The sequence below is a fragment of the Methylohalomonas lacus genome (assembly GCF_024808875.1).
In the GTDB taxonomy this organism is placed as follows: Bacteria; Pseudomonadota; Gammaproteobacteria; order Methylohalomonadales; family Methylohalomonadaceae; genus Methylohalomonas; species Methylohalomonas lacus.
Genome location: NZ_JANUCT010000008.1, coordinates 1 through 111,628 on the forward strand (window position 1 = coordinate 1; position 111,628 = coordinate 111,628).

The following is a 111,628-nucleotide window of genomic DNA, read 5'->3' on the forward strand; positions in this document are numbered from 1 at the left end:
GGAAGCCCGCACTCAATCGCTTTATCATCGAATACGGTGAACGCGTGACACAATATCTTTGAACGGGCACTTACACAGAATTATTTACAGGCTCGGTGTTAAGGGGCTATTGAATTTTGATTTTTCCTTGACATCGACACAGAGTCGATCACGCTATTTCCACTCACCACTCACCACTCACCACTCACCACTCACCAACCAGTCACTGACTAAGCAGCCTGCCGCCGTCGACGCTCAGTACCTGACCGGTAACGTAGTTGGCGTCGCGAACGAAAAACAGTACTGCCCTGGCGATATCCTCGGGACTGCCACGTTCATCGAGGGCGATGCGCGACAGTATTTCCTGCTGGTTCGCCTCGGTCATGGCTTCCGGCCACAGCACGGCACCCGGTGAGACCGCGTTGACGCGAACTTCGGGCGCCATTTCCTTCGCCAGTGCTTTTGTCAGCATGATGAGTCCGGCCTTGCTGGTACTATAAAGCGGGTGTTTGCTGAGCGGCCGTTCGCCGTGAATGTCGGTCAGGTTGATGATGCAGCCCCGGTTGCTGCGCAGTTGTGCGGCGGCATGACGGGCGAGCAGCAACGGCGCACGCAGATTGACGTTCATCATGTTCGACCAGTTGTCGTCGTCGATCGCCTCCAGCGGCGTCGGGTAGAAAACCGAGGCATTGTTGACCAGTACGTCGAGCCGGCCGTTGCAGTCAATGGCCGCATCGACGAGCTCGGGCAGCGCCTGACTGTCAGCGAGATCGGCCTGCAACAGCCAGGCCGACGCCGGGCGCTTGTCATTCAGCTCGGCGACCAGCGCGTTGGCTTCTGCGGTCGAGTGATGGTAGTGAATCACGACCTGCAGGCCGGCGCTGTGTAGTTCGCGTGCAATGGCAGCGCCGACGCGTTTTGCAGCGCCGGTAATCAAGGCTGTTCTGTGGCTCATGGCTCGGCTATGCTTGGCGGGTTTCGATACACATTACTATGAATTCGCCGGAGCCGGAAACCGGCCAACGAGTCTGTTGCCATTGTCCGTTCAATCACGAACCAGCGTTGAATCATTACCCGAGCCTGATGCCACGGCCGCCGCGCACAGCGATGCCGTGCGCGTGCATATTGCCGCGGCCATTGATGAGGCCGGTGGCATCATCAGCTTTGCCGATTACATGACGCAGGCACTGTATGCACCGGGGCTCGGTTATTACAGCGCCGGTGCGGCCAAACTCGGCGCCGCCGGCGATTTCGTGACGGCGCCGGAGATCTCGACGCTGTTTGGTCGCTGCATTGCGCGTCAGTGCGAGGAAGTACTGGCGACATTGGCGGGTGGCGCTATTCTCGAACTCGGTGCCGGCAGTGGCCGGCTGGCTGTCGATGTACTGGGTGAGCTCGCAAGCCGCGAGTGTCTGCCGGAATGCTATTACATCCTCGAAGTCAGCGCCGACTTGCGCGAACGCCAGCAACGCCTGATTGCCGAGCAGTTGCCGCAGCTTGTCGATCGCGTGCAGTGGCTGGAGCAGTTACCGGCTGAGCCGCTACAGGGAATCGTGCTCGCCAACGAAGTGCTGGATGCGTTACCGGTCGAATGCGTGCAACTGGATGACACGGCACACGTCGAGCTCGGTGTCACACACGACGACGGCGTATTCCGCTGGCAAAGCCGGTCACCGGGGGCGCAATTGCATGCGGCGCTGGCGCGTCTGCTTGTCGAATTGCCCGAGACACCGGCGCCGCCCTATCGCACCGAGATCAACACCGGCCTGGAGGACTGGCTGCGTGCGGTCGCCGGTGTACTGGATCGCGGCGTCATGCTGTTTATCGATTACGGTTATCCGCGGGCCGAGTATTATCATCCGCAACGCAATGCCGGCAGCCTGATCTGTCACTACCGGCACCGGGCGCACGAGGATCCGTTCCTGTACCCGGGCCTGCAGGACATCAGTGCCTCGGTCGACTTCACCCGTCTCGCCGAGGCCGCGCAGGCCTGTGATCTGGAAGTGGCGGGATTTACCAGCCAGGCGCATTTCCTGCTCGGTTGCGGACTGGACAACATGCTGGCGGCCGCGGCGGATCAGTCCCAACAGGATTACTGGCGACTGACCGGTGAGGTCAAACGGCTGACGTTGCCCGGCGAGATGGGCGAGCGTTTCAAAGCAATGGCGCTGGTGCGCGATTACGACGGCCCGCTGGCCGGTTTCAGGTTGCAGGATTTCCGTCACCGGCTTTGATGAAAAACACCACGACCGGCCATCCACCCAACGCACGATGCTGAGCTAGCATGGATTTCATTCACGCCTTTGTCCTCGCGCTGGTGCAGGGCATCACCGAGTTCCTGCCGATATCGAGTTCGGCGCATCTCATCCTGCTGCCTTACCTAAGCGGCTGGTCCGATCAGGGACTGATTTACGATCTGGCCGCGCATCTCGGTACGCTCGGCGCAGTCATTTTGTACTTTCGGCGTGATCTCGGCCGTGTTCTGGTTGGTGGCTGGCAGTCGATCAGCGGTCATGGTGTCAGCGAGGATGGCCGTCTGTTCTGGTATCTCGTCATCGCCAGCGTGCCGGTCGGCATCGTCGGCCTGACGATCTATGGATTGGTGGCCGGGCAGTTTCGGGCGGCAGCACTCATAGCGGTCACGAACATCCTGTTCGCCCTGCTGTTGTGGTGGTCGGACAAAAGTGCGCGCCTGTCACGCGATTTCAATGCGATCAATCTGCGCGATGCGCTGTTGATCGGAATGGCACAGGCGGTGGCACTGATCCCGGGCGTGTCGCGTTCCGGTGTCACCATAACCGCGGCACTGTTTCTCGGGCTGACCCGCCAGGCGGCGGCACGCTTTTCGTTCCTGCTGTCGGTACCGGCGACGCTGATGGCGACGACCTATGGTCTCTACCGGCTGCTGTTTCTGCCCGCCGAGGGTGATGTACTGATGTTCAGCCTGGTTGCCGTACTGTCGTTCCTCGGCGCACTGATGGCGATTCACCTGTTCCTGCGTTTCCTGGATCGCTTTGGCATGCTACCGTACGTGGTCTACCGGTTAGTGCTGGGCGGGCTGTTGCTGGTGTTGTTCATTTAACAGCCGTAGCAATGGCCGTACTGCGCGCCTGCCTGATACGCTCGCCGATTTCCTTGCCGGATAAATTTTCCGTCGCCAGGGTACCGGCATCGACGCTGTTCGCCGCCTGTAGCGCCTGGCGCAGGCGATCCGCCTGCGGGTAGTCGCGGTCTTCTAGGCCGGTACGGCCGCGACTGTCGGCTTCGCAGACGATCAGCAACTGCTCGAAGCGTTGCGGCCGGCGAAAGGCATCGCAGGCCTCGAACAGATTGAGGATCGTGTCGGCGCGCATTTCCCCGGCGCGATGCACACGGCCGTGTTCACGCGCCGCCATCACCGCCAGGTCACGGAAGTCGTTCGGTGCCTTCAGGCGGGCGCAGAGTTTTTCGATAATCTTCACGCCGCGTTGCTCATGGGCAATGTGACGCGGCCATTGATCCGCCGGCGTCGTGCCCTTGCCGAGATCATGCACCAGCGCGGCAAAACGCACGATCGGTTCATCACTCAGACGCACGGCCTGATCCAGCACCATCAGCGTGTGTACACCGGTGTCGATTTCCGGGTGGTGCTGCTGCGGCTGCGGTACACCGAACAGGCGATCGATTTCCGGCAGCAGTATCGCCAGCGCCTCGCAGTCACGCAGCACCTCGAAAAAACGCCGCGGCCATGGTTCCGATAGTGCGCGTTGCAGTTCCTGCCAGACGCGTTCGGCCGGCAGCGTTTCCAGTTCGCCGCTGGCAGCCAGCGTGTGCATCAGTGTCTGCGTCTCTGCCGCGACGGCGAAGTCCAGCCGCGCGGCGAAACGCGCGACGCGTAGGATTCTTAACGGGTCCTCGACAAATGCCGGTGAGACATGGCGCAACAGGCGTTGTTGCAGATCGCCGCGACCATCAAATGGATCAATGACGTGGCCGTTGTCATCCTCGGCCATGGCATTGATGGTGATATCGCGACGGGCAAGATCCTGCTCCAGCGTGATCTCCGGTGCGGCATGAAACTCGAAGCCGGTATAGCCCTGACCGCTTTTGCGTTCGGTCCGCGCGAGCGCGTATTCCTCGTGCGTGTCCGGGTGCAGGAAGACCGGAAAGTCGCGACCCACTGTGCGGTAACCGAGATCCTCCAGCTGCCCGGCCGTCGCGCCGACCACGACGTAATCGCGATCCTTGACCTCGCGGCCCAGCAGCCTGTCGCGTACGGCCCCACCGACGGTGTAGATCTTCATGGTTGATTGGTTAATTGGTTAATTGGTGATTGGTGATTGGTGATTGGAAAGGTGTGACCGTTGCTGTTCCAGTGCCAAGATAAAGTTCAGCATTAATAATGCCATTGATCGGCGCTGTTCGCGGTGGGGTCACCGCTCCTACCAACCAACTGCGATTCCCTCCCCCTTGACGGGGGAGGGTCAGGGTGGGGGTGATTGAATTGTCGAGGATGTTTAACTCACCCCCATCCTAACCTTCCCCCGTCAAGGGGGAAGGAACTAAGGTGGCGCTGCGCGCTGTTGGTTGATGCGCTCCCACAGCCGTCGGGCCTTGCCAATCACTAATCACCAATTACCAGTCAATGCCGTCCCGCCTCGCGGCGAAATTCATTGTACAACGAGCGCATGGAATGGTTGCCCAGATAACGCGGGACGATCGCCTCGATGGCCGTTGCATCGATATCGAAGCGCTGCAGGTCGCCGCCATTGGTGCAGACGCTGGCGACCTGGCTGGACAGGTAATTGTCGGTCGAGAACGGTTTGCCCGGGACGAAATCGAATACCATCGCCTGCAGTCGCGACAGGAAATTGTTCAGCGGCAGGATACGGCGCTGCAGGCCGACGCATTGCGCGGTGTATTCAACCAGCTGCTGCAGGGTGTATTCATGCGGGCCGCACAGGTCATAGCCCTGGCCGTAGGTGGCCGGGTCATTCAGTGATCGCACGAACGCCTCGGCAACGTCCTCGACATAAACGGGTGCAAAACGCGCTTCCGGGCAGGCCAGGGGAAACACCAGCGGCGTCAGTTTCAGCAGCTTGGCGAAGCGGTTAAAGAAGCTGTCGTCGGGACCGAAGATGACCGATGGCCGAAAGCTGGTGACGTGCAGATCATAGCCTTCCGCCGCCAGCGCCTTGTGTTCGGCTTCACCCTTGCTCTTCAGGTAGTGGCTCGGGCCGCGTTCGGCATCGGCATTGAGTGCGCTCATATGCAGGTAGCGCTGGATGCCGGCGGCACGGCAGGTCGCCAGGATCGTTTCGGTCAGTTCGACATGGGCCTTGTGAAAACCGCGGCCGTCGCGGCCCCGCTCGTTGAGGATGCCGACCAGGTTGATGACCGCGTCGCAGCCGTCGACCAGTTCGCGCAGCTGCTGCGGATCGTGGACGTCGCCTTCAACCAACTCCGTGGTCGGCAGCAGGATCAGTTCCTGGCGATGGCTCTCGCGATCGCGCGTCGGAATGCGCAGTTGGTAACCCTTGCGGGTCAGGTGATTGGCCAGGGTGCGGCCGACAAAGCCGGTGCCGCCGATAATGCAGATTTTTTTGATAAGCATGAACTCGTTATTGAATCAGGGTTGCATGGTCAGCGCCGAGAAATTGCACTGCAGGCTGGCCAGCAGGGAATCGGGTTTGTGGACCGGCTTGACCGCGTCCATGCGTGCCGTCACACGGCGCTGTTCGCGTTCCAGCCGCCAGTCGTAAACACTGGCGTATTCGAGCACCCGTTTGACATAACCCCGGGTTTCACGGAACGGGATGTTCTCGATCCAGATGTCCGGTTCGATACAGCCAGAATCGGGCAACCACGATTTTACCCGGTGTGGACCGGCATTATAAGCGGCAGTCGCCAGGATCATGTTGCCGTTGAAATTGTCGTAGACTTCTTTCAGGTAACGATTGCCGATCGGAATGTTGTAGTCGGCTTTCAGCAACTGATTGCTGCTGAAGTTTTTCATGCCGAGCTTGCCGGCAGTCTGTATGCCGGTACGCGGCATGACCTGCATCAGGCCCAGCGCGCCGGCCGGCGATCGGGCGCTCTCGTAAAACGCGCTTTCCGAGCGGATCAGGCCGTAGACCCAGGCGAGATCCAGATCGTGCTTGCTGGCGTGCCTGGCCAGTGTTTCGCGATAAAGCACGGGAAAGCGGACCTCGAGATCGTCATAGGCCTGCGCCCGGCCCATGGCCAGGATCGCCTGATTGTGCCAGCCGCGCTGCGCGGCGAGTTGCGCCGCACCCTGCATCTCCCGGGGCGACAGGGCACCCAGTATGTGATGCCATTCGCGCCGGGCAGCGTATTCCTCGTCCAGGGCCAGGAACTCGAAGGCTCGCTGGATGCCGGGCCGTTCGGCGATCTGCGCCAGTTCCTCGTCGCTGATCGGCAGCGGGTAATGGTTCATCCGGTAGTCGATACCGAGCCGGTCGGCGGCAAGAAAGCTGTAAAAATCGCGCTGGCTGGCGAGTTCGTGATAGCGATCGCGCGCCGCCTGTTTGTCACCGGTTTTTTCCAGCGCGCGAGCGCGCCAGTATTGCCACTGGTTTTCATGGACGTCGTCCGGTGGTGTGCCATCAGTCCAGGCGCGCAGTTGTTGCCAGTCGTCGTTGTTGATGGCCTGACGCAGGCGATAGAGAAACACGGTGGCGTCGACTTCGCTGTCGGCGACCTGCTCGAGCAGCTGCCTGGCGTCAGCATGTTCCTGGTCGGCGGCGCGCACGGCCAGGTCACGCTGCAGGGCGTTCTTCTCGGCCGGGGTGAAGGCATAACGCTGCTGCAATGCGGACCAGCGATCCAGCGCCTTGTCGATGTCCCGGCGCAACAGCCGGCGCAGGCCGTAAAGCACCGCCTCGCGGCCGATGACGGTGTCGGCGAGCTGCGGATCGCGCGTGCCGGCATCGGGATTGTTGTGAATCTCGATCCAGCGTTCGGCAACCTGGCGTTCGTCGCTGCTGAGCTTTTTCGCCAGATAGCGCACCAGGCCGGTCTTGTTATTGGCCATCGCCAGGCGGATGCGCTCCCAGACCAGCTGGCCGGTCATCTGCGGGCTGGCTTCGAGTTTCTCGAACGCCGGATCGCAGGCCTCGTCCTGGGAATAGCCGACCCGCCACATGCGGATGATGTCGTCCATGAGGCCGTCGGTCTGGCCGGTTTTCATGCGCGCGGTGAGGTACAGGCAGCGCAGCCGGTTATCGTTCGGTTGCTTGTAGTGATCGAGATAGGTTTGCCACTGGCCACGGCTGGTGAGTATGTCGAGCCAGCGGTTGCGCAGCCGGTCCGCAACAGGCAGGTCGCCATGCTTGCGCAGGAATTCGGCGACCTCGGCGTTATCCAGCGAACGCAGTCTCTTGTCGATATAGGCATAGCGCAGGTAGGGATACAGCGGGTAATCCTCCAGCCCCGCGGCCAGTTGCCGGTAGCGCTCCAGCTGGCCGTTGGCGAGCGCCTTGCGCGCGGCTTCGAAGTCTGCGCGTTGCTGTTCGCGATCAGCGGCGGCTGGCAGGGGCAGGCAGAGCAGGCCGCCGAGCAGAACCAGCAGCGTCAGCAGACGCCGGCTGGGCTGGCCGGTGGACGGCCGGAAATGGCTTAACACGATACCGATGGCAGGCATTCTGACTCCCGGATGATGCTTGAACGACATCCTGAAAAAAGCGCTTTATTTGCAAGTGTGGCGGTAACTTTCTAAGCTGCCGCGACTGAATATCCTCGCACCTAACTATGAGTAACAAATAGCCGCTTGTCCATGCCCATCGATCCGCTCATCCTGTTTTTTTATCTGCTCACCGGCATCGTCGGAGGGCTGCTTGCCGGGTTGCTGGGTATCGGCGGCGGCATCGTCATCGTCCCGGCGCTCTATTATCTGTTCAGCTGGCAGGGGTTCAGCGGCGATCACCTCATGCAGCTGGCGGTTGCCACCTCGCTGGCGACCATCGTGTTCACTGCCATCGCTTCGACCCGGGCGCATCACCGCCGCGGTGCCGTGGCCTGGCCGACGCTGACTGCCTTGCTGCCCGGCATTGTCATCGGGGCGGTCGCCGGCGGGTTGCTGGTGCGCGGCATGGCCAGCGACGGGCTGCGTGTCCTGTTCGGCCTGTTCGAAATCGCGGTGGCGCTGCAGATCGGCTTTGGCGCCAAACCGGCCGCGCATCGCCGCTTGCCGGGTCCCGTCGGCACGACGGCCGCCGGCACGATCATCGGCGGTCTGTCGGCGCTGTTCGGCATCGGCGGCGGTACGCTCACGGTGCCGTTTCTGCTCTGGTGCAATGTCGCCATCCACCGCGCGGTGGCTACCGCCGCGGCCTGCGGCCTGCCGATCGCATTGGTCGGCAGCCTGACCCTGATCGCGGCCGGCTGGTCGCTGCCGGATCTGCCGGCCCACAGTCTCGGCTACGTCTACTGGCCGGCGGCGCTGGTGATCATTGCCGCCACCTATTTCACGGCGCCGCTGGGTGCGCGGCTGGCGCATGCCCTGCCGGTGGCGGCTTTAAAACGGGTCTTTGCTGTACTGTTGGCCATTATTGGTCTAAGAATGGTGTTATAGACAGCGGCCGCAGCCCGTAGTTGCCACCGCTGTTTCACTCGACGGCGCGGGAGTCGCGCATGTTGCAGGTGGTTGGGTTGGCAGACGCGAGCCGGCTGGAGGCGTTGTTTGACGCTTCCGGCAATGCCGCGGTCGTGCTCGCCGAGGAGGAACGCGACGGTCTGCGCCAGCGCCATGCGCCGCGTGGCCTGCTGTGTCATCGCTGCCGCACGGCGATCAGCAACGACGCCGAGCGCATCGAAATCGCCGGCGCCCACGCCCATACCTGTGTCAATCCCCACGGTATCGTCTATCGCATCGGCTGTTTCGGCAGCGCGCCGGGCTGTAGCGCGGTCGGCGGCCTGTCGATCGCTTACAGCTGGTTCCCGGACTACGGCTGGCAGGTGGCGGTCTGCCGGCACTGCGAGGAACATCTCGGCTGGCGTTTTCGCGGCGACGGGCTGTTTTTCGGCCTGATTCTCGAGCGGTTGCTGAGCGCCGGAGACTGATCGATTGCCGGAACTACATTCGTGGGAGCCGATTATAAATCGGCGAAACATGCGCCGGATGGTTTGCGGATTTCAATTCGTTCCCATGAAAATCGGATATTGCCGATCACCCATCACGAATCACCAGTCACCGATGACCAATCCACCTTGTATGAGGCCCGACCACGGGCCGAACAGGAGGTTGATTACGGCGTGACATTCAAAACTTTTCGCGGCGGGGTCGCCGCTCCTACCAATCACCTATCAACCACCAAACTGGCGGCCTACTCAATGATCCGGTCGGCCTCGCTGCGCGTGTACTGCTTGAATTTGACCGCGTCGTTAACGAACTGGATGGTGATCCGCGTGTTGTCATCCTTCCAGACCGCCGAGGTGCCGGACAGGTCGCCGAACTGCAGGCTCGAGGTTTCGTCGGGCTCGCCGAGGATGGCAAACACCTCGGCCTCGCTCATGTCGGTTTCGATGCGCCGGAAGTTGTCCTGCTCAAGCTTCGATTCGCAGCCGGCGACAAGCAGCAGAACCACCAGGGGGAGTAGCGATAAAAGTTTCATCGGCGCGGTCGATCCCTAATTTAGCGGTTTGTTGTCGCAGATATCACGCACTTGCCCTGGCCAACAACTCGCGCAGGCGATCTTCCAGTTCCACCAGAGACGTGATTTCCACGTCGGCGCCTTCGTCATGCGTCCAGTCGTCGGCACGTCGATTGACCCAGACGGTTTTCATGCCCACGGCGCGGGCGGCAAAGACGTCGGTGTGCGGATCGTCGCCGACATGCACCGCCTCGTGCGGTTCGGCGTCCGCCAGGCGACAGGCCTCGAGAAACATGCGTGGCGCCGGTTTGGCAGCACCGACCTGTTCCGCCGACAGGCGGTGATGGAACACGTCGGCGATACCAATGGCATGCAGGTCGGCATTGCCGTTGGTCAGTGAACACAGCGTGTATTCTTGCCGCAGACGTTTGAGCACCGGCATGACGTCGTCGAACAGTTGCACATCGTTACGGTGCACCATGAATTTCTTGAAGGCCGCCTGGCTCAGGCGTTTCGCGGCAGTGGTGTCGTAGCCCATGTCCTCGGCGGCATGCTGCATGGCGAGCAGGCGCACGCGACCGATGTCGTGGCGCAGGTCGGCGTTTTCCTGCAGCAGCTGGCCGCGGCGCAGGCGCAGGTCATCGATCGAGTGGCGGCTGGAAAAATCGGGGTAATGTTCGTCCAGCCAGCGATGCAGGGTGGCCTCGGCGCGGGAGAGGGTGTCCTCGAAGTCCCAAAGTGTGTCGTCGAGATCAAAACAGATCAGTTTCATGAGCGGGCAATCGTTGATGGTCCATGGTGCATTGTAGCTTGCATGAGTGGTGAATGGTGGACTGTCACCAGGCGGCTGGTGTTGATTCGGCGCGTGTCATTAAGATGACTTGGATTTTCCGGATGAATTCAAATTATCATGTTCCGTATGCGTTTATTCGGTCTCATTCTGATTGTTCTGCCGCTGGCACTGGTGGTGGGCGCCCTGCTGCTCAACCGCGCCACGCTGTTTGCGCCGCCCGGCCCGCTGGCGCGGCTGGCGACCTATCTCGGCAGCAACGTTGCCGAATTACAACCACAGGCCGCTCTGCCGGAGTTGCGGCCCGGCGTCTATCCGGTCAAACCGGGCCTGTTGTGCCGCGAAGTCGCCGCGGCACTGGACGCCCTCGATTGGGATTGGCAGCAGACGCACGATTGCCGGTACCAGGCCACGGTCACCACACCGTTGCTGAAATTCACCGATGATGTAACCGTGACCGTCGAGCCGGTGGGCGAGGCCAGCGCGCGCTTGCACATTCGTTCGGCCGCGCGGCTAGGCCGCGGTGATTTCGGCGCCAACCGCCGGCACGTCCTCGACCTGGTCGCTGCCGTCGAGCGCCAGCTGTCGCAGGGCGAGCCGGTCAGGCTGGAAGACTGAAACCATGTTGGTACAGGAAACCCTTGAGTTCGATACCCCGGGCCGCGGCAGCACGGACATCACCCGCCGGGTGACCGAAGTCGTGCGCGCTGCGGGCATGACAACCGGCCTGTGCAACGTTTTTCTGCAGCATACCAGTGCCTCGCTGATGCTCTGTGAAAATGCCGACCCCGACGTGCGCCGCGATCTCGAGGCCTTCATGCAGCGGCTGGTGCCGGACGGCGACCCGCTGTTCGTGCATACCACCGAAGGCCCGGACGACATGCCTGCCCACGTGCGCTCGATCCTGACCGGCAACAGCCTGAATGTGCCGATTAGTGATGGCCGCCTGGCGCTCGGCACCTGGCAGGGCATTTATCTCTGGGAGCATCGTACGTCGCGGCAGGCGCGTCGTGTTACGCTAACCATTCACGGGGAATAGAGGTGTGTCGGCCATAGTGCGGGGGCAGCCTCAAGGATGCGGATTGCAGAGGGGGTATGCAGTCACTTTCCAGCGTTTTACAGGCTAATCGCCGACGGTATTTCGTCGGCCGTGAGCAGGAACTGGCGCTACTGGATGCCATGCTCAGCGGCAGCGACACGCAATCCCGCTTGCTCTATCTGTATGGACCGGGTGGCATCGGCAAGTCCACGCTACTGGCGGAATGCAAGGCCAGGGTAGCCGAAGCCGAGCAGCCCGTGATCGACCTGAACGGTTACTACCTGCAGCCGGTTAGTACGCAGATCGAGGCCGAGATTAGACAGTCCCTGGCGGCGCTGGCTGTTGATGAACAACCTGTCTGGTTATTCATTGATAATTTTGATCAGCTGGCTGCGATGGAAGGCTGGTTCCATGAAGTTTTTCTGCCGCAATTGCCGGTGAATGTCTATATGGTTCTGGCCGGTCGGCAGCCACCGGTAATGAACTGGCGTCTGGATCCGGCCTGGTCCGGGCTGATGCACTGTCTGGAATTGCCCCCCCTGTCACGCGAGGCAACCGAGACCTATCTGCAGCGCCGTGGACTGGATGGCGAATTGCGGGAACGGATCATGGATTTCGCCAGGGGGTATCCGTTGGCACTGGCCATGAGTACGGATATTTGTCAGGCCAAGGGACATCATGAATTCAATAAAACGGATCATGAAGATCTGTTTCAGGCCCTGGCACTTCACTTTATCGAGGAAGCGCGTACAACGCGCCATGCGACTGCACTGCAGGCCGCTGCATTGAGTCGCACACTGACGGAGCCTCTGCTGGCTGCCATGCTACCGGGCGAGAATGTGCAGGAACTTTATAACTGGCTCGCCGGCTTGTCCTGCGTCAGTGGTTCGGAACGCGGGCTGGTCGTTCATGATGTTATTGCTGAGGTGATTGCTGCGGATTTGCGCTGCCGTGATCCTGATAAAGCCGAACGCCTGATCTATCTGGGCGAAGAATATTTCCTGACTCAACTGAACAGTGATACGAGTACGGCCACTCACGACATCATTTTTGATATCACCTACCTTGCCCGTCAGGGCGAACTTTCCAACGAGTTGCATCAGGCTGCGCGGGAACTGCCCGTCCATATCGATAAACCAGCATCACAGGACGTGAAGTTGGTACGTGATCTGATTGAGCATTATCAGGGTGAGCAGCAGCGCGCACATTTTGATAACTGGCACGCCCGGCAGCCAGACGGTCTGGTTATCTTTCGCAATTCGGAAAACCGACTGCAGGGGTTCGGCTTCTTCATCGAAATATCACCACAGGAAGACCTGTCGTCGTTATCCGATCCAGTAGTTACGGCCATTAATAAATATGCCCGATCATTGGATATCGGCAGGGTGGGTACGGTGGAGGTTTGCCGGTTCTGGATGGACTGCGAACGGCATATGCAGATGTCGTCGGTCATGACCAATGTTCTTACGCTGTTGATGTCGCGGGCAGCACAGCATACCGATATAGAGGCCAGCGGGGTTGTCTTGCTCGATAATGAGCTGGCACGGAATATGGCGGAAGTGGCCGAGCATCACTACCTGACCGAAGCTACTTATGATATGGGCGATGAACGTGTCATTGTCACCATGCACGACTGGCGTGATGAGTTAATCGGCAACTGGCTGGTTCGCACCAACCGTCGGGTGCGGGGCATGATGAAGGATGCCAGACGGCTGGAATCACCGACCCTGACCCAGGAGCAGATACGCCGGTCGCTCAAGTCCATCCTGCGGAACTTCCAGCATGCCGACGCGCTGAAACAGTCGCCACTGCTGAAAAGCAGCCTGTTCCCCGCCGATCTGATCGCGGATGAACGCGTTGAACGACTGCGTCAACTTATCCAGACAGCCGCCGAGCGGCTGCAGCAGGCGCCCAAGACCGAGCGTTACTACAATATTCTGTTTCATACCTATTTCCGTCCCGCCACCAGCCGGTTGGGTGCCGCCGATAAGCTCAATATGGCACCCAGCACCTACTATCGCCACCTGGCCACAGCAGTTGACCTGCTCGCAGGCGAGCTCGCGACCATGCAACAGGACCGTGAGTTCGATAACTGAGAGTAATCTGATATAGAAACTGAGAGTTAACCCTCCGTAGTCTGGCCTCAACGATATCAAAAGTTGTCCAGTTACGGGGTTGTGCAGTATCTGCATGGAATGCAGGCCGTCGGGGGAGACGGCGAGTACTGCGCAACCCCTATCAAAAGGGGATTCCCATGCTGCTCAATCGTCAACAATTCAACAATGCCTTATCTGCGTTTGTTCTCCTGCTGCTGGCAAACCCGGCCATTGCGGGTGGCGGCGGCAATCTCAGTGTCTCGCCCGATCAGGGAAATGAAACGCCGCAACTACAGCTAGAGAATGGCGGGGATAATGGTATGAAAGCGAAAACCATGGAGGCTGAAACACAGCAGGTGATGTCCCAGCCCAACGCCGGCCTTAACCAGGTATCATCCAACAGCGATTTCATTCTGGAAGTGCCGGTTGAATTCAACGGCACCGGCACATTCAGCTCTGAATATGGGGCCCTAGAGGGACAGCCTTATAATCAAATCGCGGTTTACTGTCAGATGCATTTCCATGACGAAGACTGGGAGACTCCCGACACAGTCAAAATCACTGAAACCAAGGTGATCACTCTCGGGCCGGATAGTTCCTTTAATGGCTCGGTGCGTTTTGGTATCGCGTATTCGGGTCCCGTACAGGAACAGCTCGACGGACCTGGAAGATTGATTACCGTCCATGTGACAGGCCCCAGTCATTGTGACCTGAAGCTGGTCGCCCCCGATGGCAGCCAGGTAGCTGTTGAGGAAGCCGGCGCCATCTATGACTCGTCGGTCAACCTGGTCCATACCCTGAACAACGATCTTCTCTGAGTTGATGCCACATCGAACCGGCGCAGATTTTGCGCGCCTGCAATCGCTGTTGCTCATCTTTTCGTTTTGTATAGCGGGTTCAGTCTTATCCCAAACTCAACAGGCTGAAGATGCCGTTTCCGATATAGCAGGGCTGCCTGTAATCCAGACGGCACCGCTGCGTTTTGGTGTGGCAGCGGACGGTGGCGAAGGTGTGCCCACGATCCAGACGGCACCGCTGCGTTTTGGTGTGGCAGCGGACGGTGGCGAAGGTGTGCCCACGATCCAGACGGCACCGCTGCGTTTTGGTGTGGCAACGGATGGTGGCGAAGGTGTGCCCACGATCCAGACGGCACCGCTGCGTTTTGGTGTGGCAGCGGACGGTGGCGAAGGTGTGCCCACGATCCAGACGGCGCCGCTGCGTTTTGGTGTGGCAGCGGACGGTGGCGAAGGTGTGCCCACGATCCAGACGGCGCCGCTGCGTTTTGGTGTGGCAGCGGATGGTGGCGAAGGTGTGCCCACGATCCAGACTGCCCCGTTGCGCTTTGGCACAGTCAAAGGGGACGATATTTCTCCTGACAACCGTGAAGTCGAATTTAGGCTGGTCCGGGTGACGTCACTCGATCCGAATAACGCCATCGATCCATTTGACTATCGTGATGTGATTGGAGTGATTAATAATGCCACGAGGCCAGATACCCCTGCTGGTCGCAACGCGATAGATGATCAGGGTGGCGTAGGTGATATAACCATCAATGGCGTTCCCGTGCCGCTTGTGTTTGGCACTATCGGGTTACAACCGATGGGTAGCGACACGAGTTGGCTTGCCAATTCACGCAATACTTCCGGTAATCCGCCGCCTTTGCCTTCCGGGTCGGCTGCCGGCTTCTATAGCGAATTCAGTGGCGGACTGGGCGTGCGTTTTGTGACGGGCCAGGGATGGTCCAGCTCGCAATTGCCATTATTCCAGAATCTGCCCGGTTCGTTTCCGGATTTCGGAACAGTCACCGTCACCTTCGAAGTTACTCGTGACTCGGACGGCAGTCGTTTCAGTCTGACGTTAACCGCTTCGGCTGGTTCTGATGGGGATGTTGAGCTTATCAACGCAAGCGGCTTCGCCTGCAGCACGGGCGGAGGTAGCTGTCCATGAAACGGCATGCACTTCTTTTCGCCGCTCTGATCCTGTTGTTGACCGGCATCATGCCCACCACGTCAACCGACAGTCAGGCCCGTACTTTCCGCGAATTCCGCCAGATACCCAAACCGGAAGGCTTGCCGGATAACGCTGAACGCGTGGAAACGATCGAGCCGGTCGATCGTGAACTGGTCGAACGTGGCGTACGTGAGATCCTCGGTGCCTGGAATAGCGGCCAGCTTGAAAGTCTGCTTGCGGAGGCCTTTGTGAACCGGCAAAAGCTCGCCGATACGCTCATCACCGTCGTGCCGCGCGATGCCGAGCTGGATCTTCTGTCGCTTCGTTCATTTTCAACATTGGAGCAGTACAACACGGCTGTTTCACAAAAAGGCCGCTACCGCGTCAGCAAGGTCTCCGCTGTGATCCGAATGCAAGTGATCTTCAACGATCCGCAGACCGGCTACCAGCGCCTGCCCAATACCAGTGAATTCATCATCGAGATCCGCGAGCCGATTTGATGCACAAGCTGTTGTACCAAACGGTTCTGGGGGCAGTATGTGCCTTGCCTGTGACATTCGTTGCTGCCCAGTCACAGACAGGAAAATGGCTGGATCCCTGGCAGATCAATGCCTTCAACCGACTGCAGGTCGAGAATTACGACAACAGCGGCAATGCTGCTGCCTCGCCCTACCCATTTGAGGGTGGCCAGGTTTTCAATCAGTTCAGTGTCAATATGAACAGGCGGGTATCGTCCTATGAGCGCCTGAATATACGCTTCAGTGGCCTGCTGAACGATTCCGAGTATCGCAGCGACAAAAAGGGTTTCATTCCCGAGCGTGCGCGCTTTTTCTGGGAAAAAGGCGATGGGCTGGTGCCGTTCCGTTTCGAGGGTGGCGATTTCTTCGCCTTCCAGAGTTTGCGGACCATCCAGACGGGGCTCAAGGGCATGCAGGCCGAGTTTCAACCGGATTTTGGTAGTGATCGCCAGCACTCCATCCAGTTCTTTGCCGGACAGCAGGCCCAGACCTATCGGGATTTTGACGGTGATGAGCCGCAGTATCTGGGTGCCTCGTGGCTAATGCAGGATCCCGTGCTTGGCACATTCTCGTTCAACCTGTCGCATGGTCATATCAAGCAGCAATCACTCAGTGGCAGCGATGGGCTAAGCCAGAGTGTGGCATCACTGGCACATACGATACCTATACAATGGTGGGGGCAGTCACTGAAACTGGAAAGCGAGGTTGCCTATCTGAGTGGTGACCGGCGCGGCTTCGGTACGTCGGCTAATGAAGATCGCCATAATCTCGGGTTGTTTTTTGAACTGGCCGGCCACAGTCAAACTCTGCCGCTGCGATATCGGACGACCTATCAGGAGTACGGCCAGGATTATGCACCCTTCGGGGCAGCCATCGCTTCCGATCAGCGATCGTTCGAAAACTATGCGACCTGGACCTTCCCCGATGGCCAGTTCATACGCGGCCGTTATCTTTATTTCCGTGATGCACTGGAAAGCAGCAATCCGGTTGATACCAATTCGGCGGGTCTGACCTATGGTGGCACATTAGCAACACTCGGTGACTATCGCTTTTTCGGTAATCTGGATGCGTTCGTCTCAGTCCGGCAGGATCAGAACGGTCAACAGGATAGCCGTAACGCAACATTGAATGCCAATATAAGAACGCCCTTGACTGATGTGCTGACCGCACGTGTTGATCTGCTCGGGCAGGTATTGAAGAACGAGGCGCCCCCGACCAGTAAACGTATTATTCGTCAGGGTACTTTGACGTTCGATTATGATTTTCAGATTGCCGGGCTTGATGCAACGCTGTCGCCCGGCATGATGGTGCGCGACATCAACGGTGGCAGCAGTTCGACGACGGACTGGAATCCGGTGATCAGCGGTACACTTTATGGCCGCCGCCATTCGTTAAGATTTTCCTATAACAGTCTGCTGCAGCAGCCGAGTGCGCCGACCGGTTTCGATACACTGACCCAGCGTTTATCGGTGGAATACAATTACCGATACAATCAGCATCGTTTCGGCGTTCAGGCGAATTATTATGAGCGTCGTCCTGATCAGGGCTTGTCGACCGAGGCTAATCGTCTGATGGTATTTTGGGAGTACCAGTATGACAAGCCCGCCGTGCCGGTTGAGCGGCGCCGGGCTGTTGCGGCGGTGACCGACATGCCGGTGTCACTGACCCGTTTCGAGCCAGGTGCTTCGCCGACCATGCTGGAATCGGTCTTGCAGGACCAAGGGCTGGGCGAACCCATTCAGCAGAATAACTTGCTTATCTATGAAAAGCAGTTGCTACAATCGATTCAGCGTCGTCAGCGACTGGTGTATGAAGTCGATGTCGGTAGTGTGGCCTCGAGCAATCTGATCATTGATTTCGATGCCATAGGTGACGGCCGATCGGCACAGAGAGTCTTCAATGAAGTCCGGGCATTACTCATTCAGAAATATGGCGCACCGGAAGTCCAGATTGAGGAAGGTGAGTTCGGTCCCGGGTTGGCCGGACGCCTGAGTACCGACCAGTTTGTTCGTGTTTACGAGTGGACGATTGATGGTCACCCATTGCGTTTCGGTATTCCGTCACGCACTGATGGACTGGTACGCATGGAGATTCGTTATGCCGACCGTCTGACGCCGGCTGAACAGAACGACTGGAGTCTAACGCGGTTGCGCTAGCCTACCGTTCTGGCACCGGTGTCAGAGTTCGCTGTTTCGCCTTGATACAGCCAGTCTAATTGAACAGGGTCGTCGCAAGCGATTGGCCGCTGATATGCTGAGGTATCGTTTCGCCAAGCAGATCGAGGACCGTGGGTACGACGTTGAATGAACTCGTGATGCCCCGGTCGGTCGGCCTGATGCCTTCGCCGGCCGTGCAAAGAAAGCCATAGGGACCGGTGTGACCACCGGTACGGCGATAGGGGATTGGACCGATATCACCAAGCACAGGATGGCTCAGCCCCAGTGGTGCCCCTTGCCAGGTTATATAAAGATCCGCTTCCGTGGCAGTTAACTGCATGGGGTCGTCTGCTCCGCGCACTATAGTGTCAATAATGGGTCGATCTGTTTGCAGGTCGCGACAAACTTGTAGTAATTCAACAAGTTCTTCGCATTTCGCCGCATAGTTGCTGCGCGATACCTTGCCGTGCGATTCACGATCTCTGAGATTGATGCGGATACGCCCATCGTAGAAAGATGGCAAGGCAAATGCCGGCATGTGTGACCAGAATGAGCGATAGCGGGCGGCTGGCATCCAGTCCAGTGGCGGAGATGCCGATTGTCTGGCTTGTCCGAATTTCGGAAATAGACGCAATAGTCGCTGTTTACGTGTTTTCGGCCCCGGTATTGCCTCGCGCATTGCCTGGTTCCAGCTGAAAGTTTCATCCAGTAATGGCGTGGTATCGGGCAGCTGAACGGGCCATTGACGTGATCGCAGGTAGGATTTTCCGAATGCGTTTCTATAAAGCAACTCCGGCAGTAACACCATTGAAGCAATATCGGCATTGTTTGCCCCCATGCCATGCATGCCGAAAGCAACTATGGTTGCATCAGGGAAATTATTGACCAGATCGCCTATAAGCTTGTCGATGGCCCGGTAAATGCGCCGCATTCCACGTGCAGCTACAGGAGCGGATGCAATGCCGTGCAGTGGATGTTCAGGATCAATACCGTGCCATAGTGCCTCAATGCCGGAATGACACTCTGATACCACGACCATGGCCAGCTGCCAGTCAGGCAGATGCTCGCCAAGAAGCCATACGGCTGCTTGACTGCGTGTATCGACAGCGCGAACCAGCGCATCACTCATGTGTTTTGTTTTATCAACCGAAGGCCAGGCCATTCCATAGATCCATTCGGGGGCAGGATAAGGTCCGAAACGCTCGCGTAATATTGCCTGCAGGTTCCCGGGACGGCTGTATGTCGGCACACCGGGGTCATGGGCGCCCCAATTGGTCATGCCCATTACATTTGGTGCCTGTGAAAGGTCGCAGTAGGGTGTGTCGAAGATGACGGTAGGGCTGGTGATATCTGCAAAGAATGGCCGCATGGATGTCGGATCCTGGCGGACGGAATAGTCAGAAGTATTGAATGTGACAGCCGACCAGCGGCCACTGTCGGCTGGCGACAGTCCGCTACTAACGTGTTCCCAGGCAAGACCCGAATACTTGGCGCGGCCATGATCCAGGGCAAAATTGGCACTGTTCTGATACAGACGGGCGAGGTTCGGCATCTCACCCTGTTGCATCCATGATTCAGCCAGCGAAGGTTCAAAACCATCGAGCCCTATCATTAATATCCGGCGATTGCTCATGTTTGTCTATTGGGCATCTGTCCCCGGAATGGCGCGAAGGTTTACAGTTGGCTAGTAAAGCAAACTGGCTAGCAGTTTTCACCCTGTTTTGATGTGTTGTCCCGCCAGCGAGCATCCAGGCGGCCCCGCCAGCGACTTGCGTGGAGCATGCCGGGTAACCAGTGTGCTGCCGGCTGTCGGGCCAGACGCTGGAGCCGGTAGCGAATTTCCGGACCCAGCCATCGGCGTAGCAGATACAGCAGCTTCCTGCTTCGGCCGTCGATGTCTGCAAGACTGCGACCATAGCGGCCTTCGCAATACTGAAGTCGCCGTAAATAGGATAGGCACATTCTTGATGCCGGGATATGGTGAATTACGGGCGCGTCTGGTACCCAGATAATTTCTTCGCCCGCATCCCACAGGGCGGCCATGATCCGCGTTTCCTCGCCGCCGATCAGCATATCGCCGTTACGCCCCAAGCCGGCTTCAAACGGCCGCTCGCGCAATATGCAGGTTCGCAACGCCATGTTGGCACCGTACGGATAATGCTTTTCAGGCAGCACATGTCGCGTGGGCCCGAAGTCCCGCAGGGCATAATAAGAGCCCAATCTGTCGATGTTTCGTGCGAGCCACTCGGGCGGTTCAATCTCGAAGCAAGGCTGGATCGGACCGCCGAAAGCCGCGGCGCCGGGGTATTCCTCGAAGGCGGCGATATAGGCCTCTAGCCAGCCGGCACCGACCCGTACATCGTCGTCTGTCCAGATGATGTAATTTCCCCGCGCATGGCGTACGGCGGTATTGCGCGCGTGGGAAATACCCTGACGCGCTTCATGCAGGTGGATGATCGGCAGAGCCGGCATGTGTCGCCGGATAACCGTATCCGTGGCATCACTGCAGTTGTTGTTGACGATCAGCAGTTCCCAGTCCTGTCTGGCGGGCAACCTCAGATCACGCATGGAGGTCAACAGACCGTCGAGTTGCTCGGCCCGGTTCCAGGTACAGACGGCGACGCTAAGCACAGGGCGATCGTGCAATAGCTGGCCTGGGCGGCTCACATTAGCGCTCGGATCCCATGGCCAGGGCGCGCTGCCGGGCATTGGCCTGTTCCCTGCTGACCGTTTCCCGGTCATAGTCCGGACGTACTTCCGGCCAGCCCTGGGCATGTTTCGCGACCAGATCGGCAAGAAAGTCGATATGCGCCGGCTGGTCATTCAATGCCGGGATGTAGGTGAAGCGATCGCCGCCGGCCTGCATGAACAGTTCGCGGTTCTGGATATTCATTTCCTCCAGCGTTTCCAGGCAGTCGGCAGAAAACCCGGGGCAGACCACCTGCACCGATTTCACGCCCTGGCCGGGCATCGCCGCCAGTACTTCATCCGTGTAGGGCCGCAGCCATTCGCGCGGACCGAAGCGCGACTGGAAGCTGACCTGCCATTGGCTCTCGGGCAGGCCGAGTTTTTCCGCCAGCAGCCGGGCAGTGGCGTGGCATTCACAATGATAGGGGTCACCGGCGGTGAAGTAGTGTTTGGGAATACCGTGGAAGGTGAACAGCAGCTTGTCGGCACGACCTTCGTTGTCCCAGTGGGCACGGATACGCTGGGCCAGCGCGTCGATGTAGCCGGGTTCGTCATGGTAGTGACTGATGAAGCGAAAGTCCGGCAGCCAGCGCCAGCGTTGCAGAACCTTGCTGACGGCGTCGAAGGTCGAGGCATTGGTGGCCGCCGAATACTGCGGATACAGCGGCAATACCAGCAGGCGCCGGATACCGGCACTGCGTAATTCCTCCAGTCCGCTCCGGATCGACGGATCGCCGTAGCGCATTGCCAGCGCCACCTTGACCGGTCCGCCGAACTTCTCTTCCAGTGCGCGCTGCAGCGCCTGCTGCTGCTTGAGCGAGATTCGCATCAGCGGCGAGCCTTCCTCGGTCCAGATCTTGCGATAGGAGCGGGCGGATTTCTGCGGCCGCGTATTCAGGATAATGCCGTTGAGGATGAACCACCACGGCAATCGCGGTGTTTCGATTACCCGCGGGTCGGACAGGAACTCCTTCAGGTAGCGGCGCAGCGCCCCGGTCGTGGGCGCGTTCGGCGTACCGAGATTGGTGAGCAGCACACCCATGCGTGGCTCGCTGCCGTGGACGTAGTCGGGCTGTCCGATATAACGATTCATGTCAGTATGTCGTTTTCTTGTATGGATTAGAGGAGCAAAGCGCCCATGTTGATCAAGCGCACCGCCGATTGCAATGAATTCACCGCCAATGACGGTTGCGGCATCCGCGAGGTACTGCACCCGCGCAACGACGGTGCAGGACTGCCGTTGTCGCTGGCCGTGGCCCGGGTTGCGCCGGGCAAGCAGAGCTACGCCCATTATCTGGAGCAGATCGAAGTCTACTATATCCTCGAAGGCCGTGGCCTGATGCATGTTGACGACGAGACTGCCGAGGTGGGCCCAGGCGATGCCGTTTATATTCCCGCCCGGGCGCACCAGTGGATCGAGAACCTGGGCGCGGAAGAACTGCTGTTTGTCGCCGCCTGTGTGCCGCCATGGTCGGAGGAGGGCGATGTGCGGCTGTGAACGCTTGGCCGCAAACGCATGCGAATGAACGCAAATCAGGCGGGGTGAGCGTCGCTGTCGTCCGGTTTTCACCGGGCTTGAGCGCTTGGCTTGTCAGTATGGCGCAGCACAACCTCTTGGTGACTGGTTGATTGGTAACTGGTGATTGGCAGGGCCGGCTCCTGTGGGAGCGGATTATAATCCGCGAACACTTCAGCGCATGTTTCGCCGACTGAAGTCGGCTGCGGGCGGTTGGTGATTGCCGCCTTTGAAAGCCCGTTTGCCGGGCGAACAGCCGCGGGACAAGCTGAACAGACTTTCACGCCCCGTGCGCCGCCAGCAATGGCCCGGCCCGGCTTGTTTTTTTATCTTATTGATTTTTATGTTTATTGGCGGGTATGCGCGAACGTCACCCGGCGGCCAGTAGAGAAACCCAGAAATCCCTTATGTTGCACCGCACTTAAACGTTATAATGTCCGACTTTTTCGCACCGGACCGGTAGCATCTACATGATTGAGAATCTTCGCAACATCGCCATTATCGCTCACGTCGACCACGGCAAGACCACGCTGGTCGACAAGCTGCTCAACCAGTCCGGCACCTTCGACGCGCGCAGCGACATGGGTGAGCGCATCATGGACTCCAACGATCTGGAGCGCGAACGCGGCATCACTATCCTGTCGAAGAACACCGCGATCGACTGGACTGCCGCCGATGGCACGGCCTACCGCATCAATATCGTCGACACCCCCGGTCATGCCGACTTCGGTGGCGAGGTCGAGCGCGTGCTGTCGATGGTCGACTCGGTGCTGCTGCTGGTCGACGCTGTCGACGGGCCCATGCCGCAGACGCGCTTCGTTACCCAGAAGGCGTTCGCGCTGGGTCTGAAACCGATCGTCGTCATCAACAAGATCGACCGTCCCGGTGCGCGTCCGGACTGGGTCATGGACCAGGTATTCGAACTGTTCGATAACCTCGGCGCCACCGATGAGCAGCTCGATTTCCCGGTGGTCTATGCTTCGGCGTTGAACGGCTATGCCAGTCTCGATGATTCCGTGCGCGAAGGCGACATGACGCCATTGTTCGAAACCATTCGCGATCGTGTCGCCGTGCCGGACGTCGACCCGGACGGCCCGTTCCAGATGCAGATCACCTCGCTGGACTATTCCAACTACGTTGGTGTCATCGGTACCGGCCGCATCAAGCGCGGCACGGTGAGAACCAACATGCCGGTCACGGTCATCGACCGCGCGGGCAACAAGCGCAATGCCAAAGTACTGCAGGTGCTTGGCTTTCTCGGCCTGAACCGCACGCAGGTGGAGGATGCCCAGGCCGGCGAAATCATCGCCATCAGCGGCGTCGAGGATCTCGGTATCTCGGAAACACTGTGCGACCCGAAACAGCCGGAAATGCTGCCCACCCTGCAGGTCGACGAACCGACCATGAGCATGACCTTCGAGGTCAACAAGTCGCCGTTCGCCGGCAAGGAAGGCAAGTTTCTGACTTCGCGCCAGATCGGTGATCGGCTGGACAAGGAACTGAAAACCAATGTCGCCCTGCGCGTCGAGCCGACCAGCGATCCGGACAAGTTCAAGGTCTCGGGCCGCGGTCTGCTGCACCTGTCGATCCTGGTCGAGAACATGCGTCGCGAAGGCTACGAGCTGGCGGTATCGCGACCACAGGTGATCATCAAGGAAATCGACGGCAAGCAGTGCGAACCGTTCGAGACCCTGACCGCCGACGTTGAGGAACAACACCAGGGTGCGGTGATCCAGGCGCTGAACGAGCGCGGCGGCAAGTTCACCAGTATGCTGCCGGATGGCAAGGGCCGAGTACGGCTCGACTTCACCATCCCGTCACGCGGTCTGATCGGTTTCCAGACCGAGTTTCTGTCAGAGACGTCCGGTACCGGTCTGCTGGCGCACAATTTCGATCACTTCGGGCCGAAGGTCGACATGCAGATCGGCAATCGCCACAACGGCGTGCTGATCTCCAACGACCAGGGTAAGGTGCTGGCGTTTGCGATCTTTAACCTGCAGGATCGCGGCCGCATGATGGTTGAGCCGGCGCAGGAAGTGTACGAAGGCCAGATCGTCGGCATCCACTCGCGCGAAAACGATCTCGTCGTCAACGCGCTCAAGGGCAAGAAGCTCACCAACATGCGCGCTTCCGGTTCCGACGAGAACGTACTGCTGACACCGCCGGTGAAACTGTCACTGGAAGAGTCGCTGGAATTCATCAACGACGACGAGCTGGTCGAGATCACGCCGAAAGCCATTCGTGTGCGCAAGAAGTATCTCAGGGAAAACGAGCGCAAGTCCGAGGCACGCAAGGCCGGCTGACACGCTCAGTCGTCATTGACGGCTGTCTGACGAGCGGCGCTTGTCTTTGTCGAGTTGTCTGGCCTTGGCATATTTCAGGAACACCGCCATACCGGACAGCCAGCAGAGACTAAAACCGTGGAAGCCGTCGAGAAAGCCACGGTTCAATAGATACATGCGGAAGAACCGGAATAACCCGCCGAGTACCGCCCGGCCGCCGAGTGCCGTTTTGCCGGCGACTTTCCGGGCCCCCAAATCCGAATACTGATTGATGCGGTCGATATGGTCGGCAATGCTGTCGAAGGAATAGTGCAGCAGATCGCCATCCAGAACTGAACGCGTTACCCGTTCATTGCAAACAATGTGTTCGTGTACCAGTACGTCCTGCCAGTGGCAGTGGCGCCGATCGAACAGCCGCAGCTGTTTGTCCGGGTACCAGCCGCAATGCCGTATCCAGCGGCCACAGTAGTTGTTCAGTCGCTTGAGATAGTAGGCCTGCCCCGGTTCGAAGCCCGTCTCCCTGAGGGAGAGAATACTGGCGGCCAGTTCTTCGGACAGACACTCGTCGGCATCCAGCGACAGGATGCGGTCATGTTGGCAGGCATCAACCGCCGCCTGTTTCTGTGCGCCGAAACCGCGCCAGGCAACGGCCAGAAAACGGACCTGCGGATAGTTGCGGCAGATGGCCTCGGTGTCATCGCTGCTGCCACTGTCGATGACCACGATCTCGTCAACTACACCGACCAGCGAATCCAGGCAGCGGGCTATATTGGCGGCCTCGTCCTGGGCAATGATCGCGGCGGAAATCGAGTGGTTGTCCATGTATCCTGTATCTATAAATAATGACCGGAATAATCCGGCAAGCAAACCACAGGAGCAGGTTTTGAGCAAGCCACTCAGGGTGCTGCATATCGGCGACGAGATGAACTGGCGCGGTGGCGAGAACCAGATTCGCCTGCTGATCGAGGGCAGTGCCGGCGAGAATATCGAACATCATGTCGCCTATCCGCATGGTAGCCGCGGACTGGAGCGTTTTGTCGAATGGTGTCCGGTGCTGGGTTTCGAACGCAGAAAGTGGTGGCCGATACCCGTGCAACATCTTGTTGCGTATTGCCGTGATCAGCAGATTCAGATTATCGATGCCCAGTCTTCCGGCGGCCACAGCCTGGCATTGCGGTTGAAACGCCATCTGCCGCAGCTGCGCCTGGTGGTGCATCGGCGCGTGGACAACCGCATCAAGCCGTACTGGCCGACACGCCGGAAATATCTCAATAAGCATGTTGATCGGTATGTCGCCATATCGGGCTGTATTCGCAACATACTGATCCGTTACGGCGTGTCCGGGGAAAAAATCAGTCTGGTACGCAGTGCCATCGATGCTGCTGTGTATGCGGACATCGACAGGCCGGCGGCAAAGCGCGAACTGCAGCGCGAACTGGGCCTGTACGAAAATACCGTATTGCTGGGCAATGCTTCCGCCTTTACCCATCAGAAAGGCTATGAAACCCTCATCCAGGCGCTGGCGATGCTGCCGCGCGACCTGAATTTTCATGCGGTCCTGGCGGGCGACGGGCCGCTGCTGGATACCATGAAGGAACGCGTGGCGGCCAGCAATCTGGACAGTGCGGTCACCTTCCTGGGACATCGACGCGATGTACCGAGGATTCTGGGTGGCCTGGACATACTGGCGCTGCCCTCGAACAATGAAGGACTCGGTTCGTTGCTGCTCGACGCCGGGACGGCCGGTTGTGCCCTGGTGGGCAGCCGGGTCGGTGGCATACCCGAGATCATCCGTGATCAGAAAACGGGGTTGCTGTGTCCGGTAGGTGATGCGAGCGCGCTCGCCGCCTGCCTGGAAAGGCTGATCCGCGAGCCGGCACTGCGCACGCGCCTGGTGACGGCGGTGCAGGAACATATCCGCCAGCATTTCTCCCTGGACAACATGGTCGCCGGCAACCTGCAGGTTTACCGCAGCCTGCTGGAGACTGCCTGAGGATCGGGGCCAGTCCGCTTTTATCGCCGGAGGCCTTGCAATGGCTGAAACCATGACCGAGTTGAACTACTACACGCTGGATGTATTCACCGAGCGCGTCTTCGGTGGTAATCCGCTGGCCGTGATCCCCGATGCCCCCGATCTGGATACCGGTCTCATGCAGTCGATCGCGCGCGAGTTCAACTACCCGGAGACCGTGTTCGTACGCCCGGCCGAGCATCCCGATGCACTACGTCGTTTGCGGATATTCACACCGCAAAGCGAACTGCCGTTCGCCGGTCATCCGACCATTGGCACGGCGCAACTGCTGGCCGAGATCGGGATGGCGCCGGCGCCGGCCAGTGACGTGACGGAATTCCTGCTGGAAGAAGGCATTGGCCAGGTGCCGATCACGCTACAGCATGATCACAATGGCGGCTGCTTCACGTGGCTGACACTGCCGCAATTACCCGAGGCTGGTCTGCAGGCACCGCCGGCGGCGCGTCTCGCGAATATGCTCGGACTCGCCCCGGAGCAGATCGGCGCGCACGGTATGCCGGTGCAGACTGGCAGCGCCGGCGTGCCGATGACTCTGATCCCGCTGCGCGATCGCCAGGCCCTGCGCGACTGCGTTCTCGACCTCCATTGCTGGCGCGACCTCCTGGCCAATAGCGACGCAGCACAGGTTTACCTGTTCTGTCGTGGCGATGATGCCAGCGGCGTCGATTTCCACGCACGCATGTTTGCCCCGGCGTTGGGCGTACCGGAGGATCCGGCCACTGGCGCGGCCGCGGCGGCTTTTGCCGGCTATTTATGGCATGCCACTCGCAGCGCTGGCCATTATGTGATTGCCCAGGGCGAGGATATGCTGCGGCCGAGCCGCCTGCATATTGAATTGTCAGCTGCCGGCGATCACCTGCAGCGCGTGCGCGTCGGCGGCCGCGCGGTTCGCGTCTGTCATGGTCAAATGCGCGTGTAGACGACGGGTTTTATTGCAATCCAGCAGCCGGTCGAGGTAAAAAAGCCGTTATGGTCGATGTCGTACTGAAATGTCGTTGCGGCGCCGTTCAGGGTATGGCCCGTGATGTCTCCGCGCGCAGCGTTACCCGTGCTGTCTGTTATTGCGACGACTGCCAGGCGTTTGCCTGCTATCTCGGCCGCGAGACAACAATACTGGATGAATACGGCGGCACAGAGGTCTTCCAGATGACGCCGGCGCAGATCGATATTCGCCGCGGCACGCAACAGCTGCGCTGTGTCCGTCTGACCGCCGGCGGCATGTATCGCTGGTATACCGCCTGCTGCCATACGCCGGTCGCCAATACGGTCTCGGCGCGCCTGCCATTCGTCGCCGTGATTCATGCTTTCATGGACGCTACCGGTGTACCCGACAACCATCTCGGCCCGGTCCGGTTTCGGGTACAGGGCAGACATGCCCGCGGCACTCCGCCGTATCGAACCGTCTATAAGGGCTTCCCTGCACGCATGCTGCTGCGGGTTCTGCCGCGTCTTTTGCTGGCCATTCTGCGGCGGCAGCACAGACCGACACCGTTCTTCGATGCTACGGGCAGACCGGTAGTCACGCCGCACGTTCTCGCCGCATGAAGATGTCAGGCAGGCAACGTCACTCGTCTAGCTCCGGGTAATGGCGAAATATGCCGTGCTCGCTGAACGGCAGGCGCCGTTCGGAATCGAGATAGGCGGCGATATTCGGGCGTGCCGCAACCCGGTTGTGTATGCCGATCAGACCGCGGTAGTCCGGCGCCAGCTTTTTCATATTTGCCGGAAACGCATAGTTCAGGCCGGCGATGATCTGGAATAGCGACAGATCCACGTATGAGAGTTTACGGCCGAACAGGTAGTCGCCGTTCGGCCCGTTCGTCCAGACGCGTTCAAAGTAGTCGAGGAACTTCGGTAGCCGTTCGGCCGTGAAATGTTGCGTCCGTCGGCGTGCCTCGCGTTTCTGCTCTTCATAGTAAAGGCCCACCGCTACGGGATGATGGACGTCGTGGATCTCGGCGACGAAGTCGGCGATCGTCAACTGCAGCTGATGTGCCCAGAGCCGGCCGGGCTCGCTGTCCGGCACCAGTTCCAGCCGCGGTCCCAGGTAGAGCAGGATATTGGCGACCTGGGCGATAATTTGCCGGCCGGCTTTCAGGAACGGCGGGGCGAACGGCGGACGTGTATTTTCGGGATCTTCCAGCAGCTGCATCATGGTTGCCATGCCCGCGTCGGACTCACGCGCAACATCGCGATAGTCGGCGGCGGCCGCCTCGAGTGCGAGCCGGATGAATTCACCGCGGCCCTGTATGCCGGGCCAGTAGTAGAGTTCGTAGCGCATGACGCGGTCCTCATAAAACCACGGCTCATAATCTACGCCGCATGACGGCACCATGCCACGGTCGGCGGTGGCAAGAGGGTCATCCAGCGATGGCAGCGCGGTATAGTTTTGCCGTGGTACGCTGATGCCGTCACCGAGATGCAGCGATCGTGCAGTCAGTCTCATAACTCATCAAGGAGCAGCGGCCATGCCCGGAGAGACCTCGATACAGACATCCCTGACGCAATTGCTTGATATCAAGCATCCGATCCTGCTTGCACCCATGGCCGGAATCGCGGACGGGGAACTGGCGGCAGCGGTTTCCGCTGCCGGCGGGCTGGGCATCCTCGGTGGCGGCTACGGTGATCGTGACTGGCTGGAGGCGGAACTGGCCCACCTCAGCGGCAAACCGTTCGCCATTGGCTTCATCACCTGGAGTCTGGCCAACCAGCCAGCGTTACTTGATGTTGCGCTGGCGGCTGGACCGCACGCGATCATGCTGTCGTTCGGCGACCTGGCGCCGTTTGTCGAGAAGATCAAGGCGGCCGATTGCCTGCTGATCGCGCAGGTACAGACACTGGCCCAGGCCCGCCAGGTCGCCGATCAGGGCGCGGACGTGATCGTTGCCCAGGGCACCGAGGCTGGCGGCCACGGTGCCAGCCGCGCCACGTTGCCGCTGGTGCCGGCGTTGGTCGATGCCGTGGACCCGCTGCCGGTTGTCGCCGCCGGTGGCATAAGCGACGGCCGCGGTCTGGCGGCGGCACTCATGCTGGGCGCCGCAGGGGTGCTGATGGGCAGCCGTTTCTACGTCACCGAGGAATCGGGCGCCCATCCGGTGGCCAAGGCGGCGGCGCTGGCAGCCGACGGCGACAGGACGCTGCGCAGTTCCGTCTTCGATGAGCTGCGCGGACTGGACTGGCCGCAGCCGTACACGCTGCGCAGCCTGCGTAATGACATGACCGAAAACTGGCACGGCAATCGCGAGGCGCTGGAAGCGGTGTTGCCGGCGGAACGGGCGCGCCTGCAGGCGGCCATCGAGGCGGGCGATTTCCGTTTAGCACCCCTGATCCTCGGCGAGGGCGTCGATCTCATCACCGATAGTCCGCCGGCCGGAGTACTGGTCGAACGCCTGGTGGCCGGCGCCCGGGCGCAGCTGGAACGACATGCCGGTCGCGTGGCCAGCCCGTGACCCGGCCAACACTCTGGCGAGTAGCGCAGTCAGGAAAAAACGCACCGCGGGCAGCGCGATCGCGCTGCTGGTCATGGCGCTCTGCGCCGTGTATATACGTATACAGGCCCGGAACGGATCCGGGCGGGGACGGCCATGCATAATGAAACGATCAAGGTACGGGTAACGGAAAGCGGTCAATTGCTTGATGTGCTGGTTTACAGCAAGCATGCGCATCATATTGAAGTGGTACTGGGTGAAGGTGTGCACAGTGTCCGCTGTGATCTGCTGCCCGGCCGCAACGGGCTTTTCTTTGTCGGCAACGTGATGGGTCGCGAAATTGTCTACGAACGCAGCTGTGAACAGGTACAGGCCGACATCGATCGGGCCAATCCGGCACTACGCGAATTCCGGCGGCGCTAGTTCTATTGCTTGCGCGATCAGATCGCGATCGTCGATATTGCGGTCGTCGCCATGTCCGTGTCGCTGTCCGCCTCGCCATTGATGAACAGTTCCATCCAGGTCATCTCCACCGGTCCGAAGATCGTGGCAAACGACACATCGGCGGCATCATGACCGGTGCCGACGCGTATGAACTGGTCCAGTGATACCAGCCGCGTAGCGTCGAACAGGTACCAGCGATCCTCCAGGTAAACCTCGAAGGCGGCGTGAAAGTCGGGCGGGTTGAGACCGACCACGTAGCCCGTCACAAATCGCGCAGGCACACCCAGTGCCCGGCAGAAGGCAATGCCCAGATGGGCAAAGTCGCGACATACCCCGGCCCGCTCGGTCACCGTGTTGAATGCCGAGGTGCCACTGCTGGTACTGCCGGACAGATAGACGACATTGTCATAGATCCAGTTGCAGATGCCCTGGACTCGCGAGTAACCCGGCAGCAGGTAACCGAACTGCAGTTCGGCCAGCCGCATGAGCCGATCGGATTCGCAGTAGCGGCTCGGGTACAAATAGGTCAGCACATCCAGCGGCATTACGGCATGCGGGACTTCTGCAATGACCGGGGCGGTGGAATAGTAGGGTGTTGACTCGACTGTGGCGCGATAATCGATTTCGAAACTGCCGGCGGTGGGCACATTGACGCGTAGGTAACGGCTGTCTCCCGGCTCGTAGACGTGCTGCTCGAAATCCAGTTCCGGCAGCAGGCGGATATCCTCGGACACGACCTTCTGGTGATCGTTTTCCGCCACGGCAATGTTGAACACGAAAGTCGCGGGCTCGAAGGTACGGTATTGCAGTCTGGCGCCGAGGTTAAAACGCTGCATGCGGATCGATTCTCCCCGCTGGTTGGGTGTGTTTCATCAATCAGAATACGTTAAATGTATGCCGCTGTCCGCAGCTACCGCGTCAGTGAAACAGCCACCAGCCTGCCATACCGGCGATGATGATGGCCATGCCCGCGGCACCGGCGCGCCGGCCGAGCTGCGACCCGCCTATGCCGATCGCCAGCAGAGTCTTGACGAATGTGTTCATGAACGCGGCGATCAGCAGTGCAAGAGCGGCGGTCTCGATGCGTAAATCGTTGCCCGCCATGTCCGCCAGCGACAGGGTGATCGCGTCGACGTCGGCGATGCCGGAGGCGGCCGCCAGCAGGTAGGTGCCGGTATCGCCGAACTGCTCACGCAGTACGTGCGACAGCAGCATGATCGCGGCGAGCAGGGCGGCGAAGATCAGCGCCGGCTTCAACTCGAACGGATTGCTGAGCCGGGCCTGGTCGCTATGTGCCTGGTGTTTGCTCTGTCGCCAGAACAGCCACGCACCGGTATAGGCAACGACGGTCATGACGCCGGCCGGAACCAGTAGCGCCAGCGCCAGGGGCTGGCTGAACAGGCTGCTGACGATCAGCATGCGCGGAAACATGGTTGCCCAGGCCAGCAGGATGCCGGCGGCGTAGATGTTGCAGGGCCCGGGCTGATGGCGGGCAAGCCGTGCCAGGTGCAAGGTCACGGCGGTGGATGATGCCAGACCGGCAAACAGGCCGGTGACCATGATGCCTTTTCTTGCACCGATAATTCGGGTGGCGAAATAGCCGACAAACGAGATGGCGGCGATCAATACCACCATCCACCAGATCTTGTAGGGATTCAGGGCCTGCCAGGGACCGAAACCTTCGTTGGGCAGCAGTGGCAGGATGACGACCGAGATCAGCAGCAACTTTAGCGTGGCGTGGAGTTCCTGCTTCTCCAGCCGTCTGACCCAGGCGTGCAGAGTCGGCTTCATGCCCAGTAGCAGGACGGTAATCACCGCGCCGGTGGCGGCGAGGGCCGCCTCACCCAGCATGGCCAGCGCCCCGAAGGTAAAGGTCAGCAGGCCGGCGATGACCCCGGTAATGCCAACGTCAGTGTTGTGCTGCTGACTGACGGCATGCGCCCAGCCCAGCACAACGGCGAGCGCGACAAAGGCAACGGCCAGCACGACTGCGTTGAGGTTCTGTGCCAGCAGACCGCAGACGCCGCCGAGCAGACCGATCAGCGCGAACGTACGGATGCCGGCAACGCGCTGCCCTTCGGCCTGTTCGCGATCTTTCCAGCCGCGTTCCAGGCCGATCAGTAGGCCCAGCAGCAGTGCAACGCCAAGCCCGTAAAATGGCATGTTCGCTTCCATGAATGATAGGGTACAGCAGATGTAGCATCGGCTGGTATGGACTCATTGCCTGCCCGGTGCCGGCGATGCAGGTGTCGCCGGTGCAAGCAGGCGGCGGTGACCGGTTTCGTTAATAGGGATGCAGACGGAACAGTTTATCCGTCTGCTCGCGACGCAGCGTGATGCTCAGCAGCAGCGTGCGGTTGTCCTGAAACAGGGCATCCCTCTGTTCGCGTTGCAGCGACAGAAAGCCGATATCCTTGTCGCTGTAGGTGCCGAAGCCGACATCGTGGTTGTTGATGTCGGGACTGGCCGTGATGCTGATGTTCAGACGGTCATCATCCCGATCGAGTAACGCGCGCAATTGCCGACAGTTGATCAGCATGCTGCGGCGTGCAGCATCGTCGCTATAGGCATGCACGTTGACGATGATTCCCTCCTGCAGCTGTCGGGTAAGTCGCCGGTTGCGGCGGCCCTTGTCGTCGTTGGCAAACAGTTCGATGAGGTAGTCCGGCACCGGGTTGCCGTATTGATCCTGCACATGGACCACAGTGTTCTGGTAACCGTGATAGTACGGCTGACTGCCGCGCCTGTTGCGTTTGTCCATCAGCTGGCGGGTCTGCCCGGCCAGCTTGTCGCACCAGCCCTTGAAATCGTCATCATCAACCCGTAGCGCCTCGAAGATAGTTTGCAGCGTTGCATTGCTGCGCGGGCCGCCGCCCTTGCAGGCAACCGAACTGTGATCCTCACCGTCCATGATACCGAAAGCCGTCAGGCCGTTGCAGTCGGTCAGTCTGTAGTCCGGCTGTTTCGGATCGCTGGCAAAATCGACATCGAGCCGGGCGCAGTTGAGGTTTGCGGTCGATACCCGCACGGTACCGTCGCTGCCAGGTCGGTTGGCGATTGCGGCAATGCCGCTATAACCGGTATTGCCGACCAGAACAGTGCAGAGCATGCGGCCGGGACCATACCAGGATTCGGTGCAGAACCGATCGCGTCCGGCCAGCGCGGCTGAATAGGGGCTGGCCAGTTCCAGGCCCTTGAGGATATGCGTGCCGGTCTCGAAAAGCCGCGAGCCGTGCCAGCCCTTGGTCGCCCGGCCGATCAGGCTGCGGCCGGTGTGCGCGAGCGGTGAGCCGAAGTTAGCCGGTGCCAGCATTAGCAGCCGGTGGACCGGTGCCGTGCCCGGCTCGAAATAGCGCGTCAGCCAGTCGCGGATTACCAGTGCGCCGGTGCTGTGGACGACGACGTCGACACTGCGCGGTCCGCGCGGCAGGTTGTGTTGTGTCCAGGCGCGTTCCAGTGCCGTGGCGACATCGTCGAAGGTGACCTGATCGTCCAGCGACAGGTAGTCGCCGAGGTGAATCTGTTCGATACCTTCCTGCGCAATGCCGGCGGCAACCAGTCGCCGCACCAGCGGTTTGAAGGAATCGGACCCGTCGCTCCATCCATGTATAATGACCAGCATGGCCGCCCCCTTCGCCTGTGTGCTCGACTCCAGTGCCGTATTATGGAGTGTAGCCTAATCGTCCATCACTTTATCAGTGTTGATGAAGGTTGAGTGCTTCGCGGAATACGGTTATACACGTTCATCGCTCGGGCAGGATTATCGGGTCAGCGATCCGGCATGAGCCAGCGCGGGATCCATTGAACAAAGGCCACCATGCCGAACAGTTCAACCAGCGATTGAAAGACGATGACCACCACGGCAGCGCGAAAGGTATCAGGCGCGGCCAGGGCAAGCGGCAGCACGACGAAGGAGTTGCGGGTGCCGAAACTGAAAGCCAGCGTCCGAGCGGCGCGAACGGATAACCGAAACCAACGCGCGAGCAGCTTGCCGAGGCCGGCCGCGGCGATGAGATACAGGGCAAACACCAGCAGCAACTGAGCGAGCAGATTGCTCAGTTCAAGGACGATGCCGATTTGTGAACCGGCGATCAGGAATACCACCACGGCCAGTAGCGGCACCGGCAGGATCCCCAGATCCTCGACCAGGCGTTTGCCATGATGACTGCGCTCGACAATATATTCCGTGAGCCAGGCGAGCATCAGCGGCAGCAGAATCAGGCCGGAAAACGCGGTCAGCAGGTGCCCGCCGAGGGCCAGTTCGATCGCCGGCGTGCCGATAAACAGCCACAGGTATACTGGCAGCAGCAATAATTGCGCGACCAGCAGCAATGGGGCAGCGGCGATGGCGCGCGGCGCATCGCCCCGGCCGAGATAGGTGAAGCTGATGAACCAGTCGGTACAGGGCACCAGCAGTACCAGCAGAACGCCGAGCTGAATGGCGGGTTCGGCAGGCAACAACAACCGTAACAGGCCGACAATCAACGGTATGCACAGGAAATTGCCGACCAGCAGTGCGGCGATGAAACGGCCATCGCGAAAGGTCATTGTCAGGCGCGTGAGCGGTACCTGGGTGAAGGTGACATAGAGCAGCAAGCCCAGTGCCGGCCACAGCAGGAATGCCCCACTCTGTAGCGTTGCCGGCGCGACTGTACCGGCGACCATACCGGCCAGTATCGCCGCCAGGTAGATCCATGCCTGCTGACGTTCGAGGGCTGCGCGCAAGTGTTGTATTCCGGATTTAAGCCGTTGCTCGATCAGCAAAATAGCATGATGATGCTGGATGGAGTGAATGGGCCAGCCCAGTCGCACAGCCAGCGGCTGGTGCACTTGTATCAGGCACCTATAGACTGATCGAGTGTGTTAATGATCCGTAATTCTGGTTTGTGGGGTGATCGGCTTCATCAACGCAGCACGGCCAGAGGCGAGTGCTGCAGGACTTTCCAGGTACCGGCCAGGCCGGCCAGCAGTACCACCAGCACGCCGCCGCCGAGGCCGATGACCCAGATGAGCGGGTTGAACTCGAACGGAATGTTCAGCACCTGCGTGGCCAGCAGCCAGCTGGCCAGCGTTGCGGCCAGGCCCGACAGGGTACCGGCGACCAGGCCGATCACGGCGAACTCCGCTGCCAGGCCGCGCAGGATCTGCGCGCGGCTGGCGCCCAGGGCGGTCAGCAGTGCGGTCTCGTAGCGCCGCTCGTCATGGGTCGACTGCATGGCCGCGAACAGCACCAGCAGCCCGGCCAGCAGGGTGAAGCCGAAGACGTATTCCACCGTCTGGATCACCTGTTCCATGATCTTCCTGACCTGGGTCAGCAGGGTGTCGACGTCGATGACGGTGGCGCTGGGGTATTGTCGTACCAGCTCGTTGAGCGCGCTTCGATGCTCGGCCGGCAGGTAGAAGCTGGTGATGTAGGTTGCCGGCTGATCGTCGAGCACACCGGGATTGGCGACGACGAAGAAGTTGACGTTGAACGAGTCCCACTCGACCCAGCGCAGGTTGCGCACCTGGCCCTGCACCGTTTCCCCGGCGATTTGATAGGTGAGCGTGTCGCCGATTTCAATGCCCAGCGTATCGGCGATGCCTTCTTCCACCGAGAACCAGTTCTGATCGGTGCCTTCTTCCGGCCACCAGCGGCCGGCCTCGAGTTTGTTGTCGGCCTGCAGCTGTTCCGCCCACGACAGGTTGAACTCGCGTTCGGCGAGTCGCCGGGCGCGGCCGTCCGGATAGTCCTGCTCGGCGTCGATCTCGGTGCCATTGATGGCCACCAGACGGCCGCGCACCATCGGATAGAGGCTGGCATCGACGCCGGCGCGCTGCTTCAGAAAGGCGCTGACGCCCTGCACTTCATCCGGCTGCACGTTAATCAAAAAGTAGTTCGGCGCGTCGTCCGGCACGCGCTCGCGCCAGCCGTCGAGCAGGTCGGCGCGCACCAGGGTGAGCAGCAGCATCAATGTCAGACCGAGGCCGATGCCGAGTACCTGGGCGGCGCTGCCGCTGGCGCGGCGCGCCACGTTGGCCAGGCCGAAGCGCCAGGAGATACCGACCCGGGCGCGCAGCCGGCTCAGGCCCCGGATCAGCAGCCAGGCACTGCCGGCCAGCAATGCGGCGCCGGCCAGCAGACCAAACAGGGTATAGAGGCTGAGTTTCGGATCGCCGCTTTGCCACGGCAGCAGCGCGGCGAGCGCGGCTATGGCGAGACCGTAGACGCTGACGGTGCCGAGCGAAACGGGGCCGAGATCGCGGCGCAGCACGCGTCCCGGCGGCACGCTTTTCAGGCTATAGATTTGCGGCAGGGCGAAGCCGAGCAGGGTAATGAGGCCGATGGCCAGGCCGATGAATACCGGCAACGGTCCGGCAGCCGGTAACGGCCCGGCGACCAGCGCGCCCATGAGCGCGGCCAGCCCGTGCTGTGCCAGCCAGCCGATGCCACAGCCGATGAGACCGGCGATCAGGCCCAGCCAGACAAGCTGCAGGGTATAGCTGGCGAGGATGAAGTTCTGCGTCGCGCCGAAGCAGCGCAGAATGGCGCAGTAATCGAGGTGCCGGGTTACATAGCGCCGGGTTGCCAGGGCGACGGCGAGTCCGGCCAGGGCGACGGCGACGATCGCGGCCAGACCGAGGTACTGCTCGGCGCGATCCAGCGCGGTGCGCAGTTCCGGCCGGCCCTCGCGCACGTCCTGGATTTCCAGGTCGTCCGGCGCGCTGGCCGCCAGCCAGTCGCGCATGCGCTCGACCGCTTCCAGTGGTCCGGCCAGCAACAGGTGATAGTCGAGCCGGCTGCCGGGCTGGATCAGTTCGGTGGCCGGTATGTCGGCGAGGTTGATCATGGCGCGCGGCGCGATGTTCAGCAGGTCGCCGCCACGATCCGGTTCATAGGTGAGCACGCGGCTGACGGTGAACGACTTGGCGCCGATATCGACGCGATCGCCGACAGCCAGCTCCAGTGCCTGCATCAGGCGCGTGTCCAGCCAGACGTTATCGCGCGCCGGGATCTGATCCGTCTCGTACTCGTCGCCGAAGAGTTGATCGGCGACCCGCAGCCTGCCGATCAGCGGATAGGGTGCGGCGACGGCCTTGAGTTCGGCCAGCAACAGGTCGTCATCACTGCTGACGGCGCTGCGAAAGGTCAGTGTTTCGGCGTGGCTGAGACCGGCGTCGGCGGCGCGCTGTTTGATCGTATCGGCAATGGGATCAGCGGATTCCAGGACCAGGTCACCACCGATCAGTTCGCCGGCCTGGCTGGCCAGGGCGCGGCTGATGCGGTCGGTGAAAAAGCCGACGGCGGTGCTTGCCGCCACGGCGATGACCAGCGCCGCAGCGATCAATCGCAGTTCGCCCGCACGCCAGTCGCGCCGCAGCGCATTCCAGGACCAGCGCGGAATCATCCCTGGATGCATCATGCCAGCCGGCCGCCGCTGAGCGTGAGTTGCCGATCGCAGTCGCCGGCGATGCCCGGATCGTGGGTGACCAGCACCAGCGTCGTGCCGCGTTCACTGTTGAGATTGAACAGCAGGTCCATGACCTGGTGGGCGGTCTTCTGATCGAGGTTGCCGGTGGGTTCGTCGCCGAACAGGATGTTCGGGCTGCCGGCGAAGGCGCGTGCGATGGCGACGCGCTGCTGTTCGCCGCCGGACAGCTGGTTCGGGTAATGCCCGGTGCGCGCGGCCAGACCGACCTGTTCGAGTTCGTGTTCGGCTTCGGCGCGGGCATTGCCGTGACCGGCCAGTTCCAGTGGCAGCATGACGTTTTCCAGTGCCGTCAGGCTCGGCAGCAGCTGGAAGGACTGAAACACGAAGCCGACCTGCTGGCCGCGCAGTCGCGCGCGGCCGTCTTCATCGAGACTGTTGAGGTCGGTATTATTCAGCAGTACGCGGCCACTGGTCGGTGTATCGAGGCCGGCGAGCAGGCCGAGCAGCGTTGATTTGCCGGAACCGGAGACGCCGACGACGGCGACCGTTTCGGCGCGCTGGATGCCGAGATCGATGTCGGCGAGAATATCGAGATGGCCGCCGGGCCCCTGAACACGTTTACCGAGATTTTCCGCTCGGATAATGGTCTCATCAGTCATGCTGAAAAATCTGCTCCTGTTATTCGTGCTGTTGTCTGCGATCGTGCTGACCGAGGCGACTGCTGCAGCGTCAGCCGACGCGTCTGAACAGCGCACCATTCTAGTGCTTGGCGACAGTCTCAGTGCCGGTTACGGTATTCCCATGGATGAAGGCTGGGTAGCCTTGCTTGAACAGCGGCTGGCCCAGCAGGCGGAAAACGCAGGTTACCGATACCGTGTGATCAACGCCAGCATCAGCGGCGACACTTCGCGCGGCGCGCGCAGCCGTCTCGACCGGATACTCGAACGCCACAAACCTGATGTGGCGATCATTGAGCTTGGCGGCAATGATGGCCTGCGCGGCATCCAGCCGGATGAAATGCGCCGCAATCTGGCCGTGATCATCGAGAACCTGCAGGACGCGGGCGCCCGTGTCGTGCTGGTACCGATGAAAATGCCGCCCAACTATGGCCCGGCCTTCACGAAAAAGTTCGAGGCGGTCTACGAGCAACTGGCGAACGAGTATGATCTCGTGCTCAGCCAGTTTATCCTCCATGACATCGCTGAACATCCCGAGCTGATGCAGGAGGATGGTATACACCCGACCGCCGCGGCGCAGTCGCGCATGCTGGCCAATATATGGCCGGTGCTGAAGCAGATACTGCCGTTGCCTGACGCTGCCAATAATCAATCGACCGAGCCATTATGAAATACTGCAGTCAGTGTGGTGCCGTCGTTGCCCTGAAAACGCCGCCGGCGGATAACCGGCCACGCTACATCTGCGACAGCTGCGAAACCATTCATTACCAGAATCCCAAGGTTGTTGCCGGTTGCCTGGTCGAAGCCAATGACGGTCGCATCCTGCTGTGCCGGCGTGCAATCGAACCGCGTTACGGTTACTGGACACTGCCGGCCGGTTTCATGGAACTGGGTGAGACCACCATCGAGGCGGCGCTGCGCGAAACGCTGGAAGAGGCCGAGGCCAGGGTGCAACTCGACGGCCTGTTTGCGGTGTTCAATCTGCCGCACGTCGATCAGGTCTACATGATGTTCCGCTCGCGGCTGCTCGACGGCCGATTCGGCGCCGGCGACGAGTCGCTGGAAGCCAGCTTGTTCAGCCAGGACGCCATTCCCTGGCAGGAACTGGCGTTTTCAACGATCTACCATACCCTGCGGCTGTACTACGAAGATCAGGCGCACGGCCGTTACCGCGTGCATACCGGTGATATTATCAAGCTTGATGAAGGACGCTACGAATTACGCAGTGGTCCAGCGGTATGATAGCCACTAATCAGTAGCTATAGTGTCGCTGTGTTCAAGCGCCTGCAACGGTTCCATGACGTCATCGGCGGTGAGTACCATGAATGTGCCCAGTGGCACGCCGGCCTCCTTAAGCATGACCGCCGTCCAGCGATTACAGTTGTTGAACGCATGAAACAGTCCGGTAGCGGCGAAGAAGCGGCTGTTACCGTAGAGCCCCTGGCCGATCTCGATAATATGATCGTCATTATCGCGACTGAAACTGTCGGCAATCCGCGCGATCATCGCCCGGTAGCCCGCTTCGCTGACTGTCAGTTCGACCACCTGCCCATGGCGGAAGTAATCGCCCGGCATGCTCGGCAGGGCGACCACATGCAGGGCTGAAGCCGTTGGCAACAGCCCGGCACGCAGCGTCAGCCACAGATTGCCTTCACCCGCTTGGTAGAAACGCCGATCGCCCCAGCCGATTTCGTACCAGCCGGTGGCGTCCGCCGCCGGGAAATGATCCTCCAGAAAAGCCAGCGCCCCGGGCTGCCGGGCCGGAATGACGATGCCGGTATGCCAGCCGTGGCTGACGACGTAGATCGTCACGTCCGGTGCTGCAGTTCGGTCCGTACGCGGTTCGGCCGCGCCGGCACAGCCGGCCAGCAGCGACAGCAACAATGGCCCGATCAGGTGCCGGCCGTGTTTGAGTATCGAATGCATGCGCTTTACGGGAACCTCGTTCGCCTGTCAGGGTTCCTAGTAAAATAATCATAACAGGTGCAAGTCGATGTCGGATGCCCAACCCTCGCGTTTCAGCCAGCGGGTCAGCCGCTGGCTGCGGCCACTGGTGCCGCTGGAAGCCCAGGAAGTGGCCGCAGTCTTCTGGTCGTTCGTGTACTTTTTCTGCCTGTTGGGCGGCTATTACATTCTGCGTCCCGTGCGCGACGAGATGGGGATTATCGGCGGCGTCGAGAATCTGCAGTGGCTGTTTACCGGCACCTTCGTCGCCATGCTGGCGGCGGTACCCCTGTTCGCCTGGGTCGCGGCGCGTTATCCGCGGCGTACCTTCGTGCCGCTGGTGTATTACTTCTTCATCGCCAATATTCTGATCTTCTATGCGCTGTTCAAGCTCGATATCACCGATGCGGTGATCGCACGTGCCTTCTTTATATGGACCAGTGTGTTCAACCTGTTCGTCGTGTCAGTGTTCTGGAGCTTCATGGCGGACATCTATTCAACGGCGCAGGCGCGCCGGTTGTTCGGTTTCATCGCCGCCGGCGGCTCCGTCGGCGCCATCGCCGGCCCGGGAATGACCGCCCTGATCGCACCGGCGCTGGGTCCGATCAACCTGCTACCGGTAGCCGCCGGCGTTCTCGCATTGGCGCTGATCGCAATCCACCAGCTGCGCGACTGGGACATCCACGTCGCGCATGATCCCGGCACCGCCGAGCAGCATGAAAATCCGATTGGTGGCGGCATCCTGACCGGTGTCAAGAAAGTCATCGCCAGTCCCTACCTGATCGGCATCGTCGGCTTCATCCTGTTTTACACGACGCTGGCGACGTTCCTGTATTTCCAGCAGGCGCATCTGATCGAGGACGCGTTTAGCGATTCGGGTCAGCGTACCGCGGTGTTTGCCTGGATCGATTTCAGCGTCAACGCCCTGACCATAGTCGGCCAGGTGTTGATCACCCACCGGCTTGTGACCCGTTTCGGCGTCGGCGTGACGCTGGCCTTCGTGCCACTCGTGTTGTTGATCGGCTTTGCCTCGCTGGCAGTGGCGCCGATACTGGTTGTGCTGCTTGCCGTACAGGTACTGCGTCGCGCCGGCAACTACGCACTGACCAAGCCGGCGCGCGAGATGCTGTTTACCGTGCTCGACCGCGAGTCGAAATACAAATCCAAGAACTTTATCGATACGGTGGTCTACCGCGGCGGCGATGCGGTTGCCGGCTGGATATTCGCCGGTCTTATGGCGCTGGGCATCGGCCTCGGCGGTGTCGCCGCGGTGGCGGTGCCACTGGCGGTTGGATGGATCGCGCTGGCCCTGTGGCTGGGACGGCGCTACGAGGGTAATCAGGACGGCCAGGACAGCGACACGGCCAGGCATAAACCGGCGGCGACCGCCGCCGAAGCGAATCAGGAGGTTTGATCATGCAACATGACAATGGCAATAAGCGGCGTCGCCAGTTTCTGAAATTGCTTGGTCTCGGCGGTGCCAGCCTGGGACTGGCCGGCCGTGGCCTGTGGCCGGATGCGGCGACGGCGGCCGACAATGCGCTGGCCGGGCGTTCCACCGGGGACATCATCAAGCGCACGATACCTTCATCGGGCGAACAGGTTCCGGCCGTCGGCCTCGGCACCGCGCGCACCATGGATGCCGGCCGCGTCAGCAATCTGGCCGCAGCCAAGCTGCAGGAACTGACCGAAGTCATTCGTCTGTTTCATGCCCACGGCGCAAGCCTTATAGATACTTCGCCGATGTACGGTACCGCCGAGGAAGTCGTCGGCCATATCGTCAATGAACTCGACCTCGGCGACGATATCTTCATGGCAACCAAGGTCTGGACCGACGGGCGCGAGCCCGGCATCGAACAGATGAACCAGTCCATGGACTTGTTGCATAGCAGACCCATGGACCTCATGCAGATCCACAACCTCGTCGACTGGCGCACGCATTACAAGACGCTGCGCGACTGGAAAGACGCGGGACGCGTTCGCTATATCGGCGTCACGCATTATCGCAGCGATGTCCACGCCGAACTCGAAGACGTTTTGAAAAGCGAAACGTTCGACTTCGTCCAGTTCAACTACAATATTCTTGATCGTAACGCCGAGCAGCGCTTGTTGCCGCTGTGCCAGGACAAGGGGATCGCGGTGTTGATTAATGAGCCGTTCGAGAAGGGCAGTCTGTTCGGTAAAACCAATGGCCGCGAACTGCCGGAATGGATGCGGGAATTCGCCGATTCCTGGGCGCAGGTCTTTCTCAAGTTCATCATCGCCCATCCGGCAGTGACGTGCCCGATACCGGCGACCAGCGATCCGAAGCACGTCGTTGATAATGTCATGGCCGCTTACGGCAACCTGCCGGACGAGAACCAGCGCCGGCGTATCGTGAAATACATTCAGGGATTATGATGTTTGCCCGCTATGGGCTGTACCGCCTTGTCCGATAACCGGGCTAACATTGTTGAGCAACCGGCTTGTAATTCCCGTCTGTTGCAGCATATTCTGTCACCAAAATAATAAGCGGGAACCACATGCGCTGCATGTGGTTCCCGCTTTGATAAACAATAATATCGAATCTCGGGGAAGTGTATGCGTGCTGCCGTATTCGTGTTGCTGATTCTGGCAACCACCACCCTGTCTACCTTGCCGTTCGTGTTCCAGTGGTCCAATCGAATCGAACCCACACTGCTGGGCCTGCCTTTTGCTTTCCTCTGGCAGTTCGGTCTGGCATTACTGGCCGCGATATTTTTTGTCGGCTGGTACCTGGCTGATAAACGGCGCGGCCGGCTGGATGTCGATGTGACCATGGGGGATCGCCGATGATCCCCATGCTGATGATCGCCGCTTTCCTCGGCCTGCTCCTGCTGATCAATCGACACCAGCTTGGTGTTAATACACTCAACGATTACGCTACCGCCAGCCACAGCATCGGCGTGCTCGGCATTACTTTCGGTTTCCTGGCAACCTGGTATGTTGGTGCCGGTTACACTGTGTTTTCCGGCTTTGCCGTCAGCTACGGCATGATCGGCATGTATGTTATCCCCTATGGCATCATCACGCTGCTGGTCATGTACCTGGTGGCCGAGAAGTCATTCATCTGGGGCAAGAAATACAATCTGCGCACGCAGTCGGAATTGCTTGGGCTGCGTTATCGCAGTGATTTTATTCGTATACTGACCGGCTTTGCCGGTGTCGCACTGTCAATTCCGTGGCTGCTCATGGAGTGGTACACGATCGGTTACGTGTTCAACTATGCCACCGAGGGATTGATCAGCCCACTGGTCGGCATGGTTATCGGGATAGCAGTGGTGGTTTCATACGTGGCGTTGGGCGGCATGCGTTCGGTGGTGACCGCCAACATCATTCAGGGTCTGTACATGATGTTCGCTGGATCGGCGGTCCTGATATGGGTGCTGTACAGTGAACTTGGCGGCTTGCAGGGTGCCATGCAGCGTCTGCAGACGCATGCTCCCGAAGCGCTGACCTATCCCGGCCCGGGCTGGGAACTGTCGCCGAACTACTGGACCGCGATCGTGCTGACCAGCGGTCTCGGCGGTTTTATGTGGCCGTGGGTCTATAACAAACTTTTTGCTGCCGACAGTATCCGCACCATCAAACAGTCGGTGCTGTTCGCGCCCATACTGGGCATACTGTCATTCGGGCTGCTGATCATCGTTGCTATGGCGCTGCATCCGCTGCCGTTCGCGCAGGAGAATCCGCAGCAGGCATTGCTGTGGATTCATGCCGAAGCGGGTGTCTGGCCGCTGGCATTTTTCGCCGTGTTGGTTATGGCGGCCAGCCTCGGTACCGTCAGCGGCATTCTCAACGCCATGTCGACGGCGATCTCCGGTGACATGGCACAGGTCCTGAAGCGTGACATCAGCGAGCGTAGTGCGTTGACCATCGCTCGCTGGTCGGTGGTCCTCATCGGTCTCGGCGCCCTGGCCGGCGCCTATGTGCGCGAGGGGCTCCTGGTGTTCCTGGCATTGATGACCTACCAGGGCATGATCGTATTGTCGCCGGTCGTGCTGCTGGGACTGTACTGGAAACGTGCCAACCGCGGCGGCGCCGTCATCGGTTTTCTGCTCGGCATGGCGGTATCGTTCGGCCTGACGCTGGCGGAGCCAGCCTTCATCCAGACTTACGGCTGGACGCCGGGTGTTTACGGTTTCCTGATCACGCTCGGCATCATGCTGGTGGCCGGTTTTTGCCGGCCGGTCGAGGCGCATGTGCATACGCTTTGGCAGGATATTGCCGAAGCCCGCGGCTGCACCAGGCAGCCGGTCGGGGGCATGTTAGCGGCGCAGTGACAGTAATAGTTCGATGATGCCGATGACGATGCCGACAAGTCCCAGCAGCATACCAGCAACGGCCAGCAGGCCCAGGCCGATGGGATTGCCGTCCGCCGGTCCGAACAGGATATAAAGCAGTAATGGCAGCAGCGACAGTAGCGCCAGGCCTGTCGCTACCACGATGATTTTTAGTCCGAGCGGATTATTGTCGGTCAGAAAGCGCGTGGTCTTGTTCACATGTCAGATTGGTTAGTGTTCACCCAGCAGCCAAAGGTGCATTCATAGGTTTTGCCGTCGATACTGACCTGGTCGCCCCTGGCGAAGACCTGGTCGTTCCAGTGGCATTGCGCATGTTCCTGGTCGAGCTGCATGGTTGCCCCCAGACCGTCGACGATGCGCGAAGTCTTTTTGTCCGCTTCCGGCTGTTCCACGTTCGTGATTTTTCCCATGATTCCCCCTGGTGACAGGTCATTCTGGGTCGATTTAAGCATAGCCGCGCCGCGCCGGCCAGCAGCCGGGGCTTGGCAAGTGCGTCGCGGATCGCTATGTTTGTCGGCCTTTGACCGGACATGCGGCAGCTGCCGCGGCCCGGTGGGAGGCGCCCCATTCACCATTTTCAGGAGAGTAAACAATGATTAAGCCGCACGGCTCGGACCAGCTGAGGCCGCTGTTTGTTGACGATGAAAGCCGCCGCCAGGCGCTGCTCGAAGAGGCCGAGACGCTGCCGTCGCTGCGACTGAATTCTGCTGCCGCCGCCAATGCAGTGATGCTTGGTGCCGGCTATTTTAATCCACTGCCGGGCTACATGAATCTTGCTGACGCGCTCAGCGTCGCCGACGACATGGCGACCCGCGACGGCCTGTTCTGGCCGGTGCCAATCCTGAACCTCACTGACGACATCGAAGCGATCGGCAAGGCCGAGCGTATTGCGCTGCGCGATCCGAACGTGCCCGGCGAACCGGTGCTGGCCATCCAGACCATCGACACCGTCGAGAAGGTCAGCGACAGCCAGCTTGAGCACATGGCCGAGCGGATATTTGGCACCACCGATAGCGAGCACCCGGGCGTGGCCACGTTCATGACGCTGGGCCATCACGCCGTGTCCGGACCCGTCGAGGTGCTTAATTTCAGCTACTTCGAGCAGGACTTCCCCGAGACCTTCCGTACCGCCGGTCAGATCCGCGACGAATTCGCCGAGCGTGGCTGGGAGACGGTGGTTGCGTTCCAGACACGCAATCCGATGCACCGTGCCCACGAGGAGCTGTGCAAGATGGCGAAGGACGCTGTTGGCGCCGACGGTATTCTGGTGCACATGCTGCTCGGCAAGCTCAAGCCCGGCGATATTCCCGCCGATGTGCGCGACGCGGCGATCCGCAAGATGGTCGATCTCTACTTCCCGCCGAACAGCGTCATGATCACCGGCTACGGCTTCGACATGCTTTATGCCGGCCCGCGCGAGGCACTGCTGCACGCGGTATTTCGCCAGAATGCCGGTTGTACGCATTTCATCGTCGGTCGCGATCACGCCGGTGTTGGTGACTACTATGGCCCGTTCGATGCGCAGAAGATCTTCGATGAGGTGCCGGCGGGCGCGCTTGGCATCGACATTTTCAAGGCCGATCACACCGCGTTCTCGAAGAAGCTCGGCCGCGTGGTCATGATGTCCGACGTGCCGGATCACACCATGGACGACTTCGTCATCCTCTCGGGGACCAAGGTGCGCGAGAAGCTCGGCCGGGGCGAGCATCTGCCGGAGGAATTCTCACGGCCGGAGGTCGCCGAGGTACTGATGGGTTACTACCAGTCTCTGGACAACAAGTCCTAGCCTGTACTCTGGTCGGGTGCGTTCAATGCCCACCCGGCTCCAGGACAGAAAAGCCGGCCCCGCGGGGCCGGCTTTTTTTATGCTTGTGTGCGCTGGCCATCTTGACTTCCGGTGGGGTTGGCCTATATTTAGCACTCACTAATAGAGAGTGCTAATAAATTATTATTAGCAATTTAATCAATGACTTAAGGAGGACAACAAGTCATGAATATTCGTCCATTGCATGATCGCGTGATCGTGAAGCGCCTGGAGGAAGAAAAAACCACCGCCGGCGGCATCGTGATCCCGGACAGCGCCGCAGAAAAGCCCATCAAGGGTGAAGTGATCGCCGTGGGTAACGGCAAGATCCTGGAAAACGGCGAAGTCCGTGCCCTGGATGTGAAAAAAGGTGACAAGGTCCTGTTTGCCAAGTACTCCGGCACCGAAGTGAAAGTCGGCGCTGACGAGTTACTGGTACTGCGCGAAGAGGACATCATGGGCGTCCTCGACGCCTGATTGTCATATCGATCCTGAACAATTCAACAAGAGGTTATTAAACAATGACTGCCAAGCAGATTGTTTTTTCCGATGATGCCCGCGCCCGCATGGCAGCCGGCGTCGATATTCTGGCGAATGCCGTCAAGCAAACGCTCGGCCCGCGCGGCCGCAATGTTGTAATCGAAAAGAGCTTTGGCTCGCCGACGGTGACCAAGGACGGCGTATCCGTGGCCAAGGAAATCGAGCTGAAAGACAAGTTCGAGAACATGGGCGCGCAGATGGTGAAAGAGGTCGCTTCCAAGACCTCCGACGTCGCCGGAGACGGCACCACCACCGCCACCGTGCTGGCCCAGGCCATCGTCCGCGAAGGCCTGAAATCCGTTGCCGCCGGCATGAGCCCGATGGAGCTGAAGCGCGGCATCGACAAGGCCGTGAAAGCGGTGGTCGAGCAGATCCAGAAACTGTCGAAGCCTTGTACCGACGCCAAGGGCATTGCCCAGGTCGGCACGATCTCGGCGAATTCAGAGCCGGAGATCGGCAAGCTGATCGCCGATGCGATGGATAAGGTGGGCAAGGAAGGCGTAATCACGGTCGAGGAAGGTTCGGGTCTGGATAACGAACTGGAAGTCGTAGAGGGCATGCAGTTCGACCGCGGCTACCTGTCGCCGTATTTCATCAACAACCAGCAGTCCATGAGCGCGGAACTCGAGGATCCCTATATCCTGTTATGCGACAAGAAGGTTTCCAATATTCGCGAATTACTGCCGGTGCTCGAAGCTGTCGCCAAGTCGGGCAAGAGTCTGCTGATCGTCGCTGAAGATGTAGAAGGCGAGGCGCTGGCCACACTGGTGGTCAACAACCTGCGCGGTATCGTCAAGGTCGCCGCCGTCAAGGCGCCGGGCTTTGGTGACCGCCGCAAGGCCATGCTGCAGGACATCGCCGTGCTCACCGGCGGTAACGTCGTCTCCGAGGAAGTCGGTCTGACGCTGGAGAAGGTTCAGCTCGAGGATCTAGGCCAGGCCAAGAAAGTCCAGATTACCAAGGACGAGACCACGATCATCGACGGTGCCGCCAAGAAGACGGACATTGAGGCCCGCGTCGGCCAGATCCGCAAGCAGATCGAGGAATCGACCTCGGACTACGACAAGGAGAAGCTGCAGGAGCGCGTTGCCAAGCTGTCCGGCGGCGTTGCGGTGATCAAGGTTGGTGCCGCGACTGAGTTCGAGATGAAGGAGAAGAAGGCGCGCGTCGAGGACGCCCTGCACGCCACGCGGGCGGCGGTGGAAGAAGGCATCGTGCCGGGTGGCGGTGTCGCCTTCATCCGCGCGCAGGCCGCGATCAAGGATATGAAAGGCGATAACGACGAGCAGAACACGGGCATCCGGATTCTCAGTCGTGCCATTGAGGAGCCGCTGCGCCAGATCGTCAAGAATGCCGGCGGTGAGCCGTCGGTGGTCGTCAACCAGGTGCGGGCCGCCAAGGACTCGCAGGGTTACGACGCCTCGACTGGCGAGATGGGCGACATGCTGCAGCTCGGCATCGTCGATCCGGCCAAGGTCACGCGTACCGCGCTGCAGAACGCCGCGTCGGTGGCCGGTCTGCTGCTGACGACCGAAGCAATGATCGCCGAACTGCCGAAGGAAGACAAAGCCGGTGCCGGTATGCCGGGTGGCATGGGCATGGACGACTACTGAAAGAACGCTACAAAGTCCGTGTAGTCAGACCCCGCCCTCCGTGGCGGGGTTTTTTTTGATTTATTGGTGACAGGTTATTGGTGATTGGCAAGGCCTGAACATCTGTAAAGTGGATTGGAATCCGCGAACCTATCGGATCATGTTTCGCCGAATAAATTCGGCTACGACAGGAGAAGGAATTCAGGATGGTAGGAGCGGTGACCCCACTGCGAACATGCCGGCTAAGGTACATTGAATTTTAATTTCCCTTGACATCAAAACAGGGTTGCTCACGCTATTTTAGTCACCAGTTAACCGATCAACCACCAAACAGCCGAGTCTCGGCGATCAGCGTCCACAAGCCGATGAGGATGAATAACAGGCTGGCGCTGACATGTATTGCCCGCAGCGGCAGTTCGCGACAGAAGCGGTTGCCCAGCCACAATACCGGTGCGTTGGCCAGCAGCATACCCACCGTCGTGCCCAGGGTTACGGCCACGACGCTTTCAAAACGCGCCGCCAGCAGAACGGTGGCGACCTGCGTCTTGTCACCGATCTCGGCAATAAAGAACAGTACCAGCGTGGTCAGAAAGACACCATGGTGGCGGTTGTCCGTCGCCAGGTTATCGTCGCTGTCCGGGATCAGCATCCACAGGCCGACTGCAATAAAGGCGAACGCCAGAAAGATATTAAGCCAGTCACCTTCAATGAACCGTGACAGCGATACGCCAAGTGCTGCCGAGAGGCCATGATTGAGTAATGTCGCCAACAGGATGGCCCAGAGAATAGGCCAGGGTTTGCGATAGCGTGCCACCAGCAACAGGCTGAGCAGTTGCGTCTTGTCGCCGATCTCGGCGATGGCGACGGCGACAGTGGAAGTAATGAATGCGTCCAAAGCTTGTTTCCTCCGGGCCGGTCAGCGTGCACGCCAGAACACCGTGTCCCCCGGCCCGGAGGTGCACGATGTTCTGGGTCTCGCCAGGTCCCGTAAGGACTGTTTGCACCACGGCCGCGAAACGGCCAAATCTGTTGATGCAAACCTCTCGATGTGAGGACGCCTGCGTGCCGGCATGCAGCCATAACAGGCTGATTCGGACAACAGGTGGAGAGCGACTACTCCCCCAAAACAGATTTTTATCTTACTGCCTGTAGTGAAAGCTGGCAAGTAGTTGCTGCTCTGCCGACACGAAAATCAATACTCCAAATAGCGGTATGCGGTATCTGTCTCCGTTTTGTCAGCCACTGCTTTAGAGTGCTGACTTCACATACTGTGCAAATAGGGGTAGTTTAAAACAACAAAATCATAAAAATGCGGAGTTGGGATCTTGCGTCTGTCTTTACTGATAGTGGAGGACATAAATGATGATGTCAGAGAAAACCCATGATTCGCTTATTACTGGTCTGGATGTGCGGCATTACTTTCAGGACAGTGTTCAGACGGCAGTACGTAACCAGCAGCTCGAAGTGCGTGATGACACGCTGGTGTACGTGATCAACCTGCTGACCGATTTCACCCGTTCCGACATGCTCTACGAAGACACGCCCGATGGCCGCATGATCAAGCCACTGGTCCGGTTTTACAGCGAGGCGGTCAGTGCTTCCTCATGGCAGGAAGCCAACGAGTCCCTGAAACGGCTTGGCGATGTCGCTTTGTTCATTGCCGGCCTGTTCGCCAACAGTCTGCAGCGCAGCCTTGTCGATGTGGATTACTATATCGCCATGGGCGGCTCGGCTTACGATAGCCTGGCCGAGAGCATGCGCCGGAGTTTTCATGGTCGCAATTTCAGCGACGTCTACCGGGAGCTGGGGGAAAAGTTTACCGGCCTGGTCGACGTGCTCGGTGAAGTGGCCGATGAATTCCAGCCCGGCAATGATCAGGATCTGCTGCGCCTTTACGAGATATGGGTGCTGACCAACAGCCCCCAGGCGGAGCGCAAGTTGCGGCAGCATGGTATCCAGCCGGTGGCTACCTCCGCCGGCAAGACGTCGCACTAGATCCCATGCCGATCGCTGAACTGCAGTCGCGGCTGCAAAGCTGTTACGAACTCGATCTGCCTTATCGGGTCGAGGATTTTCTCACCACGGATCGCGATTTGGCGCGGGCGCTGGACGGTGAACATGCGCATCAGCCGCGCGAGCGTCTGCTGCTGCAGGAGTCGGGCGACGAGCTGTCGATGTCGCTGTATCTCGATGCCGAGTTGCTCGACGGCTTTCGCGACAGCGGTTCTTTGGCAGGTACTGGCCGCCATCAGTTCGCCGATCTGAGCCTGGTGCTTGAAGGTGTCAGCCATTTTGTCTACATGGCCTGGTGTGCCGGCCACGAGCGCGAGGTCAGTCTGCTGGAGCTGGAATTACAGGCGGAGGTCGACAAGTTTGTGACGCTGCTGTTGCTGCAGGCGGAAAACGATCAATACGGGATTGCCGAGTTGCATCGCTGGCTATTCGAGGACGTGCATTTTGCCGAGACCCTAGATGACGAGCAGCGCCAGCGCTATGTCACCGCCAACCGTTTTGCCGCACGCTATTGCTGGATGCTGGGACAGGATTTTCGCCGGCGGCAGGACCGACAGCACTGGTACAAGGAACTGCGGCGTTTCTACCGCCTGCAGCACGACGCCAAACTGCGGCGGATTACCGCACTACAGTAATCATATATCAACCGGGTGAAGACAGACCGCGAATGAACGCAAATACACGCGAATGGTCTGGATATTCCTGCGGCCAAGAGTCGGAATAGTGATACAGGGATTGTTGTCTGCGAACGCGTGTGGGAGCGGATTCCTATCCGCGATTAACTGAATCGCCGATTCTAATCGGCTCCCTCGGTAACTGATGTGGGAAGCTTTTCGAACAACGAGAGACGAGCGACGAGGAACGTTATTTTATTGCCTCTTCATCGCATCGAAGAATTCGGCGTTGTTCTTGGTCGCTTTCAGGCGCTCAAGCAGGAATTCCATCGCCCCGAGCTCTTCCATCGGGTGCAGCAGTTTTCTCAGGATCCACATCTTTTGCAGTTCGTCGGGTGAGGTCAGCTTCTCCTCGCGGCGCGTGCCCGATCGATTGATGTTGATTGCCGGGTAAATGCGTTTTTCGGAAATCTCGCGGCTCAAGTGGATTTCCATATTGCCGGTGCCCTTGAACTCTTCGAAGATAACGTCGTCCATGCGCGACCCGGTTTCCACCAGCGCCGTGGCGAGGATCGTCAGCGAGCCGCCTTCCTCGATATTCCGGGCGGCACCGAAAAAGCGCTTCGGCCGTTGCAGGGCGTTGGCGTCGACACCGCCGGTGAGTACCTTGCCGGACGCCGGCACCACCGTGTTGTAGGCGCGTGCCAGACGGGTGATGGAGTCGAGCAGGATGACGACATCCTTCTTGTGCTCGACCAGGCGCTTGGCACGCTCGATGACCATGTCGGCGACCTGGACGTGGCGGCTGGCCGGTTCGTCAAAGGTCGACGAGATGACTTCGCCGCGCACCGACCGCTCCATCTCGGTCACTTCCTCGGGCCGCTCGTCGATGAGCAGAACGATCAGGAAGCACTCCGGGTAGTTGCTGGTGATGGACTGCGCGACCTGCTGCAGTAGCATGGTCTTGCCGGCCTTCGGCGGTGACACGATCAGGCCGCGCTGGCCCTTGCCGATGGGAGCGACCAGGTCGATGATGCGCGGTGTCAGGTCCTCGGTGCTGCCATTGCCACGTTCGAGTTTGAGCCGGTCATGTGCAAACAGCGGCGTCAGATTCTCGAACAGGATCTTGTTCTTGGCGTTTTCCGGCGGCTCGAAGTTGATCTCGCTGACTTTCAGCAGGGCAAAATAGCGTTCCCCGTCTTTCGGCGGCCGGATCTTGCCGGCGATGTTGTCGCCGGTGCGCAGGTTGAAGCGCCGGATCTGGCTCGGTGAGACATAGATGTCATCCGGTCCGGCCAGGAAAGAGCTGTCCGCTGACCGCAGGAAGCCGAAGCCGTCCTGGAGGATTTCGAGGACGCCATCGCCGTAGATGTCTTCACCCTTCTTGGCATGTGCCTTGAGGATTTCAAAAATGACATCCTGTTTGCGAGAGCGGGCGAGGCCTTCGAGTCCGAGTGACTTCGACAGTTCAATCAGGGCCGAGGCGGGTTGTTGCTTGAGTTCTGTTAAGTTCATGGCCTCATGAACGCTGGAGCGAGAAAAAGGATAGATCGAACGCGTGGGCGCCCCTGGAAGGACGGGTGCGCAAGCTAAAAATTAATTAAAGTTAGTAATGAGGGAATAACTGTTAAGACAGGTATTACTGTTCTTAATTAGGCTAAAATTAGCACGTCGCACGGGGCACGTCCAGTGTCCCGTGCCAAAAAAGCGACCTCATATGTTGCTGTCGATAAAGGCGGACAGCTGCGACTTGGACATGGCGCCCACCTTGGTGGCGGCCACGTTACCATTCTTGAAGATCATCAGCGTCGGGATACCGCGCACCGCATATTTCTGCGGGGTCTCCTGGTTCTCGTCGATGTTCAGCTTGGCCACGTTGACCTTGCCCTCATACTCGCTGGCGATTTCGTCCAGGATTGGGGTGATCATCTTGCACGGGCCGCACCATTCGGCCCAGTAATCGACGATGACCGGGGTTTCAGATTTAAGTACCTGATCTTCAAATGTAGAATCGGTAACCGTTATGATGTTTTCGCTCATTTTGGGAGGGTCATTCCGCTGTATATCAAGTATGATGCGTATTTCATCGGAATTACCCCGTGAATGCAAGCGACCGTACGGGCTCCCCCGCGGGGCGGCGGCCGCGCCAACCGACTAGATGGAATGACTAATACGCTACTGACTGAAAAAGCATTTTCCGATCTTCCGCTGCACGACGACCTGCTCCGGGCACTGACCGACGCCGGTCTGACCCACTGCACGCCCATCCAGGCCGAGACCCTGCCGCTGATGCTGACAGGCCGAGATATCGCCGGCCAGGCGCAGACCGGGACCGGCAAGACCGCCGCCTTTCTGCTCGCGACCTTCAACCGTCTGATCAACAATCCGCCGGCGGCCGAGCGCCGCGTCAACCAGCCGCGCGCGCTGATGATCGCGCCGACGCGTGAACTGGCCATCCAGATTCACAAGGATGCACTGCTGCTGAACAAGTATGCCAACTTCCGCATCAGCCTGGTCTATGGCGGCGTCGACTACGACAAGCAGCGCGACGAACTGCGCGAGGGCGTCGACATACTTATCGGCACGCCGGGGCGCCTGATCGACTACTTCAAGCAGAAGGTCTACGATCTCAAGGCCGCCGAGATGATGGTGCTCGACGAGGCCGATCGCATGTTCGACCTCGGTTTCATCAAGGACGTGCGCTACCTGCTGCGGCGGCTGCCGCCGGTGGACCAGCGCCAGGGCCTGCTGTTCTCGGCGACCCTGCCGTACAAGGTCACCGAGCTGGCCTACGAGCACATGAACAATCCCGAGCTCATCAAGGTGAACCCGGACCAGGTCACCGCCGACAAGGTGACCCAGGTGCTGTATCACGTCTCGAAAGAGGAAAAGATTCCGCTGCTGCTGGGACTGCTCAAGCAGATGGACCCGAAGCGCACGATCCTGTTCGTCAATACCAAGCACGTCGCCGAGAAGGTCTGGGGCTACCTCGAGGGCAACGGCTTCCAGGCCGCAATCCTGTCCGGCGACGTGCCGCAGAACAAGCGCCAGAAGATGTTCCAGCGTTTTTCCGACGGCGAGCTGGCGATCCTGGTCGCCACCGACGTGGCCTCGCGCGGCCTGCACATTCCAAATGTCAGCCATGTATTCAACTACGATCTGCCGCAGAACGCCGAGGATTATGTCCACCGCATCGGCCGCACGGCGCGTGCCGGTGAAGCCGGTGACGCGGTCAGCCTTGCCTGTGAGGAGTACGTCTACTCGCTGATGGAAATCGAGGAATACATCGGTTACAAGCTGCCGACCCAGCCGGTCAGCGACGAAATGCTGGAAACGAATCCGGCCGCACCGGTACGGCGCGAGCGTAGCAAACCGCCGGCGGGTCGCAGTGGCGGTGGCCAGCGTCGCGGTGGTGGCGGCAACCGGCGCAGCGGTTCCGGCCGGCGCGACGGCAGCCAGTCAAAGCCGTCCGGCCGCTAGACGATTCAGGCGAGCAGGCGTCCCAGCCACTCGCCGATCTCGGCGATTTCTTCCATGCACACCGAATGCGGCATCGGGTAGTCATGCCAGATCACGTCATAACCCGCTTCCTGTAGCTGGTCGCGGCTGGCCTGGCCGTGGCCCATCGGAATGATCGGATCCTCGCGGCCATGCTGCAGCAGGATCGGCGTCTCCTGGTTGGCCGGACTCGCCTCGGCGGCCAATGTGTCTGCCAGCGGCAGGTAGCACGACAGGCCGAGAATGCCGGCCAGCGGCTGGCTGTAACGCAGGCCGCCGTACAGTGCCACCGCGCCGCCCTGGGAAAAGCCGGCGACGACGATCTTGTTGCTGGGAATGCCCTGGGCGATCTCGGTGTCGATCAGTGCATGCAGGAAGCGACCCGATTCAGCGATGGCGGCGGCGTCTTCCATTTGCGTCAGATCCGGGCTGCGCACGTCGTACCAGGCGCGCATTTCCATACCGCCGTTGATCGTTACCGGCCGCTTCGGCGCATGCGGAAAAATGAAGCGCGCGCCCAGCGCCGGCTCCAGGTTCATCTCCGGGACAATCGGCTCGAAGTCATGACCGTCGGCGCCGAGGCCGTGCAGCCAGATGACGCTGGCGCGATGTACGCCGACGGCCTCGATGATAACCGGGGTTTCCTGCTGCGGGGCTGTATCGTTCACGTGGACTCCGGGGAGGCGGGCTTGAATGGCGCGCTATCGTCGCAGCTGTTTCACGGCTTGGCAAGGCAGCCTTTGCGGGGCGAATCTGCTATGCTCGCCGACCTGCCAATAGCCACGAATTGTCACAACCCGAACAAGAGGAATTGCCGCATGCCGCGTCGATACATCGCCTGCCTGAGCATACTCGGTCTGCTGGTCGCTCTGGCCGGCTGTGGCCAGAAGGGGCCGCTGTACATGCCGGAAGAGACACCGGACTCGCAGTCCGGCGATCAAGCCGAAGACTGAAATCCCATGTCCTGCCTGAGTTACCGCGACGCGCAGCTGTGCGTCGAGGATGTCGCCGTCGCCGATCTTGCCGCGCGTTTCGGTACGCCCTGTTACGTCTATTCACGCGCCCGGATCGAGGCGAGCTGGCGCGCCATCGACGCCGCCTTTGGTGCACAGCCGCATCGCGTTTGCTATGCGGTCAAGGCCAACTCCAATCTTGCCGTGCTGAACGTCCTGGCACGACTGGGTTCCGGTTTCGACATCGTCTCCGTCGGTGAGCTTGAACGCGTACTGGCGGCCGGTGGCGACGCCGCCAACGTGGTCTTCTCCGGCGTCGGCAAGCGCAGTGACGAGATGCGCCGCGCCCTTGAGGCCGGTATCCGCTGCTTCAACGTCGAATCGGTTGCCGAACTCGAACGCCTGAACCAGGTTGCCGGCGAGCTGGGCCGGAAAGCGCCGATCGCGCTGCGCGTGAATCCGGACGTCGATGCCGGTACGCATCCCTATATCGCCACGGGCATGAAGGAAAACAAGTTCGGCATCGCCCACGAGCAGGCGCTGGATGTCTACGCCCAGGCGGCGACAATGGCGCACATCGAGATCGTCGGCATTGCTTGTCACATCGGCTCGCAGATCACCCGGACCGAACCGTTCCACGACGCGGCGGCGCGCGTTCTGGCGCTGGTCGCGGCGCTGCGCGAGCGCGGCATCGAACTGCACCATATCGACTGCGGCGGTGGTCTGGGCGTTTGCTACGAGGACGAGACGCCACCACCGGCGGCCGACTGGATCGCTGCCCTGCGTGCAGGCCTGGGCGACAGCGGTCACGAACTGATCGTCGAACCCGGCCGTTCGATCGCCGCCACTGCCGGCATCCTGGTCACCCGGGTCGAGTACCTGAAGCCGACCGCGGCGAAGCACTTTGCCGTGGTCGATGCGGCCATGAACGACCTCATGCGCCCGGCGCTGTACGGCGCCTGGCAGCGCATCCTGCCGGTGCAGGAAAACAGCACTGCGCCGGCGGCGCTGTACGACGTGGTCGGGCCGGTGTGCGAGAGCGGCGACTGGCTCGGCAAGGACCGCGAACTGGCGATCCGGGCCGGCGATCTGCTGGCGATCGGCGAGGCCGGCGCCTACGGTTTCGGTATGAGTTCGAACTACAACACGCGGCCGCGCCCGTGCGAGGTCATGGTCGACGGCGCACACTGCCAGCTGGTGCGCGAACGCGAAACGGTTACCGAACTGTTCGCTGGCGAGCGGGTGCTGGGTGGTTGATTGGTGACTGGCCATTAGTAATTGGTGATTGGCAAGGCCGACTTTTGCGGAAGTGCATCAACCAGCAGCGCGGAGCGCACTTCGGTACGAACCGGAGACATACGGTCTGGTGGCTGAAGCTGGGCGTGTGGCCGGAACGGATTGAACCGGGCCATCCCGAACAGAATGGCCGGCATGAACGTCTGCACCGGACCCTGAAGGCGGAGGCGACCCAGCCGGCGTCAAAGCACCGGCGCGGCCAGCAGCAACGGTTTGGCCGGTTCCGGAAGGTCTACAATGAGCAGCGGCCGCATGAAGCCCTGGCGGGCCGGACGCCGGGGCAGGTGTACCAGGCGTCATTGCGGCCCTATCCGGCGCGCCTGCCGGCGGTGGCTTATGACGACGACGTCGCGGTCCGGCAGGTGCGCAACAATGGCCTCATCAAGTGGCGCGGCGAACTGTACTTCGTCTCCCAGGCCCTGATTGGGGAGCCGGTGGGACTGACCCTCGTGGACGATGAGCGCTGGCAATTGCAGTTTGCCGGGATGCCGTTAGGCTTACTGGATACACGACTGGGCCGGGTCATCCGCCCAGCTTGAATGTGTAACCCATGTCCCCGGTTTAATGTGTTACCGATGTCTCCGACCCGTACAGGGGGTGAATTAAACAGCCTCGATAATTCAATCACCCCCACCCCCGTATCAGGTACGGGGCAGGCTCTGACCCTCCCCCCGTCTAGGGTGAGGGAATGAAATATAACTGGTGGTTGATTGGCTAATTTGTTTAATGGTTATTGGTATTGGATTTTATCTTGACGTAGGAGCAGCGACGGTCACGCTTTTTTAATCACCAATCATGCATCGCATCCCCGAACCGGAACTGATGACCGACCCGGAACAGGCGCGGGCCTATGCCGCGGCCGACTTCAGTGAAGCGCACGACCACTTCATTGACCAGTTCCGCGCCCATTTCCCGGACTTTGCCGGCACCGGCGTGGTGCTCGATCTGGGCTGCGGTCCGGCCGATATCAGTATCCGCTTTGCCCGTGCCTACCCGGACTGTCACGTGCTTGGCATCGATGGCGCCCGTGCCATGCTTGACGAAGGTGCACGGGCGGTTACAGCGGCCTGCCTGCAGGCGCGCATACAACTGCAGCAGGGTTACCTGCCGGGCCTGGCTTTGCCGGCGGGCGATTACAGTGCCGTCATCAGCAACAGCCCGCTGCACCACATGTGCCAGCCAATGTTTTTCTGGCAGACTGTCCTGAAAGTCTTGCCGGTCGGTCAGCCGCTGTGCGTGATGGACCTGGTACGGCCCGAGGATACGGCGGCCGTTGATCGACTGGTCGCACACCACGCTGCTGACGCCCCGGCGGTTCTGCGGCACGATTTCCGCCATTCCCTGCTGGCGGCCTACCGGCCGGAGGAAATCGACCGGCAACTGCACACGGCCGGTCTGGCGCATTTGAGTGCAGAACGCATCAGCGACCGCCACTGGCTGGTGGCCGGTGCGCGCTAGAATGCACAATATTGGTGCGTTAATGGCGCATTTTGCACCAAAATAGACTTAATCAGCGAGCCGCCCTGATTGTAAGTACTTAAAATCAGGGGCATTCGCCCCGAACGATTCATGGCATGCTATATGCACTAATACTGTCCCGAATTGCTATTGAAATTGTCTTATCAGCCACTTGGTTCATAGATGAGGCGTGAAGGACGCAAATATATAAAGCGGTGAATACCGACTGAGGAGATGCAACAAATGTCTAAAGACAAGGTCCTGGAACTGATTAAAAAGAGCGACGCCAAGTTCGTCGACATGCGTTTTGCCGACACCAAGGGCAAGGAACAGCATGTGACTATCCCGGCCAGCACCGTCGACGAGGATTTCTTCGAAAACGGCAAGATGTTCGACGGTTCGTCAATCGCCGGCTGGAAGGGCATTAACGAATCCGACATGGTGTTGATGCCGGATACGGAAACCGCTTTTGTCGATCCGTTCTTCGATGACGCCACCATCAACATCCGCTGCGACGTGCTCGAGCCCTCGACCATGCAGGGCTATGAGCGCGATCCGCGTTCGCTGGCCAAGCGTGCCGAGGCCTATCTGCAGTCCACCGGTATCGCCGACACCGCTTTTTTCGGCCCGGAGCCGGAATTCTTCGTATTCGACGACGTCCGCTGGGGCTCGAGTATTCAGAGTTCGTTCTACGAGATCGATTCCGACGAGGGCAACTGGAATTCCGAGCGCGTGTTCGAGGAAGGCAATATTGGTCACCGGCCCGGCATCAAGGGCGGCTACTTCCCGGTGCCGCCGGTCGATTCGCTGCACAATATCCGTGCTGCCATGTGTCAGACGCTGGAACAGATCGGTATGCCGGTCGAGGTACACCATCACGAAGTGGCGACTGCCGGTCAGGGCGAGATTGGCACCAAGTTCAATACCCTGGTGAAAAAGGCCGATGACCTGCTGGCGCTGAAGTATGTCGTGCAGAACGTGGCGCACGGTTTCGGCAAGACCGCGACCTTCATGCCCAAGCCACTGGTCGGTGACAACGGTTCCGGCATGCACGTGCACCAGTCGCTGGCGCGCGATGGCAAGAACCTGTTCGCCGGCGAGAAGTACGGTGGCCTGTCGGAAACGGCATTGCACTACATCGGCGGTATCTTCAAGCATGCTCGCGCGATCAACGCCTTTACCAACGCCAGCACCAACAGCTACAAGCGTCTGGTGCCGGGCTTTGAGGCACCGGTCATGCTGGCCTACTCGGCACGTAACCGTTCGGCGTCCTGCCGTATTCCGTGGGTCTCTAGCCCGAAGGCACGCCGTATCGAGATGCGTTTCCCGGACTCCAGCGGCAACCCGTATCTGTGCTTTGCCGCACTGATGATGGCCGGTCTCGACGGCATCCAGAACAAGATCGATCCGGGTAACCCGATGGAAAAGGATCTCTATGATCTGCCGCCGGAAGAAGAGCTCAGCATCCCGACCGTGGCCACCTCGCTGGAAATGGCGCTGGAAGCCCTGGACAAGGACCGTGAGTTCCTCACTGCCGGTGGTGTGTTCACCGACGACATGATCGACGGTTACCTGGAATTGAAGAAGGAAGAAGTCACGCGCCTGCGCATGACCACGCATCCGGTCGAGTTCGACATGTACTACAGCCTGTAACCGGCCGCAGCAGTCCCTGGAGTCCGAAAACCCCGCCGCTGGCGGGGTTTTTTTATGGCTGCTGTTCGTGGCAGCGCCGACACCGCCGCGAAGCAAGGGGTCGGCTCTCGCGCTGCAATCATTTTCCCGGTCCGGCCCGGGGGGCTCCTACGAGGGTATTTGGTCAATGGTGATTCGTGATTGGCAATGCCTGCCATTGTGGCTGCGAATTCTGAATCCCGTAACTCTCCAGAGGATGTTTGATTGTTCCTTGACATCAAAACAGGGTCGATCACGCTATTTTGGTCACCAGTCACCAGTCACCAGTCACCAGTCACCAGTCACCAGTCACCAGCCTGTGGCACCTTTCACGATCAGCGACGGGTCCGGCAGAACTATACGCGTGACAATTCATCCAAACTTGTGTACCCGTAATGTCTGGGATAAGCTCAAACAATGCATAAGTTACTGTTTCCTTCGGGATTGCTGCTCGCGCTGGTGCTACTGCCGGTAGCTGCGGGGGCAGCGATCTACAAGAGCGTCGACGAGAACGGCAATACCGTCTTTTCCGATCAGCCGTCGCCTGGCGCCGAGCAGATCGAGAAAAAGCAGGTGCCGACCGTGCCCGCGGCGGTACCGGATGTGGACTTTGATGATTCCGCTGAGGGCGAACAGCAGGAACAGGCCGGTGACGCTTACAGCCTGCGCATCGCCAGCCCGGAACATGACAGCGCGGTGCGTGAAAACGCCGGCAACATCACGGTTAATATTGCGCTTGAGCCGAACCTGCGACAGGGACACGAGGTCGTGCTGTACTTGGATGGCGAGGAAGCCGCGCGCGGCAGCATGTCGAGTTTCAGTCTGGCCAACATCGACCGAGGCACGCACAATCTGACTGCAGCCGTGTTCGACGCCAGCGGCAACGAGCTGGCCCGCTCCGACAGCACTGAGTTCACCATGCAGCGCCGTTCCAGGCTGCAGAATTCGCCCGAGAACCCGGCGCCTAACACCTCGGCACCGGAGGGGACACCGACCAATCCGCCCGACGGCAGCAGTTCCGGGCAGAATCCGATCACGCCCAATAACCCCGGCCCGACTCCCACCAACCCGCCGCGTCCGCCGGCACGCTGAATGCCCGGCGCCAGCGGCGCCCAACCATCCTTTGCACCAATCCGGCAAGTTGGTCTGCATCTTGCTGGTTATTTGGTATGACTTTCGATGCCCTTAATGGCACATTTATAAGTGCCTGATAATAATGTTTAATTATTACAGACCGCGAGACACCATCGAGACCGCTTGGCACGAACGCACTAAAATAGTGCAAAATGATTCAACAATGACCAGCCCCTTGCCCTTGGTACGGACGATCTTCGACAACCTCACCACCGCGGTGCTGGTGTTCGATGCGCAGTTGCGTGTGCAAACGATCAATACCGCGGCCGAGAACCTGCTATCAACCAGCGTACGCAAGACGCAGGGCCAGACGCCGGCCGAGGTTCTGCCGCTGGCGCCCCAGTTTGCCGAGGCGGTGGCGCGTGCCCTGGATTCCGACCACGCGTTCACCGAGTGGGGCATGGAATTGCAGCTCGTCGACGGCAAGAATCTTGTTGTCGACTGCATGATCACACCGCTCGTCGACAGCAATGAAACCCGCTCGTCGCGGGTGATCGTGGAACTGGTTAGCACGCACATGCATTCACGTATTGTGCGGGAGGAAAACCTGCAGTCGCTGCATGACACAGCGCGCGAGTCGATGCGTGCGGTGGCGCATGAAGTGAAAAATCCCCTGGGCGGACTGCGCGGCGCCGCGCAGTTGCTGGAACGCGAACTCGACGATGACGGGCTGAAGGAATATACCCGCATCATCATCAGCGAGGCGGATCGTCTGCGTAATCTGGTCGATCGCATGCTCGGCCCGAACAGCAAGCCGTATTTCGAGCAGCTCAATATTCATGAAGTGCTGGAATACATTTGCAGCCTGATGGAAGCCGAGACCGACGGTGCCTTCACCGTAGAGCGCGTTTACGACCCGTCGCTGCCGGAAGTCAGTGCCGACCGGGAAAAGCTTATCCAGGCGATTCTGAACATTGTTCGCAACGCCTGGCAGGCCGCCGGGCCGCAGGGCCAGGTCACGTTGCTGACCCGGCCGCAGCGGCTGTTCACCATTGGTCAGAAAGTGCACAAGCTGGTCTTCCGCATCGAGGTAATCGATGACGGTCCCGGTATTCCACCGGAGATCGGTGCCGGAGCGTTTTATCCCCTCATCACCGGCCGTGCTGACGGTACCGGCCTGGGACTGTCGATCGCACAGTCCCTGATTCATGAACATGGAGGCCTGATTGAATATGAGCGTCGTGACGGGAAGACCGTATTCGGCATCTCAATCCCATTGGAGTGAGCGGTTTATGAGCGAAAGCAAGACAATATGGATCGTTGACGATGATCGCTCGATTCGCTGGGTGCTGGAAAAGGCGTTGGCGAAGGAGTCATTGGAAACCCGCAGTTTCGATAACCCGCGCGAGGTCCTGTCTGCACTGGAACGCGAACGTCCCGATCTGATCATTTCCGATATCCGCATGCCGGAGGGCGATGGCGTGAAAATGATGGAGACGGTCAAGGAGCGGGCACCGGAAGTGCCGGTCATCATCATGACCGCGTATTCGGATCTGGACCGTGCCGTGTCGGCATTTCGTGGCGGCGCCTTCGAGTACCTGTCAAAACCATTCGACGTCGACGAGGTGCTGAGCCTGGTCAACCGGGCGGTGCGCCAGCAGGAGATACCGGCCACCAGCGCGGATATGGACAGCAGCGCGATCGATCCGGAAATCATCGGGTCGGCACCGGCGATGCAGGAGGTCTTTCGCGCCATCGGCCGATTGTCGCGTTCCAATCTCACGGTGCTGATCACCGGCGAGTCCGGTACCGGCAAGGAGCTGGTCGCGCGAGCGTTGCATCGGCACAGCCCGCGCGCCGACAGTCGTTTCATTGCCCTGAACACGGCCGCCATCCCGCGCGAGCTGCTGGAATCGGAACTGTTCGGCCATGAAAAAGGGGCGTTTACCGGCGCGACGGCGCAACGCATCGGTCGCTTCGAGCAGGCCCACGGCGGTACGCTGTTTCTCGACGAGATCGGTGACATGCCGGCGGAACTGCAGACGCGCCTGCTGCGCGTGCTCGCCGACGGCGAGTTTTACCGTGTCGGCGGCCATACCCCGATCCGGGTCGACGTGCGCGTCATCGCCGCAACCCACCAGAACCTTGAACAGCGCGTCAAGGAAGGCAGTTTCCGCGAGGACCTGTTGCACCGACTCAACGTGATTCGCGTGCATGTGCCGTCACTGCGCGAACGTCGCCCGGATGTCACTGTTCTGGCTGAGCATTTTCTGAAAAGCGCCGCCCGCGAACTCGATGTCGAACCGAAACAGTTGTTACCGGAGACGGCCGATTTTCTGAATAAACTGGACTGGCCCGGCAATGTGCGCCAGCTCGAGAACTTCTGTCGCTGGGTGACGGTCATGGCCTCGGGCCAGCAGATCCATATTGATGACCTGCCGCCGGAACTGCGGGAAAATACCGCCGTCTCCAGCAGCAGTGCGGACTGGGAAAGCATGTTGCGAGCCTGGGCCGAGTCGACCCTGCAAAACGGCAACGATCACCTGCTCGACGATGCCGTGCCGCGGTTTGAACGCATCATGATCGAGACCGCCCTGAAAATGACCGGCGGCCGGCGCCAGGATGCGGCCAGACTGCTCGGTTGGGGCCGCAACACGCTGACGCGCAAGATCAAGGAACTCGACATGGAGCTGTAGGCATTCGCCGCTGAACATCTGTCAGTGGCCGGATCGCTGCACGCCTACCCACAATGCGCCGGTTCTGGCGGCGTTATTTGCCAACCGCTGTTTTTGATGCGGCCGCCCGGCCGGTGGGCAGTTGTTTTCCATCCTGGCGCACTGTGCCGGATTTTTCGGTACGATGACGGCTACAAGGCTGACATCAAAACAATACGCACCCGTGCCGGAATCCAACCTGTTGACCTGCCTGCCCCGACTGCTCGCCACGCTGATGTTGTGCGGCGTTGTCATTGCCGTGCAGGCCGACGACGCTACTGGCGACAACGCCGGGCTGCGTCGAGCCCAGATGCTCAGTTTCAACTGTTTCACCTGTCACGGGCCGGAGGGGCAGGGCAGCGGTGAGATTCCGGCGCTTGCCGGGCGCGCGGCGGATGAGCTGAAGGCCAGGCTGCAGGCCTACAAGCGCGGCACCAAACAGGGCACGATCATGAACCGTATTGCGCGTGGCTACAGTGACGCCGAGATCGACATCATTGCCGATTATTTCGCGGAGCTTGAGCGTGAATAGCCAGCGGCGCCGGTTTCTGCAGACGCTGGCGGCGATGGGGGTCAGCGTTACTGCTGCGCCGTTGTTCGCCGACTGCAAGTGTCTCGGTGGCGGTCGCGTGGTGATCGTCGGCGGCGGCTACGGCGGCACGACCTGCGCCCGCTACCTGCGCCGGCTGAATCCGAAGATCGAGGTGCTGCTGGTCGAACCGGACGCCCGTTATACGAGCTGTCCGTTCAGCAATCTGATGCTCGCCGGCATCGAACCGTTACCCGAGCTGCGTCACGACTACCGCTCGCTACAGGACGATCACGGTGTGCGTGTCATCCACGACTGTGCGGTCGGTATCGATACCGACATACAGGTCGTCAAGCTCGCCAGCGGCGCCTGGCTGACCTACGATCGTGCCGTGTTCTCTCCTGGCATTTCGTTCATGTGGGATTCGCCGGTCGGTTATAGCCGCGATACCGTGACAGCCATGCCGCATGCCTGGAAGGCCGGTCGTCAGACCCGCATTCTGCGCGACCAGTTACGCGCCATGGACGACGGCGGCGTCGTCGCAATCGCCGTACCGCCGAAACCCTTCCGTTGCCCGCCCGGCCCGTACGAGCGGGCCGGTCTGATCGCCTGGTACCTCAAGCAGCACAAGCCGCGTTCGAAGGTGCTGATACTCGATGGCAATGAAACCTTTTCCAAGCAGGATGTTTTCGAGGAAGCCTGGGCACAGCTATACCCCGGCATGATCGAACGTGTCGGTGTGTCCGGTTACGGTGCCGTTACGCGCGTTGATCCGGCAACGAATACGCTGTTTACCGAGACCGACCGGCATCGCGTCGATGTCGCCAACGTGATCCCGTCACAACAGGCCGGTCGCATCGCTCTTGAGACCGGCCTGGCCGACAATAGCGGCTGGTGTCCGATCGACCCGCATACCTTCGAGTCGAGCCAGCTGCCGAAGGTGCATGTCATCGGCGATGCCAGTATCGCCTACCCGATTCCGAAATCGGCCTCGGCGGCCAACAGCGAGGCCAAGCTGTGTGCCCTGGCCATCGTGGCGCTGCTGGCGGATGAGGCGCCGCCGCCGGCGTCTCTGCACAACACCTGCTACAGCATGGCGGCGCCGGACTACGGGTTCTCCGTCAATGGCATCTACGATGTGCGCGACGGTAAAATCAACGCCATCGACCGGGCCGGCGGCGTTAGCCCGCTGGCCGCGCCGGCATCAGTTCGTGCGCAGGAGGCCCGACATGCCCACGACTGGTACGCCAGCATCGTCCGCGACAGCTTCGGCTGAAGCTAGTCGGTGGCCGCCGCCAGCAGCGTGGGCAGTCCCTCAAGATCGCTTAAAGTATGCAGCGGCCTGCCCGGCAGTTCCTCGGTAATCCCCTGGCGGCGGTTGATCCAGACACAACTCAGGCCGAAATAGGCGGCGCCGGCAATATCCCAGGCATTGGCGGACTGGAAACTGATGCCGGCCGCCGGTGGGCCGAAACGGTCGACCGCCAGTTCATAGACCCGCGGCGACGGCTTGTAGATGCGCAGGCTGTCAACCGTGAGAATGTCATCGAGCCAGTCGCCGATGCCGCTGTGCTCGACGCAGGACCGCATCATGGCGCTGGTGCCATTGGTGAGGATGGCAACGCCGTAGCCCTGCTGCTTGAGCGTGCGCAGAACGCCCGGCACTTCCGGGTAACAGTCGAGGCGGTTGTAGGCGTCCAGCAGGTCAGTGCGTAACGCCGGGTCGTCGATAGCCGCCTGGCGCAGGGCGTAGTCGAGCGAATCGGCCAGTACGCGCTCGAAGTCGGCGTATTCACCCATCAGGCTGCGCAGCCAGGTGTACTCAAGCTGCTTCTGGCGCCAGGTCGCGGAAACGGCCTCCGCCTGTGCACCGACGCGATCACGCAGCCGCGCGACCGCCGAGTGGACGTCGAATAGCGTGCCGTAGGCGTCGAAGACACAGGCGTGGGGGTGCTGTTCGTACATGTCAGTTCTCCAGCCAGCGGTCCAGCTGGATTGCGGTGACCCGTGCCAGGAAAACCAGCAGTTCCAGTTCCGGGCCGCGCCGGTACCGGTCGCGCTCGCGGCTGCCGATCGCCAGCAGGCCATCCCACTGGTGGCCGGTGATCGGCAACAGGACGCTGGCATGCATTTCGGCCGCCGCAGCCCGGTCGAACATCAGCGGCAGGTGCTCGGCCTGCAGGCTGTCCAGCAGGGGCTGGCCGCGGTTGAACAGTTCCGCCAGCAACAGCCGCAGCTTGTCGTTACGGCCACGGACTTCGATCAGTGGCCGGTTCTGGAACGGGTTGTGGTCGAGAAACAGGAACAGGCGCGCGGCGTCGGCGTCATAGCCGTCATGCAGGCAGTCCTGAAGGAAGTCGCAGACCGTGTCGGGTTGTGCCGCCGTGAGCATCGCCACGACAAGCTGGTGGACTTGCCTGGACAATGCCTGTAAGTCACGCTGGTTGCGACTCAGCCTGTCGAGCTGCTGACGATAGCGCCGGTGCTCGCTGCGCAGCCGGGCCACCTGGCGTTCGACCAGGGAGCTGACGCCGGCCGCAGTAGCATGCGGAATTTCCAGCTCGGTCAGCAGATCGGGTCGGTTACTGAGAAAATCCGGGTGCTGGCGCAGATACTCGGCGACGCGCGCTGCATCCAGTTCGGCACTGGCGCATTTGCTGTCCACCTTGCTCATGGGTCATCTCCCGTTTTGCGGCAGTCGTCGGCGCGGGCATCAGGCGGATGCCGGCAATCATTGTTACCCGTGTGCGGCTTGATAATCAATTGCCAACCGGCCATGCGTCCGCCTGTCGGGTGGCCAGCGCAGAGCAATTGCCTGCCGGGAACCGGTTCCCTACAATTCGCCGTTCAGAATATCACCCGAACCGAGAGAGTATTAGTCCATGTCCGATGTTATTAATTTCCGTACCGGCGAAGCCACGGTTTTCGCCGCCGAGGGCCAGTTGACCGACGCCATGCCCGAGATCGTACTCGGCAGCGTGCATGGCCCGGTCGGTAACGCCTTTGCCACCCTGATGGGGCAGTCCGAGGGGCATACCCGCATGTTTGCCGTGCGCGCAACGAATCAGCAGGTCAAGCCGGCCACGCTGATGGTACCGAAGGTCACCATCAAGTCGATGGAATACGCCAATCTGTTCGGTGGCCCGATGCAGTCTGCAGTGGCCGATGCGGTGCTGGATTGCGTCATCGATGGTACCCTGCCGCGCGACCAGGTGAACGAACTGGGCATTATTGCCATGCTCTGGATCGACCCGGAATGCGTCAAGGATCCGAACCTGGACCGCAAGGATCTGTACCGTACCAACTACGAGGCGATGAAACTGGCGGTCAAGCGGGCGATGGACAACGCGCCGTCGATTGAGGAACTGATCGCCAACCGCAACAAGATTCATCACGAGATGTATAACCCGGAAACCGGCGAGTCGATCTGGTGATTGGGTTGACTGGTTGATTGGTCAGGTTAGACGAAAAGGCCGGCGATCAATGCCGGCTTTTTTTATGCTGTTTCAAGGCGCACAAGCTGCCGGTCGTGCCAGCGGCCGAGCAGGCCCAGCGCCAGCAGGGCGCCAATCAGTGCCCAGGCCATATCCGATTGCGTGTCCCAGACATAGCCCTGGGTACCGAGAAAGCTGTCGGCGGCTTCCTCACTGAGCAGTGCCACCCACCATTCGATCAGTTCGTAGAACGCGCTCAGTGCCAGGCAGACACAGACGATCATAAAGCCCCGCCAGTAACGACCGTTGATAACCTGAAAACGCAGCAGCAGTTCACGGGCGATGATCGCCGGCACAAAACCCTGCGCCAGGTGGCCTAGCTTGTCGTAGTTGTTCCGTTCCCATCCCATGATAGGCTGCAGCCATTCGAACAGCGGCACACGGGCGTAGGTGTAGTGACCGCCGATCATCAGGATGACGGCGTGGCCCAGGATCAGCCAGTAAAGCAGCGGGGTCAGCGGGAAACTGCGGCGCGTCAGCAGTATGATCAACAGCCCGAGTATGGCCGGCAGAACTTCCAGCAGCCAGGTGATGCGATCATGGGGCGCAATGCCGGACCAGACCAGTACGCCGACGAAAACCAGCAGCCATGCGGTTGGCGCGATTAACGACCACGGTGTAGATGGCGCCGGCATGTTGTATCCCGGCCCTAGGCCGGGCTCGGTTCACGCAGCAGTTGCTGTTTCAGCAACGCGTCTGTCAGCTCGCGCACCTCGGTCTCGGCGTAATCCGCCGATGTTTGCAAGTGGCCCCAGACCGGCTGTGGCCAGCAGGCATCCTCGCTGCTGCGGCCGACGATATGGATATGCAACTGCGGCACGAGATTGCCGATGGTGGCGATATTGATGCGTTCACACTGGTAATACTTCTTGACGAAGCGGGCCAGGCGTCGCACCTCAGACAGCACCTGGTGGTAATGGGCACTGTCCAGTTCGTGCAGTTCGGCAACAGCGGTGGCGGGGACCAGTATCAACCAGGGCAGGCTGGCGTTGCGATGCAGTAATAATGTCCCCGTGCCGGCGGCGCCCAGGTAATGGCAGTCTTTCGAGAGTTGCGGATGCAGACTGGTCATGGACGGCGCCTTTGCTCAGACTATGACTTAACAATAGCGGAAAGTGGCCGCTGATTACCAGTTATCCATGCAAATAAGCAACAACGGGTAAAGGGATGAACGCAGACGTACAGCCGATACCGGCACTTAACCTGGCGATCGCTTTCCTGCCGGTGTTGCTGGTGTGGTTGATCATGCAATGGTGGTCGCTGCCGTCACGCCAGGCCCTGTATGCCAGCGGCCGGATGCTGTTGCAGCTGTTATTGGTCGGCTATGTGCTGACCTATATCTTCGAGTCGGAACGCGGGCTGGTCGTGGTCGGCGTTTTGATCGTCATGCTGCTGGCTGCCAGCGGTATCGCCCTGCGACCGATCAGCCGCAATTACCGGCACCTGTTCTGGATCGTCTGTGCGGCCATCATCATCGGCGGTGTCTCGACGCTCATCCTCGTCAGCCAGTTCGTATTCAACCTGGATCGCTGGTACGAACCGACTTACCTGATCCCGCTGGGCGGCATGATTTTTTCCAACTGCATGAACAGCATCAGCCTGGCGGCCGAACGTTTCGAGGCTGAATGTCAGCAGGACAAGGAGAAATCGGAAGCGCGTCGTACGGCCATGAATGCCGCCATGATTCCGCAGATCAACACACTGCTGGCGGTTGGCATCGTCGCCCTGCCGGGCATGATGACCGGCCAGATACTGTCAGGCGTGTCGCCCCTGATCGCGGCCCAGTACCAGATCGTGGTGATGACGATGATATTCGGTTCTGCCGGTATGGCGACGGCTGCCTATCTATGGCTTATTGGCCATGTCCGGCGTTCATCAGCGGAACGTTAGCCGGATCGAACAGCTGCCAGTGTCCCCCGCCATTCGCCTTGGCCTGGTACATGGCCAGATCAGCATTGCGCAGCAACGATTTGGCGCTGTCGCCAAGCGTTGGATACAGCGCGACGCCAATGCTGGCCATCAGATTGACCGGTATGCCGGAGTCGTAGGGATTGTCACGAAAAGCCTGCAAAATATTCTCGGCAGTCTGTTGCCAGCGTTCAACTTCGCCATGCCGCGACAGCAGCACGGCAAATTCGTCACCGCCGAGGCGCGCCACCAGGCCATGGTCGCCGACAGCGGTGTTGAGTACCGTGGCGGCATGCTGAATGGCGCGATCGCCGGTTTCGTGGCCGAACTCGTCGTTGATCAGCTTGAAGCTGTCGAGGTCGATGAAAAACAGGGCAAAACGTTCACCCGCCGCGGCTGATGACATGACCTGCTCTTCCAGCCGATTGGTGAATACCTCGCGGTTGTACAGGCCGGTCAGGGCGTCACGCGTTGCCTGATAGTCCAGTTGGGCCTGCTTGGTGCGTGTTTCCGTGACGTCGGTAGCGATGCCGACGCGGCTCGTCACCTGGCCCTGATCGGAGAGTACCGGGTAGCTCTGAAACCGCAGCCAGCGCAGTTCGCCTTCTGCATTGTGGATGCGAAAATCGAACACCAGCACCTTGTCAGGGGCCCAGCTTGCTATCTGCTGTCTGACGTGGTCGCGGTCTTCCTCGACAACAGCGCCGATCCAGGCCCAGGGATCCGTCCGTACCTGTTCGCGTGGCAGACCGAAAATGCGCTCGTAGGCCTTGTTGACGAAGATCAGTTTCGGTTCCGTCGGCGATGCGACCCAGCAGATATCCGGGATGTTGTCGGCGAATTCCTTGAGCAGTTTTTGTGAATTCTGCAGGTCGTTCAGCTGATGCCGGATAAGCCAGTACAGCAGCAGGGCGGTAACAAGGACAAAACCGACACCCTTGATCGCATGCGGAATCCAGCCGTCACCCAATTGCTCGGATAGCACGTGCGTGAGCACGAAATCCGTGCCAATGATCCAGCCGATGCCCCACAGTGCGTAGAACAGGCTGATGCCCAGCGCCCGGTCACGCCGCCAGAAGCGGCCGCCTTTGGCGGTCAGGCTCATGATCGTGAGGCGTCTTCTTCAGTATCAATGGCCCGGCATGCCACCGGCTCGCCATTACCACGGCTGAGCGATGCCCGATCCCCCTTGTTCCAGAAGACGATATCGTCGGCACTGTATTTGGTACCGGAGGCGGCGCGTTCGCGCGTCAGGCGGACGGCACGGTGGTTCAGAAATACCACCATCTCGTCGTTGGCCTGTTCGTAGCGGGTATCGAGTTGCGTGCCGTCGTCGCAGCGGTAGCGTTGCTCACTGGACTGTGGCGCCTGGTTGAGCAGTTCCTCGGTATCGATCAGTTTTGGGTCACTGCTGCAGCCGATCGGTGCCAGCAGGGTCAGACAAAGTATCCCGCCGCGTTTCATTCCTGTAACCATTGGGCCGCCTGTTTTGCAAAGTATGTGAGTATGCCGTCGGCGCCGGCGCGCTTGCAGGCCGTTAACGCCTCCAGTACGCAGGCCTTTTCATCGAGCCAGCCGTTGGCCGCCGCCGCCTTGATCATCGCGTATTCGCCGGAAACATTATAGACATAGGTCGGCATGGCGAAGTTTTTCTTGACCCGGTAGACGATGTCGAGATACGGCAGGCCGGGCTTAACCATGACCATGTCGGCGCCCTCGTCGATATCCAGTGCCACCTCGCGCAGGGCCTCGTCGCTGTTGGCCGGATCCATCTGGTAGCTGAACTTGTCGGCCTGGCCGAGGCTGGTCGCCGAGCCCACCGCGTCGCGGAACGGGCCGTAGAAGCTCGAGGCGTACTTGGCGGCGTAGGCGAGTATGCGCGTGTTGACGTGACCGGCCTGTTCCAGTGCCTGGCGGATGGTACCGATGCGCCCGTCCATCATGTCCGACGGTGCGACCACGTCGGCACCGGCAGCGGCATGGCACAGCGCCTGCTTGACCAGCACGTCGACGGTGGCGTCGTTGACGACGTAGCCGGCGTCATCCAGCAGCCCGTCCTGGCCGTGGCTGGTGTAGGGATCGAGCGCCACGTCGGTGATGACGCCGAGCTGCGGCTGCGCCTGCTTCAGGGCGCGCACGGCCCGCGGCACCAGGCCGTCCGGGTTCCAGGCCTCGGCGGCGTCGGCACTCTTCTGGCCGGCGTCTATGACCGGAAACAGCGCCAGCGCCGGGATGCCGAGGCGGGCGATGGTATCCGCCTCGGACAGCAACTGATCGATGCTCAGGCGTTCTATGCCGGGCATGGAGGCGACCGCCTCGCGGCGATCGTCACCGTCGAGCACGAACACCGGATAGATCAGGTCGGTGACATCGAGGCGATGCTCGCGCATCAGACGGCGGGAAAATTCGTCCCGCCGCATGCGTCGCGGACGGCTGCGCGGATAATGGCCGGACTGGTTCATAGGCATGTCTGTCCTGGAGGTTGTGAGTCGACGTGGTTCAACGGCTGGCTGATATGATGGCCCTGTGAGCAAAGATTATAACGTGTTCAGCGCCCGAACTTTAACGTGTCCCGTGGAGTGACCCCGGGAAAGTCCGGCTTATATGCCAGCGAGTGTCATAATGGCGGCTGAAGCAATGCTCCGCATCGGCGTATGTGCCGGCCGGTGCTGCTTCGAACAGGCGTTGCTCCGGCGGACGGCGGGGCGGCCGGGGCCATAACCTGCTGCTGGTCGGCCTGGATACCCCGTGCCTGCGGCGTATTGAGGTTACACTGGGCATGCATCGCGTGCATCACTCGGTGGAGCGGATTGAAACCGACAGCAACTTCGGCTTCAACCTGCCGTGCTGGGAATGGCTGTTCGGTACCTGTCGCGATCAGCCGCGCGCCGGCCAAGACCATTGACGCTCGGCCTGGACATTTAACGCGATCGGCGCGCGGGTTGCACAGGCTGCTGGCGCCGCCGTTTTTGAGTACAGTGGCGTCGGTACGCCGCAGAGAACCATCGACAACAGTTCGGGAGACCCAGACAGATGACGGCACAAATTATTGACGGCAAGGCGATTGCCGAGCAGGTACGCGGTGAGTGGAAAAAGCGCGCTGACGCTCTGAAGGCGCAGGGTGTGCTACCGGGGCTGGCGGTGATTATCGTCGGTGACAACCCGGCCTCGAAGGTGTATGTGCGCAACAAGGTCCGCGCCTGTCATGATGTTGGCCTGCATTCCGAGGTTCACGAACTGCCGGCTGACATTACCGAGGCGATGCTACTGAAACAGATCCAGGATTTGAATGCCAATCCGGACATTCACGGCATTCTGGTACAACTGCCGTTGCCGGATCACATCAGTGACGACAAGGTGTTGGAAACCATCGACGTTGAAAAGGACGTCGACGGGTTCCATCTCTACAACCTCGGCGCGCTGGTGGCCGGCAATACCGTATTCCCGCCGTGCACGCCCTATGGTGTGCAGTGCCTGATCGAGCACACCAACATCCCGATCGAGGGCCAGAATGCCGTCGTTGTCGGTCGCAGCAATATCGTCGGCAAACCGATGGCGCTCATGCTGTTGCACAAGGGCGCAACGGTGAGCATTTGCACCTCGAAGACACGCGACCTGGCGTTTTATACCCGCCTGGCTGACATACTCGTCGTCGCCGTCGGCCGGCCCGGCCTGATCACGGCCGACATGGTCAAGGAAGGCGCGGCGGTGCTGGACGTCGGCATCAACCGCACCGATGAGGGCAAGCTGGTCGGCGACGTCGATTTCGAATCGGTGAAGGAAAAAGCCGGTCACATCACGCCGGTGCCGGGCGGCGTCGGGCCAATGACCATTTCCATGCTGGTGGCCAATACCGTGCTGGCGGCAGAAAGATTGAGCGGTCTGGGGTCGGGCAAGTTACAGGATACGTGAACCGTGATCGCGGGGCCGGGAGCTGGATGGACTCCTGTGGGGGTGAATCAACCGATTAGTTATTGGTGATTAGTGACTGGTTATTGGTTGATTCAAAAAGCGTTACTGCCAATGTTCCCGAGTCACGGAAAAATTGAACACCAATAACCAATTAACCACTGCCGTGGAAGTCGACTTCAGTCGGCGAAACATGATCTGAAAAATCGCGGATTGCAATGTGTTCCCACAAGAGTCGGACATTACTAATTACCGGTCACCAATCACCCAGCTACCAACGCCCGACTCTGGCTTTCAATCCATGCCGCTGCTTCCTGCGTAATCTGTTTCGCGGTTTTGCCGTCGGTTTCTATGGGCGGGCCTATGACGACCTGAATCGTGCCGGGCTTTTTCGCAAAACTGTTCTTGGGCCAGTAATGGCCGGCGTTGTGAGCGACAGGCACGACCGGGCGGTCCGCGGCCTCGGCGAGCATGCCGCCACCCGGCAGATACTTGCCGCTTTCCCCCGGCGCCACCCGCGTGCCTTCCGGAAAGACGACCACCCAGCTGCCGTGCGCCAGCCGGTTTTTACCCTGCTCGACGATCTGGCGCGTGGCGCGGAAACCGTTGCGGCGATCGATGGCGATCGGTCGTAACGAGGCCAGCCCCCAGCCGAACAACGGGATCCAGAGCAGTTCCTTTTTCAGGATAAACACCTGGGGGGCATCGATGATCAACTGGATGGCCATGGTTTCCCAGGCCGACTGGTGCTTGCACATCACGATCGCCGGTCTGTCCGGGAGATGCTCGCGCCCGTGCACCTCGAAATCCAGGCCACAGGTGACCTTCAGCCACCATAGGGCGAAATGGGTCCACTGGGTGACGATGCGATAGCGCAGCCGGTAGGGCAGCGGCAGGATGAGTAGGCTAAGCGGTGTGTAGATCAGCATGGCGGCGGTGATACCGCCATAAAAGAGCGTTGCCCGGAATGCGGCCAGCATGGGCGTGTTCAGTGCTTGCCGAGCAGGTCGTTGACGAATGCGGCCAGGTTCTCGTAGACGGGCACGTCTTTTGGCACCTTGTTGTCGTTGACGATCCGGGCGCCGCGGCCGGTCTTGACCAGTATGGGCTGGGCGCCGGCGGCGCGGGCGGACTGCAGGTCGCTGATGCGGTCGCCAACGCAGGGCACGCCTTCCAGGTTGATACGCAGGCGGCCGGCAAGATTCAGTAGCATATCGGGCTTCGGCTTGCGACAGTTGCAGTCGGCGTCGCGCGAACTGCAGGGACAGAAGAAAATCGCCTCGATCTGGCCGCCGAACTGCGCCAGATGACTCATCATCTTCTGGTTGATGGCGTTGAAATCCTCGATGCTGAATTTGCGCCCGGCGAGTTCGGCCTGGTTGAGTACCAGCACGACACGATAGCCGTTCTGCGACAGACGGCCGATGGCCTGCAGGCTGCCGGGCAGCGGCTGCCATTCGGCGACCGAGGGGATGCCATCCGTGTCTTCGCCGATGACGCCGTCGCGGTCGAGGATAACGGTGGGCATGGTCTATTGCAGACGTGAGATATCGGCAATGCGCCGGAATTGCGCGCTCAGGCTGGCGAGCAGGGCGATGCGGTTGCTGCGCAGTTCGGGATCGTCACACATGACCATGACATTATCGAAGAATGCATCGACGCTGTCACGCAGTCCGGCCAGCGCGGTGAGCGCGGCGGCGTACTGGTTGGTGGCCAGCAACGGCTCGATTTCGCGCTGCAGTTGTTCGAGCTGCGCGGCCAGGTGCTTTTCGCTGGCGTCCTCCAATACAGCTGCGTCGAGCGTGGTTGCGACGCCGTCGGCCTGCTTGAGGAGGTTGCCGATGCGCTTGTTGGCGGCAGCGAGACTGTCGGCCGCGGCCAGCTGACGGAAGTCCTGGACCGCCAGCAGCCGTTGGTGAAATTCCAGCGGCCGGGTCGGCTGACAGGCCAGCACCGCCTCGAAGCTGTCGCTGCTGACGCCGTTGTCGAGGTAATAGCGGCGCAGGCGTTCCATCATGAACTCGAATACCGGTGTCAGGGCGGTTTCGGCATCGATGTCATCGGCAAATTGTTCGGCGGCCGTGGCCAACGTCGCTTTCAGGTCCAGATTCAGTTCACCCTCGATGATGATGCGCAGTACGCCCAGCGCGGCCCGGCGTAGCGCGAACGGGTCCTTCTCGCCGGTCGGCGCCTGACCGATGGCAAAAATGCCGACCAGCGTGTCGATCTTGTCGGCGATGGCCAGGGCCCGGCCGCTGGCGGTCTGCGGCAGTGCGTCGCCGGCGTAGCGCGGCCGGTATTGCTCGCCGATGGCGCAGGCGACTTCGGCGTCCTCGCCGTCGTGGGTCGCCAGGTAGCCGCCGGCGACGCCCTGCAGTTCCGGGAATTCGCCGACCATCTGCGTGACCAGGTCGCACTTGGCAAGAGCGGCGGCACGGCGCGCCTTGTCGGCGTCACCACCGATATCGGTGGCAATAGTGGCGGCCAGTTCCGCCACGCGTTTCATCTTGTCACCGAGGCTGCCGAGCCGTTTCTGGAAGGTCATGCTGTCCAGCGCGGGCATGCGGCTGGCCAGCGTCTGCGCCCGGTCGGTTTGCCAGAAGAACATGGCATCCGACAGGCGCGGCACGATCACGCGTTCGTTGCCCTTGCGCACCTGCTCCGGATCGAGGCTTTCGATATTCGCCACGGTAATGAAGTAGGGCAACAGTTTGCCGGTATCGTGTTCCCGTATCGCGAAATAGCGCTGCTGGTCTTCCAGCGTGGCGATCAGCACTTCTTCCGGCAGTTCCAGGAACTGCGGGTCGAACTCGCCGCGCAGCGGTACCGGCCATTCCACCAGCGCCGCAACCTCGGCGACCAGGTCGCTGTCGGGCGCGCTGTTCAGCGCCTGGCCGCCAACCTGTTCGGCCAGAATCGCGACCTTTTCGCTGATCACCTGGTTGAGCTGTTGTTCGCTGTCGTTCAACCATACCCGGCCCTGCTGCAGGGCGCTGACATAGTCAGCGGCTGACGCGAGCTCAATCGGTTCAGGCTGATGATAGCGATGACCGCGGGTGAAGCGATCGCTCTTGATGCCGAGCAGTTCGCAATCGATCAGCTGCTCGCCCAGCAGCACCACCAGCCAGTGTACCGGCCGGACGAACTCGTGCGTGCCATTACCCCAGCGCATGCGCTTGGGGATCGGCAGCCTGGCCAGTGCGTCGTTGATGGCCGACGGGATCAGTTCGCCGGCCGGCTTGCCGGGCTCGGTGATGGCGAAATACAGCTTGCCGTCCTTTTCCTGTAATTGATCCACCGTGGTGTTGCAGGAACGGGCAAAGCCCGTCGCGGCCCTGGTCGGCTGGCCGGCATCATCGTAGGCGATGTTCAGGGCCGGGCCGTATTTTTCCACCTGGCGGTCCGGCTGTTGCGGCCGCAGGCCTTCGATAATGACGCTCAGCCGCCGCGGCGAGTAAAAGTAACGGCTCTTGCCGGCACCGGTATCATGCAGCTTCAGTTCATCGCCGAGAATGGCCTGCAGGCGATCGTGAAATTCGACCGCCAGTGACGCCAGCGCCCTGGGCGGCAGTTCCTCGGTGCCGATCTCGACCAGCAGATCCGGTTGCCTAGCACTCATACGACTTCCGATTCGTTCTTGATAAGCGGGAAACCGAGCGCCTCACGGCGATCGTAGTAGGCCTGGGCGATGGCGCGTGCCATGGTGCGCACGCGCAGGATGTAGCGCTGGCGTTCGGTCACGGAGATGGCGCGGCGTGCGTCCAGCAGGTTGAAGGTGTGCGAGGCCTTGAGCATCTGCTCGTAGGCCGGCAGTGGCAGATCGTTGTCGAGCAGCCGCTGACACTCGCTTTCGCAGTTGTCGAACCAGCCGAACAGACTGGTGGTGTCGGCCTGCTCGAAATTGTATTTCGACTGCTCTACCTCGTTCTGGTGATAGATGTCGCCGTAGGTGACGACCCCGGCCGGTGTGTCACTCCAGACCAGGTCGTAGACACTATCGACTTCCTGCAGGTACATGGCAATGCGTTCCAGGCCGTAGGTCAGCTCGCCGGCGACCGGTTTGCAGTCGAGACCGCCGACTTGCTGAAAGTAGGTGAACTGGCTGATCTCCATGCCGTTCAGCCAGACTTCCCAGCCCAGTCCCCAGGCACCCAGCGTCGGCGATTCCCAGTTATCCTCGACGAAACGGATGTCGTGGATCAGCGGGTCGATACCGAGCGTACGCAGCGAGCCGAGATACTGTTCCTGGATATCGGCCGGCGACGGTTTCAGCAGCACCTGGAACTGGTAGTAGTGCTGCAGCCGGTTCGGGTTGTCACCGTAACGGCCGTCGGTAGGCCGCCGTGACGGTTGCACGTAGGCGGCGTGCCAGGGTTCCGGGCCAATGGCGCGCAGGAACGTGGCGACGTGGAAGGTGCCGGCGCCGACTTCCATATCGTACGGCTGCTGGATGACGCAGCCGCGCTCGGCCCAGTATTGCTGCAGGCGCAGGATGAGGGTCTGAAAATCTTTCGGCGCGGACGCCAGTTCTGCCGGCATGAGTCTGAATCTGGGGGCTGAAATCCAAGCCCGGCAGTATAGCCGAGCCGGGCCTGCAGATAAAAAGTTCCGTTCAGTTAGTCGTCGGTCACGCGGGTGTAGTCATCCAGCACTGCGGTGAGCACGTCGTACTTGAAGCTCGGGATCTGGTAGACCCAGCCGGACAGGCGCTGGTCGAGATCGCGCGCTTCGGCTTCCACCGACAGAGGCTGCTCCGCCAGGCTGGCTTCGCCCTCTGCCTGAACAAGTTGATCCAGGGCGTCGTCATCGCTGGCTTCGGCTGCATTGGCGTCATAGCTGAAACGGAAGTTAGCGTAATGCCGATCCTCGATACTGCGGCTGCGCACCTTCACAACCAGGCCATCGAAAGTACGGACTGTGGTTTCGATGGTGTCGCCGGCGAAATCGAATGATTCCAGTGCGCGAATATCACGGGCACTGATGCGTTGCAGTACCGAGCCGAAACGGTTCAGCGCCGTGCGTGACTGGATGCTGCGATCGGCGGGCAGGTTCCTGAGACCGAAACCGCCGCCCGGCGAATTGCGCACGGCGTGCAGCGTTTCGCCGTCGGGGTGGCGAATGACCACTTCGCTGATGCGTTCCGAGGCGATATCCAGTATGTCGGGATTGAACCACTCCGTCTTTTCGGCTGATGCCGGTGCCCGGCCCTCGACCAGCAGGGCATGCTCGGCATCCGGTTTACGCACGTAAACACCGGTTTGCATGTTGCTGGCCTTGCTCATGTGCGCCTTGCCGAGAATGACATCGGCCAGCGTCTTGCCGTCGGCATCGGTAACCTGCACGCGTACGGAATTGCTGTCCGGCTGGGAGGGATCCCGCACGTTCAGATGGTGGTACAACTCGGGGTTGCCGGTCTTGCGTTCCAGCGTACGCAGGCCGCTGAGGTTGATGAGCAGCGAGCGCACCTTGTCGAACAGCGCCGGGTAGTCGTCGCTGTTGGCGATGTACCAGGTTTCGCCGTCACGCTCGAGAATGGTCTTGTGGCGGTTGCTGGTCAGATTGATGGTGGCGGCATTATTGACGTTGTCGACCAGCGCCGGGAACAGCAGCTCATGACTCATGGAAGTTGGTGCGCGGTCCTTGCTGACGACGACTGCCGCCGCAATGACCACGGTCAGTGTAATGGCGGCGAGCGCGATCAGGTTATTGCGATTCATGCGGTCGCTCCACTCAACGGCGTTGACGAATGTAGGTACGGTACAGGCCGACGCCGATGGCAACGAAGGCGATCAGCAACGGGACCAGACCGATGTTGATGAAACGCAGGCGTGACGCCAGTCGCTCGATATCCTTTTGCAGGTTGTGTTGCACTTCGCGCAGCTCCTGGCGGACTTCAAGCTGCTGGCGGCGCGATTCCTCGATCGCCTGGGCCTGTTCCTCGCTCATGATGAGCCCGGAAACGCCCTGTTCCTGTTGCAGCTGCTCAATGCGTGACTGTGCCTCCTGCAGTTTGCTCTGCAGCTGCTGTTCGCGTTCGCGGTATTCCGCTTCGGCGTTGCGGCGCAGGCGCTCGACCACCTCGAACGGCCGATCGAAGGTGCCGCGGCTGCGCAGGCTGATGAGGTCGGTATTGCCCGACAGGTTGTCCAGGGCATTGACGACGAAGTCACCGTTGTCGGCGATCGGTTCTGGTACCTGCATGCCGTACTGGCTTCTTTCGCGGATCCAGAAGCGATTGCTGAGAATGTCGGTATCCGCAACCACGACGGCATTGAGCTCGCCCTCGCTCAGCGACTCCCGTTGTTCGTCATCGCGACGGCGCTGTTCAGTCCGCGGCGGTCCGTCCGGGAAGGCGGTCTTGATCGGTCCGCTGATGCGGGCCGCCAGCGTAAAGTTACGCCCGCTGGCTGCGAAGTTTTCGATAATGACGTTCGGATCGCGCTGCAGCAGGATCAGATCGCGTTCCAGTAGCGTCGATTGCGTCGACGTCTGCAGCAACGGTTCCAGCGACAGTTGCGAGTCATCGGCCAGCTCGATATAGCTGCTGGTGCCGAGCTGGACCCGCTTGAGCTGGCTGGTGATGAAGTCCTCGCGGTTGATGGTGTCCTCGCCCAGCTGCAGCCACGGCAGGTAGGGGACTTCCTGGGTGCCGCGCTCGCCGCGATGCTGCACGCGGATGGCGTTGTCCATGTCGCCGACGATCTTGTCTTCCGGGATACGGATACCCCAAGGGTCGAACAGGGTTGCCAGTTCGGAATCGCGATCCGGCATCGCACGCGGATTTTGCGGATCGGGACGCGATTTATCGGCCTCGGCGAAGGGATCCACGAACACCATGAGCTTGCCGCCGTCTAGGGCAAACTGATCGATGGCATAAAGCGTTTCTTCGGGCAGGCTCTTCGGATGCACGACCATCAGCACCTCGATGTCATTGCTGATGAAGGAAGCATCAGTCGCCAGTTCACGCACATCGAAGAACTCGCGCATTACGCGAATGATCGGCCAGGCGACGTTGCCGCCGGCACCTTCACCCTTGAACAGGGGCAGATCGCCGATCACGCCGACGACCTGCTGATCCGGGTTGGCGAGTTTGTAGACCATCTTCGACAGTTCGTACTCGAGTTCGCTTTCGCGGCTCGGGGAAAAGAACGGAATGACCTCGGTGTCGTCGATGGAGTTGCTGCCGACTAGGCCGAAGTAGGCCTGCTCACCCGAATTGCCCACCGGTACGCTGCGCACGCCATCGGCAACGGCGCGGTCCTCAAGGTCGGTGAACGGTTTCGGATCGACCACTTCAAAATGCAGCTTGCCGTCGGAGTGCGCCTCGTATTCGCGCAGCATGTCGCGCACGCGCACGCCGTAGTTCAGTAATTGCGGGTAGCCGAGCAGCTGGTCGCGGGAAAAGTACATCCGTAGCGTGACTGGCTCGTCGATGTTGTCGAGGATGTTCAGTGTGCCGTTGGAGAGTGTGTAAAGATCGTTCTCGGTCAGGTCGACGCGCCAGTTTGTCAGCGTCGCATTGACGATGATGTTGATTGAGATGAACAGGCACGCCGCGAGGACGAGACCGGTGCCGGATGACAATTGTTTGCTACGCATGGTCAATCAGCTCGCTTTCTTGGCTTCGATGGTGACAACGTTGGCGTACAGCCAGAAAGCAATCAGCGTGGTAAAGAAGATCATGTCGCGGGCATCAATCACGCCTTTCTTGATGGAATCGAAATGCGTGAAGAAGCTGAACGAGGCGATTACGTCGACGATGGCCTGCGGCGCCCAGCCCTTGAAGAAATCCAGTACCAGCGGAAAGCCGCTGAGTAGGAACAGGAAGCAGATAACCACGCTGACGACGAAGGCGATGACCTGGCTCTTGGTCAGGGCCGAGATGCACGAGCCGATGGCGAGAAAGCCGCCGGCCATCAACAGGCTGCCGATGTAACCGGCGACGATGACGGTGTTGTCCGGATCGCCGAGGTAATTGACCGTCAGCACCATCGGAAATGTCAGCGCCAGGGCAACCGCACTGAAGGCCCAGGCCGCCAGGTATTTGCCGATGACCGCCTGGGCGGTGGATAGCGGCAGTGTCATCAGCAGTTCGATGGTGCCGCTCTTGCGTTCTTCCGACCACAGGCGCATGGCGATCGCCGGGATCAGGAACAGGTACAGCCACGGATGGAAGTTGAAGAACGGCTGCAGATCGGCCTGGTTGCGTTCGAAGAACGAGCCCAGGTAGAACGTGAAAACGCCGGTCAGAAACAGGAAGATGACGATAAAAACGTAGGCGACCGGCGTGGCGAAATAGCCGACGAATTCGCGTTTGAAAATGGCAAAGATATTGTTCATGGTCAGGCCGCCCGGTTACTGAATTCGCGTTGTCCCTCGGTACTGTGCGGCATCGTGATCTGGCGAAAGACGTCATCCAGGCGGCCGGATTCGACCCGTAGCGACTGCACCGCCCAGTTATTGCGGTGAATCGTCTCGCCGATCGCGGTGATGATCTCGCGGCCGGCGTGCGGTACCGCCAGCAGGGTGACCTGGTCGCCCTGTTCGGCGATGCGCTCGACGCGTTCGACATCGTCGAGCCCGTTGAGCGCCGTCTCGGCCGCGGCTGCGGTGGCCGGGTCGACGATCAGGGTGACGGCATTGTGCATGTCCGAGCGGGCCTGCAGTTCGGTCGGCGTGCCGTCGAACAGTATCCGTCCGGCGGCAATGATCACCGCACGCGAGCAGACCGCGTCGACTTCCTCAAGTATGTGCGTGGAAATGATGATCGCCTTGTCGGCAGCCATTTCCTGGATTAGCAGGCGTACTTCGTGTTTCTGGTTCGGATCGAGGCCGTCGGTGGGTTCATCCAGGATCAGGATTTCTGGATCGTGCAGCAGCGCCTGTGCAATACCGACACGGCGCTTGTAACCCTTGGACAGGGTTTCGATGGTCTGCTCGACGACGCTTTCCAGGTGAATCTTGTCGATGACGTCACGAATGCGGTCCTGGCGCTGGCTTCTCGGCACGCCGCGGACTTCGGCGACGAATTCGAGGAAGCTCTGCACCGTCATCTCGCCATAGCTGGGCGCGCCCTCCGGCAGGTAACCGATGCGCCTTTTAACCTGAATGGGTTCGTCCTGCACGTCGTGGCCGGCAACCCGGATCGTGCCGCCGGTCGGCTCGAGGAAGCCGGTGATCATTTTCATGGTCGTGGACTTGCCGGCGCCGTTGGGGCCGAGAAAGCCCAACACTTCACCGCGCTGTACGTTGAACGACACATTATTCACGGCATGCAGGATGCCGAAACGCTTGTGCAGTTCGCTGACTTCGATCAGGGTCGTCATTAGTCTTTTAAGCCGGTCGTACCGACCAGCCGCTGGCTCCGGTTATTGTATTTATTGCCAGTGATTGGACTGTAAAAACTGTAGGTTATCTGTACGGGGTGCGCTCATTCTGCACATTGCGCCGACCCCGTCAAACAGCAATAGACCGATGACCGGCTGGCGAGTTCAGCCGTCCGCTTACTTCGGGCCTTCCAGGTGTTGGCGCTGCTTGAGCCGGAACAATGCCGAGATGTCCTCGTCGGCGTGGCCCTCGTCCATCAGCTTCTGGTAGTGGATCAGCGTCATTTCCACCAGCGGCAGGCTGATACCGGTCTTCTCCAGTGCCATCGACCGGCAGATGCCGAGATCCTTGTGATGCAGGCCGAGCTTGAAGCCGGGATCGAATACGCCCTTGAGCATGGTCTTGCCGCGATGCTCGACGAACCAGTTACCGGCGGCTCCGGCCGAGACCACGTCGACGACCTTGTCCATGTCCAGTCCCAGGCTCTCGCCGAAGGCCAGCGCCTCGGTGACCGCCTGGTTGATACCGGCGGCCATCAGCTGGTTGACGGCCTTGGTCGCCTGGCCGCTGCCGGATTCGCCCATGTAAATGACATTGCCGGCGATCGCCTCCAACGCCGGCCGCGCCCGCTCCAGCGCCTGGACGTCGCCGCCGACCATGGTTACCAGCGTGCCCTGGCGCGCGCCCTCGACGCCGCCGGAAACCGGGCAGTCGAGAAAGAAGCCGCCGGCGTCGGCAAGCCGCGCCGCCGCCGTCTGCGCGGTACTGGCGTTGACCGTCGAGGTATCGGCGACCACGCCGCCGGGCTGGATGCCGGGCAGCAGCTGGTCGACAACGTCGAGGACGTCGTCATCGCGCGACACGCAGGTGATGATGACGTCGCACAGCTCGGCCAGCTGGGCCGGGCTGTCGGCCACCTGGCAGCCGGTTTCACCGGCCAGGCTCTCGGCCTTGTCGCGGCTGCGGTTCCAGACCGCGGCGAGCAAATCGTTGGCGTGCAGGTTACGGGCCATGTGCGCGCCCATTGCGCCTAGGCCGATGACACCGGTCTTTATCATGGTTGCTTGGTTAACTGGTTAATTGGCAATTAGTGAATGGTGAATGGCTAGCGCCAGCGTGACAAGCGCAAGCCGTGGATCAACTGCTTCGGTCAGCGATTATTCTTCCAGATAACTGTAGCCCTCGAGTCCCTGGTTGAGGAAGTCGAGATAGTTTGCGCGCGTGGCCGCATCGAGCGCCGAGGCGTCGATGCGCTCGGCGAAGCGGGCGCGCAGGCGGTCGACGTCGACCTGCACGTAGCGCAGCAGGTCGGCGACGCTGTCGCCACGGTGCGCGCCGGTCAGGCGATAGCCGCCATCGCTATCCAGCTCGACGTTGATCGAGCCGGTGTCGCCGAACAGGTTGTGCATGTCGCCGAGGATTTCCTGGTAGGCGCCGAGCAGGAAGATGCCGAGCAGGTAGGGTTCGTTGGCGTTCGGCTTGTGCAGCGGCAGGCTGGTCTCGATGCCCTCACCGTCGACGTAGAGATCGATGCGGCCGTCGGAATCGCAGGTCAGATCCTCGATCAGGGCGCGCCGCGACGGCCATTCCTGCAGCCGGTGTAGCGGCACGATCGGGAACACCTGATCGATGGCCCAGCTGTCCGGCAGGCTCTGGAATAGCGAGAAGTTGCAGAAGTACTTGTCGGCCAGGCGCTCATTGAGTTCGTTCAGCACCTCGCGCTGGGCGTTGTCGTCGTAGCGTAGCCAGTGGCGTACGCGGCGGGCGATGGCATAGAAGATGGCCTCGGCGTGGGCACGCTGATCGAGGCGGATAACACCGTAGGTGAACATTTCCTGCGCGCGTTCCAGGTCGTTGAGCGCGGCGTAGTAGCTGACCAGGGCGCCGCGCTGCTCAAGGCTGGCGAGGATTTGCCAGAGATCATGCAGCACCGCCGGCGCGTCGCTCTTCGGTGGTGCCGGCTGCAGGTTGCCCGGTGCCGGATCGACGTCGATGACGTTGGTGATCAGCATCGCGTGATGCGCGGTCAGGGCGCGGCCCGACTCGGTGATGAGATCCGGTTCCGGCAGCGCGTGCTCGCGGGCGACCTCGGCGAAGGCGCGGACGATGGCCTCGGCATAGGCGTCGACGGTGTAGTTCATCGAGCAGGCGTTGCGCGAGCCGGTGCCCTCGTAGTCGACGCCGAGGCCGCCGCCGAGATCGACCGTGGTGATCGGTGCGCCGGCGGCGCGCAGTTCGGCGTAGTAGCGCGCGCCCTCGCGCAGGGCGCGCTGGATCTGCTGGATGTCGGTAACCTGCGAGCCGATATGAAAGTGCATCAGCTGCAGGCAGTCGGCCATGTCCGCCCGCTGCAGGCGTTCGAAGGCGGCCAGCACCTGGCCGGCGGTCAGGCCGAACTTGGATTTCTCGCCGCCGGAGTTCTGCCATTTGCCGGCACCGACCGACGCCAGCCGCAGGCGGATGCCGAGCCGTGGCCGCACGGCCATTGACCGGCTCGCCTGGATCACCAGTTCCAGCTCGGACAGTTTTTCGACGACGATGTGGACGTTCAGGCCCAGCTGCTGGCCGATCAGCGCCAGCTGGATGTACTCGCGGTCCTTGTAACCGTTGCAGATGATCGTGCTGCCGGGGGTGGCCAGCGCCATGATGCACAGCAACTCCGGCTTGCTGCCGGCCTCCAGGCCGATGCGCTCGCCGCCGTGGTCGATGATCTCCTGGACCACGCGCTGCTGCTGGTTGACCTTGATCGGGTAGACCAGCGTGTAGCGGCCGGCATAACCGAGTTGGCCGCGGGCGTGATCGAATGCCGCGCACAGCGTGTCGATGCGGTGGCCGAGAATATCCGGGAAGCGCACCAGCACCGGCAGCGGCAGGCCGCTGGCGGTGATCTCGTCGCTCAGCCGGTGCAGGTCGATGGCCGGTCCGCCACGACCCTGTGGCTGCGCCTGCAGGTGGCCGTTGGCGGCGATGTCGAAATAGCCGTCGGTCCATGCCGGAATGTGATACAGCCCGCGCGAGCGGTCGATGCTCCAGCGCACGCTGCCGGACTGCTGTTCGGTGGGCCTGACGCTGTTCATGCGCGGGCGCCGGCCTGGTCGTGCGCGGCGAGGATTTCGGCAACGCAGGCGGTGAGCTTCATCGCCGTCGGCAGGTGCAGGAATTCGTTCGGACCGTGGGCGTTGGATTGCGGGCCGAGCACGCCGGTGACCAGGAACTGCGCCTGCGGGAATTTTTCGCCAAGCATACCCATGAACGGGATCGAACCGCCTTCGCCCATGTGCATCACCGGCTTGCCGAAATGCTGCTGCGAGGCCTGGTCGAGGGCCTGGTCCAGCCAGTCGGGCAGCAGCGGCGCGTGCCAGCCGCCGGCACACCATTCAGGATTGAAGTGCACCCGGCAGCCCTGCGGCGGTGCAGATTCCAGCGCCTGCTTCAGCGCCGCGGCGGCGGCGGCGGCGTCACAGGTCGGCGGCAGGCGCAGCGACAGTTTCAGTGTCGTCGCCGGCCGCAGCACGTTGCCGGCGTCGGCCAGCGGCGGCAGACCGGCGGCGCCGGTGATTTCCAGCGCCGGCCGCCAGGTCCGGTTCAGGATCAATTCGGCCGGTTCAATGCTGTTCGGTTGCGTGTCGCTGGCGAACGGGAAGCGTTCGTAGCAGCTGTTGCCGAGTACCGCGGCGGCGCGTTCGGCCTGCTGGCGGCGCGTGGCGGGAATGTCGACATGGCAGGCATCGACGCGGATGCGGCCGTCGCCGGCGTCCTCGATGCGTTCGAGCAGCTGGCGGGTCAGGCGGAAACTGGACGGCACGATGCCGCTGGCGTCGCCGGAATGAACACCCTCGTCCAGCACCTCGACGCAGAGATCGCCACCGACCAGACCGCGCAGCGAGGTCGTGCACCACAGCTGGTCGTAGTTGCCGCAGCCCGAGTCCAGGCAGATGACCAGCGCCGGTGTGCCGATGCGTGCGCTCAGGTGATCGATGTAGGCGGGCAGGTCGGGGCTGCCGCTTTCCTCGCTGGCCTCGATGAGGATCACGCAGCGGGCGTGCGGCAGGTCCTGTTCGGCCAGCATGCGTACCGCCAGCAACGAGGCGAAGGTGGCGTAGCCGTCGTCGGCACCGCCACGGCCGTAGAGCCGATCGCCCTCGATGACCGGCTGCCACGGTCCCAGACCGGCGCGCCAACCGGTCATTTCCGGTTGCTTGTCGAGATGACCGTACAGCAACACAGTTTCATCACTGTCGCCGCTGGCCGGAATCTCGATGTACAGCAACGGCGTGCGCCCGGCCAGGCGGACGATTTCCAGTTGCATGTCCGCCGGTCCTTCGCGCCCGCACCAGTCGGCAAATTGCTCGACCGCTGTATCCATGTAGCCATGCTCGGCCCAGTCCGGGTCGAATAACGGCGACTTGTTCGGTACTTTAATGTACTGGACAAGTTCGGGCAGGACGCTGTCCTGCCAGCGCTGTTCGATAGCCTGTTTCAGTGCCGTGGTATCCATGGCGGATGAGTCTAACCTTGCACTGCATCAGTCGCAAAGCGGAACGTATAGCTGTTATTGTGCTCAAAGCTGAGTAATGAAAATGAACCCTGTCGCATTATCCTAAATTTATGACGGCGCGGTGTAGGACATTAATTAAATCGTGCCCGTGCAGAGGAGTTATATCGATGAAACCGAGTCTGATACTGAGTAAAGTGATATTGCTTGCCTTCCTGCTGGGACTGGCAAGTGCCTGCAGTGATAACGGCGAGCGGTCTAGCCCGAGCGGGACTGATGCGCCAGCGGACAGCGCAACGACGGAATCAGCAGCTGACAGTGATTCAGCTACTGCGGAAACCACAACGGCCGCTGATAATACGGACAGCGGCGATAGTGCAACGGCGACTGCCGCTGCTGACAGTGACGGTGCGGACAGCAGTGGTGGTGCCGAAAGGCATACCATAACGGCCCGTTCTACCGCCTACGATCCCATGGTCCTGAAGATCAAGCCGGGTGACAGTGTCAGCTGGGTTAATATGGGCGGCCATAATAATAATTTCGAGAAGGGCAACATCCCGGAAGGAGCGGAACCCTGGAAAACACAACTGGGGAATGATGTCAGCAAGACTTTCGATGTCGAGGGCCTGTATCTTTACAAGTGCGATCCGCACTTTGCCATGGGCATGGTCGGTGCGATCATCGTCGGTGAGCCGGACAACCTGGCAGCCGTCGAGGAGAATGCCAAGGGCATGTACAAGCGCGCCTTGGCGAAGGCCAAGGCGCAGCTGTAACAGTCAGGCATCAGCCGGTGCCGCCCCGTGGGCGGCACCGGCTCATTCGTTTTTCAGCGTCCGGCGCGCTGCCTGCAACTGTTCCAGTAGCGCCGGCTCCGGCGTCGGATAGCGGGGATCGAGGCGTTGCAGCGTCCGCGTCACGATGTCCGCAACCTTGTAGCGCATGTAGGTCTTGTCGTCCGCCGGCACCGCGTACCACGGTGCCCAGGGCCGTGACGTGGCATTCAGTGCCTGTTCGTAGGCGTGCATGTAGTCCTGCCAGTAGCCGCGTTCCGCGACGTCCTGCGCGGAAAACTTCCAGTGCTTTTCCGGTTGCTCCAGTCGCTTCAAAAAGCGCCGGCGTTGCTCGGTGGCGGAAATGTTCAGGAAGAACTTCAGGATCAGCGTGCCGTTGCGTGCCAGATGGTGTTCGTGTTCGCAGATGGATTCATAACGTTGCTGCCAGCGATCGGCGGGGTCGGCCAGTGGCGGCAGTTTCTGCGCTGCCAGAAGTTCCGGATGCACGCGCGCGATCAACACTTCCTCGTAATAGCTGCGATTGAAAACACCGATATGGCCGCGTTCCGGCAAGTGCGACATGGTGCGCCAGAGAAAATCGTGTTTCAGTTCCAGACTGCTGGGTTGTTTGAACGACTTGACCTGGCAGCCGGCCGGATCGACCTCACGCAGCACCGCCCGGATGGTCCCGTCCTTGCCGGCTGCGTCCATGCCCTGGAAGATGAGCAGCAGGGCATGGCTGTTCTGGGCGTAAAAGCGGCGCTGCAGATCGTCCAGACCGCTGATACCTGCCTTAAACAATGCCCGTATCTGGCGGCTGTTGAAGTCGGCCGGTGGTTGTTGGGCGGCGCTGTCGATGCGAAAGCTGCCATCGGCGGGAATACGGCAGGCATCGTCGGCCGGGTAATCGTCGTTCATGGCGGTCAATTAACCGTGGCCGGGCTGCGACGTCAAGCAGTGTTCGCCTGACATGGACATGCCGATCTTTTATCATCAACGCCAGATTTCAATTAAGGATGCAGACTCATGGCTTTGCGGAGCTATCACGGCAAAACGCCACAACTGGGCAAGGGCGCCTACGTCGATGACGCGGCACTGGTGATTGGCGATGTGGTGCTGGGTGAGGACAGCTCGGTCTGGCCGATGACGGTGATTCGCGGCGACGTCAACAGTGTGCGTATCGGCGCGCGTACGAATATCCAGGACAATTCGGTACTGCATGTCACCCACGATGGCAAATTCAGTCCCGGTGGCTATACCCTGACTGTGGGTGACGATGTTACCGCTGGCCACCGGGTGATCCTGCACGCCTGCACGGTCGGCAATCGCTGCCTGATCGGCATGGGCGCCATCATCATGGACGGCGCCGTGCTCGAGGACGACGTCATGCTGGCCGCCGGTAGCCTGGTGCCGGGCGGCAAGCGCCTGGCGGCGGGGTATCTGTACATGGGCAGCCCGGTGAAACAGGTGCGCGAGCTCAACGCCGAAGAGCTCGAGTCGCTGCGCTACTCGGCCGAGCATTACGTCGAGGTCAAGAGCGCTCACCAGGCCGGCTGACTCGTTTTTGTCATGTAAAGCCGCTATCATGCGCCGCCTTCAAGCGACCCCTTACAATACCCGGAACGTTGCCCATGACACTGGATCAGAACTGGTTTACCGAAACGAGTGACGGCTTCGGCCTGGCGCTGAAGACCACCGCGCGACTGCACGAGGAGCAGTCCGAGTACCAGCGTATAGAGGTCTATGCCACTGAATCGTTTGGCAATCTGCTGACGCTGGACGGTCTGGTGATGCTCACCAGCCGCGACAACTTCGTCTATCATGAAATGCTCAGCCACCCGGCACTCTACCGACACCCGGCACCGCGTGACGTGATCGTGGTCGGCGGCGGTGATTGCGGTACCCTGCGGGAAGTTCTGCGCCATGATGAGGTACAGCGCGCGACGCAGATCGAGCTCGACGAGCGCGTCACGCGGGTGTGCGAACGCTTTTTCCCGGAACTCTGCGAGGCCAATGACGATCCGCGCGCGACGCTGCTTTACCAGGACGCCATCGCCTGGATGCGCGACGCCGAGGCGAACAGCGCCGACGTCATCCTCCTCGATACCACCGACCCGGTGGGCCAGGCCAGCCGGCTGTTCGGCGAGGCGTTCTACCGCGACTGCTATAAGACGCTGCGCGACGGCGGCATTGTGGTGGCGCAGAGCGAATCGCCGCTGTTCGACATGGAGCTGTTGCAGGAGATCAACCAGGGCCTGCGCGCCGCCGGCTTCGACAGCGTCCAGGTGTTGCCGTTTCCGCAGTGCACTTATCCGTCTGGCTGGTGGTCGGCGACTATGGCCGGCAAGAACATCGACGTCAGCAACGCCGCGGAGCTGCGCCGCTGCGACCTGCCGACCCGCTACTACAATACCGAGCTGCATCAGGGCGCAATGGCGCTGCCGCAGTTCCTGCGCGAGGCGCTGAAATAGCGTTATAGCGGTCCGGTCAGTCCTTTTTCTGCTGGCCGGAGCCGTCCCCGGATTTGCCAGGGCAGTCCATGTACTTGAGGTGGCCGTGGATCCGCCCGGCCCGTCAGGGCGACCAGTAACACAATCGACAGTAGGGCCCGGCCGGGTGCTACGTCCACGGTCGCTGCCGGCGGTGCGGTGGATGCCCGTCTTCCATCAGGTCTTGTCTCCCTTCGCGGTGAACGAAGTCCGGCTGAACAGCACGGAACCGTCGTCATGGCGTCGCTGTACGCCTATAATGGTAATTTCGATCAGGCGCCCGTCGGCGTGGCAATTTTGCATGGTCCCGGTTTTTCCCAGTCTTTAGGGTAACGTCACTCACAGTTTGGGTTTCGACGGCCGGACGAAGCGCCAGGGACGGTGATCGACTGGATTCGGAAGCGACACGGGCAGTCCGGCAAGGGCAGGTAGCGAAAGGCAAATGACAGCAACGGAACAACAATACGATGTCATCGTCGTCGGCGGTGGCCACGCCGGCACCGAAGCCGCACTCGCGGCCGCGCGCATGGGCGCGCGCACGCTGTTGCTGACGCACGCCATCGATACGCTCGGCCAGATGTCCTGCAACCCGGCGATCGGCGGCATCGGCAAGGGCCACCTGGTGAAAGAGATCGATGCGCTCGGTGGCCTCATGGGGCGCGCCGCCGATCATAGCGGTATCCATTTCCGCCGCCTGAACGCCAGCAAGGGACCGGCGGTGCGCGCCACCCGCGCGCAGATCGACCGCAGCCTGTATCGGGTCAACGTGCGCGCGGCGCTGGAGTCGCAGCCGAACCTGTTTATCTTCCAACAGGCCGTTGACGACCTGATCGTCGACGGCGAGCGCGTCACCGGCGTGGTTACGCAGATGGGACTGGCTTTCCATGCACCGGCGGTGGTGCTGACGGTGGGTACGTTCCTCGGCGGCCGCATCCACATGGGCGAGACCCATTACCAGGGCGGTCGCGCCGGCGATCCGCCGAGCAATGCGCTGGCGCAACGGTTGCGTGAACTGCCGTTCCGCGTCGGTCGGCTGAAGACCGGCACGCCGCCGCGCATCGACGGTCGCTCGATCGACTACACGCAGCTGGAAGTGCAGCCGGGCGACGATCCGCGGCCGGTGTTCTCGTTCACCGGTTCGGCCGCCGACCATCCGGAGCAGACGGTTTGCCACATTACCTATACCAACGAGTGCACCCACGACATCATCCGCGCCAACCTTGAGCGTTCGCCCATGTTCAGCGGCGACATCGAGGGTGCCGGGCCGCGCTACTGTCCGTCGGTGGAGGACAAGGTGGTGCGCTTCGCCGACAAGCCCGCACATCAGATTTTTATCGAGCCGGAAGGCTTGCGCGCCAGCGAGGTCTACCCGAACGGTATTTCCACGAGTCTGCCGTTCGACGTCCAGCAGGCGCTGGTACGCTCGATCGCCGGCTTCGAGAACGCCCATATCACGCGGCCGGGGTACGCCATCGAGTACGACTATTTCGACCCGCGCGATCTGTATCCATGGCTGGAAACGCGTTTCCTCGGCGGCCTTTTCTTCGCCGGCCAGATCAACGGCACCACCGGCTATGAGGAAGCCGCCGCCCAGGGGCTGGTCGCCGGGCTGAACGCGGTCTGTCGGCTGTGCGACAGGGAGCCCTGGAGTCCTGGGCGTGACGAGGCCTACGTCGGCGTGCTGATCGATGATCTCATTACGCGCGGTACCAGCGAGCCGTACCGCATGTTTACCAGCCGTGCCGAGTACCGGCTGCAGCTGCGCGAGGACAACGCCGACCTGCGCCTGACCGGTCGTGGTCGCGACCTCGGTTTGGTCGGTGACGCGCAGTGGCAGCTGTTTGATCTCAAGCGTGAAGCGATCGACCGGGCTTGGGCGCGACTCGAATCGACGCAGCTGACACCGGCGCAAGTACCGGCGGCCGACGCCGAGCGCGTGTTCGGCCAGGCGCTGCGCAAGGAAGCGTCGCTGCTGCAGTTGCTGAGCCGGCCAGAGGTGACGCTGGACAAGCTGGCGCTGTTGCCGGTCGAGCTGCCGGAGATGGACGCGGTGGTCACCGAACAGATCGAGATCCAGGCCAAATATCGCGGTTACATCGACCGCCAAAGCGAGGAAATCGAGCGCAACCGCCACAACGAGTCGACGCCGTTGCCGGATGACATCGACTACGACCAGGTCCGCGGCCTGTCGGCCGAAGTGTTGCAGAAACTGAAAAGTCACCGGCCACACAGCCTCGGCCAGGCGGCACGCATTCCGGGCGTGACCCCGGCGGCAATCTCGTTGCTGCGCGTGCACCTGAAAAAACGTGCCGCCGGCGAGCTGGCACGGAGCGCCTGACCATTAACGCACCCAGGGCCGAGGCCGGAATCGATCGCCAGGCGCTTGCCGCCGAACTGGAGACCGGCATCACGGCGCTGGGCCTGGATCCGGCGGCGCTGCCGCAGGCAGCGCTGCTCGACTACCTGGAACTGCTGGTGCACTGGAACCAGGCCTACAATCTGACCGCCGTGCGTGATCCGCAGGCCATGGTCGCCTACCACCTGCTCGACAGTCTCAGCCTGTTACCCCATCTGCGCGAATCCGATCGCCGCTGTCTCGACATCGGCACCGGGGCCGGTCTGCCGGGCGTGGTACTGGCACTGGCGCGCCCGGACCAGCACTGGGTGCTGCTCGACAGCAACTCGAAGAAGACCCGCTTCCTGCAGCAGGTGCGCATGCAGCTGGATCTGAACAATATCGAGGTGGTGCGCGAACGGGTCACCGAGTACGCTCCAGAGGCGCTTTTCGATGTCGTCAGCGCGCGGGCGCTGGCGGGACTCGACAAGCTGTGTCGCTGGGCACAGCCGCTGCTGGCACCGGGCGGTCGGCTGCTGGCGATGAAGGCAGCGCCCGATGCCGGCGAGCTGGACAGTGTCGTTGACCTGTCGATCGATTATCGCGGCCATGAACTGAGCGTGCCCGGCGTTGACGGGCCGCGTTCACTGATCGAGCTGTGGTTTAATACCTGAGCACTTGTGCCATCGGCCGTTCCCCCTGCCGGAAGGCTCATGCAATAATAACTCAAGCCTACCCGGAACCGACCAACAGCTAACCCATGGCCAAGATCATTGCAGTCACCAATCAGAAAGGCGGCGTCGGCAAGACCACGACCAGCGTCAACCTGGCTGCCTCGCTGGCGGCCACCAAGCGCCGGGTGTTGCTGATCGATCTGGATCCGCAGGGCAACGCGACGATGGGCAGCGGCATCGACAAGCACGCGCTCAAGCGCAGCAGCTATGACGTATTGATGGACGATGTGCCGATTCGCGAGGCGATTGTTGAATCACCGCAGGGTGGGTTCCAGCTGTTGCCGGCGAATGCCGATCTGACCGGCGCCGAGGTCGCGCTGCTCGAGGAGCTGGCGCGCGAGATGCGTCTGCGCAAGGCGCTGGAACCGATCAACGACCATTATCATTACATTTTCATCGACTGCCCGCCGGCGCTGAACATGCTGACGGTCAATGCGCTGGTGGCTTCGCATACCGTCATGATCCCGATGCAGTGCGAGTATTACGCGCTGGAGGGGCTGACGGCCCTGATGGAAACGATCGAGAAGATCCGCAAGTACCTGAACCCGGAACTGCAGATCGAGGGGTTGCTGCGGACCATGTACGACCCGCGCAACAACCTGGCCTGCCAGGTTTCGGCGCAGTTGATGGAGCATTTTGGTGATAAGGTCTACCACACGATCATCCCGCGCAACGTGCGCCTGGCCGAGGCGCCGAGCCACGGCCTGCCGGCGCTGATCTACGATCGCACCTCGCGCGGCGCGCTGGCCTACCTGGCGCTGGCTGGCGAGATGCTGCGGCGGGAACGCAGCAGCGCGGCGTAAGTTGAATAGCAAACAAGATTAGTAGGAGGCCCGACCCCGGGCCGAACGTGTTCGCGGCGGGGTCGCCGCTCCCACGGTTCCACATGACGGAAGACAGATAACTGATGGCAGCCAAGAAAAGAGGACTCGGTCGCGGTCTTGACGCACTGATCGCCGGGCGCAACCCGGAAGAACTGCTGAGCGAGGAAAAGCAGGGCGACGATCTGCTCAAGGCGCTGCCGGTGGACCTGATCCAGCGCGGCCGCTACCAGCCGCGCATCGACATGAAGACCGAGCGGCTGCAGGAGCTGGCCGACTCGATCAAGGCCCAGGGCGTGGTGCAGCCGATCGTCGTGCGACCGATTGCCGAGGGCCGTTACGAGATCATCGCCGGCGAGCGCCGCTGGCGCGCCGCGCAGCTGGCCGGCCTGCACGAGATTCCGGCGGTCATTCGCGATGTTTCGGATCAGGCGGCGATGTGCCTGGCGCTGATCGAGAACATCCAGCGCGAAAACCTCAACCCGATCGAGGAGGCGCGGGCGCTCGAGCGGCTGCTGCACGAGTTCGAGATGACCCACGACGGGGTGGCCGATGCGGTCGGTCGCTCACGCGCATCGGTGAGCAATCTCATGCGCTTGCTGGAGCTGCGCCCGGAAGTGCGCGAGATGGTTGAATCGGGTGACCTGGAAATGGGCCACGCCCGCGCCCTGCTGGGCCTGACCCAGGCGCGGCAGATGGAGGCGGCACGCAAGGTGGTGAGCAAGGGGCTGTCGGTGCGCGCCACCGAACAGATGGTGCGCCAGCTGCACGCCGGTGACCAGTCGCCGGCAAAGAAGACCGGCGGCCGGCGTCGTGACCCCAATATTACCGGCCTGGAACAGGACCTGGCCGAGCGTCTCGGCGCCCGGGTGGAGATCAAATCCGGTCAGAAAGGCCGTGGCAGCGTGGTGATCCACTACAGCTCACTGGACGAGCTGGATGGAATTTTACAGCACATAAAGTAAGCAAATTGAACGGCTTATACGTCAGCTGACGGATTCGGCGACGAACAGTCGTTGAACAATCCATTAGCAAAAATTATACTCGCGCCGTTTTTACCAAGATGCAGTCGCGACCCACAGCGCCACAGACAGTGCCTTTGCGCATTGCCGGCTGGCAGATAGGAATCGGAATGGCGGGCGCGCTGGTCTGGGCAATCGTTGCCGGTATGCGCGAAGCACTGGCTGCACTAGTCGGGGGCGGCATTGGCGCCGGCCTGACATTAATCTTCGCGCTCTACGCGTTTCGTCGCCGCGGTGAAGACCCGCGGTCGGCGGTTTTCGCTTTGTTTCAGGGGGCCGCCGTCAAACTGGCGTCGGCCGCCATAGTGTTCGGGTTGTCGGCAAAGTATTTCCCGGAATACTACATCGCCCTGTTAAGCACGTTTGTGCCGGGGCTGACAGGTTACTGGATGGCCCTGCTCTGGTTCCGGCCCGATGGCAAATAGCCGGGGCCAAGAACCGGGCGGCCGAAAAAACAGAATAAAGCTTGAGGATACGATAATCATGGCGAGTGCTGCGCCGTCACCAACGGAATACGTTACCCATCACCTGACCCACCTCAAGGTTGGTGAAGGTTTCTGGAGTCTGCACGTCGACACCCTGTTCTTCTCCTGGGTGCTGGGCCTGCTGATGATCTGGTTCTTCCGTATGGGCGCCAACCGCGCAACCGCCGGCGTGCCGGGACGGGTACAGAATTTTGTCGAAACACTGGTCGAGTTCGCCGACAAGACCGTGCGCGAGAGTTTTCCCGGTCCGCGCGCCTTCATGGGGCCGCTGTGCCTGACGATTTTCGTCTGGGTGCTGCTGTGGAATCTCATGGACCTGATTCCGGTGGACTGGCTGCCGCGCTTGGCCCATGATGTCTTCGGCCTGGAATACCTGCGCGTCGTGCCGTCGGCGGACCCGAATGCGACCTTTGGCCTGTCGATCACCGTGTTCCTGCTGATCATCTACTATGGCCTGAAAGGCAAGGGTGTCGGCGGCTTTGCCAAGGAATTTGTCACGCATCCGTTTGGCGCCAATCCCCTGCTGGTGCCTTTCAACCTGATTCTCAATGTCGTCGAGATGATCGCCAAACCGGTGTCACTCGCGCTGCGACTGTTCGGCAACCTCTATGCCGCCGAACTGATCTTTATTCTGATCGCCATGCTGCCATGGTGGATTCAGTGGATACCGGGCGGTATCTGGGCCGTTTTCCACATTCTGGTCATACCGCTGCAGGCCTTTATTTTCATGGTGCTCACCGCCGTCTATATCGGACTGGCTTACGAACATCATTGATGATTTAAGTTAAACAATACCTATATTTAAGACAGGAGATACATAATGGAAGAGCTCATCGCTACAGTACAGGCCAGCACTGCCATCGCGGTCGGTCTCATCTTCGCTTTTGCGGCACTGGGCACCGGCATTGGTTTCGGTCTGCTGGGCGGCAAGTTTCTTGAAGGCGCGGCCCGTCAGCCGGAAATGGCCGGCATGCTGCAGGTTCGCATGTTCATTGTCGCCGGTCTGCTCGACGCGCTGTCCATTATCGGTGTCGCATTCGCAGCCCTGCTGATGTTCGGTAACCCGCTGCTTGCTGCAATCGGCAGTTAATAGACCGTTGCCGTAGCGACGGGAATTAATCAAGTCGACGCTGCAAGAGGACAGATACCGTGGATATTAATGCAACACTAATCGGACAGGGCCTGACCTTCTTCGTCTTCATTCTGGTGACGATGAAGTTTGTCTGGCCGAACATCCAGAAGGCCATGGCCGAACGCGAGCAAAAGATCGCCGACGGTCTGGCAGCAGCGGAAAAGGGCAAGCAAGAACTCGAACAGGCCGAAGAGCGCTCCCAGGAACTGGTCAATGATGGCAAGCAGAAAGCTTCCGACATCATCGCCCAGGCCCAGAAGCGTGGTGACGAGATGATCGAGGAGGCCAAGTCCGAGGCACGCACGGAAGCCGATCGTGTCAAGGCTTCGGCACAGGCCGAGATCGATCAGGAGATTGCTACTGCCCGCGAGAAACTGAAAACAGAAGTGGCGGCCCTGGCGATTGCCGGTGCCGAGCAGATTCTGATGCGCGAAGTTGATAAAAGCGCGCATAACGAAGTTCTCGATAAAGTCTGCGCGAAACTTTGAAGGACCGTAACGCATGCTAGAAAAGACCACCATCGCTCGTCCGTACGCCGAAGCCGCCTTTGAGCAGGCCCGCGAAGAGGGCACGCTTAAATCCTGGTCGGAGCTCCTGTCCGTACTGGCAGTGGCGGTGTCCGACAAACAGATGCATGCATTACTGCAGAACCCGCGAGTCACGGCGGCTCAATTGCTGGATATCGTAAGCGGTATTGCCGGTGGTGAGCTGAGCGAAACGCAGCGGAATTTCCTGCAGGTGCTGGTTGAGGCCGAACGCCTGCAGTTCGCGCCGGAGATGAAGACGCTGTTCGAAGCAAACCGGCTGGATGCGGAAGGTTTAGCCAATGTGGAGGTGGTTTCCGCTTACCCGCTCGAGGATGCGCAGCGCAGTCGCATAACTGACGCCATGGCCAAGCGTCTGGATCGCAAGATCGAATTGACGGAAAGCACCGATGAAAAGCTTATCGGTGGCGCCGTCATTCGCAATGGCGATTCGGTTATTGATGCTTCCATTCGCGGTCAGTTGGAGGAATTGCGCAGCGAACTCGCCTGAAGCGGGTTCGAGTGCTGACGTGACCAGATTCAGAACTGAACACTAAGCGGTCTAACCGCCGATAGAGTCGACGAGGAATAACGATGCAAATCAGTGCAACCGAGATCAGCGATCTGATCAAAAAGAAAATCCAGGATCTGGACCTGGAGACTGAGTCACGTACCGAAGGTACGGTTGTCAGTCTGAGTGACGGCATCGCCCGTCTGCATGGCCTGAGTGATGTCATGCAGGGCGAAATGATCGAGTTTCCGGGTAACACATTTGGCCTGGCGCTTAACCTGGAACGTGACTCCGTCGGTGCGGTGTTGCTGAGCAACTACGAGCACATTAGTGAAGGTGACACGGTCAAGTGCACGAAACGCATCCTGGAAGTACCGGTTGGTGATGGTCTGCTGGGACGTGTCGTGGACGGCCTGGGCAACCCGATTGACGGCAAGGGTGAACTGGATACCACCGAGTCCTCGCCGATTGAAAAGATTGCCCCGGGCGTTATCTGGCGTCAGTCGGTTGATCAGCCGGTGCAGTCCGGTCTGAAGTCCATTGACTCGATGGTGCCGGTTGGCCGCGGCCAGCGTGAGTTGATCATTGGCGACCGTCAGACCGGTAAGACCGCGGTAGCGATCGACACGATCATCAACCAGAAAGATACCGGCATTAAATGTATTTATGTTGCCATCGGCCAGAAGGCGTCGTCGGTCAACAACGTCATTCACAAGCTGGAAGAACACGGTGCCATGGATCACACGATCGTGGTCGCAGCCACCGCCGCCGATTCAGCCGCGATGCAGTACATCTCGGCCTATGCCGGTTGCGCCATGGGCGAGTATTTCCGTGATAAAGGCGAAGACGCGCTGATCGTCTATGACGATCTGTCCAAGCAGTCGGTGGCCTATCGTCAGGTTTCGCTGTTGCTGCGCCGTCCGCCGGGCCGCGAAGCGTTTCCGGGTGACGTCTTCTATCTGCATTCCCGCCTGCTCGAGCGCGCTGCCCGCGTCAATGCCGAATACGTCGAGAAGGTGACTGATGGCAAGGTCAAGGGCAAGACGGGTTCGCTGACGGCATTGCCGATCATCGAGACCCAGGCCGGCGACGTGTCCGCCTTCGTGCCGACCAACGTGATTTCCATTACCGACGGCCAGATTTACCTGGAAACCGACCTGTTCAACTCCGGTTTCCGCCCGGCCATCAACGCCGGCCTGTCGGTCTCCCGAGTCGGCGGTTCCGCCCAGACCAAAATCATCAAGAAGCTTGGCGGCGGTGTACGACTGGCGCTGGCCCAGTACCGCGAACTGGCGGCGTTCGCCCAGTTTGCCTCGGATCTGGATGAGTCCACCCGCAAGCAGCTGGAACGTGGCCAGCGCGTCATGGAGCTGATGAAGCAGAATCAGTATTCGCCAATGTCCGTTGCCGAGATGGCCGTGAGTCTGTATGCCGCCGAAAACGGCTATCTCGACGATATTGAGCTGAAGAAAATCGGTGATTTCGAATCAGCCCTGCATGGTTACATGAAGAGCGAGCAGGCTGATCTCATGAAGGAAATCAACGAGAAAGGCGATTACAACGATGACATCAGCGCCAAGCTCAAGTCTGCCCTTGATGACTTCAAGCAGAACAATACCTGGTAACTGATCGGGTACACGGCGTAAAAAGTCATTCATTCAAGTGAATAGTCAGACAGGAAACTGATATGGCGGCAGGAAAAGAAGTCCGGTCCAAGATCTCCAGCGTCAAAAACACGCAGAAGATTACCAAGGCAATGGAGATGGTGGCCGCCAGTAAAATGCGCAAGGCGCAGGAGCGGATGCAGTCGGCACGTCCCTATGCCGAAAGAATCCGTAATGTAATCGCGCATCTGGGCAATGCCAATCCGGAATACAAGCACAGCTATCTTGTGCCGCGTGATGATGTCAAGCGCATTGGACTGATCGTCGTAACGACGGATCGTGGTCTTTGTGGTGGCCTCAATGCCAACCTGTTCCGTCAATTGCTTCGTGACATGAAGGAATGGGACGACCAGGGCAAGGAAATGGAGATGTGCATCATCGGCACCAAGGGCATTTCCTTCTTTAAACGCATAGGCGGTAAAATTACCGCGCAGAAAACCGGTATTGGCGATACGCCCTCGCTTGAAGATCTGATCGGCTCGGTCAAGGTCATGCTCGACGCGTATGACGAAGAGCGTATCGATGAGCTGCACCTGGTTTACAACAAGTTTGTCAATTCCATGACGCAGAAGCCGACCATGGAAAAAGTATTGCCGGTAGAGGCCAGTGAAGATGAGGAACTGCAGGATCTGTGGGACTACATCTACGAGCCGAATGCGCAGGAAGTGCTTGATGACCTGCTGATGCGTTATGTCGAATCCCTGGTTTATCAGGGTGTGGTCGAAAACATCGCCTGCGAACAGGCTGCGCGTATGGTTGCCATGAAGAGCGCCTCCGACAATGCCGGCAAGCTGATTGATGACCTCGAGTTGATCTATAACAAGCAGCGTCAGGCGGCGATTACCCAGGAGTTGTCGGAAATCGTCAGCGGCGCAGCGGCAACTTAGTTTCAGACCGGCGCATTGCAATTCAAGAACGTCAGTCATACAGATTTCAGATTAAGAGGATAGGCACATGAGTTCTGGACAAGTGGTACAAATCATCGGCGCGGTTGTTGACGTCGAGTTTCCGCTGGAAACGCTACCCAAGGTTTACGATGCGCTGCTCGTGGAGGAAGAGAACCTGACGCTGGAAGTGCAGCAGCAGCTGGGTGACGGTATTGTCCGTACGATTGCCCTGGGTACAACCGACGGCCTGCAGCGCGGTGTTCAGGTCAAGAACACCGGTGCTCCGATTTCCGTGCCGGTCGGTGAGAAGACCCTGGGCCGTATCATGAACGTGCTGGGCGAACCAATCGACGAGGCCGGTCCGCTGGAAACAGATGAAAAGTGGAGTATTCACCGCGAGCCGCCAGGCTTTACCGAACTCTCATCTGAAAATGAATTGCTGGAAACGGGTATCAAGGTGATCGACCTCGTATGTCCGTTTGCCAAGGGCGGTAAGGTTGGTCTGTTTGGCGGTGCCGGTGTCGGCAAAACCGTGAACATGATGGAGCTCATCCGTAACATTGCCGCTGAGCATAGTGGTTATTCCGTGTTTACGGGGGTGGGTGAACGCACCCGTGAAGGTAACGACTTCTTCCACGAGATGAAGGACTCCAACGTGCTCGACAAGGTGTCGCTGGTTTACGGCCAGATGAACGAGCCGCCGGGCAACCGGCTGCGTGTCGGCCTGACCGGCCTGACGCTGGCGGAGAAATTCCGTGATGAAGGCCGCGACGTGTTGTTGTTTATCGACAATATTTACCGCTTTACGCTGGCCGGTGTGGAAGTGTCCGCGCTGCTTGGCCGCATGCCGTCGGCGGTGGGCTATCAGCCGACCCTGGCCGAGGAAATGGGCAAGCTGCAGGAGCGTATTACCTCGACCAAGACCGGTTCCATTACTTCGGTGCAGGCCGTGTATGTGCCGGCGGACGACCTGACCGACCCGTCTCCGGCGACCACCTTCGCGCATCTTGACGCAACCGTCGTGTTGTCGCGCCAGATCGCCGAGCTGGGCATCTACCCGGCCGTGGACCCACTGGATTCGACCAGTCGCCAGCTCGATCCGCTGGTTGTGGGTCAGGATCATTACGATGTTGCCCGTGGTGTCCAGAGTACCCTGCAGCGCTACAAGGAACTGCGCGATATTATCGCCATTCTGGGCATGGACGAACTGTCCGAGGAAGACAAGCTGACGGTGTCGCGGGCGCGCAAGATTCAGCGCTTCCTGTCGCAGCCGTTCTTCGTTGCCGAAGTGTTCACCGGTTCGCCGGGCAAGTATGTGCCGCTGAAGGACACCATCAAGGGCTTCAAGGGCATCATCAATGGCGACTACGATCATCTGCCAGAGCAGGCGTTTTACATGGTCGGCACCATTGAAGAAGCCGAGGAAAAGGGCAAGAATCTTTAAGCGCCAGCACCCAATAGAACAGGACCAATACAGTGGCTGAAACCATTAAAGTTGACATCGTCAGCGCCGAAAAGGAGCTGTTCTCGGGCGAGGCCGCCATGGTCTTCTGTCCCGCGGTCATGGGTGAAGTCGGCATCGCGCCGCAGCATTCGCCCCTGGTGACCAAGCTCGGTCCGGGCGAAGTCCGGCTGAAATTGCCTAGTGGCGAAGAGGAAGGTTACTACGTTTCCGGCGGCATGCTGGAAGTACAACCCCACCTGGTTACGGTGCTCTCGGATACCGCATTGCGGGCGCGTGACATTGACGAGGCGGCCGCCTTGCAGGCCAAGGAAGAGGCCGAGAAGGCGCTGCACGATCAGGAAAGCGATATCGATTACGGTTCCGCCCAGGCAGCGCTGGCCGAAGCCGTCGCCCAGCTGCAGACGCTGCGGCGCATGAAAAACCGCGCCGGCCGCGGCTAGACAGGTCCCCTGCATGACAATCATCACCATGCCCGCTATGCCGGGCATGGTGATGTCCTTTTTTAAGTGTTGCCATTTGCGCACACTTTCTATTCAATCACTCATGGATACTGAGAACGCGATCGCGGAATATCCATGCAAGCCGGTAAGTGTATTGTCCAGTGCAGCCCAAATACCTATCTTGAGCGGGTCTTGAAGCGATATCGGGTATAACCTCATGAGTTTAAGTATCGTCATACTCGCCGCCGGACAGGGCACACGCATGTACTCCCGGTTGCCGAAGGTATTGCACCGGCTGGCCGGTCGCACTCTTCTGGAACACGTTCATGATACTGCCGCTGCGCTGACAGCAGATCGTATCATTACCGTTTACGGTCATGGCGGCAGCCAGGTGCCGGACACACTGGCGCACCTGGATGTTCACTGGGTGGAGCAGCGTGAACAACAGGGTACCGGACACGCCGTAGCCCAGACCTTGCCGCAGATCGATGATCAGGATACAACCCTCATACTCTATGGTGATGTGCCGCTGACCAGTGCTGCGACCCTGCAACGTCTGCTGTCTGCTGCGAGCGATACCGGTTTTGCACTGCTGACGGCATCACTGGCTGATCCCGCCGGTTACGGTCGTATCGTGCGTAACCGGGCGGGCGAGATACAGCGTATTGTCGAGCAAAAAGACGCCAGCAATGATGAGCAGGCTATCGGCGAGGTCAATACCGGCATGATGGCCGTACGCGGTGCGTTGCTTAAGCGCTGGGTGAGTGCCCTGAAAAATGACAATGCCCAGGGTGAGTATTATCTGACCGATATTATTGCCATGGCGGTGGATGAAGGTGTAACAGTCGATAGTATCCAGCCGCAGCATGAATACGAAATCGTCGGCATTAACAACCGCCTGCAACTGGCTGAAGCGGAAAATCACTATCGACACCTGCGTGCCCGTGAACTGATGCTGTCTGGTGTTACGCTTGTCGATCCGCAGCGTTTCGATGCGCGCGGCCAGGTTACTGCTGACAGCGATGTGACTATTGATATCAATGTCATCCTCGAAGGCAATGTGCGCCTCGGTAAGGATGTGCATATTGGTGCGCATTGTATTTTACGCGACGTCGACATTGGGGATGGGGTCAAAATAGAATCGCACAGTGTCATCGAGCAGGCCACTGTCGGCAATCACTGCAGTATCGGACCCTTCGCGCGCATTCGCCCGGGGACACGGCTTGCGGACGATGTTCATGTCGGCAATTTCGTTGAGGTGAAGAAATCCGATATCGCCAGCGGTTCCAAAGTGAATCACCTGAGTTATATCGGCGATACCGATATCGGTAAAGGTGTCAATGTCGGAGCCGGCACTATCACCTGTAACTACGACGGCGCCAACAAGCACCGGACCGTCATCGAGGACAACGTTTTCATCGGCTCGGATACCCAGCTGGTTGCCCCCGTGCATGTGGCCCGCGGGGCAACCATTGCCGCAGGCACGACAGTAACAAAGGATGTCGATGCTGATGCCCTGGCTATCAGCCGCACCGAACAGCGCAGTGTCAGCAACTGGAAACGGCCGAAGAAGAAATAGCGAGCGCACGTGCGCTTGCGCGTCACTTGTCACTCGTGAATCGTTCCTCGCAGGAGACAGACTTTTCTGTCTAGAGGTGGATGAACGAGGGACGAACAACGAGGCACGAACGACGAATGAAAATTGGATTTTACCAGTACCGGCCGCAGTTCGGCCGCATCAAGGCCAACCTGAATAAAGTCCTGAAAAAGCTGGAAGGCATCGATGCGGACCTGATCGTCCTGCCGGAGCTGGCGTTCAGTGGCTATTATTTCAGCGACCGCAGCGAAGCGTTAAGCCTGGCCGAGGATCCCGGCAACTCGGCTACCGTCAACGCGCTGACCGAGCTGTGCAGCCGCAATGACTTTCACCTGGTCACGGGTTTTACCGAACGCGCGGATGACAAGGTTTATAACAGTGCGCTGCTTATCGGCCCGGACGGCATCGAGCACATCTACCGTAAGCTGCACCTGTTCAATGAAGAAAAGTTCTGGTTTGATGCCGGCGATATCCCGCTATCGGTTCAGGAAGTCCGCGGCGCCAGGATCGGCATCATGGTCTGCTTTGACTGGGTGTTTCCGGAAGTGGCGCGTACGCTGGCCCTGCAGGGCGCAGACATTATTTGTCAGCCGGCCAATCTGGTGCTGACCTACTGCCAGCAGACCATGCTCACGCGCAGCCTGGAAAACCGCGTTTTCAGCGTCACCTGCAACCGCTTCGGTGCTGACAAGCGTCCGCAGGGCGAGTTGAAGTTTACCGGTCGCAGCCAGCTGGTTGCACCCAACGGCGATCGACTGGAGAGTGCGCCGCCACAGCGCGAGGCGCTCGTTATCATGGACATCGACCCGGCGCAGGCCCATGAAAAGCACATTACCAAGCATAATGATGTACTCGCCGACCGGCGTCCCGAATTTTACCGAACACTGATTGAACATTGAGGAATCCGTCATGACCGAACTTGCCACCGCCGATCTCTATGATGCCAATGAAGACCAGGTCCAGGTCGCACTGCCCATGTTTGCCGATTACGGCGGTCGCCTGGCCTTTTGCGGCCCGATCGCCACGGTCAAGGTCCACGAGGACAACACGCTGGTACGCAAGGCCCTGGAGGAACAGGGTGACGGCCGGGTGCTGGTTGTCGATGGTGGTGAATCGCTGCGCTGTGCGCTGGTCGGCGATATGCTGGCCGAACTCGGTCGCGACAACGGCTGGAACGGCATCATCGTCTCCGGTTGTATCCGCGATTCGGCCGTAATCGCCGGTATTGATATCGGCGTGAAGGCGATCGGCACGAACCCGCGCAAGAGCGTGAAACTGAATACCGGCCAGCGCGATATCCCCGTGAGTTTTGCCGGCGTCACATTTACCCCCGGCGAGTTCGTGTACGCGGACGAAGACGGCATTCTGCTGTCCAAACAGGCATTGATCTGAACCACGAGGAAACTGCCATGCTGCGTATCCTGACTATCACCACGCTGTTGTTAATGGCACCGCTGGCACAGGCCGGCGATGACAATGAGACGCTGTTCAACAAGGTCAGTCTGCAGGCCGAGGCCCAGCGCGAGGTGCCTAATGATGAGATGTCCGTGTTGCTGGTGGCGGAACATCAGGGCAGCGAGCCGTCGGTGCTGGCCGAACGCGTCAACGCAGACATGGACTGGGCATTGAAGCAGGCCAGGCAGGCCGATGCCATCAAGACGGAAACGCGAGGCTATTCAACCCAGCCGATCTACGATGATGGCGTGGTTCGTGGCTGGCGTGTGCGTCAGCAGCTGCAGCTCAAGAGCGAGGATTTTGCAGGCCTTACGGAATTGCTGGGCGAGCTTCAGGAACGTCTCCAGGTTGCGCAGATGGGTTTCAGCCCGACCCCGGAAACGCAGCAGAAGCATCAGGATGAACTGATTACCGAGGCGATGGAACGCTTCAAGGAGCGGGTCGCCATTATTCGCAAGAGCATGGAAGACCGTGACTACCGCATCATCGATTTGAACGTAAATACCAGCGGTTTCGGACAGCAGCCGTTCGCTGCCATGGCCGACATGTCGATGGCCAGGGCGGAGCGTTCTGCACCGGCCGTGGAAGGCGGCACCAGCCAGGTGACGGTGACGGTCTCCGGTTCAGTGCAGTTCTATTGAATCAGCGGGGAATGGCCTGTTCTGGAAACAGGCTGGCGTGAAACAAAAAAGGCGGAGCTCTATGCTCCGCCTTTTTCAGTTTTGGCAAAGTGAACTTCTACTGCAGGTAAAGGTTGTTACCGTCGACGCGAACCTTGTCGCCTACGCTGATGGCGTCGCCATTGGCGATCTTCGCGGTCTGGGTACCACCGTTATCCATTTCAACGCTGACGGCATAGTATTTTTCCGCGTTGGTGTATTTTTCCACCTCGTTTCCGGCGAAGGCGCCGCCAACGGCACCGGCGACCGTGGCGATTTTCTTGCCGGTACCGCCACCGATCTGGTTGCCGATAATACCGCCGGCAACACCACCCGCGACCATGCCGATACCGCTCGATTCACCTTTTTTGGCGACCGGCTCGACGGCCGTGACGGTGCCGCAGTCGGGACAGGCCGGTTCCGATGTGGCCTCGGGTTCGGTCCATTCGGACTCGGCTGCGGTCTGCTGCTGGTTGCTGGCAGACGAATTGCCGTCAGCCGGTGCCTGCCGGGTTTCTTCCTGCTGAGCCGTTTCCTGGTCAGTACCGCCGCTGTCCGGCGCGTCGCAACCGGCCAGTGCCAGCGCGCCCAGCAGAGCAATAATGCTATGAAGGCCGCTGCGTTGATGAGTCATGATGATTATCCTCTGTACAGGGTGCTGGAATATTGTGCCGTCAGTCCATGTCGCTCCGTGGCTGCCGGCAGCATGGCGTCATTACAACAGATAAGACGTCACTCGCTGAATCAATCGATCACAGAAGATGATATTTTGGCGCCTATTCAATGATGATCGTGCCGACCATGCCGGCTTCTTCGTGACCGTCTACCGTGCATTTCAGGTCCTCGAACGTGCCCGTCTGTACCGGCACAAACCACCATTCCGCGGTATGGCCGGCGAACACTTCAACTTCGCGAATATGGCCCTTGATCTCGGCGGTTTCCTCGCCATCCGGTGTATAGGTCTGGACCTTGCGGGTAAACACCGACTGGGTGAACTTATCCGATGAGAAGTAGTGTTTGTTCGGACTGTTGTTGACGAGCACCATCTTGTAAAGCTTGCCGGTTTCGAAGGTCAGTTGTTCCGGCTGAAAGATCATCTCGCCATCCTCGCTGCCAAGTTCGACGGTGACTTCGATCGGATCCTGACGGCTGAGGTCGCCGGCGGCCAGCGCCGGCTGGGCGAAAATTACGGCGGCGAGCAGGAAAAAAAGGCGTTGCATGATGTGCTCCTTAAGTTATTGATTATCTATTTTTACTGGGACCTCGCCCGAGCACCGGGGTTCCACCGGGCAGGGGCACTACAGTGAACGCATGACCGTGCGGGCGGTTTCCAGCGTCCGGTCGATGATCGCCTCATCGTGGGCGGCGGAAACGAAACCGGCTTCGAAGGCGGCGGGGGCCATGTAGACGCCGGCGTCGAGCATGCCGCGAAAGAAGCGGTTGAAGCGCTCCATGTCGCAGGCAACCACCTGCTCGTAGCGCGTCACCTGGGGCACGTCGGTGAAAAACAGGCCGAACATGCCGCCGAGTTCGTTGGCGGTCAGCGGCACGCCCGCCTCTTTGGCGATTTCGGTGAGGCCGAAGACCAGCCGGTGGGCCATGGCCGACAGGCGCACGAAGAACTCCGGCTCGGCGATCAGCTCGAGTGTTGTCAGGCCGGCGGTCATGGCGATCGGGTTCCCGGAGAGGGTCCCGGCATGATAAACCGGTCCCGCCGGTGACAGGTAGTCCATGATTTCGGCACGGCCGCCGAACGCGCCCACCGGCATGCCGCCACCGATCACCTTGCCGAGCATGGTGAGATCCGGCGTGACATTGTAGATCGACTGGGCACCGCCCAGGCCGACGCGGAAACCGGTCATTACCTCGTCGAAGATCAGCAGCGTGCCGTACTGGTTGCAGACGTCGCGCAGGCCCTCGAGAAAGCCCGGCTCCGGCAGCAGGCAGTTCATGTTGCCGGTTACCGGCTCGACGATCAGCGCGGCGATGGTCTCGCCCTGTTCGGCGAAAACGCGCCGTACCTCGTCGATATCGTTATAGGTGAGCGTCAGCGTGTGTTGCGCCAGGTCGGCGGGTACGCCGGGCGAACTCGGTGTGCCGAAGGTCAGGGCGCCGGAGCCGGCCTTGACCAGCAGCGAGTCGGCGTGACCGTGATAGCAGCCCTCGAACTTGACCACCTTGTCGCGGCCGGTATAGCCGCGCGCCAGACGGATTGCCCCCAGGCCGGCCTCGGTACCGGAGTTGGTCATGCGCACTTTTTCGATGCCGGGCACGAGTTCGCAGATGCGCCGTGCCATGCGCGTTTCGATTTCCGTCGGCGCGCCGTAGCTCAGGCCCCGGGCCACCGCTGACTGCACCGCCTCGAGCACCTGCGGATGAGCGTGGCCGAGGATCATTGGCCCCCACGAACCGACGTAATCGATATATTCCCTGCCATCGGCGTCGTAAACATAGGCACCGGCGGCGCGTTCGATGAACGGCGGCGTGCCGCCAACCGCCTTGAAGGCGCGCACGGGCGAGTTGACGCCGCCGGGAATGACTTGCAGGGCTTCATTGAACAGTTGTTCGGAACGCGACATCTCAGGAATCCTGTTGCTGATAATAGGCTTGCATGGCTTGTTGGTAGCGACTGGCGGTGGCGCGGGTGTCGGCCGTATTGTGGCCATAGGCGAACAGGCCGGCGATGACGGCACAGAAGTCGGCACCGGCCGCCAGCAGTTCGGCAACATTGTCCGGAGTAATGCCGCCGATGGCAACGATGGGCAGGTCGAGTTCGGTCCGCGCCCGGCGCAGCGTTGCGAGTGTCGCGGCCGGCGCGTCCGGTTTCGTTTGCGAGGCGTAGAAACGACCGAAGGCGACGTAGTCGGCGCCCTGGCGCAGGGCATTGCGTGCGCTGTCGAGATCGTTGTGGCAGGACACGCCGATGATGGCCTGTTTACCCAGGCGCGCGCGCAGCGCCTCCGGGTCGGCGACATCCTGGCCGACATGCACGCCGTCGGCCTGAATCTCGACCGCCAGCGCGACGTCGTCGTTGATGAGAAACGGTACATCACGGTCACGGCAAAGCGTGAGCAGGGCGTCGAGTTTTTCCGCGTTGCCGGTCACGCTGGCTTGCTTGTCGCGTAACTGGACCATGACCGCGCCGCCGTCGATGACACCGCTTACGGCATCGATTATGTGCTCGGCGCCGATCCAGCCGGTATCGGCGATCGCATACAGGCCACCGGTCGGTAACGGCGTCATGGCGTCTGCCGGTAGAGGCGGTTGGGATGTTGCTGTGCCTGACCGAACGCATGCGCCTCGCGCAGACAGTGCCAAGTATAGTCGAGGCCGTTCATGACCGCCGTAACCAGGTTTTCGCCGCGCGCCAGGTCGGCGCTGATGGCTGCCGCCAGCGTGCAGCCGGAACCGTGGAAACGGCCCGGCAGGCGCTCGTAGTGAAACGCCTGCGGTTCGTTCGTGGCGGTATACAGCGTGTTGATGACCTCGGCATCCGCCTCGTCGCCGCCGGTGATGAGCACCGCGTTTGCGCCGCTGTCGAGCAATGCGGCGGCGGCCTGCGGCAGGCCCAGTTGGCGGCTGATCTGGCGCGCCTCGCGGGCGTTCGGCGTGGCCAGCGTGGCGCGCGGCAACAACTGCTGGCGCAGGTGTTCGAGCGCCTCGTCCTCGAGAAACTCGCCACCACTGCCGGCGACGGTGACCGGATCCAGCACTACCGGCAGATCGCTGTGCCGATCGAGAAAATCGGCGATCACGTCAATGACCATGGCGCTGGGGCAGACGCCGATCTTGCAGGCGGCCAGTGGCATGTCCTCGGCAATGAGTTCGAGCTGTTCGGCGAAACGGCCTGCGTCCTGCGGCAACACATGGGTGAGACGGGTGGTATTCTGCGCCGTCAGTGCGGTGATGACACTGGCGGCGTGGCAGCCGCGCTGGCCGATCGCCTCGATGTCGGCGTGAATGCCGGCGCCACCGCTGGGATCGTGGCCGGCGAGGACCAGGACGACCGGTATGGGGTTGTTCTGTTCAGTCATGCGGGTATTCTACCCGCCCGCTGGTCCATGCGAGAATTTATTGATAACAAAATCATTATTTACGGGAGCTGTCAGTTAATGAAAAAGTATATGTGCGTGATTTGCGGTTTTATTTACGATGAGGAAGAGGGCTGGCCGGACGATGGCATAGAGCCTGGCACCAAGTGGGAAGACGTGCCGCCGAACTGGGTCTGCCCGGAATGCGGTGCGCGCAAGGAAGACTTCGAGATGATCGAAGTGTAACAACCGTTGCCGCGCCCGGATCCCGAACGACCGGCCTGCCCGCGCCGGTTACTGAATCCCTGACGGATCCGGGCACGTGCGGCGGGCTTCGCCGCCGCCGAGTGCGTCCAGCCGGGCCATACTGTCGTCGTCGAGTTCGAATTCGAAAATCGCCAGGTTCTCGGACAGCCGCCTGGGACTGCTGCTCTTGGGCAGTACCACATGGCCGTGCTGGATGTGCCAGCGCAGGATGACCTGGCCGGTTGAATATCCCACCTGTTTGGCGATTTCCATGACCGCCGGATCGTCCAGCAAGCCGAGACCGCCGGAAGCGAACGGCGCGTAGGCCTCGATGACCATCCCCGCGGCCTTGCAGTAGTCGATCAGTTCGGCATCATGGCAATACGGATGTACCTCCAGCTGATTGACCATGGGCTGGATGGTGGCCGTTTCCAGCAGCGGTTCCAGATGGTGACGGGCAAAGTTGGAGACACCGATGGCGCGGGCTTCACCGCGTTGATGGATTTCCTCGAACGCCGACCAGATATCGGCCCGCGTCCGGCGGCCGAATTCGGCATCGGTGTTGTCGAATGGTGCCGGCCAGTGCATCAGTAGCAGATCGTAATA

The 111,628-nt window shown here is 60.5% G+C and carries 114 protein-coding genes, 1 pseudogene and 1 riboswitch (1 of these 116 cut by a window edge); of the genes and pseudogenes, 65 read left to right on the plus strand and 50 right to left on the minus strand.

What is annotated here, in order from left to right:
• Positions 1-202 precede the first annotated feature (202 nt).
• Positions 203-934 (minus strand): pteridine reductase, encoded by a 732-nt coding sequence (locus J2T55_RS06755; RefSeq protein ID WP_259055052.1) that lies wholly within the window; start codon positions 932-934, stop codon positions 203-205.
• Positions 935-1,016: 82 nt separating this feature from the next.
• On the opposite strand from J2T55_RS06755, the gene J2T55_RS06760 reads away from it, so the two are divergent.
• Together J2T55_RS06760 and J2T55_RS06765 are read left to right on the plus strand one after the other, a co-directional pair.
• Positions 1,017-2,213 (plus strand): class I SAM-dependent methyltransferase, encoded by a 1,197-nt coding sequence (locus J2T55_RS06760; protein WP_259055054.1) that lies wholly within the window; start codon positions 1,017-1,019, stop codon positions 2,211-2,213.
• A 50-nt stretch (positions 2,214-2,263) separates the two neighbouring features.
• Positions 2,264-3,061: an undecaprenyl-diphosphate phosphatase gene (locus J2T55_RS06765; protein ID WP_259055056.1), complete on the plus strand. Its 798-nt coding sequence runs from the start codon at positions 2,264-2,266 to the stop codon at positions 3,059-3,061.
• Here the strand turns inward: J2T55_RS06765 and J2T55_RS06770 are convergent.
• The 3 genes from J2T55_RS06770 to J2T55_RS06780 all read right to left on the minus strand — a co-directional run bounded on the left by J2T55_RS06770 (position 3,054) and on the right by J2T55_RS06780 (position 7,621).
• On the minus strand, positions 3,054-4,262 hold the full coding sequence (locus J2T55_RS06770) for a multifunctional CCA addition/repair protein (protein WP_259055059.1): 1,209 nt from the start codon (positions 4,260-4,262) through the stop codon (positions 3,054-3,056). The genes J2T55_RS06765 and J2T55_RS06770 overlap by 8 nt on opposite strands.
• A 338-nt stretch (positions 4,263-4,600) precedes the next feature.
• Positions 4,601-5,572 (minus strand): complex I NDUFA9 subunit family protein, encoded by a 972-nt coding sequence (locus J2T55_RS06775; protein WP_259055061.1) that lies wholly within the window; start codon positions 5,570-5,572, stop codon positions 4,601-4,603.
• Positions 5,573-5,587: 15 nt separating this feature from the next.
• Positions 5,588-7,621 (minus strand): transglycosylase SLT domain-containing protein, encoded by a 2,034-nt coding sequence (locus tag J2T55_RS06780; RefSeq protein WP_259055062.1) that lies wholly within the window; start codon positions 7,619-7,621, stop codon positions 5,588-5,590.
• A 132-nt stretch (positions 7,622-7,753) separates the two neighbouring features.
• Between J2T55_RS06780 and J2T55_RS06785 the strand changes: the two genes are divergently transcribed.
• A complete protein-coding gene (locus J2T55_RS06785; protein WP_259055063.1) occupies positions 7,754-8,551 on the plus strand; it encodes a sulfite exporter TauE/SafE family protein in 798 nt (265 codons plus the stop codon).
• Between the two features lie 59 nt (positions 8,552-8,610).
• A complete protein-coding gene (locus J2T55_RS06790; RefSeq protein ID WP_259055064.1) occupies positions 8,611-9,039 on the plus strand; it encodes a cereblon family protein in 429 nt (142 codons plus the stop codon).
• A 263-nt stretch (positions 9,040-9,302) separates the two neighbouring features.
• Here the strand turns inward: J2T55_RS06790 and J2T55_RS06795 are convergent, their stop codons facing one another.
• Positions 9,303-9,590 carry a hypothetical protein gene (locus tag J2T55_RS06795; protein WP_259055066.1) on the minus strand — a complete coding sequence of 96 codons (288 nt, stop codon included), beginning with the start codon at positions 9,588-9,590 and terminating at the stop codon, positions 9,303-9,305.
• Positions 9,591-9,633: 43 nt separating this feature from the next.
• Positions 9,634-10,341, minus strand: coding sequence for an HAD family hydrolase (locus J2T55_RS06800; RefSeq protein WP_259055067.1), 708 nt, complete (start codon positions 10,339-10,341; stop codon positions 9,634-9,636).
• A 138-nt stretch (positions 10,342-10,479) separates the two neighbouring features.
• Between J2T55_RS06800 and J2T55_RS06805 the strand changes: the two genes are divergently transcribed.
• From J2T55_RS06805 to J2T55_RS06835, 7 genes are all read left to right on the plus strand, one after another.
• On the plus strand, positions 10,480-10,977 hold the full coding sequence (locus J2T55_RS06805) for a DUF1499 domain-containing protein (RefSeq protein ID WP_259055068.1): 498 nt from the start codon (positions 10,480-10,482) through the stop codon (positions 10,975-10,977).
• 4 nt (positions 10,978-10,981) lie between these two features.
• A complete protein-coding gene (locus J2T55_RS06810; RefSeq protein ID WP_259055069.1) occupies positions 10,982-11,398 on the plus strand; it encodes a secondary thiamine-phosphate synthase enzyme YjbQ in 417 nt (138 codons plus the stop codon).
• A gap of 56 nt (positions 11,399-11,454) precedes the next feature.
• The gene (locus J2T55_RS06815; RefSeq protein ID WP_259055070.1) at positions 11,455-13,494 is read left to right on the plus strand and encodes an ATP-binding protein; all 2,040 of its coding nucleotides are present in this window, start codon (positions 11,455-11,457) and stop codon (positions 13,492-13,494) included.
• Between the two features lie 158 nt (positions 13,495-13,652).
• A complete protein-coding gene (locus tag J2T55_RS06820) occupies positions 13,653-14,312 on the plus strand; it encodes a hypothetical protein (RefSeq protein WP_259055071.1) in 660 nt (219 codons plus the stop codon).
• A gap of 4 nt (positions 14,313-14,316) precedes the next feature.
• Positions 14,317-15,441, plus strand: coding sequence for a hypothetical protein (locus J2T55_RS06825; RefSeq protein ID WP_259055073.1), 1,125 nt, complete (start codon positions 14,317-14,319; stop codon positions 15,439-15,441).
• A complete protein-coding gene (locus tag J2T55_RS06830; RefSeq protein ID WP_259055074.1) occupies positions 15,438-15,944 on the plus strand; it encodes a hypothetical protein in 507 nt (168 codons plus the stop codon). Before J2T55_RS06825 ends, J2T55_RS06830 begins: the two co-directional genes overlap by 4 nt.
• A gap of 44 nt (positions 15,945-15,988) precedes the next feature.
• Complete coding sequence (locus J2T55_RS06835; RefSeq protein WP_259055075.1) at positions 15,989-18,118, plus strand: hypothetical protein; 2,130 nt, start codon at positions 15,989-15,991, stop codon at positions 18,116-18,118.
• Positions 18,119-18,173: 55 nt separating this feature from the next.
• On the opposite strand, the gene J2T55_RS06840 is transcribed toward J2T55_RS06835, so the two are convergent.
• From J2T55_RS06840 to hemH, 3 genes are all read right to left on the minus strand, one after another.
• A complete protein-coding gene (locus J2T55_RS06840; RefSeq protein WP_259055076.1) occupies positions 18,174-19,751 on the minus strand; it encodes an alkaline phosphatase family protein in 1,578 nt (525 codons plus the stop codon).
• Positions 19,752-19,819: 68 nt separating this feature from the next.
• Positions 19,820-20,827 (minus strand): glycosyltransferase, encoded by a 1,008-nt coding sequence (locus J2T55_RS06845; RefSeq protein ID WP_259055077.1) that lies wholly within the window; start codon positions 20,825-20,827, stop codon positions 19,820-19,822.
• Positions 20,787-21,899 carry a ferrochelatase gene (gene hemH, locus J2T55_RS06850; RefSeq protein WP_259055078.1) on the minus strand — a complete coding sequence of 371 codons (1,113 nt, stop codon included), beginning with the start codon at positions 21,897-21,899 and terminating at the stop codon, positions 20,787-20,789. The genes J2T55_RS06845 and hemH overlap by 41 nt, the downstream gene beginning before the upstream one ends.
• 45 nt (positions 21,900-21,944) lie before the next feature.
• Between hemH and J2T55_RS06855 the strand changes: the two genes are divergently transcribed.
• Both J2T55_RS06855 and typA read left to right on the plus strand, forming a co-directional pair.
• Entirely contained in the window at positions 21,945-22,304 is a 360-nt protein-coding gene (locus tag J2T55_RS06855) for a cupin domain-containing protein (protein WP_259055079.1), read from the plus strand.
• A 488-nt stretch (positions 22,305-22,792) separates the two neighbouring features.
• Positions 22,793-24,625, plus strand: a complete 1,833-nt coding sequence (gene typA / locus J2T55_RS06860; RefSeq protein WP_259055080.1) for a translational GTPase TypA — start codon at positions 22,793-22,795, stop codon at positions 24,623-24,625.
• A gap of 12 nt (positions 24,626-24,637) precedes the next feature.
• Here typA and J2T55_RS06865 read toward each other — a convergent pair whose 3' ends face one another.
• Positions 24,638-25,426, minus strand: coding sequence for a glycosyltransferase family 2 protein (locus J2T55_RS06865; RefSeq protein WP_259055081.1), 789 nt, complete (start codon positions 25,424-25,426; stop codon positions 24,638-24,640).
• Between the two features lie 61 nt (positions 25,427-25,487).
• Between J2T55_RS06865 and J2T55_RS06870 the strand changes: the two genes are divergently transcribed.
• From J2T55_RS06870 to J2T55_RS06880, 3 genes are read left to right on the plus strand one after another with little or no spacing between them, the layout of a single operon-like run.
• Positions 25,488-26,597: a glycosyltransferase family 4 protein gene (locus tag J2T55_RS06870; protein WP_259055083.1), complete on the plus strand. Its 1,110-nt coding sequence runs from the start codon at positions 25,488-25,490 to the stop codon at positions 26,595-26,597.
• A 40-nt stretch (positions 26,598-26,637) separates the two neighbouring features.
• Positions 26,638-27,555, plus strand: a complete 918-nt coding sequence (locus J2T55_RS06875; protein WP_259055084.1) for a PhzF family phenazine biosynthesis protein — start codon at positions 26,638-26,640, stop codon at positions 27,553-27,555.
• A 50-nt stretch (positions 27,556-27,605) separates the two neighbouring features.
• A complete protein-coding gene (locus J2T55_RS06880) occupies positions 27,606-28,181 on the plus strand; it encodes a DUF6151 family protein (RefSeq protein ID WP_259055086.1) in 576 nt (191 codons plus the stop codon).
• Between the two features lie 19 nt (positions 28,182-28,200).
• On the opposite strand, the gene J2T55_RS06885 is transcribed toward J2T55_RS06880, so the two are convergent.
• On the minus strand, positions 28,201-28,917 hold the full coding sequence (locus J2T55_RS06885; RefSeq protein ID WP_259055273.1) for a glutathione S-transferase: 717 nt from the start codon (positions 28,915-28,917) through the stop codon (positions 28,201-28,203).
• 187 nt (positions 28,918-29,104) lie between these two features.
• Between J2T55_RS06885 and J2T55_RS06890 the strand changes: the two genes are divergently transcribed.
• The gene (locus J2T55_RS06890) at positions 29,105-30,085 is read left to right on the plus strand and encodes an NAD(P)H-dependent flavin oxidoreductase (protein ID WP_259055087.1); all 981 of its coding nucleotides are present in this window, start codon (positions 29,105-29,107) and stop codon (positions 30,083-30,085) included.
• A gap of 135 nt (positions 30,086-30,220) precedes the next feature.
• Positions 30,221-30,487: a hypothetical protein gene (locus tag J2T55_RS06895; protein ID WP_259055088.1), complete on the plus strand. Its 267-nt coding sequence runs from the start codon at positions 30,221-30,223 to the stop codon at positions 30,485-30,487.
• Between the two features lie 17 nt (positions 30,488-30,504).
• Here J2T55_RS06895 and J2T55_RS06900 read toward each other — a convergent pair whose 3' ends face one another.
• The 6 genes from J2T55_RS06900 to J2T55_RS06925 all read right to left on the minus strand — a co-directional run bounded on the left by J2T55_RS06900 (position 30,505) and on the right by J2T55_RS06925 (position 38,579).
• The gene (locus J2T55_RS06900; RefSeq protein ID WP_259055090.1) at positions 30,505-31,344 is read right to left on the minus strand and encodes a transglutaminase-like domain-containing protein; all 840 of its coding nucleotides are present in this window, start codon (positions 31,342-31,344) and stop codon (positions 30,505-30,507) included.
• A gap of 82 nt (positions 31,345-31,426) precedes the next feature.
• The gene (locus tag J2T55_RS06905; RefSeq protein ID WP_259055092.1) at positions 31,427-32,671 is read right to left on the minus strand and encodes an MgtC/SapB family protein; all 1,245 of its coding nucleotides are present in this window, start codon (positions 32,669-32,671) and stop codon (positions 31,427-31,429) included.
• Between the two features lie 121 nt (positions 32,672-32,792).
• Positions 32,793-34,130: an esterase/lipase family protein gene (locus tag J2T55_RS06910; protein WP_259055094.1), complete on the minus strand. Its 1,338-nt coding sequence runs from the start codon at positions 34,128-34,130 to the stop codon at positions 32,793-32,795.
• Between the two features lie 146 nt (positions 34,131-34,276).
• A complete protein-coding gene (locus tag J2T55_RS06915) occupies positions 34,277-35,233 on the minus strand; it encodes an arsenic resistance protein (protein WP_259055096.1) in 957 nt (318 codons plus the stop codon).
• A 179-nt stretch (positions 35,234-35,412) separates the two neighbouring features.
• A complete protein-coding gene (locus J2T55_RS06920) occupies positions 35,413-37,911 on the minus strand; it encodes an ABC transporter permease (protein ID WP_259055098.1) in 2,499 nt (832 codons plus the stop codon).
• Positions 37,908-38,579 carry an ABC transporter ATP-binding protein gene (locus J2T55_RS06925; RefSeq protein ID WP_259055100.1) on the minus strand — a complete coding sequence of 224 codons (672 nt, stop codon included), beginning with the start codon at positions 38,577-38,579 and terminating at the stop codon, positions 37,908-37,910. Before J2T55_RS06925 ends, J2T55_RS06920 begins: the two co-directional genes overlap by 4 nt.
• On the opposite strand from J2T55_RS06925, the gene J2T55_RS06930 reads away from it, so the two are divergent.
• Together J2T55_RS06930 and J2T55_RS06935 are read left to right on the plus strand one after the other, a co-directional pair.
• Positions 38,578-39,267: an arylesterase gene (locus J2T55_RS06930; RefSeq protein ID WP_259055104.1), complete on the plus strand. Its 690-nt coding sequence runs from the start codon at positions 38,578-38,580 to the stop codon at positions 39,265-39,267. The genes J2T55_RS06925 and J2T55_RS06930 overlap by 2 nt on opposite strands.
• Positions 39,264-39,839 carry an NUDIX hydrolase gene (locus tag J2T55_RS06935; protein ID WP_259055106.1) on the plus strand — a complete coding sequence of 192 codons (576 nt, stop codon included), beginning with the start codon at positions 39,264-39,266 and terminating at the stop codon, positions 39,837-39,839. The genes J2T55_RS06930 and J2T55_RS06935 overlap by 4 nt, the downstream gene beginning before the upstream one ends.
• Before the next feature lie 6 nt (positions 39,840-39,845).
• Here the strand turns inward: J2T55_RS06935 and J2T55_RS06940 are convergent, their stop codons facing one another.
• Positions 39,846-40,523, minus strand: coding sequence for a TIGR02117 family protein (locus J2T55_RS06940; protein ID WP_259055108.1), 678 nt, complete (start codon positions 40,521-40,523; stop codon positions 39,846-39,848).
• Between the two features lie 67 nt (positions 40,524-40,590).
• Between J2T55_RS06940 and J2T55_RS06945 the strand changes: the two genes are divergently transcribed.
• The 4 genes from J2T55_RS06945 to J2T55_RS06960 all read left to right on the plus strand — a co-directional run bounded on the left by J2T55_RS06945 (position 40,591) and on the right by J2T55_RS06960 (position 44,842).
• Positions 40,591-41,955 carry an NTP/NDP exchange transporter gene (locus tag J2T55_RS06945; RefSeq protein ID WP_259055109.1) on the plus strand — a complete coding sequence of 455 codons (1,365 nt, stop codon included), beginning with the start codon at positions 40,591-40,593 and terminating at the stop codon, positions 41,953-41,955.
• A 2-nt stretch (positions 41,956-41,957) separates the two neighbouring features.
• Positions 41,958-42,941, plus strand: a complete 984-nt coding sequence (locus J2T55_RS06950) for an aldo/keto reductase (RefSeq protein WP_259055111.1) — start codon at positions 41,958-41,960, stop codon at positions 42,939-42,941.
• Positions 42,942-43,121: 180 nt separating this feature from the next.
• Positions 43,122-43,355 carry a hypothetical protein gene (locus J2T55_RS06955; RefSeq protein ID WP_259055114.1) on the plus strand — a complete coding sequence of 78 codons (234 nt, stop codon included), beginning with the start codon at positions 43,122-43,124 and terminating at the stop codon, positions 43,353-43,355.
• A 5-nt stretch (positions 43,356-43,360) separates the two neighbouring features.
• Positions 43,361-44,842, plus strand: coding sequence for a sodium:solute symporter family protein (locus J2T55_RS06960; protein ID WP_259055117.1), 1,482 nt, complete (start codon positions 43,361-43,363; stop codon positions 44,840-44,842).
• On the opposite strand, the gene J2T55_RS06965 is transcribed toward J2T55_RS06960, so the two are convergent.
• Positions 44,828-45,061 carry a hypothetical protein gene (locus tag J2T55_RS06965; RefSeq protein ID WP_259055119.1) on the minus strand — a complete coding sequence of 78 codons (234 nt, stop codon included), beginning with the start codon at positions 45,059-45,061 and terminating at the stop codon, positions 44,828-44,830. The genes J2T55_RS06960 and J2T55_RS06965 overlap by 15 nt on opposite strands.
• Positions 45,058-45,273, minus strand: coding sequence for a hypothetical protein (locus J2T55_RS06970; protein WP_259055121.1), 216 nt, complete (start codon positions 45,271-45,273; stop codon positions 45,058-45,060). Before J2T55_RS06970 ends, J2T55_RS06965 begins: the two co-directional genes overlap by 4 nt.
• Before the next feature lie 182 nt (positions 45,274-45,455).
• Between J2T55_RS06970 and sat the strand changes: the two genes are divergently transcribed.
• The 3 genes from sat to groL all read left to right on the plus strand — a co-directional run bounded on the left by sat (position 45,456) and on the right by groL (position 48,820).
• Positions 45,456-46,649 carry a sulfate adenylyltransferase gene (gene sat, locus J2T55_RS06975; RefSeq protein ID WP_259055123.1) on the plus strand — a complete coding sequence of 398 codons (1,194 nt, stop codon included), beginning with the start codon at positions 45,456-45,458 and terminating at the stop codon, positions 46,647-46,649.
• Between the two features lie 204 nt (positions 46,650-46,853).
• Entirely contained in the window at positions 46,854-47,144 is a 291-nt protein-coding gene (gene groES, locus J2T55_RS06980) for a co-chaperone GroES (RefSeq protein WP_259055125.1), read from the plus strand.
• Positions 47,145-47,188: 44 nt separating this feature from the next.
• The gene (groL, locus tag J2T55_RS06985) at positions 47,189-48,820 is read left to right on the plus strand and encodes a chaperonin GroEL (protein ID WP_259055126.1); all 1,632 of its coding nucleotides are present in this window, start codon (positions 47,189-47,191) and stop codon (positions 48,818-48,820) included.
• Between the two features lie 298 nt (positions 48,821-49,118).
• On the opposite strand, the gene J2T55_RS06990 is transcribed toward groL, so the two are convergent.
• A complete protein-coding gene (locus tag J2T55_RS06990) occupies positions 49,119-49,694 on the minus strand; it encodes a TMEM165/GDT1 family protein (protein ID WP_259055127.1) in 576 nt (191 codons plus the stop codon).
• Positions 49,695-49,701: 7 nt separating this feature from the next.
• Positions 49,702-49,933, minus strand: a riboswitch (yybP-ykoY riboswitch).
• Positions 49,934-50,158: 225 nt separating this feature from the next.
• Here J2T55_RS06990 and J2T55_RS06995 point away from each other — a divergent pair.
• Positions 50,159-50,794 (plus strand): hypothetical protein, encoded by a 636-nt coding sequence (locus tag J2T55_RS06995; RefSeq protein ID WP_259055128.1) that lies wholly within the window; start codon positions 50,159-50,161, stop codon positions 50,792-50,794.
• 5 nt (positions 50,795-50,799) lie between these two features.
• Positions 50,800-51,447 (plus strand): hypothetical protein, encoded by a 648-nt coding sequence (locus J2T55_RS07000; protein WP_259055129.1) that lies wholly within the window; start codon positions 50,800-50,802, stop codon positions 51,445-51,447.
• 234 nt (positions 51,448-51,681) lie between these two features.
• On the opposite strand, the gene rho is transcribed toward J2T55_RS07000, so the two are convergent.
• Both rho and trxA read right to left on the minus strand, forming a co-directional pair.
• Positions 51,682-52,941 (minus strand): transcription termination factor Rho, encoded by a 1,260-nt coding sequence (gene rho, locus J2T55_RS07005; RefSeq protein WP_259055130.1) that lies wholly within the window; start codon positions 52,939-52,941, stop codon positions 51,682-51,684.
• A gap of 198 nt (positions 52,942-53,139) precedes the next feature.
• Complete coding sequence (gene trxA, locus J2T55_RS07010) at positions 53,140-53,466, minus strand: thioredoxin TrxA (protein ID WP_259055132.1); 327 nt, start codon at positions 53,464-53,466, stop codon at positions 53,140-53,142.
• Between the two features lie 123 nt (positions 53,467-53,589).
• On the opposite strand from trxA, the gene rhlB reads away from it, so the two are divergent.
• Complete coding sequence (gene rhlB / locus J2T55_RS07015) at positions 53,590-54,906, plus strand: ATP-dependent RNA helicase RhlB (RefSeq protein WP_259055133.1); 1,317 nt, start codon at positions 53,590-53,592, stop codon at positions 54,904-54,906.
• Between the two features lie 5 nt (positions 54,907-54,911).
• On the opposite strand, the gene J2T55_RS07020 is transcribed toward rhlB, so the two are convergent.
• Positions 54,912-55,592 (minus strand): alpha/beta hydrolase, encoded by a 681-nt coding sequence (locus J2T55_RS07020; RefSeq protein ID WP_259055134.1) that lies wholly within the window; start codon positions 55,590-55,592, stop codon positions 54,912-54,914.
• Between the two features lie 150 nt (positions 55,593-55,742).
• On the opposite strand from J2T55_RS07020, the gene lptM reads away from it, so the two are divergent.
• The 10 genes from lptM to J2T55_RS07070 all read left to right on the plus strand — a co-directional run bounded on the left by lptM (position 55,743) and on the right by J2T55_RS07070 (position 65,895).
• Positions 55,743-55,877, plus strand: coding sequence for an LPS translocon maturation chaperone LptM (lptM, locus tag J2T55_RS07025; protein ID WP_259055135.1), 135 nt, complete (start codon positions 55,743-55,745; stop codon positions 55,875-55,877).
• A gap of 6 nt (positions 55,878-55,883) precedes the next feature.
• On the plus strand, positions 55,884-57,134 hold the full coding sequence (lysA, locus tag J2T55_RS07030; protein WP_259055136.1) for a diaminopimelate decarboxylase: 1,251 nt from the start codon (positions 55,884-55,886) through the stop codon (positions 57,132-57,134).
• Between the two features lie 44 nt (positions 57,135-57,178).
• Positions 57,179-57,712: an integrase core domain-containing protein gene (locus J2T55_RS07035; protein WP_259055137.1), complete on the plus strand. Its 534-nt coding sequence runs from the start codon at positions 57,179-57,181 to the stop codon at positions 57,710-57,712.
• A gap of 256 nt (positions 57,713-57,968) precedes the next feature.
• Entirely contained in the window at positions 57,969-58,631 is a 663-nt protein-coding gene (locus J2T55_RS07040) for a class I SAM-dependent methyltransferase (protein WP_259055139.1), read from the plus strand.
• Positions 58,632-58,874: 243 nt separating this feature from the next.
• A complete protein-coding gene (glnA, locus tag J2T55_RS07045) occupies positions 58,875-60,284 on the plus strand; it encodes a glutamate--ammonia ligase (RefSeq protein ID WP_259055141.1) in 1,410 nt (469 codons plus the stop codon).
• A gap of 435 nt (positions 60,285-60,719) precedes the next feature.
• Positions 60,720-61,394 (plus strand): DUF4124 domain-containing protein, encoded by a 675-nt coding sequence (locus J2T55_RS07050; RefSeq protein WP_259055143.1) that lies wholly within the window; start codon positions 60,720-60,722, stop codon positions 61,392-61,394.
• Positions 61,395-61,599: 205 nt separating this feature from the next.
• Entirely contained in the window at positions 61,600-62,661 is a 1,062-nt protein-coding gene (gene glnL, locus J2T55_RS07055) for a nitrogen regulation protein NR(II) (protein ID WP_259055145.1), read from the plus strand.
• A gap of 7 nt (positions 62,662-62,668) precedes the next feature.
• Entirely contained in the window at positions 62,669-64,072 is a 1,404-nt protein-coding gene (gene ntrC / locus J2T55_RS07060; protein ID WP_259055147.1) for a nitrogen regulation protein NR(I), read from the plus strand.
• A gap of 163 nt (positions 64,073-64,235) precedes the next feature.
• Positions 64,236-64,622: a c-type cytochrome gene (locus J2T55_RS07065; RefSeq protein ID WP_259055149.1), complete on the plus strand. Its 387-nt coding sequence runs from the start codon at positions 64,236-64,238 to the stop codon at positions 64,620-64,622.
• Positions 64,615-65,895, plus strand: coding sequence for an NAD(P)/FAD-dependent oxidoreductase (locus J2T55_RS07070; protein WP_259055150.1), 1,281 nt, complete (start codon positions 64,615-64,617; stop codon positions 65,893-65,895). Before J2T55_RS07065 ends, J2T55_RS07070 begins: the two co-directional genes overlap by 8 nt.
• A 2-nt stretch (positions 65,896-65,897) precedes the next feature.
• Here the strand turns inward: J2T55_RS07070 and J2T55_RS07075 are convergent, their stop codons facing one another.
• Both J2T55_RS07075 and J2T55_RS07080 read right to left on the minus strand, forming a co-directional pair.
• On the minus strand, positions 65,898-66,584 hold the full coding sequence (locus J2T55_RS07075; protein ID WP_259055153.1) for a haloacid dehalogenase type II: 687 nt from the start codon (positions 66,582-66,584) through the stop codon (positions 65,898-65,900).
• Between the two features lies 1 nt (position 66,585).
• Positions 66,586-67,293 carry a DUF484 family protein gene (locus tag J2T55_RS07080; protein ID WP_259055155.1) on the minus strand — a complete coding sequence of 236 codons (708 nt, stop codon included), beginning with the start codon at positions 67,291-67,293 and terminating at the stop codon, positions 66,586-66,588.
• A gap of 208 nt (positions 67,294-67,501) precedes the next feature.
• Here J2T55_RS07080 and fae point away from each other — a divergent pair, with 208 nt between their 5' ends.
• The gene (gene fae, locus J2T55_RS07085) at positions 67,502-68,053 is read left to right on the plus strand and encodes a formaldehyde-activating enzyme (RefSeq protein WP_259055157.1); all 552 of its coding nucleotides are present in this window, start codon (positions 67,502-67,504) and stop codon (positions 68,051-68,053) included.
• 62 nt (positions 68,054-68,115) lie between these two features.
• Here fae and J2T55_RS07090 read toward each other — a convergent pair whose 3' ends face one another.
• Positions 68,116-68,748, minus strand: a complete 633-nt coding sequence (locus J2T55_RS07090) for a DUF2238 domain-containing protein (RefSeq protein WP_259055160.1) — start codon at positions 68,746-68,748, stop codon at positions 68,116-68,118.
• A 14-nt stretch (positions 68,749-68,762) separates the two neighbouring features.
• Positions 68,763-69,185, minus strand: coding sequence for an HIT family protein (locus J2T55_RS07095; protein WP_259055162.1), 423 nt, complete (start codon positions 69,183-69,185; stop codon positions 68,763-68,765).
• Positions 69,186-69,280: 95 nt separating this feature from the next.
• Between J2T55_RS07095 and J2T55_RS07100 the strand changes: the two genes are divergently transcribed.
• Positions 69,281-70,003, plus strand: a complete 723-nt coding sequence (locus J2T55_RS07100; protein WP_259055164.1) for an ABC transporter permease — start codon at positions 69,281-69,283, stop codon at positions 70,001-70,003.
• Here J2T55_RS07100 and J2T55_RS07105 read toward each other — a convergent pair.
• The 3 genes from J2T55_RS07105 to hemB are packed head-to-tail and all read right to left on the minus strand — an operon-like array spanning position 69,966 to position 72,483.
• Complete coding sequence (locus J2T55_RS07105) at positions 69,966-71,126, minus strand: sensor domain-containing diguanylate cyclase (RefSeq protein ID WP_259055166.1); 1,161 nt, start codon at positions 71,124-71,126, stop codon at positions 69,966-69,968. The two genes, J2T55_RS07100 and J2T55_RS07105, sit on opposite strands and share 38 nt — an antisense overlap.
• Positions 71,123-71,485 carry an MliC family protein gene (locus J2T55_RS07110; protein ID WP_259055168.1) on the minus strand — a complete coding sequence of 121 codons (363 nt, stop codon included), beginning with the start codon at positions 71,483-71,485 and terminating at the stop codon, positions 71,123-71,125. Before J2T55_RS07110 ends, J2T55_RS07105 begins: the two co-directional genes overlap by 4 nt.
• Positions 71,482-72,483, minus strand: coding sequence for a porphobilinogen synthase (gene hemB, locus J2T55_RS07115; RefSeq protein ID WP_259055170.1), 1,002 nt, complete (start codon positions 72,481-72,483; stop codon positions 71,482-71,484). The genes J2T55_RS07110 and hemB overlap by 4 nt, the downstream gene beginning before the upstream one ends.
• 290 nt (positions 72,484-72,773) lie before the next feature.
• On the opposite strand from hemB, the pseudogene J2T55_RS13235 reads away from it, so the two are divergent.
• Both J2T55_RS13235 and folD read left to right on the plus strand, forming a co-directional pair.
• A pseudogene (locus J2T55_RS13235) lies at positions 72,774-72,914 on the plus strand (sterol desaturase family protein); the annotation flags it as partial.
• Between the two features lie 140 nt (positions 72,915-73,054).
• Positions 73,055-73,933 carry a bifunctional methylenetetrahydrofolate dehydrogenase/methenyltetrahydrofolate cyclohydrolase FolD gene (gene folD, locus J2T55_RS07125; RefSeq protein WP_259055174.1) on the plus strand — a complete coding sequence of 293 codons (879 nt, stop codon included), beginning with the start codon at positions 73,055-73,057 and terminating at the stop codon, positions 73,931-73,933.
• Positions 73,934-74,193: 260 nt separating this feature from the next.
• Here folD and J2T55_RS07130 read toward each other — a convergent pair whose 3' ends face one another.
• The 11 genes from J2T55_RS07130 to J2T55_RS07180 form a co-directional block, all read right to left on the minus strand.
• Positions 74,194-74,910 (minus strand): lysophospholipid acyltransferase family protein, encoded by a 717-nt coding sequence (locus tag J2T55_RS07130; RefSeq protein ID WP_259055176.1) that lies wholly within the window; start codon positions 74,908-74,910, stop codon positions 74,194-74,196.
• Between the two features lie 8 nt (positions 74,911-74,918).
• A complete protein-coding gene (locus J2T55_RS07135; protein ID WP_259055178.1) occupies positions 74,919-75,458 on the minus strand; it encodes an HAD-IIIA family hydrolase in 540 nt (179 codons plus the stop codon).
• A gap of 3 nt (positions 75,459-75,461) precedes the next feature.
• Positions 75,462-77,549 carry a glycine--tRNA ligase subunit beta gene (gene glyS / locus J2T55_RS07140; RefSeq protein WP_259055180.1) on the minus strand — a complete coding sequence of 696 codons (2,088 nt, stop codon included), beginning with the start codon at positions 77,547-77,549 and terminating at the stop codon, positions 75,462-75,464.
• Positions 77,546-78,469: a glycine--tRNA ligase subunit alpha gene (glyQ, locus tag J2T55_RS07145; RefSeq protein ID WP_259055183.1), complete on the minus strand. Its 924-nt coding sequence runs from the start codon at positions 78,467-78,469 to the stop codon at positions 77,546-77,548. Before glyQ ends, glyS begins: the two co-directional genes overlap by 4 nt.
• Before the next feature lie 77 nt (positions 78,470-78,546).
• The gene (locus J2T55_RS07150; RefSeq protein ID WP_259055185.1) at positions 78,547-79,647 is read right to left on the minus strand and encodes a DUF4340 domain-containing protein; all 1,101 of its coding nucleotides are present in this window, start codon (positions 79,645-79,647) and stop codon (positions 78,547-78,549) included.
• A gap of 13 nt (positions 79,648-79,660) precedes the next feature.
• Positions 79,661-81,529, minus strand: coding sequence for a Gldg family protein (locus tag J2T55_RS07155; RefSeq protein WP_259055187.1), 1,869 nt, complete (start codon positions 81,527-81,529; stop codon positions 79,661-79,663).
• A gap of 6 nt (positions 81,530-81,535) precedes the next feature.
• Entirely contained in the window at positions 81,536-82,270 is a 735-nt protein-coding gene (locus J2T55_RS07160) for an ABC transporter permease subunit (protein ID WP_259055189.1), read from the minus strand.
• Positions 82,271-82,272: 2 nt separating this feature from the next.
• Positions 82,273-83,247 carry an ABC transporter ATP-binding protein gene (locus tag J2T55_RS07165; RefSeq protein WP_259055274.1) on the minus strand — a complete coding sequence of 325 codons (975 nt, stop codon included), beginning with the start codon at positions 83,245-83,247 and terminating at the stop codon, positions 82,273-82,275.
• A 186-nt stretch (positions 83,248-83,433) separates the two neighbouring features.
• Positions 83,434-84,312 (minus strand): NAD(P)-dependent oxidoreductase, encoded by an 879-nt coding sequence (locus tag J2T55_RS07170; protein ID WP_259055276.1) that lies wholly within the window; start codon positions 84,310-84,312, stop codon positions 83,434-83,436.
• A 102-nt stretch (positions 84,313-84,414) separates the two neighbouring features.
• Entirely contained in the window at positions 84,415-86,334 is a 1,920-nt protein-coding gene (gene speA / locus J2T55_RS07175; protein WP_259055190.1) for a biosynthetic arginine decarboxylase, read from the minus strand.
• Positions 86,331-87,755 carry a M20 family metallopeptidase gene (locus tag J2T55_RS07180; RefSeq protein WP_259055192.1) on the minus strand — a complete coding sequence of 475 codons (1,425 nt, stop codon included), beginning with the start codon at positions 87,753-87,755 and terminating at the stop codon, positions 86,331-86,333. Before J2T55_RS07180 ends, speA begins: the two co-directional genes overlap by 4 nt.
• A 167-nt stretch (positions 87,756-87,922) precedes the next feature.
• On the opposite strand from J2T55_RS07180, the gene J2T55_RS07185 reads away from it, so the two are divergent.
• Positions 87,923-88,525 (plus strand): plastocyanin/azurin family copper-binding protein, encoded by a 603-nt coding sequence (locus J2T55_RS07185; protein ID WP_259055194.1) that lies wholly within the window; start codon positions 87,923-87,925, stop codon positions 88,523-88,525.
• 42 nt (positions 88,526-88,567) lie between these two features.
• Here J2T55_RS07185 and J2T55_RS07190 read toward each other — a convergent pair whose 3' ends face one another.
• Entirely contained in the window at positions 88,568-89,443 is an 876-nt protein-coding gene (locus J2T55_RS07190; RefSeq protein ID WP_259055195.1) for a PPK2 family polyphosphate kinase, read from the minus strand.
• Positions 89,444-89,551: 108 nt separating this feature from the next.
• Here J2T55_RS07190 and J2T55_RS07195 point away from each other — a divergent pair, with 108 nt between their 5' ends.
• Both J2T55_RS07195 and speE read left to right on the plus strand, forming a co-directional pair.
• The gene (locus J2T55_RS07195; RefSeq protein WP_259055196.1) at positions 89,552-90,082 is read left to right on the plus strand and encodes a gamma carbonic anhydrase family protein; all 531 of its coding nucleotides are present in this window, start codon (positions 89,552-89,554) and stop codon (positions 90,080-90,082) included.
• 74 nt (positions 90,083-90,156) lie between these two features.
• A complete protein-coding gene (gene speE / locus J2T55_RS07200; RefSeq protein ID WP_259055198.1) occupies positions 90,157-90,996 on the plus strand; it encodes a polyamine aminopropyltransferase in 840 nt (279 codons plus the stop codon).
• Positions 90,997-91,191: 195 nt separating this feature from the next.
• Here speE and J2T55_RS07205 read toward each other — a convergent pair whose 3' ends face one another.
• Positions 91,192-91,317 (minus strand): hypothetical protein, encoded by a 126-nt coding sequence (locus J2T55_RS07205; protein ID WP_259055200.1) that lies wholly within the window; start codon positions 91,315-91,317, stop codon positions 91,192-91,194.
• 139 nt (positions 91,318-91,456) lie between these two features.
• Here J2T55_RS07205 and mnmG point away from each other — a divergent pair, with 139 nt between their 5' ends.
• The 17 genes from mnmG to J2T55_RS07290 all read left to right on the plus strand — a co-directional run bounded on the left by mnmG (position 91,457) and on the right by J2T55_RS07290 (position 106,727).
• Positions 91,457-93,352 (plus strand): tRNA uridine-5-carboxymethylaminomethyl(34) synthesis enzyme MnmG, encoded by a 1,896-nt coding sequence (gene mnmG / locus J2T55_RS07210; protein WP_259055203.1) that lies wholly within the window; start codon positions 91,457-91,459, stop codon positions 93,350-93,352.
• 98 nt (positions 93,353-93,450) lie between these two features.
• Positions 93,451-94,023, plus strand: coding sequence for a 16S rRNA (guanine(527)-N(7))-methyltransferase RsmG (rsmG, locus tag J2T55_RS07215; RefSeq protein WP_259055278.1), 573 nt, complete (start codon positions 93,451-93,453; stop codon positions 94,021-94,023).
• 86 nt (positions 94,024-94,109) lie between these two features.
• Positions 94,110-94,886 (plus strand): ParA family protein, encoded by a 777-nt coding sequence (locus J2T55_RS07220; RefSeq protein WP_259055205.1) that lies wholly within the window; start codon positions 94,110-94,112, stop codon positions 94,884-94,886.
• 104 nt (positions 94,887-94,990) lie between these two features.
• On the plus strand, positions 94,991-95,869 hold the full coding sequence (locus J2T55_RS07225) for a ParB/RepB/Spo0J family partition protein (RefSeq protein WP_259055207.1): 879 nt from the start codon (positions 94,991-94,993) through the stop codon (positions 95,867-95,869).
• A 98-nt stretch (positions 95,870-95,967) separates the two neighbouring features.
• Complete coding sequence (locus J2T55_RS07230; RefSeq protein WP_259055208.1) at positions 95,968-96,351, plus strand: ATP synthase subunit I; 384 nt, start codon at positions 95,968-95,970, stop codon at positions 96,349-96,351.
• A gap of 58 nt (positions 96,352-96,409) precedes the next feature.
• On the plus strand, positions 96,410-97,186 hold the full coding sequence (gene atpB / locus J2T55_RS07235) for a F0F1 ATP synthase subunit A (protein ID WP_259055210.1): 777 nt from the start codon (positions 96,410-96,412) through the stop codon (positions 97,184-97,186).
• 45 nt (positions 97,187-97,231) lie between these two features.
• Positions 97,232-97,501, plus strand: a complete 270-nt coding sequence (atpE, locus tag J2T55_RS07240; RefSeq protein WP_259055212.1) for a F0F1 ATP synthase subunit C — start codon at positions 97,232-97,234, stop codon at positions 97,499-97,501.
• Positions 97,502-97,560: 59 nt separating this feature from the next.
• Complete coding sequence (locus J2T55_RS07245) at positions 97,561-98,031, plus strand: F0F1 ATP synthase subunit B (protein WP_259055213.1); 471 nt, start codon at positions 97,561-97,563, stop codon at positions 98,029-98,031.
• Between the two features lie 13 nt (positions 98,032-98,044).
• A complete protein-coding gene (locus J2T55_RS07250) occupies positions 98,045-98,578 on the plus strand; it encodes a F0F1 ATP synthase subunit delta (RefSeq protein ID WP_259055215.1) in 534 nt (177 codons plus the stop codon).
• 83 nt (positions 98,579-98,661) lie between these two features.
• On the plus strand, positions 98,662-100,203 hold the full coding sequence (atpA, locus tag J2T55_RS07255; protein ID WP_259055217.1) for a F0F1 ATP synthase subunit alpha: 1,542 nt from the start codon (positions 98,662-98,664) through the stop codon (positions 100,201-100,203).
• A 62-nt stretch (positions 100,204-100,265) separates the two neighbouring features.
• The gene (gene atpG / locus J2T55_RS07260; protein WP_259055219.1) at positions 100,266-101,129 is read left to right on the plus strand and encodes a F0F1 ATP synthase subunit gamma; all 864 of its coding nucleotides are present in this window, start codon (positions 100,266-100,268) and stop codon (positions 101,127-101,129) included.
• A 67-nt stretch (positions 101,130-101,196) separates the two neighbouring features.
• Positions 101,197-102,573 carry a F0F1 ATP synthase subunit beta gene (gene atpD / locus J2T55_RS07265; RefSeq protein WP_259055221.1) on the plus strand — a complete coding sequence of 459 codons (1,377 nt, stop codon included), beginning with the start codon at positions 101,197-101,199 and terminating at the stop codon, positions 102,571-102,573.
• Between the two features lie 32 nt (positions 102,574-102,605).
• The gene (locus tag J2T55_RS07270; protein WP_259055222.1) at positions 102,606-103,034 is read left to right on the plus strand and encodes a F0F1 ATP synthase subunit epsilon; all 429 of its coding nucleotides are present in this window, start codon (positions 102,606-102,608) and stop codon (positions 103,032-103,034) included.
• Positions 103,035-103,251: 217 nt separating this feature from the next.
• Entirely contained in the window at positions 103,252-104,613 is a 1,362-nt protein-coding gene (gene glmU, locus J2T55_RS07275; protein ID WP_259055224.1) for a bifunctional UDP-N-acetylglucosamine diphosphorylase/glucosamine-1-phosphate N-acetyltransferase GlmU, read from the plus strand.
• Positions 104,614-104,729: 116 nt separating this feature from the next.
• Entirely contained in the window at positions 104,730-105,530 is an 801-nt protein-coding gene (locus tag J2T55_RS07280; protein WP_259055226.1) for a nitrilase-related carbon-nitrogen hydrolase, read from the plus strand.
• A 10-nt stretch (positions 105,531-105,540) separates the two neighbouring features.
• The gene (gene rraA / locus J2T55_RS07285; protein ID WP_259055227.1) at positions 105,541-106,023 is read left to right on the plus strand and encodes a ribonuclease E activity regulator RraA; all 483 of its coding nucleotides are present in this window, start codon (positions 105,541-105,543) and stop codon (positions 106,021-106,023) included.
• A 17-nt stretch (positions 106,024-106,040) separates the two neighbouring features.
• Positions 106,041-106,727 (plus strand): SIMPL domain-containing protein, encoded by a 687-nt coding sequence (locus tag J2T55_RS07290; RefSeq protein WP_259055230.1) that lies wholly within the window; start codon positions 106,041-106,043, stop codon positions 106,725-106,727.
• 97 nt (positions 106,728-106,824) lie between these two features.
• On the opposite strand, the gene J2T55_RS07295 is transcribed toward J2T55_RS07290, so the two are convergent.
• The 5 genes from J2T55_RS07295 to thiD all read right to left on the minus strand — a co-directional run bounded on the left by J2T55_RS07295 (position 106,825) and on the right by thiD (position 110,779).
• A complete protein-coding gene (locus J2T55_RS07295) occupies positions 106,825-107,379 on the minus strand; it encodes a glycine zipper 2TM domain-containing protein (RefSeq protein ID WP_259055231.1) in 555 nt (184 codons plus the stop codon).
• 142 nt (positions 107,380-107,521) lie between these two features.
• Positions 107,522-107,965, minus strand: a complete 444-nt coding sequence (locus J2T55_RS07300; RefSeq protein ID WP_259055233.1) for a plastocyanin/azurin family copper-binding protein — start codon at positions 107,963-107,965, stop codon at positions 107,522-107,524.
• 78 nt (positions 107,966-108,043) lie between these two features.
• A complete protein-coding gene (gene hemL / locus J2T55_RS07305; RefSeq protein WP_259055235.1) occupies positions 108,044-109,324 on the minus strand; it encodes a glutamate-1-semialdehyde 2,1-aminomutase in 1,281 nt (426 codons plus the stop codon).
• Between the two features lies 1 nt (position 109,325).
• Positions 109,326-109,988 carry a thiamine phosphate synthase gene (gene thiE, locus J2T55_RS07310; RefSeq protein WP_259055237.1) on the minus strand — a complete coding sequence of 221 codons (663 nt, stop codon included), beginning with the start codon at positions 109,986-109,988 and terminating at the stop codon, positions 109,326-109,328.
• The gene (gene thiD, locus J2T55_RS07315) at positions 109,985-110,779 is read right to left on the minus strand and encodes a bifunctional hydroxymethylpyrimidine kinase/phosphomethylpyrimidine kinase (protein WP_259055239.1); all 795 of its coding nucleotides are present in this window, start codon (positions 110,777-110,779) and stop codon (positions 109,985-109,987) included. Before thiD ends, thiE begins: the two co-directional genes overlap by 4 nt.
• Before the next feature lie 78 nt (positions 110,780-110,857).
• On the opposite strand from thiD, the gene J2T55_RS07320 reads away from it, so the two are divergent.
• Complete coding sequence (locus tag J2T55_RS07320; RefSeq protein ID WP_259055241.1) at positions 110,858-111,022, plus strand: rubredoxin; 165 nt, start codon at positions 110,858-110,860, stop codon at positions 111,020-111,022.
• A gap of 48 nt (positions 111,023-111,070) precedes the next feature.
• On the opposite strand, the gene J2T55_RS07325 is transcribed toward J2T55_RS07320, so the two are convergent.
• Positions 111,071-111,628 carry the 3' portion of an aldo/keto reductase family protein gene (locus J2T55_RS07325; protein ID WP_259055243.1) on the minus strand. The gene runs 423 nt beyond the window's last position, so the window shows 558 of its 981 coding nt (coding positions 424-981); its start codon lies beyond the right edge, outside the window; the stop codon is at positions 111,071-111,073.

Excerpts from the sequence above, each read along its gene's own strand:
- atpG (WP_259055219.1), top strand. The coding sequence starts at position 100,266 with ATGGCGGCAGGAAAAGAAGTCCGGTCCAAGATCTCCAGCGTCAAAAAC.
- J2T55_RS06805 (WP_259055068.1), top strand. The coding sequence starts at position 10,480 with ATGTTCCGTATGCGTTTATTCGGTCTCATTCTGATTGTTCTGCCGCTG.
- J2T55_RS07180 (WP_259055192.1), bottom strand. The coding sequence starts at position 87,755 with ATGGATACCACGGCACTGAAACAGGCTATCGAACAGCGCTGGCAGGAC.
- J2T55_RS06905 (WP_259055092.1), bottom strand. The coding sequence starts at position 32,671 with ATGCCATTTTACGGGCTTGGCGTTGCACTGCTGCTGGGCCTACTGATC.
- J2T55_RS07135 (WP_259055178.1), bottom strand. The coding sequence starts at position 75,458 with ATGCCCACCGTTATCCTCGACCGCGACGGCGTCATCGGCGAAGACACG.
- hemB (WP_259055170.1), bottom strand. The coding sequence starts at position 72,483 with ATGAACCAGTCCGGCCATTATCCGCGCAGCCGTCCGCGACGCATGCGG.
- J2T55_RS07230 (WP_259055208.1), top strand. The coding sequence starts at position 95,968 with ATGCAGTCGCGACCCACAGCGCCACAGACAGTGCCTTTGCGCATTGCC.
- glmU (WP_259055224.1), top strand. The coding sequence starts at position 103,252 with ATGAGTTTAAGTATCGTCATACTCGCCGCCGGACAGGGCACACGCATG.
- groES (WP_259055125.1), top strand. The coding sequence starts at position 46,854 with ATGAATATTCGTCCATTGCATGATCGCGTGATCGTGAAGCGCCTGGAG.
- J2T55_RS07295 (WP_259055231.1), bottom strand. The coding sequence starts at position 107,379 with ATGACTCATCAACGCAGCGGCCTTCATAGCATTATTGCTCTGCTGGGC.
- rho (WP_259055130.1), bottom strand. The coding sequence starts at position 52,941 with ATGAACTTAACAGAACTCAAGCAACAACCCGCCTCGGCCCTGATTGAA.
- glyS (WP_259055180.1), bottom strand. The coding sequence starts at position 77,549 with ATGAGTGCTAGGCAACCGGATCTGCTGGTCGAGATCGGCACCGAGGAA.
- J2T55_RS06970 (WP_259055121.1), bottom strand. The coding sequence starts at position 45,273 with ATGGGAAAAATCACGAACGTGGAACAGCCGGAAGCGGACAAAAAGACT.
- J2T55_RS06950 (WP_259055111.1), top strand. The coding sequence starts at position 41,958 with ATGCAACATGACAATGGCAATAAGCGGCGTCGCCAGTTTCTGAAATTG.
- J2T55_RS07110 (WP_259055168.1), bottom strand. The coding sequence starts at position 71,485 with ATGAAACGCGGCGGGATACTTTGTCTGACCCTGCTGGCACCGATCGGC.
- J2T55_RS06955 (WP_259055114.1), top strand. The coding sequence starts at position 43,122 with ATGCGTGCTGCCGTATTCGTGTTGCTGATTCTGGCAACCACCACCCTG.
- J2T55_RS06810 (WP_259055069.1), top strand. The coding sequence starts at position 10,982 with ATGTTGGTACAGGAAACCCTTGAGTTCGATACCCCGGGCCGCGGCAGC.
- J2T55_RS06795 (WP_259055066.1), bottom strand. The coding sequence starts at position 9,590 with ATGAAACTTTTATCGCTACTCCCCCTGGTGGTTCTGCTGCTTGTCGCC.
- J2T55_RS06890 (WP_259055087.1), top strand. The coding sequence starts at position 29,105 with ATGCCCGGAGAGACCTCGATACAGACATCCCTGACGCAATTGCTTGAT.
- hemH (WP_259055078.1), bottom strand. The coding sequence starts at position 21,899 with ATGAATCGTTATATCGGACAGCCCGACTACGTCCACGGCAGCGAGCCA.
- J2T55_RS06855 (WP_259055079.1), top strand. The coding sequence starts at position 21,945 with ATGTTGATCAAGCGCACCGCCGATTGCAATGAATTCACCGCCAATGAC.
- glnL (WP_259055145.1), top strand. The coding sequence starts at position 61,600 with ATGACCAGCCCCTTGCCCTTGGTACGGACGATCTTCGACAACCTCACC.
- J2T55_RS07050 (WP_259055143.1), top strand. The coding sequence starts at position 60,720 with ATGCATAAGTTACTGTTTCCTTCGGGATTGCTGCTCGCGCTGGTGCTA.
- J2T55_RS06945 (WP_259055109.1), top strand. The coding sequence starts at position 40,591 with ATGTCGGATGCCCAACCCTCGCGTTTCAGCCAGCGGGTCAGCCGCTGG.
- rraA (WP_259055227.1), top strand. The coding sequence starts at position 105,541 with ATGACCGAACTTGCCACCGCCGATCTCTATGATGCCAATGAAGACCAG.
- J2T55_RS06935 (WP_259055106.1), top strand. The coding sequence starts at position 39,264 with ATGAAATACTGCAGTCAGTGTGGTGCCGTCGTTGCCCTGAAAACGCCG.
- typA (WP_259055080.1), top strand. The coding sequence starts at position 22,793 with ATGATTGAGAATCTTCGCAACATCGCCATTATCGCTCACGTCGACCAC.
- atpE (WP_259055212.1), top strand. The coding sequence starts at position 97,232 with ATGGAAGAGCTCATCGCTACAGTACAGGCCAGCACTGCCATCGCGGTC.
- thiD (WP_259055239.1), bottom strand. The coding sequence starts at position 110,779 with ATGACTGAACAGAACAACCCCATACCGGTCGTCCTGGTCCTCGCCGGC.
- J2T55_RS07100 (WP_259055164.1), top strand. The coding sequence starts at position 69,281 with ATGAACGCAGACGTACAGCCGATACCGGCACTTAACCTGGCGATCGCT.
- J2T55_RS06960 (WP_259055117.1), top strand. The coding sequence starts at position 43,361 with ATGCTGATGATCGCCGCTTTCCTCGGCCTGCTCCTGCTGATCAATCGA.
- J2T55_RS06920 (WP_259055098.1), bottom strand. The coding sequence starts at position 37,911 with ATGATGCATCCAGGGATGATTCCGCGCTGGTCCTGGAATGCGCTGCGG.
- J2T55_RS07090 (WP_259055160.1), bottom strand. The coding sequence starts at position 68,748 with ATGCCGGCGCCATCTACACCGTGGTCGTTAATCGCGCCAACCGCATGG.
- J2T55_RS06875 (WP_259055084.1), top strand. The coding sequence starts at position 26,638 with ATGGCTGAAACCATGACCGAGTTGAACTACTACACGCTGGATGTATTC.
- J2T55_RS07150 (WP_259055185.1), bottom strand. The coding sequence starts at position 79,647 with ATGAATCGCAATAACCTGATCGCGCTCGCCGCCATTACACTGACCGTG.
- J2T55_RS06930 (WP_259055104.1), top strand. The coding sequence starts at position 38,578 with ATGCTGAAAAATCTGCTCCTGTTATTCGTGCTGTTGTCTGCGATCGTG.
- J2T55_RS06755 (WP_259055052.1), bottom strand. The coding sequence starts at position 934 with ATGAGCCACAGAACAGCCTTGATTACCGGCGCTGCAAAACGCGTCGGC.
- J2T55_RS06800 (WP_259055067.1), bottom strand. The coding sequence starts at position 10,341 with ATGAAACTGATCTGTTTTGATCTCGACGACACACTTTGGGACTTCGAG.
- speA (WP_259055190.1), bottom strand. The coding sequence starts at position 86,334 with ATGAACAGCGTCAGGCCCACCGAACAGCAGTCCGGCAGCGTGCGCTGG.
- rhlB (WP_259055133.1), top strand. The coding sequence starts at position 53,590 with ATGACTAATACGCTACTGACTGAAAAAGCATTTTCCGATCTTCCGCTG.
- J2T55_RS07250 (WP_259055215.1), top strand. The coding sequence starts at position 98,045 with ATGCTAGAAAAGACCACCATCGCTCGTCCGTACGCCGAAGCCGCCTTT.
- J2T55_RS06885 (WP_259055273.1), bottom strand. The coding sequence starts at position 28,917 with ATGCGCTACGAACTCTACTACTGGCCCGGCATACAGGGCCGCGGTGAA.
- lysA (WP_259055136.1), top strand. The coding sequence starts at position 55,884 with ATGTCCTGCCTGAGTTACCGCGACGCGCAGCTGTGCGTCGAGGATGTC.
- thiE (WP_259055237.1), bottom strand. The coding sequence starts at position 109,988 with ATGACGCCGTTACCGACCGGTGGCCTGTATGCGATCGCCGATACCGGC.
- J2T55_RS06845 (WP_259055077.1), bottom strand. The coding sequence starts at position 20,827 with ATGCCCGGCAGCGCGCCCTGGCCATGGGATCCGAGCGCTAATGTGAGC.
- J2T55_RS07130 (WP_259055176.1), bottom strand. The coding sequence starts at position 74,910 with ATGCTGGCCGCATTCCGGGCAACGCTCTTTTATGGCGGTATCACCGCC.
- J2T55_RS06900 (WP_259055090.1), bottom strand. The coding sequence starts at position 31,344 with ATGCAGCGTTTTAACCTCGGCGCCAGACTGCAATACCGTACCTTCGAG.
- J2T55_RS06790 (WP_259055064.1), top strand. The coding sequence starts at position 8,611 with ATGTTGCAGGTGGTTGGGTTGGCAGACGCGAGCCGGCTGGAGGCGTTG.
- J2T55_RS07290 (WP_259055230.1), top strand. The coding sequence starts at position 106,041 with ATGCTGCGTATCCTGACTATCACCACGCTGTTGTTAATGGCACCGCTG.
- J2T55_RS06765 (WP_259055056.1), top strand. The coding sequence starts at position 2,264 with ATGGATTTCATTCACGCCTTTGTCCTCGCGCTGGTGCAGGGCATCACC.
- folD (WP_259055174.1), top strand. The coding sequence starts at position 73,055 with ATGACGGCACAAATTATTGACGGCAAGGCGATTGCCGAGCAGGTACGC.
- J2T55_RS07280 (WP_259055226.1), top strand. The coding sequence starts at position 104,730 with ATGAAAATTGGATTTTACCAGTACCGGCCGCAGTTCGGCCGCATCAAG.
- J2T55_RS07220 (WP_259055205.1), top strand. The coding sequence starts at position 94,110 with ATGGCCAAGATCATTGCAGTCACCAATCAGAAAGGCGGCGTCGGCAAG.
- J2T55_RS07160 (WP_259055189.1), bottom strand. The coding sequence starts at position 82,270 with ATGAACAATATCTTTGCCATTTTCAAACGCGAATTCGTCGGCTATTTC.
- atpB (WP_259055210.1), top strand. The coding sequence starts at position 96,410 with ATGGCGAGTGCTGCGCCGTCACCAACGGAATACGTTACCCATCACCTG.
- mnmG (WP_259055203.1), top strand. The coding sequence starts at position 91,457 with ATGACAGCAACGGAACAACAATACGATGTCATCGTCGTCGGCGGTGGC.
- atpA (WP_259055217.1), top strand. The coding sequence starts at position 98,662 with ATGCAAATCAGTGCAACCGAGATCAGCGATCTGATCAAAAAGAAAATC.
- hemL (WP_259055235.1), bottom strand. The coding sequence starts at position 109,324 with ATGTCGCGTTCCGAACAACTGTTCAATGAAGCCCTGCAAGTCATTCCC.
- J2T55_RS07095 (WP_259055162.1), bottom strand. The coding sequence starts at position 69,185 with ATGACCAGTCTGCATCCGCAACTCTCGAAAGACTGCCATTACCTGGGC.
- J2T55_RS06840 (WP_259055076.1), bottom strand. The coding sequence starts at position 19,751 with ATGAGCAATCGCCGGATATTAATGATAGGGCTCGATGGTTTTGAACCT.
- J2T55_RS06830 (WP_259055074.1), top strand. The coding sequence starts at position 15,438 with ATGAAACGGCATGCACTTCTTTTCGCCGCTCTGATCCTGTTGTTGACC.
- lptM (WP_259055135.1), top strand. The coding sequence starts at position 55,743 with ATGCCGCGTCGATACATCGCCTGCCTGAGCATACTCGGTCTGCTGGTC.
- J2T55_RS07320 (WP_259055241.1), top strand. The coding sequence starts at position 110,858 with ATGAAAAAGTATATGTGCGTGATTTGCGGTTTTATTTACGATGAGGAA.
- trxA (WP_259055132.1), bottom strand. The coding sequence starts at position 53,466 with ATGAGCGAAAACATCATAACGGTTACCGATTCTACATTTGAAGATCAG.
- J2T55_RS06825 (WP_259055073.1), top strand. The coding sequence starts at position 14,317 with ATGCCACATCGAACCGGCGCAGATTTTGCGCGCCTGCAATCGCTGTTG.
- J2T55_RS07195 (WP_259055196.1), top strand. The coding sequence starts at position 89,552 with ATGGCTTTGCGGAGCTATCACGGCAAAACGCCACAACTGGGCAAGGGC.
- glyQ (WP_259055183.1), bottom strand. The coding sequence starts at position 78,469 with ATGCCGGCAGAACTGGCGTCCGCGCCGAAAGATTTTCAGACCCTCATC.
- J2T55_RS07105 (WP_259055166.1), bottom strand. The coding sequence starts at position 71,126 with ATGAGCCTGACCGCCAAAGGCGGCCGCTTCTGGCGGCGTGACCGGGCG.
- J2T55_RS07065 (WP_259055149.1), top strand. The coding sequence starts at position 64,236 with ATGACGGCTACAAGGCTGACATCAAAACAATACGCACCCGTGCCGGAA.
- ntrC (WP_259055147.1), top strand. The coding sequence starts at position 62,669 with ATGAGCGAAAGCAAGACAATATGGATCGTTGACGATGATCGCTCGATT.
- J2T55_RS06815 (WP_259055070.1), top strand. The coding sequence starts at position 11,455 with ATGCAGTCACTTTCCAGCGTTTTACAGGCTAATCGCCGACGGTATTTC.
- J2T55_RS07190 (WP_259055195.1), bottom strand. The coding sequence starts at position 89,443 with ATGAACGACGATTACCCGGCCGACGATGCCTGCCGTATTCCCGCCGAT.
- J2T55_RS07040 (WP_259055139.1), top strand. The coding sequence starts at position 57,969 with ATGCATCGCATCCCCGAACCGGAACTGATGACCGACCCGGAACAGGCG.
- J2T55_RS06925 (WP_259055100.1), bottom strand. The coding sequence starts at position 38,579 with ATGACTGATGAGACCATTATCCGAGCGGAAAATCTCGGTAAACGTGTT.
- atpD (WP_259055221.1), top strand. The coding sequence starts at position 101,197 with ATGAGTTCTGGACAAGTGGTACAAATCATCGGCGCGGTTGTTGACGTC.
- J2T55_RS06910 (WP_259055094.1), bottom strand. The coding sequence starts at position 34,130 with ATGCTGGTCATTATACATGGATGGAGCGACGGGTCCGATTCCTTCAAA.
- groL (WP_259055126.1), top strand. The coding sequence starts at position 47,189 with ATGACTGCCAAGCAGATTGTTTTTTCCGATGATGCCCGCGCCCGCATG.
- fae (WP_259055157.1), top strand. The coding sequence starts at position 67,502 with ATGTCCGATGTTATTAATTTCCGTACCGGCGAAGCCACGGTTTTCGCC.
- J2T55_RS06785 (WP_259055063.1), top strand. The coding sequence starts at position 7,754 with ATGCCCATCGATCCGCTCATCCTGTTTTTTTATCTGCTCACCGGCATC.
- glnA (WP_259055141.1), top strand. The coding sequence starts at position 58,875 with ATGTCTAAAGACAAGGTCCTGGAACTGATTAAAAAGAGCGACGCCAAG.
- J2T55_RS06995 (WP_259055128.1), top strand. The coding sequence starts at position 50,159 with ATGATGATGTCAGAGAAAACCCATGATTCGCTTATTACTGGTCTGGAT.
- J2T55_RS06865 (WP_259055081.1), bottom strand. The coding sequence starts at position 25,426 with ATGGACAACCACTCGATTTCCGCCGCGATCATTGCCCAGGACGAGGCC.
- J2T55_RS07075 (WP_259055153.1), bottom strand. The coding sequence starts at position 66,584 with ATGTACGAACAGCACCCCCACGCCTGTGTCTTCGACGCCTACGGCACG.
- J2T55_RS07185 (WP_259055194.1), top strand. The coding sequence starts at position 87,923 with ATGAAACCGAGTCTGATACTGAGTAAAGTGATATTGCTTGCCTTCCTG.
- J2T55_RS07300 (WP_259055233.1), bottom strand. The coding sequence starts at position 107,965 with ATGCAACGCCTTTTTTTCCTGCTCGCCGCCGTAATTTTCGCCCAGCCG.
- J2T55_RS06820 (WP_259055071.1), top strand. The coding sequence starts at position 13,653 with ATGCTGCTCAATCGTCAACAATTCAACAATGCCTTATCTGCGTTTGTT.
- J2T55_RS07080 (WP_259055155.1), bottom strand. The coding sequence starts at position 67,293 with ATGAGCAAGGTGGACAGCAAATGCGCCAGTGCCGAACTGGATGCAGCG.
- J2T55_RS06895 (WP_259055088.1), top strand. The coding sequence starts at position 30,221 with ATGCATAATGAAACGATCAAGGTACGGGTAACGGAAAGCGGTCAATTG.
- J2T55_RS07205 (WP_259055200.1), bottom strand. The coding sequence starts at position 91,317 with ATGCAAAATTGCCACGCCGACGGGCGCCTGATCGAAATTACCATTATA.
- sat (WP_259055123.1), top strand. The coding sequence starts at position 45,456 with ATGATTAAGCCGCACGGCTCGGACCAGCTGAGGCCGCTGTTTGTTGAC.
- speE (WP_259055198.1), top strand. The coding sequence starts at position 90,157 with ATGACACTGGATCAGAACTGGTTTACCGAAACGAGTGACGGCTTCGGC.
- J2T55_RS06770 (WP_259055059.1), bottom strand. The coding sequence starts at position 4,262 with ATGAAGATCTACACCGTCGGTGGGGCCGTACGCGACAGGCTGCTGGGC.
- J2T55_RS07155 (WP_259055187.1), bottom strand. The coding sequence starts at position 81,529 with ATGCGTAGCAAACAATTGTCATCCGGCACCGGTCTCGTCCTCGCGGCG.
- J2T55_RS06780 (WP_259055062.1), bottom strand. The coding sequence starts at position 7,621 with ATGCCTGCCATCGGTATCGTGTTAAGCCATTTCCGGCCGTCCACCGGC.
- J2T55_RS06940 (WP_259055108.1), bottom strand. The coding sequence starts at position 40,523 with ATGCATTCGATACTCAAACACGGCCGGCACCTGATCGGGCCATTGTTG.
- J2T55_RS06880 (WP_259055086.1), top strand. The coding sequence starts at position 27,606 with ATGGTCGATGTCGTACTGAAATGTCGTTGCGGCGCCGTTCAGGGTATG.
- J2T55_RS07225 (WP_259055207.1), top strand. The coding sequence starts at position 94,991 with ATGGCAGCCAAGAAAAGAGGACTCGGTCGCGGTCTTGACGCACTGATC.
- J2T55_RS07000 (WP_259055129.1), top strand. The coding sequence starts at position 50,800 with ATGCCGATCGCTGAACTGCAGTCGCGGCTGCAAAGCTGTTACGAACTC.
- J2T55_RS06775 (WP_259055061.1), bottom strand. The coding sequence starts at position 5,572 with ATGCTTATCAAAAAAATCTGCATTATCGGCGGCACCGGCTTTGTCGGC.